We start from the raw sequence: 109,666 nt of genomic DNA, 5'->3' as shown, positions 1-109,666 counted from the left end.
CCTGCTCAACATCCGGAACAACCACGCTGTTGCTGGCCTGCGAACCATTCGAGACAGCATTGCCCAGAACACCCACAGCATTACCGGAAACATTCACCGGCACCGTGACCGGAACAGCAACCTGAACACTGTCCACAACATCAGCCACCACACCATCCAGCAACCCACCACTGCCCGAACCGCCATTGTTCGACGGCCCCGAAACAGACGCACCCGAACCGGCACCCTGCTCAACAGCCGGAACAACCGTGCTGTTGTTGGCCTGCGAACCATTCGAGACAGCATTGCCCAGAACACCCACAGCATTACCGGAAACATTCACCGGCACCGTGACCGGAACAGCAACCTGAACACTGTCCACAACATCAGCCACCAAGCCCCCAACCAAACCATCCAACAATCCATTGGATTTGTGCTCTGCTGAGGGGTTTGCTGCAGCCTGGGAGACCACAGCCTGCACGGCGGAAACCGCTTCAGAGGTGTCTGTGCTCGACTGATCGGCGGCATTTGCCGCCCCTGTGCCAAGGGCAAGAAGCCCTCCGGCAAAGACCGCTGCGCACAGCGATCGACGAATAATGACATGCATGATGTCCAACTCCTGACTAAGATTTTTTGGCCTTGATCGCGACAGCAATTCAAGGAAAGACCGTGGCTTTTCCTGCGCGCAGGAAAAGCAGGACGGTCATCTAGCCAGGTGTTGAGCCCGGAACGGAGGGCGTGGAGGCAGGAAGTTGCCAGTCGGCGCTGTGCACGGCCGATCCTTCAAGGAGGACGCTAAACCAATCAGCGTAATTTTCGTGGGCCGCTGCAGAACCGGTGGATCCGCCCGCGCCGCTGGCTCCTGCACCGAACGACCCGCTTGAGGCTGGACTGGTGCTGATGGCCGGAGCGCATGGCCCCACGCCGGGCATGTTGGAGTCTGCGCCGCAAGCTGCTTGGCTCCCGCCAGGCGTTGCCATGGTGGTGATTGCCACCGCTGCGCCCCCGCCTGCAGTCTTTTCGTGTGCCATCAGGCCGGGGAAAGTGCGTGCTGCAAGATAGTCCGCCAGTGTGCGCACCTTGCCGGAGGTTCCAACGTTCTTGGCCTTGCCATGTCCGGCGTTTTCGACCGCATCGGCTGTTTCAAGGGTGACGTCGCTGCTGGCACTCTCTTTGTTGCCAGGATCTCCCAAGAGTTCAGGCGAGTCAGATGGGCCGTTTCCGCCGTCAGGCACACTCTGTGCTCCAGACACCTCAGGCACCTCGGCTGTTGGAGGCGTACCCAAATTCCCCGGCGTTTCTGGCGTGCTGGGCACTGCAGGCTTCGCTGGAATTTCGGGGGCACTGGGTCTCATGGGTGGCAAGACCTCGTCGACAACAGACGCAACACTGCCGGATACGGTGCCGACGGCGCCATCAACGATGGGCTTCAGGGCCTCCGTGACAGGAACGACGACTGGATCAACAATCTGCACGACCGGAGAGGACACCTTGTCCGCCGTCTTCAGCACCGGCGTCGTCACCGTGTCAACGATGTTGACCACCGGCGGAACGACCGCATTGCTGAGGTTGCCTACCGGGGCCACAACTTCCCCGACAACGGGCACGGAAGTGACACTCGTTTCCACCCGGTCCGTGACAGCGGAGACCGGCGCTGCCACCTTGGCAACTGTGTTGTTGCCGGTGATGTCCCCGACGACAGGGATCTTGGAAACTGTCTGGTCCACCACGCCGACCACTGGGTTCAAAATCCCGGACAGCAGCCCCTTGTTTGCAGACTGTTTTGAGTTCGTGGTCTCCGACGGATTGGCCGCTACAGGGTCTGCGTCGGAGGCGGCAAGGGCTCCCGAGGCACTAAGCACCATGAAGAGGGCAATAAAAAATGCCGCTCCGACTCCCAATCGAAGGGCACACATGAGGGAGCTGCTCAACGGCAATGACTTTTCGCCACCACGCACCGCACTCACCCCCGTGAACGTCCTGCAAGAGACCTGTCAGCCACCCATTGCGAACAATGCGCGTTGGTAGCCAGCATTTTCATTCACACTACTGCCTGGCACATACTTTTCCATAGTAAAAACAATGTTTGTGTTTTTATGACGCCAGGGCCACCGCATTCCATTGATGTGGTGGCCCTGCCGTGGAGCTAAATCAGGTAAAGCGGAATCAGGCTCCGACCGCTACTCCGCGAGAGACGTTGACCATGTCTTCGCGGGAGACAACCTTCACGCGTTCGCGCTTGACGGGACCGGTCCCGGATGCGGCAGCACCCAACGCCTTTTCATGGGCGTCCAGTTCCAGCCAGCCTTCCCAGGGGGTGAATTCAACGCCACGGGAATCGAGCAGCTCGATCACTGCATCCGGCGCAGCCTCGACGGCCAAGGGCAGCTGGTCGCGATCTGCCAACAAGTGGGTGATGGTTTCCAGGGCGTCGCCCTTGGTGCTGCCGATCAAGCCAACGGGGCCGCGCTTGATCCATCCCGTTGCATACATGCCAGGCACATGGGCGCCGTCCACATCCAGCACGCGGCCGGCGGCGTTCGTGACGACACCGCGCTGGTGGTCGAACTCAACCTCCGGCAGGGCCGAACCAAAGTAGCCCACGGAACGGTACACGGCCTGGACCGGGTAGTCGATGAAATCCCCGGTCCCGCGCGCATTGCCGGTGCCGTCCAGTTCGGTGCGCTCAAACTTGATGCCGGTGACCTTGCCGTCGGCGCCGGTGATCTCCACCGGGTTGTGCAGGAAGTGCAGGTGGAGGCGGCGGGAGGCGCCCGTGGAGGGGTCGGCGGCGTCGTCTTCCTGCTCCACCAGCCAGTTGGTCAGGGTGTTGACCATGGTCTTGACCTGGTTGTTGCTCTTCACGGCAACGTCGGAGGCCTCGTCAAAGTCGAAGTCCTCCTCGTAAAGGACAATGTCCACGTCGCGGGAGTGGCTGAGCTCGCGCAGTTCCATCGGGGTGAACTTCACCTGGGCGGGGCCGCGGCGACCAAAGATGTGCACGTCGGTGACGGGCGAGGACTTCAGCCCTTGGTAGACGTTGTCGGGGATCTCGGTGACAAGCATGTCGTCGGCGTGCTTGGACAGCACCCGCGCCACATCCAGTGCCACGTTGCCGTTGCCAATGACGGCGATCTCCTTGGCGGTCAGCGGCCATTCGCGCGACACATCCGGGTGCCCGTCGTACCAGGACACGAAGTCGGCCCCGCCGTAGGAGCCCTCCAACTCGATGCCGGGGATGTTCAGGTCTGCGTCCTTGATGGCGCCGGTCGCGAAGATGACGGCGTCGTAGTGCTTTTGCAGGTCTTCCAGCACCAAGTCCGTGCCGTACTCGACGTTGCCGAAGAAGCGAATGTCTCCCCGGTCCAGGACCTTGTACAGCGCGTTGACGATGCCCTTGATGCGCGGGTGATCCGGGGCAACGCCATAGCGGATCAGTCCATAGGGGGAAGGGTAACGGTCAAAGAGGTCGATGCTGACCACCAGTCCGGAACGCACTTCCTCGCTTTTGGTCAGCATGTCTGCCGCATAAACGCCGGCCGGGCCTGAGCCAATGACGGCGATGCGCAACGGGCGCTCTTGGGTTCCGGGCGCTGCTGGGGAGTTTGAGGACACGGCTGTGCTCATTTCGTCGATGTTCAAGGGGCTTGTTGACAAGTTTAGGAGAAAGTCCTGATAGTTTCCCGCGCACCGTAATGGGCGGTAGCGAGTTCCGCCGGTGCCAGCGGGCTGACGCGCACCACGTCACCGACGACGACGACGGCCGGGTTGCGGACCTTGCCCGCCTGGGCGAGGGCCACAATGGTACCGAGGGTTCCGATGGTGGTGCGCTGGTCCTGGGCGAAGCCGTTTTCAATGATGGCCACTGGGCAGTCGCTGCCGCGGCCGGCGGCCGTCAAAATGGGGACCGAGCGGTTCAGCGTGCCGACGCCCATCAGCAACACCACTGTGTGGTCGCTGCCGGGGGGCACGTTTTCCAAGTCTTCGTGGCCGCTGATCATGGTGAAGGCCTTGGCCAGGCCACGGTGGGTGACGGGAATGCCGGCGGCTGCCGGGACGCTCACGGCACTGGTGACCCCCGGGACCACTTCGACGTCAACACCGTTTTCGCGGCAGGCGATGGCTTCCTCGCCGCCGCGGCCCAGCACGTACGGGTCCCCGCCCTTGAGCCGAACCACCCGGTTTCCCGCCAGCGCTTCACGGACAAGGATGGCGTTGATTTCCGTTTGCGGCACAGGGTGGTGGCCAGGGGTTTTGCCGACCTCGATGATCAACACGTCCTCGCCGAGTGTTTCCAGCAGGCCGCGCGGGCCCAGCCTGTCAGCCACGACGACGTCGGCCTCGGCCAACAGCCGGCGCCCCCGCACTGTGATGAGGTCCTCGGCACCGGGTCCGCCGCCGACGAGGGCGACCCGGCCTGTCGAAAGCTGGTGGGGCATCGCTGAGTCCGGCCCGCGGTTCTCAAACCGGTCCGCTCCCCTGCGGTAGGGGCGCAAAGGAAGGTCGCCGCTTTCAAGGGCTGCGGCAATGGCATTGCGGACGGCCGCGGCGCGCAGCGGGTCTCCCCCGGCGTTGACGGCCACCTTGATGTCCTCCACCGTGGCGACTGCAGGCGTCCATGCTGCCGAGTCTTGGGCGTTGGAGTGGTTCACGCACCAGGTGCGGTTGTCTTCGGCGTCGCTGGCCACTTGGGCGTCGAGCTCAATGTCATTGCTGGCGGCCACTGCGTACCAGGAGTTGGCCATGTCTGCGCTTTCGTAGCCGCGGGCGTGCCACGTGAGCAGGCCGGCGTCGGCGAGTGCCCGTGCCGGCGCGCTGAGAACGGGAGCCACCAGCGTGACGTGCGCTCCGGCGTCGAGCAGGGCCTTGGCGCGGCGTGCTGCCACGGTGCCGCCGCCGACCACGAGGACTGGGCGGCCCAGCAGCCGCAGTGAGGTTGGGTAAAGATCCACAATTGCCATGAGATGACTTTAGATAAAGGGGATATTCGTGTTCAAGGGGCGCGTTACACCAGTTCACGCAACGTCACGCGGGGACACATAATTGTGGCGCCCGGATTGTGGAGCGAAAGCACCTCCACCGTCACATATGCGGTGGAAGGCCAGACAACGCCCGGCTTGTTGCTAAGTTTCTTAGGTACGCTCATCTCACTCGTGACCAATAAGGGGACAACCATGTCACAAGATTCATACACTCCGCCGCCGGCACAGCAGCAGCAGGCCAATGTCTACACCCAGAACTCGGTGGAGCAGCTGCAGGGCGCCCAGCACGCTCAGACTTCCATGATCCTGGGCATTCTGTCCTTGTTCTTCATCGGCATCATTCTGGGCCCGATCGCCATCTCCAAGGCCAAGAAGGCTGAGCAGCTGCACACCGCTGCAACCGTTGGCAAGGTCACCGGCTGGATTGGGGCCATTTTGGGCGTGGTTGGCATCGTGGTGGCGATCATCGCGATCATCGCCATGGTCGGCACGGCCGGCGCGATGAGCCAAATGACCTACTAGCCACGTGAGTTGTTATCCCGGCTGCAGCTGGGACTGGGGTGCGGAAAATATACTTTCCGCACCCCCATTTTTTTGCCAGCGCCGAAGGTTGCGGGGGTGTCGCCGCCGCTAGCGGGTGCTTCCGGCGAGGAGGCCGCGTCCGCGCAACAGACGCTTTTCCACGGGTGCAAAGACAAGCAGTTCAACGGCGATGCCAACGAACAAGATGATCAGGATCGCCGACATCACGATGCCCATGTCAGAGAGCTGCCGGCCCTGCTCCAGCAGCGAGCCCAGGCCGAAGCCGAGGCTGCCGCCCATGGCAATGATTTCAGCGGCCATCAGTGAGCGCCACGAAAACGCCCAGCCCTGCTTCAATCCGCCAACGTAACCAGGCAGCGCGGCTGGAAGCACCACGTTGACGGCCATTTCCCAGCGCGATGCGCCCAGGATCTGCCCCATCCGGCGGTACTGCGGCGGGATCTGGTCCACACCGGCGATGAGCCCGTTGATGATGGAGGGGATGGCCCCCATAAACATGACGAAGTACACCGTGGCATCCGTCAGGCCAAACCAGATGATGGCTGCCGGCACCCATGCCACGGAGGGCAGCACCTGCAAACCTGAAATGAGTGGACCAAATGCCCTGCGCAGCAACCGCACTTGGGAGAACAGCAGGCCGATCGGTGTGGCCACCACGATGCTGATGGTGAACCCCGTGATGCCGCGCTGCAGCGAGGTCCACACGGCTTCCTGGGCGTTGCCTTCCTGCCAGAGCGTACCCAGTGATCCCAACACATCCAGCGGGCCGGGCACCAGGTCGCGGCGGCGCAGCCCCAGTGAAACATAGAACTGCCACGCAAGCAGCAGCACGACGAATGCGGCAAGCGGCAGCAGCAGCCGGGACCAATCAACACCACGACGCTCCACAGCCTCGGACTGCAGCGAATCCAGCCCCGCTTCCAGGGAGCGCATTTCATCGGCACTGCCGTTTTTTAGCAGCGGCGACGTTATTGTTTCAGGCATGTCGGCGGATCTCCTCGCGCAATCGGTCGGTGATGTCGCCGGTGAGTTTTCCGGCGGCCCCGGCGTTCGTCCTGTGTTCCTCGGAAACGTCCCATTCGGCCACCACTCGCCCCGGCTTGGAGGAGAGCAGCAACACGCGCTGCCCCAGCCGCACGGCCTCGCGCACATTGTGGGTGACAAAAATTATGGTCCGCCCGGTTTCCCGCCAGACTCTTTCCAGTTCGTTGTGCAGCAGGTCCCTGGTGATGGCGTCCAGTGCGGCAAACGGCTCGTCCATCAGCAGCAGCGGCCGCTCTTGCGCCAGCGCCCTGGCCAGGGCCACGCGCTGGCGCATTCCCCCGGACAGCTCGTGTGGGCGTTTGGCCGCAGCCTGCCCCAGATTCACCAACTCCAGCAGTTCCGTGGCGCGCAGCTTGCGTTCAACCCGTCCAACACCGCGCAGCTTCAGCGCCAACTCAATGTTCCCGCGCGCACTGAGCCAAGGGAACAGCGAGGAATCCTGGAACATGAATGCCGCCCCGTCGGCAGGGACTTCGAGTGCTCCGGATGTGGGCACGTCAAGGCCCGAAATGATGTTCAACAGCGTTGATTTCCCGCAGCCCGAGGCGCCCAGCAGCGCCACAAACTCGCCTTGGTGGATCACGGCGTTCACGTTCTCCAACACCGGGGCCCCGTCGCCAAAGCGCTTGCCCAGGTTTTCAAGGACGACGGCGGGTGCCCGGCCGCCGTCGTCGGCTTCCAGAGCGCTTGCGCTTTCAATTGCAGGCTCGGCAGTCAGCAGCTCGGTCATTCTGCACCCAATCCTGCGGCCGTGACGGGTTTTTCGCCGGCCGCTGTGAGCACTTTGTTCAGCAACGTCAGGTCAAAGAGACCGTTGAGATCCGCCGGTTTGGAAACACCGGCGCTGACACCGTGGTCGAGCAGTGTGTCGAAGGTGGCCGCCAGCGGGTCGGAGGTGAATTTCAGTTTGGACAAGGACCGGGCAATCACGTCGTCTTCCAGCGGCTGCCCAATGGCCACCGTGAGCGCGTCATTGATGACCGCCCCGGCATCGTCGGGGTGTTCATCCAGCCACGCAATCGAGTCGACGTGCCCTTCCAACAGGGCCTGGACCGTTTGCGGGTGGGCTTCGAGGAAGGACTTGTTGACGGCCAGCACTGTTGTGCTGAACTCGCCCTTGTCCCAAAGATCGGCCTCGTCGACAAGGACTTTCGCCCCGGCTTGGAGCACCAGGCGGGAGGTCCACGGCTCGGCGACCCAGGCGCCGTCAATCTTTCCATCCTGGAACAGACGCAGCGTTTGGGCGTTGGTGGTGGGTGTGATCGTGACGTCCCCGCCCCCGGAGGTGTCGGTGTGCAGCCCGCGCTCTCCCAGCCAAGTGCGCAATGCCACGTCCTGCGTGCCGCCTAATTGCGGGGTGGCGATGGCCTTTCCACGGAGCTGTTCAACGTCGGTGATGGACGGCCTGACCACGAATTGGGCACCACCGGAGGCAACTCCGGCAATGATGCGGATGGATTCGCCTCCGCTTTGCACAAAGGAGTTCAGCGCCGGGTTGGGGCCCAGGTAGGCGGCGTCGATCGCGCCGGCGTTGAGTGCTTCAACAGTTGCCGGGCCCGTGGTGAAGACCTGGGTTTCCAGTGCGGTGGCTCCAAGGTCTTTGGCGAAGATGCCCTTCTCCACTCCCGCGAGCGCGGGGCCGTGGGTGATGTTGCCAAAGTAGCCAAGCTTCAGGACGGCAGCCGGGGCGGTTGCTGCAGCCGGGGCTGCCGCTTCGTCTGCGCTTTTGGCGCTCATGCTGGCCACGGCCGCGCCTGCTCCGATGAGGGCGACGAGTGCCGTGGCAACCATGATTTCCATGCCGCGCCACTTGTGTTTGGGCTTCTCTCCGGCCACGATGCGAATACGCTTCAGCGGTGGTTGGGCTGCTGCCTGCGGTGTCGGCTGCGGATCGGCCGCGGTTCCCCTTGTAGTCATGGTTAAACGGTAGGGAATCCGCCCGGGCCTGTTCAATGGCGGGGACGCCCAAGGTCACGAGGAGACACGCAGCGTCACATGGACCGGTGGGGGTGGTTGGCGCGCGTTATCCGTCGTCCCGGACAACGCGGAGCTTGTGCAACCGTGAGCGCAGTGTTGTTTCACGATTGTTGTCGCTGCTCAGCGCCTTCGTCGCCTCCACATAGGACTCCCCGAGAGATTGCAGCAACAAGTCGTCCGCCAGACGGACTTGACCCGGTGAGAACCTGTATTGCATGGATTTTGCCACCTGTTCCGAATCCAAGGACTTGAACCAATCCTCGGCGGCGCTGACAGTGTCAATGCCGTTGGCGGCAAGAATTTTCACCATCCAAGCGTATTGGTTTTCCTTGCTGCTGGGGTATCCAGGGAAGGCGCGGGTCAGCACGCCCTGGAGGGTCCCGGCGTCGAGTTTTTGTGTTTCAGGCTCAATGGAACCTTCGCTCTGGAGCCGTTTCAAAATGTCGCTGATGTTCACAAACTGTTGGTCGGCAAGCTCAATGAGAGTGGAGGCCATGGTGAAGGCGCGGCTGATTTCAGCGTTGTCGCCGCTTGAGCCCTTGAAGCGGACGTCGTGTTCAAATTCCGCCCAAGCATGTTGGAGGACCGTGCGGATCTGCACCTCGAAGCGCTGGCCGGTAAAGTCGTTGCAGTCGCGCGGCGGGTTGACTGCCGGGACTTCAAGGGTCAGATGCCGCCCGGCATAGCCAATACCGCCGTTTTTGCGCATCATTGCGGTCTTGTCTTCGTCGTCGTGGCAGAGGAACTGGTTCGAGAGCGCGATGGCGACGGCCTCAATGTCCGATTCCACGAACAAAATGACCCGCACGCCGATCAGGTCGTCGAGGCCGCCAGGATACTTCAGCCGTCCGTCGTCGCAGCGGCGGCTGAGCTTCTCCGCCGTCGAGACGGATGACTTGACCCGGAACTGCACATCGTGGTGGTTGAGCCCGTCGTCATGGAGCCGGCTCACAATCGTGTTGCGTATTGCCTCTGCAGCATCATTCAAGGCCTGCGCCCGGTGTCGTTCCTGCTCCAATGCAATCCCCATGTCCTCCACGGCCATGCTTTCGATGGTGTCCCCCTCGCCACTGCCGGCCGGGTTGAGCACCCGGTCCTTGCCTCAAATTCTCCCACCTTCACAGTGCTTGTCCAGCTATATTTCGCCCAGCCGGGAGTTTGGCTGCGGGGCCGCGTCGTGGACAGGCACAACTTCGGCAGTGTTTCAGCGGCGCTTGATGCCGGGGAGGAAGTGGACCGCGGCCAACAGCACCCAAGTGGTGATCACAAAGGGCCAGGTATAGACGCCGTACAAATGCTGGAGTGGTATCCGCACCACGCCCACCAGCAAGGTTCCGACGACGGCCATGACCCAGGGCTGCCACGTTCCTTTCAGGAACACTGCAGCCAGCGCAATGGACACTAGGACTTCCGAGTAGCCAAGCATGCCGTGCCCCAGCAGCAGCCGGTCCTGCCCGGTGGTGACGGCCACGACACTGAGCATCGTGCTGCCCAGCAGGGCGGCCAAACCCACTTTCCAGTGGGACAGGAACAGGGCCAGCAGGATCAGAAGTCCCACAAGGACGCTGTCCACAAGCACCACCTGGGACACATTGCTCACAATGGAGCGGAAGAACAGCGCAGTCAGGCTTTCATCCAAGACCACCGGCACCTGTGAAACGTGGTTGCCGGAGGTGGCAAAGTACATCAAGCTGGCCACCACGCAGAAGGGCCCCGTCAAGTAGGGCAACTGCAGGGCTTTCAACGGTGGCGAGTTGAAGGCTTGCACCAGCAACCACGTCACCGGCCCGCACAGCAGGCCACCGAGGACTGACACAAGGAAGGCCAACCATCCACTGTCCATGGCGGCAAAGGCCGCAGCACCAACCAAGGCACCGCAAAATCCGTGATGGCCTGCGCGCACCTTGCTGGCAGGGAAGCGCATCAGCACGCCGGCGACAGTGGAGCTGATGCAACCCAGCACAACGATCAGCGCCATCTGCCAGTCGGCAACAACAAAGGCGATGAGGATAAGCAACCCGGGGATGGCCTTTGCTTGGAAGAAAATCTGGGAAATTCCCCGCAACAACGTGACCGTGGCATCGTAAAGGACGTTCCGGCCGGACCGGTGAACCGGCAGTTGTTTTAGTTGCACAGGGCGATCGTATCCTCTATCACACTGGTTTCTGCCAACACGAATTCCGCAGTCCCGCACCTCGACTTTATGACGGAAGGCCAGCGTTCCAACCTCGGCCACCTGCTCTCAGGGCCGCCAAAATCAGTTGCAACGACAGCACGCGCAACAGACAGAGGCCGATGTTGCTCTCCTAAGAGTTCCCCGCTCACCACCGCACTCAGGTTGTTCACGGCATATTTGCGCGATGATTACAGTCATGGTGCTCATCCAGATGGGACAGGATGGTCGGGGCACTTGGGGCCGGGCCAGCATTGTTGTCCGGGACGACGGTGCGTCTGCAGCCCCGGCGCGCAATATCCACCACGTGGCGGACCGCCGCAAGGGCCGTTGCAGCGCGCATGGTGGAACAAACGATGAATCAGAAGGAATTCACGGCCAAAGGGGTGACCCTATTTCACAGCTGCATACCAGTCTGCAGGCCTAACGTTGGAGCATGAGTGAACGGGTTCATGGTGAATCACGTGGCACAAACGCCTCCGGACGCGGTGGTCGGCACGCGCTGCGTCGGGTTCCAGTGTGGGCTTGGCGCGTCTTCATGCATTCGGTAAGCAAGGGCGATCTCCGGAGCCTCAACATGGATCCCATTGCCGGGGTGCAGCACTGGTATGACATTGACTTCGTCGGTGACCATATCCGCTCGCACCGGCTGGACGTCATCGCTCCGGACGGCAGTGACCCGGCGGGGAGCTGGCTGCCGGTGTATGTCTATTTTCACGGTGGCGGGTGGACTTCCGGCGACAAGGCCTCGCTGACGAAGTACTGCGCCAGCCAAGCATCGTATGGTCTGGTGGTGGTCAACGTGAACTACCGCATGGCGCCGCATTTTCACCTGGGCCACGTCCTGGAGGACGCCAATGAAGCACTGGTCTGGGTTGACGCCCACATTCGTGAATTTGGCGGGGACGCCCATCGGATTGTCCTTGGCGGGGACTCTGCCGGTGGGCAGATTTCCGCGCTCACGGCGGCCGCCATGTTCCGTCCGGAGCTTGCCGAGCACTATGCGCTGCACCCTGTCACGCTGGCCACCTCCGTCAAGGGTCTGGTGCAGCACTGCAGCATCGTCGACTTTTCCGTGTTCTTCGACAGGGGTTTTGTACTGAGCCTGAACTTCGTCCGCATGCTCCTGCCCTCCCGCGGTGGGCGAAGGAGCGGCGGGAATCAGAAACACATGCTGCGGGAGGAGTCCCATTACATGTCGCCCATCGAGTGGCTCGACTCCCGGTGCCCACCCGTTTTCATTACAACATCGGAGCGAGACTTTTTTTATTCATCCAATATGAACTTCATCCACAAGCTCGATCAACATGGAGTTCCCGTGGACTCGCTGATCTACGGCTGGGAGAGCATCAACACCCAGCACGCATGGCAGCAGAACTTTCGGTATCCGGAATCGCAGGAGGTCTACGGCCGCTTGCAGTCATTCATCAAAAAAGTGACAGCTTAACCCGTGCGGAACCGGTTCAGGACTCGCGAGTATTTAACCTTGTGGGGCGTAGCTCGCTGAAGACTCAAGGCTCCCGATGATCGAGTCTGTTGAAACCTGGATCTCGACAGGCTCGATCACCGTGTGCCGGAACGGCTAGATCACATAGCGCTCGTCTTCGTGGTCGCCCGGGTGGTCGTTGACAAGCCCGGCGGCGAGGGTGTTCCCGTCCTGCGCGTCAATAACCAAAAACGCCCCTGTCCGGCGGTGCCGGGCGTAGGACTCCACCGGAAGCGGGGACGCCAGCCGGATTTGGGCTGCACCAATGTCGTTCAGTGCCAAGCTGGAGGCGGGCTCCAGCGCAAAAGTGTCAAGGTTCAGCTTGCCGCTCACGGCGCGGACAAGCCCTTGAACCGTCTTGCTGCCGTGTTTGATGAGCACCTTGGCGCCCTCGCGCAGCGGCTTCGCGGACAACCAGCACAGCTCCGCATAAACGTCTTGGCCAACCTCGCCAAACGTTCCCGTGGCGGCAATGACGTCGCCTCGGGCAATGTCGATCTCCTCGCTCAGGCGCAGCGACACCGACTGTGGCGCAACGGCCCGCTCCAGGGATCGCCCGGCAAAGTCAATGCCCACCACTGTTGCAGTGCGACCGGAAGGCAACACCGTAATGCTCTCCCCCACCGACACCGCACCCGAAGCCACTTGCCCCGCATAGGCGCGGTAGTCGCGGAAGGAGGCTCCGGCGTCGTCCGCTTCCTTGAGCTCTGGAGCCAACGCACCCTGCGGACGAACCACCAGCTGCACGGGGAAGCGGAATGGTTCAAGGCCGCGCTCGAGGTCGTCGGTGGTGGGCAGGGTTTCCAGGATGGCCAGCAGGCTGGGCCCGGTGTACCAGGGCGTGTGCGTGGACGGATCCACCACGTTGTCGCCCTCGAGCGCGGAAACCGGCACCACCACCACGTCGTTGAGGCCAACTTCGGCGGCCACCTTTTGCAGATCGGCCTCAATGGTGCGGAAGACGTCTTCGCTGTAGTCGACAAGGTCGATCTTGTTCACGGCCACCAGCACGTTGGGCACGCGCAGCAGGCGCAGCACCGACAAGTGCCGGCGGGTCTGCTCGAGGACCCCTTTGCGGGCGTCGATCAGCACGACCACGGCATCCGCAGTGGACGCGCCCGTCACCGTGTTCTTGGTGTACTGCACGTGCCCGGGGCAGTCGGCCAGGATGAAGCTGCGGCGGTCGGTGGCGAAGTAGCGGTAGGCGACGTCGATGGTGATGCCTTGTTCGCGTTCGGCGCGCAGGCCGTCGGTGAGCAGCGCCAGGTCGATCTTTTGCGTGCTGCCGTTTTCGCCGCCAAAGCCCCTGTCGGCCGAGGTGCGGGTGACGGCGTCCAGCGTGTCCGCCAGGATGGCCTTGGAGTCGTGGAGCAGGCGCCCCACGAGCGTTGATTTGCCGTCGTCCACGGAACCCGCCGTGGCGAAGCGGAAAAGTGTTGACTGCGCGAGGGGCGCTTCGGTGATGGTGCTCATTAGAAATAGCCGTCTTTCTTGCGGTCTTCCATGGCTGCCTCGGAGATGCGGTCATCGGCCCGGGTGGCGCCACGTTCGGTCAGGGTGGAGGCGGCAACTTCGCGCACCACGTCGTGGACGGTGGTTGCGTCCGAAGCCACGGCGCCGGTGCAGGACATGTCCCCCACCGTGCGGTAGCGGACCTGCTTGATGATGACTTTCTCATCCGGGCGAGGCTTTGACACTTCGCCCACGGCCCGCCACATGCCGTCGCGCTCAAACACCTCACGCTCATGGGCGTAGTACAGGTGCGGCAGCTCGATGTTCTCGCGGGCGATGTAGCGCCACACATCCAGCTCGGTCCAGTTGCTGATGGGGAACGCGCGCACGTGCTGGCCCACGGTGTGGCGGCCGTTGTACAGGTTCCACAGTTCGGGGCGCTGGTTGCGCGGATCCCACTGGCCAAACTCGTCGCGCAGCGAGAGGATGCGCTCCTTGGCCCGGGCCTTGTCCTCGTCGCGGCGGCCGCCGCCAAACACGGCGTCAAAGCGGTTCCGGGCAATGGCATCCAGCAACGGCACCGTCTGCAACGGGTTGCGGGTTCCATCAGCCCGTTCGGTCAGTTCGCCGCTGTCGATAAAATCCTGCACGGAGCCCACCTCCAGGCGCAGGCCCAGCTTCTCCACCGTCCGGTCGCGGAATTCGATGACCTCCGGGAAGTTGTGCCCGGTGTCCACGTGCAACACCGGGAACGGGACCTTGCCCGGCCAGAACGCCTTGGTGGCGAGGTGCAGCATCAGCACGGAGTCCTTGCCGCCGGAGAACAGCAGCGCCGGGCGCTCAAACTCGGCCACCACCTCGCGAATAATGTGGATGGCCTCGGATTCAAGGATGTCGAGGGAGTTCAGGGTCTCGACATGGGGCCCCGGGCGCGAGGGGTCCCCGGCCGAGCTTGCGAGGTCGGGGAGCGGCTGGGGATCGAGGGCTGGAGGGGTTTCAGTAATTTGGGTGCTCATACGTGTAGTCCGCATTCTGTCTTGGAGGTTCCGGCCCAGCGTCCGGACCTGGGGTCGGCGCCGGGGGCCACTTTGTTGGTGCACGGTGCACAGCCAATGGACGGGTAGCCCTGGCTGAGCAAAGGGTTCACGGGCAAAAGGTTGTCATCGGAGTAGCGCAGCAGCTCTTCATAACTCCAGGTCGCGACGGGGTTGACCTTGATCAGCCCGTTTTTTTCATCCCACACAACCAAAGGCGTGTCGGTGCGCGTGGGCGCTTCGTCCCGGCGCACTCCCGTGAACCACAATTCGTAATCCTGAAGCGAGCGGTGCAGCGGTTCGACCTTGCGCAGCGCACAGCAGGTGGCAGGATCCCGGGCAAAAAGGTCCTTGCCCAGCAATGAATCCTGCTCGGCCACCGAGTGCACCGGCATCACGTCCACCACGTTGACCCGCAGGTTTTCCGCCACCTCGTTGCGCGTGGCGTAGGTTTCTTCGAAGTGGTAACCGGTGTCCAGGAACAAGACGTCCACCCCTGGCAGCTGCTCGGCAACCAAGGCCGGCAGCACGGCGTCGGCCATGGAACAGGCGACGGCGGCCGCACCGGTTGCGAAGTTCTTCGCCACCCAGGCGATGACTTCCTGGGCGGACGCGTCCCACGGCAGTTCCGCTTCCCCGGCCGCGGCCAGGGCTTGGAGCTCGGAATGCGAGCGAAGCGTGGTCACCGTCATTTCAGCAACTCCTCGTCAACCCGGTGCGCGAACTCGGCAAAGGTCTCTTCCGCCAGCTTGTTGGCCACGTAGCTGCGAATGACCCGCTCCACGTAGTCGGGCAGGTCCGGGATGGCCACCTTCAAACCGCGAACTGTGCGGCCCAGGCCGGCCTCCTCACGGTTGTGCGAGGACAAGCCACCACCAAGGTGGACCTGAAAACCTCCCGTTGTGCCGCCGTCGGCCGTGGGGACAATGATGCCTTTCAAGCCAATGTCCGCCGTCTGGATGCGGGCGCAGGAATTCGGGCAGCCGTTGAGGTACAGGGTGAGCGGCTCATCAAGTTCCCCGGCATCCACCAGATCAGCCAGACGCTCCTCGAGTTCGGAAACGATGTTGATGGCGGTGTCTTTCGTGTTCACGATGGCCAACTTGCAAAACTCGACCCCGGTGCACGCCATGGTGTTGCGCCGGAAGACGGACGGCCGGGCGGACAACCCAATCTCATCCAGCCCGGTAATCACTGCCTCTACGTGGTCCTTGGGAATGTCCAAAGCGATGATCTTCTGCAGCGGGGTGGTGCGCACACGGTGGGAGCCATGGGCTTCCAGGAGGTCCGCCAGAGCCAGCATTCCGGTGCCGGAGAAACGGCCCACGCACGGTGCAGCGCCAATAAAGAAGTTGCCGTCCTTTTGCTCGTGGACCCCAACATGGTCACCGTTGACCTTCGCCTTGGGCGGGACCACACCGTCGGGCAGCTGGTGGCCCAGATATTCATCCTCGAGGATCTGGCGGAACTTCTCCGCACCCCAGTCCTCCATCAGGAACTTCAGGCGGGCCTTGTTGCGCATGCGCCGGTAACCATAATCGCGGAAGATGCTGGTGACGCCCTCCCACACTGCGGGGCCTTCCTCAGGCCGAACAAACACGCCAACGCGCTGGGCCAGACGAGGTGCGGTGGAGAGCCCGCCACCCACCCACAGGTCGTAACCGGAACCCAGTTCAGGGTGCCGCACGCCAACAAAGGAAATGTCATTGATTTCGTGGATGGTGTCGTGGTCCGGGTAGCCGGTGATGGAAGTCTTGTACTTGCGCGGCAAGTTGGAAAACTGCGGGTTGCCAATGAACCGCTCCCGAAGTTCCTGCAGGAAATCGGTGGGGTCAATGATCTCCGCTTTGGCGATGCCCGCCACGGGGGAACCAAGCATGCCGCGGGGCACATCGCCGCAGGCCTCGGTGGTTTGCAAGCCAGCAGCTTCGAGGCGGCGCCAGATCTCCGGAACGTTCTCAACCTCGATCCAGTGGAACTGGATGTTCTGGCGGTTGGTCAGGTCCGCCGTGTTGCGCGCAAAATCAATGGAAATCTGACCCACCACGCGCAGCTGCTCAGTGCTGAGCTTTCCGCCGTCGGTCCGCACCCGCATCATGAAGTAGCTGTCCTCGAGCTCGTGCGGTTCAAGCGAGGCCGTCTTGCCGCCGTCGATCCCCTGCTTGCGCTGCGTGTACAGCCCCCACCAGCGGAAGCGGCCGTGCAGGTCGTCGTCGGTGATGGAGTCAAAACCCTCCAGCGCGTAGATCTCCTCGATGCGGCGGCGCACGGACAAGCCGTCGTCGTCCTGCTTCCAGGCTTCAACCGGGTTCAGCGGCGCCTTGCCGTCCACTTTCCACTGTCCGTGCGGTTTAGTTGCCGGACGCGGGCGGGCCGGTCGTTTGGCGGGGGCATCGGCGGATGCCGTGGCGGTTTCGGTGCCAGAGGCATTCGCTCCGGCTAGAGCTGTCTGTGTCATGAAACGAGCGTAAGTTGCTCCTGTGTTCGCGACAATCACGATTGCAACGCGCGTTCACCTTGGGCAATATTTCGTCACACGCGCCATTTTCAGGAGGTTTGTGCTTGCTCATTCGTTCAGCTTTTCCCTGCCACGCACGACGCCGGGCATCACCCTGTGCGCAGACCTGACCACTTCTGCGCACGAGCCAGCTCCAACCATGCGCATGAACCCCCGGGCGCATGGTTGGAGGAGAACGCCGCGCAGAAGCCAACGGTTCCCCGGCAATCAGGCATCAGGCGCGGCGGAAACGGCTGCGTCAAAGTGTTCCACGGCAAGTTCAGCCAGCAACACGGAAGGCAGCAGCGGCGCCGCCACCACATCAGCGCCAGTCTTCGCCAGCTGGTCGTGAAAATAGCCCGGCGCCAGCAGGTAGGACGCAACGGCAACCCCTGCCACCCCGTCGGCACGCAGCTGCGCCACAGCCTCGGGGATCGAGGGACGGGCGCTTGCACCATAGGCGGCCACAATTCGCTCCGGGCGGCGCACAGCCAAGTCGGCAGCCAATACTTCAATCTGCTCGGCAGCCTCGGGCCGCGACGAACCGGCTGCGGCAAGCACGATCCCCCAACCCTGCGGCAGTTTCCCGAGCCGCTCATCCAGCAGCTTCGCCAAGCGAGGGTCCGGCCCCAGCGGCGCGGCGGCAACCGTGTCCGGGCGGCTGGCAACTGCCTCGGCAATGTCCACCTGCACGTGGAAGCCCACCGTCAGGAGCAGCGGAACGACGACGGCCCGCACCCCGGCGGCCAGCCCCGCGACCACCTCGGGCAGCGCCGGCTCCTGAACATCCACGTAGGCCTCAAGCACTTTCACCCCGGGACGAAGAGCGGCGATTTCTGCCCTGACCTCGTTGATGCGCTGCCGACCCTCGGCGTTGTTCGTGCCATGGGCGCAGGCGATCAGGACTGTCCCGGGACTCGACGCCGTGGCTTCGCTACTTGTCATGCTCATGGGCAAACTCCTTCTCACCTGTGCGCGGACGCGCGGGGCGACCCTGCTGCCAATGTACGTCAGGAGCCTGCCCGCAGCGAGTTGGGAACAAGCTGCGCCGGTGACACGCCAGGTTGTCTTTTCCCCATGAAACCGTCAGAGCACAATCCTCATTGGGTCCTCCAATATCTGCTTGAGGTCCTGCAGGAAGGCGGCGGCCGTGGCACCGTCGAGCACGCGGTGGTCCACGGTCAGGGTGAGTTTGAGGACCTTGCGCGTGGTGAGTTCGCCGTCGCGCACCACGGGCTCGTCTGCGGCCGCTCCCACGGCGAGAATGGCCGCCTCGGGCGGGTTGATGATGGCGGTGAAGTTGTCGATCCCAAACATGCCCAAGTTGCTGACAGTGAATGTTCCTCCGCTGAATTCCTGCAGCGACAACGTCCCCTCCCGTGCCTTGCCAGCCAGGTCGCGGGCTTCGGTGGCGATCTCCGCCAGGCCTTTCCGGTCCGCATCCCGCACCACCGGCACGATCAGGCCGTCCGGCACGGCGACTGCAAGACCCACGTTGACGTGGCGGTGCTGGTAGATCTTGTCACCGGCCCACGACGAGTTGACCACCGGGTGTGCCCGCAATGCAACCGCGCAGGCGCGCACCAGCAAGTCAGTGACGCTGGCCTTGACCCCGGAGTCCGCGAACCGCTTATTGATTCCGGCCCGGAACTCAAGCAGGGCGTCCATCTGAACCACTGCCGTCAGGAAGAAGTGCGGCACGGCGGCGCTCTCGGTGAGCCGTTTTGCCACAACCTTGCGCATCTGTGTCAACGGGATCTCCAGCGAATCCTGCTGTGCGGCAGGTGCAGAAGCAGGAGCGGGTACAGACTTGGACGACGACGAGGGGGCCTTCCCGTCCCGGCTGGCGGCAGCCGCGTGCTCACCGGAGGTGTCCTCACCCGAGGCGTGCTCACCTGCGGCCAAAACATCCGCCCTGACCACCCGTCCGCCCGGACCGGTGCCCTTGATGTCCGCGGGATCCAGGCCCCGTTCCACCGCCATTTTGCGTGCCAGCGGCGACGCAAAGACCCGGCCGCCGTCGAGCCCATGAGCATCTGTATCGGCGTGGGCGTCTCCATCGGCAGGCGCGTCTTCACCTGCCGAAGGACCTCCACTTGAGGGCGCACCCACCTCTGCCGAAGCCTCCGCGTCCTGCGCTTCCACATCAACCGACGACGCTGCGCCGTCGTCGGTCTTCTTTCCCGAGCCCGCGCCAGCCTCACTGCCGGCGTCTTGATCGGAATCGGGTCCGGAGCCGGTGCCGTCGCCGATGAATGCGACCGGCTGGCCGATGGCCACGGTGGCGCCTTCGGCCACCAGTAGGCGCTCCAGCACGCCGTCGTCAAACGCCTCCAAGTCCATCGTGGCCTTGTCGGTTTCAATCTCGCCGATGACGTCGCCAGCCTTGACTGGATCACCTTCGTGCTTGAGCCAACGGCCCAGGATGCCTTCTTCCATGGTGTCGGAAAGGCGGGGCATGATTACCTCTGGCATGGGGTCCTCCTAGCTTTCGAAACTTGTGTCATCGAGCAGTTCAAGGATCACGCGGCGCAGGTCCCCCGCATCGGGCAGGGCGCGTCGCTCAAGGGGTTTCGCGTACGGCAATGGGACTTCGGCCGCCGCCACCCTGCGCACCGGCGCATCCAAGTAGTCGAAGGCGCCCTCCATCAGGGTGGCGGAGATTTCCGCACCGATCCCGTAGCTGAGCCAGTCGTCCTCGAGCACCACGGCCCGGCCCGTCTTGCGCACTGAGGCGCAGATGGTGGACCGGTCAAGCGGGCGCAGGCTGCGCAGGTCCACGACCTCCACGGAGATGCCTTCCTCCGCCATTTGGCGAGCCACCTCCACGGCGATGGTCGTGGCGCGCGAGTACGAGATCACGGTCAGGTCCGTGCCATCCTTGACGACGGCGGCCCGGCCAATCTCGGCTGGTTCATCGCCCGCCGGGACCTCGCCCTTGGTGTTGTACAGGGCCAGGTTTTCCAGGAAGATGACAGGGTCGTCGTCCCGGATGGCCGCCAGCAGCAATGCCTTGGCATCGGCCGGCGTTGACGGTGCAACCACCTTGAGTCCCGGCACATGCGCGTACCAGACCTCCAGGTTTTGTGAGTGCGTGGCCGCCAGCTGCTGCCCGCCGCCGCCTGGCATCCTGATCACCATCGGCACGCTTTGCTGGCCGCCAAACATGCCGTAGATCTTGGCTGCGTGGTTCACGATCTGGTCGATGGCGATCAGGCTGAAGTTCAAGGTCATGATCTCCACCACCGGTCGCATGCCCAGCATGGCGGCGCCGATCGCGGCGCCCACAAAACCTTCCTCGGCGATGGGCGTGTCCCGGACGCGTTCCGGTCCGAACTCCTTCAGCAGCCCGGCCGTGATCTTGTAGGAGCCCTCAAAGATTCCAATTTCCTCACCGAGCAGGATCACCTTTTCGTCACGGTTCATCTCGCTGCGGATGGCGTCGTTCAAGGCCTGCCGGTAAGTGACAAGGGTCGTCTTGTCTGCGTCTGCGCTCATGGCAGCACCACCATCCTTTCGCCGGGAAGTGCCGTGGGCGCATTGGGCACCGGAGTCGCGTACGCGTAGTCAAAGAGTTGGTCCGGGGTGGAGTCCGGACTGGCATCCGCAAACGCAACTGCGGCCGCCACCTGGTCCTCCACTTGAGTTTCAATCGCGGCTGCCTGCTTCTCATCGAGGGTGCCGTCGGCAATCAGCTGGGCGCGCAAGGCAGGCACCGGGTCAGCTTCCTGGGCTGTTTCAAGGTCCGCTGCGGAACGGTAGCGGGCCGGGTCCACCACCGAGTGGCCGCGCAGCCGGTAGCTCATCAACTCCAGCAGGGCAGGCTGTCGCTGGGTCCGGGCCTGGTCCAACGCCTCAGTGGCCGCCTCCCGCACGGCGAGGACGTCCCCGCCGTCGGCCCTGACACCGGGGATCCGGTAGGAGGAGCCGCGCTTGTACAGTTCCGGCTCCCCTGCCGCCTTCTCCACGGTGGTGCCCATGCCGAGCCTGTTGTTGATGACAACGTAGACAATGGGCAGCGACCACACTGCGGCCAGGTTCAGCGACTCGTGGAACGCACCGATGTTGGTGGTCCCGTCACCCATCTGGCACATGACTGCTTCTGCATCCGGACCCGCCGCACCGCGGTACGTCAGCGCCAGGGCCGCCCCCGTCGCCGGGGGAATCTGACCCCCCACAATGCCGTAACCGCCCAGCATCCTCTTCTCCGTGTCAAACATGTGCATGGAACCGCCCCGGCCCTTTGAGACGCCGGTGGTCTTGCCAAACAGTTCCGCCATGACCTTGCCCGTGTCCATGCCGCGCATCAGGGCGTAGCCGTGGTCCCGGTAGTTGGTGAACAGGTAGTCGGTGGGCCGCAGGGCATCCATCAGCCCCACCACGGACGCCTCTTCGCCGAGGTTCAAGTGGCAATAGCCGCCGATCTTGGCCCGTTTGTACATCTGGTCTGCGGTCAATTCAAACTTTCGAATGAGCACCATCCGTCGGTAAAACTCCACCAGCTGACCGGGCTCTGCCGCTTCTGCCCCGGGCGTGGCTGCGCTCCCCTTGGCCGGTTGGCGGGCTGCTTTGGTGGCGGCACGCGGGCTGGCTTTCGCCGTCCTCGACTCGTTCATTGTGCTTCTCCTTCAAACCTGCGTATCTCTTGCAGTGGCTGTTGGGGCCCGGCTGGCCGGGCTTGGCTTGGCGTTCGGTCAGGTCCCGGGCGGCTGTTCGTGCAGCTCAAACCGGCTGCCGTCCGCCTGGCAGCGGGGGCATTTGTCCGGCGGGGTGGCTCCGCGCACCGGTTCCCCGCAAACCTCGCACACCCATTCGGTTGCGAGCAGGGAGACGATGTCGCCCCGGCTGACGATTCCCACCAGGCGGCCGTCTTCTATGACAGGGAGTCGGCGGACACGTTTTTCGATCAGGAGGTGCCGCAGGTCTGCGATCTTGGTGGCCGCACTGACGGAAATCACGGCTGTTGTCATCAGGTCGGCGGCCGTTGTGCCCTCCTTGGCGAGCAGGTCGAATTCGCTGACCAGTCCCAGCACGTAGCCGGAGTCGCCCACGACGGGCACGCCGCTGATCCGGTTGGTGCGCAGCAGTTCAGCAATTTCAGCCACCGCTGTGTCCGCCGGGATGGCGAGCACAGGGCTGCTCATGATGTCTGCCGCCGTGGCGGGGATTCTTGCGTCCATGGTTTCTCCTAGGGTGCGTGTAACGGTCCGTGGGGGCCGGACCCGTGTCCGGCCGGTCCAAGCCTCGCGGCATAGTGGTCTATGTGCGGTTTCCCGGCGGCCCGCTGCCCTGATCCGGCGGCAACTGCTCCTGGGGCGACCCTGTCCTGGCAGGCGGCAGCGGCGACGTCGGGGACAAGGGCCCCTGCATCCTTGTTGGCGATGCCGACGGCGGAGACGGCCCCGCCCACGACCAGCAGGACCGCAACCACTGCCATGATGCGCCGGAACGAGTCAAGGTCCAGCGCTGTTCCAACGATGGTCCCGGCCAAGGCGATGGCGATCAGGCCGGCCACTCGGGAGACGGCGTTGTTCACTGCCGAACCGATGCCGCTTTGCAGCGGAGGGACGGCACTGAGAATGGCCGATGTCAGCGGTGCCACCGTCACGGCAAGCCCAAGGCCATACAGGACCAGCCCCGGAAGCATCTGGAGCCAGAAGTTGAATGGCTGGGTCGCCGTCATCATCAGCAAAAAGCCGACGCCCGCCACAGCCGGGCCCACCGCCATGAACAGGCGCGGGCCAAAGCGTCCGGCCAGCCCTCCGAACACACCGGCGAGGAATAGTGAAAGCACCGCCACCGGCAGTGTTGCCAGTCCGGCCTGCGCTGCGGTGAATCCGGCAACTTCCTGCAGGAAGATCACCACCATCAGCGGTCCGAGGGACACGCCCGCGTAGACGAAGGCCGTGGCCACGTTCCCGACGGCAAAATTGCGGGCTCGGAACAGCTCCAGCGGCATCATGGGGTGCCTGGTCCTGGCCTCCCACAACAGGAAGGCCGCCAGCAGCACGATCCCGGCCACGAATGGGACCATGACGGCAAGGTTCTGCCAGCCCAATCGCTGCTGCTCGATCAACCCGAACACCGTTCCGGCCAAGCCAACGGCAGCCAGCACTGCTCCAACCACGTCGACCCGTGGCCGGCCCTTCCCTGCGGTGGCCGGTCGAGAGCCGGCGGACTGTCCAGAGGTGGACGGTGCCCCGGCAGGCTGTTGCGCATCGCTTTGCGCCCGCGCCAGCCCGACCAAAAGCACCAGCGTGCAGGCGATGGGAAGGACATTGATGGCAAACACGAGCCTCCAGCTGACATACTCCACCAGCACCCCTCCCAGCAAGGGTCCCGCGACGAAGGCGGTACCCGTCCAGGCAGTCCATGAGCCAATGGCCTTTGCCCGCCCCGGGCCACTGAAGACCGAGGTGATCAGGGCCAGCGAGCTGGGCACCAACAGGGCTGCCCCGGCTCCCTGGACGGCACGGGCAGCAATGAGCACGGCCCCGGTGGGGGCCACCGCGCAGGCCAACGACGCCATGCCAAAAAGGGCAAGCCCCACGCGAAGTATGCGAACCCGGCCGAAAGTGTCCGAGAGGGAACCGGCAATGAGGATCAGTGCGCCCAAGGTCAGCAGATAGGCGTCAACCACCCACTGCTGCGTGGCCAGACCACCACCCAGATCATCTTTGATGGCCGGAAGCGCCACATTGACGATGGCGCCGTCGAGAAACGCCACAAACGAGGCAAGGATGGCCACCCACAGAACCAGGCCTTGCAACGGTGTCATGGGAACTCCGACGGCTGGAGCTGAAGGCGGCATGCCGGAGTCCGCGCGGGCCGATCCGCCCCTGCGCGGCTGGTGCGACGGACCGCCACCCCTCAGCTGCCTCCCCATGTGGCTATTAGAGGCCTTTTGACGCCAGCCCGTCAAGGGTTGCCTGCGCCACCTCATTGCATGTCCCTGCCGTGGCGGACTCAGTACCGAAAAAAGTATGCTCCCGGGCCCCTTGCCGATGCGCGCAGCCCCGAACAGACTCATTGATTGGACCTCCAGTCATTGACGTCCGGGGCCAACAGGACAATTGTGGAGGGCAAGGTAGCCGAATGATTCCGTTGAAAGCGTCAGCAATCCAGGAGCAGTCATGACCCCCATGCAATCCCCCCACATCCTCATCCTCGGCGGCGGGTACGTCGGTCTCTACACCGCGTGGGGGCTGCGCCGGGCGCTGCCCCCGGGCAGGGCCCGGGTCACGGTGGTAGAGCCAAATCCCTACATGACCTATCAGCCCCTGCTGCCGGAGGTGGCCGGAGGCGAGCTCGACGCCCGCAGCGTTGCCGTGGACCTGACTCGTGCGTTGAAGGGCATGGACCTGTTCCGCGGGAAGCTCATCTCGCTGGATACTGCCGGGCACACCGCCCGACTTGAATCCCTTACAGGCACCACCTCCACCATGGCCTTTGACCACGTGGTGCTGGCCATGGGCGCCGTCACCAGGACCTTTCCCACCCCGGGACTGGCCGACCACGGGATCGGCTTCAAGACCCTGGCGGAAGCCGTTCATGTGCGCAATCAGGTGTTGGGAAACATTGCAATCGCGGCGGCCGCCACCGACCCGGAAATACGCGCAAAGGCCCTGACGTTCGTTTTCGTGGGCGGCGGCTACACCGGCGTGGAAGCCCTGTGCGAACTCAGCGACCTGGCCAAGCTTGCGGTGGACGACACCCCCTCGTTGAACCGCAGCGAACTTCGTTGGGTGTTGGTGGAAGCACTGGACAGGGTGGCACCGGAAGTGGGGCCCACCCTGTCAAAGTTCACCCTTGCACAACTGCGTGAGCGCGGCATCGACGTTCGACTGGAGACCACCATGAAATCGTGTGTCGATTCGCAGGTGGTCCTCAGCGACGGCGGCACCTTCGCCGCAAACACCATTGTGTGGACGGCGGGGGTCAAGCCCAACCCCGTGTTGGACGGCACCGATGTGCCCCGCGGCCCCAAGGGACATGTCAGTGCAAATGCCAAGTTGCAAGTCATCAACGACGACGGCGTTCCGGTGCCCGGAGTGTGGGCGGCCGGCGACAACGCCCAGGTACCGGACCTGAATGCCGAAAAGCAGCCAGCCTACTACGCACCGAACGCACAAAACGCCATGCGCCAGGCAAAGGTGCTGGCCCGGAACATTGCCGCCGACCTGGACGGCTTGCCCCCTGCCGAATTCAGGCACAAGTCGCTGGGCACCTTGGCGAGCTACGGGGTGGGCCGAGGCGCCGCCGTCGTGCTGGGCCTTGAACTGAAAAATAGGCCCGCCTGGTTTGCGGACCGGCTGTACCACGGGATGGCCGTGCCCACCTTCAACCGAAAATGGCACGTGTTTGCTGCGTGGTTTGCCGGTGCTCTCGCAAAGCGCGATCTCAGCGCACTGCCGGGCATCGAACACCCCCGCCGAGCTTTTCTGGAGACCTTCGAAAAGAAGGATTGACCCGGGCTCAGGATTTTCTGGCGAATGCCCTCCGAAACGAGAGCTTGCGGGAGTACTCGATGGATCCATAGCGGAACAAGTGCACGGCAACGCGCAGGGCCAGGAATCCGAAAACGAACAGCTCCGCAATCACAATGGCGGCCGAGACGGTGCCAAGCGAGCCAAAAGCGTTGCGCAGCATGGCCGTGATGGGCGCCGTGAACGGAAAGAACGTGAAGATCTGCACGATCATGGATCCGGGGTCACTGACCACCATCGTCACAATGTAAAACGGGATGAACATCGAGATCATGACGGGAGCAAACACCGTGCCGGCGTCCTTGGCCGTGGGCATGACCGCCCCAATGCCCACCAGCACGCCGGTAAAGAGGATGAAACCGCCAATAAACAGCAGCGCCCCCACCAGCATGGGCAGGAACTGGAATTGCAATGCGGACAGGTCAAAGTCCGGCATGGCCAGTTGATCCCGGAAAAACACATAGCCCAGCACCATGGGGGCGGTAAACACCAGCGACTGCACGGCGCCGACCATGAAGAGCGAAATCACCTTGCCCACCACCAGCGTTGTCGGGTCCAGCGTTGTCAGGATCATCTCGGTGACCCGGTTCTCCTTCTCCTCCAGCGTGGACGCCAGCATTTGATTGGCCAGCAGGATGATCACCACGTAGAACAGCACCAGGAACAGCAGTGGCGGCACCACAGTTTCCAACCCTCCGGAGGGCCGGCCGTCCTTGAACGTTTGCGACTCGGTGCTGAAATCTCCTTGCACTGCGACCGTCAATTCCTCCGACCCCACCTTTTCCTGGGCCGAAAGAATGACAAGCTGCTTGGCCACGGCGTCGTACGTGCCGTTCTTGAAGATGCCATGGTCCGTGCCATAGACCAGAACAGGTTCTTTCATCATGTTGGCCGGAAAGCTGAAAAAGGCGTTGAGCTTGCCTTCCTTCACACGTTCGACGGCGGTGTCCGGGTTGGCCTCGAGGGTCCCGCCCAGGGCCGTGGCAATGGAAGGATCAATGAGCTTCGAGGCGTCGGAGTAGCTGAAGTCAAGGCTTTGGTTCTTCTGCTGCTCCGTGCTTTCCTGTGTGGAGGAACCACTGGCAAAGACCAGTCCAAAGACAATGGCCAGCAGCACCGGAATGGCCAGGGTGGCAATCCAGAAGCGGCGCTTCTTCACGGTCCGGGTGAACTCAAATTGCACTACCGTGCCCAAGTTGTGCCGTGCCATGTCGCTTCACCTGCCCTTCGATGTTCGACGCGGTTGCGTTTTCGGCGGCCTCGTCCTCCCCGTAGATCTGAATGAAGATGTCATCCAGGCTGCGTTTGGCTGCCGTGAATCCGCGCACCACCACGCCGGCAAGCACCAGTTCCTTCAGTATCTGTGACTCATCGATGCTCTCGTCCACGGACAGTTCCGCATAGTTGGTTTCGTGCACGGCCACCCTGTAGTGCGGGGACTCCGGCAGCTTGCCAGAATATTTGAGCCGGATGGTTCGCCCGCCGAATTGGTTTTGCACCTCGTCGATGGTGCCGTAGGCCTCGGCCCTGCCGTCCTTGAGCAGGATGATGCGATCGCACAGCCGCTCCACCTCCTCCATTTGGTGGGTGACCATTAGGACCGTGGCCCCGGCCGCCTTGCGTTCCTCGATGATGTCCATCAGCAGCCGCCTGTTGACGGGGTCGAAGCCCTTGGTGGGCTCATCGAGAATCAGTAGTTCGGGTTCATTCATGATGGTCACGCCCAGCTGGATCTTTTGCTGCTCCCCGCCGGAAAGCTTGTCCAGGCGCACATCGGCCTTCCCCGCCAAGTCCACCCGGTCCAGGTATTGCCGGGAAAAGCGCTGCGCCTCGTGTTTCGAGAGTCCCTTGAGCCGGCCAAAGTACGTCATGACGTCGAGCACCGACTCTTTTTTGTACAGTCCGCGCTCCTCCGGCAGGTACCCGAGCCGGGAGCCGAAGTCGTCGCCGAACACCTTCCCGTTGATCTCAAGGGTTCCCGAGGTGGGACGGTAGATGCCCAGCAGCGCCCGGATCGTCGTCGTTTTTCCGCTGCCGTTGCTGCCCAGGAAGCCGAAGGTCTCTCCGCGGGCAACGTCGAAGCTCAATCCCTCAATGACCTTCTTGGAGCCAAAGTGCATGTGGAAATCGTGGACGTGGATAAGCGGCGGCGCAGAATTCATATGGCCACACTAGTCACAAATCGACCCTGTCGCAGCGAGAATTCGCCGCACTTCCGCGCCGCCCCGTAGGCTTGACGCGGCTTCGGCCTTTCCCCCACCAACTATCGAATGCACCCATGACCTTTGACCTTGCGCTGATTCTGGACCTTTTGGGCGTCTTCTTCTTTGCCGTTTCCGGCAGTTTGCTCGCCGCCCGCAAGGGTTTCGACCTTGTGGGCTCGGTATTGCTGGGCTCCATGGTGGGCTTGGGCGGCGGAGTGGTCAGGGACATCATCCTGAACCAAGGCCCGCCGGCTGCGTTTACAAACCAGTTGTATTTGGTTCCTCCCCTGGTCGCGGCCTCCTTGGTGTATTTCACGGTGAAGAACGTCAAGCGCAGCGGCCGGCTGCTGTTCATGTTCGACGCCGGCGGGCTGGCGTTGTTTTGCGTCACCGGTTCGCTGAAGGCGCTGGAGGCCGGCATGAACCCCGTCTCCTCGATTCTGCTGGGCGTCACCACGGCCGTGGGCGGCGGCATCTTGCGCGACATCACCGCCAATGACGTCCCCAAGGTTTTTGATCCCAAGGACCTGTATGCCATTCCGGCTTTCGCCGGTGCCGCCCTGGCCACTGCGCTGTGGCATGTGGGGTGGCTGAACCTCGCGACCGGAACCGTTGCAGCCGTCATCGTTTTCACGTTCCGAATGCTCAGCCTGAGGTACGGCTGGCACGCTCCCCTCGCTGCCCGCAGCTGGGCGGCGAGGCGGCCTCGTCGCGGCTAGAATTGTCCATGGAGCAGTGCACGCCAATTTTCGGAGATTTGAATGTCTGACATGTTCGTAGAGAAGTTCCGCGGCCTGGTGCCCTTGTACCTGGAGGAGCCTTGGCAGGAAGCCGACGGCATCACCGTAGCCGACCTTGATGCCGTCTTTGCGGAATTGCAGATCACGGTACCGCTGGCCCTCCGGGAATTTCTGCACGCCCTGGGCAATTGCGAAGACCTCATGGAGGCGTACTACTACTTTTGGGACCCCGAAGAACTTGAAATTGAGGACGGCTACCTGCTGTTCCTCGAGGACGAAGACGAGTCCTACACCTGGGGCATGCTGGCCGACCAGGCCGATGTTCCGGATCCCATCGTGTGGCGGCGAAACAACTCTACTGGCGCATGGGTCAATGAAGAAGGCACGTTCAGTGAATTCGTCTTCGACATGCTCGACTGGGTCTTCACCGACGAGGACTGATCCTCGGTAACTATAGGGTTGCGGCTATGGGAATATTCATCCGGCGGAGGTAGCGTTGCGTTATGGACGCACAGCAGCCTTTGTCATCGTTGGTTCCGGATCCCGCCGAGATTGTGGGCCTCGTCGAAAAGTTGGTCGAGGGCAGGTGGCCGCGCTCCGAGTTCAACAGAAAAACGCTGTTCATGAAACTCGGCCTCACCTCGGGTGCCAGCTGGGACGATGACACCAGCAACTCGGTGACGGGGCGCTACTCACTGGGCATCGGGAAGCCGGGTGAAATCATGGCTTCTTGGACCTCACACCGCGGGGGCTTCGTGGGCATTGCCGTCCACCTCTATTCATCAATGAGCACGGACAACCCGGCCACCCGCCAAGGCTTTGAAGACTTCCACCGCCAGCTGACGGCTCTCTACGGCGAGCCGGAGACCCCGTGGCACGACCCTGTTCTGCCTGCCTGCGTTTGGCATGAGAACGGCCGCCGCATCGTCATCCGCTTCTTCAACCTCCAGCACAGCAGCATGATGGTCAGTGTTGAAGACGCTGGCCTGGCCAGCGCTGCGGAAGCTGAAGTGCGTCGTCGCAACACTCCCGCCCACTGGAACAACAGTGCCCAAGGTGCCAGCCCGTTCCTGCTCCCGAGGATGCGTGGCTAGGGCCGGATGAGGGCCGCGGTTCCGGGGGGACAACCCGAAATCCTGCCCGATCCGGATGTCGTGGTGGCCTTGGTGCGGCAACTCCTCCGAAGGACCCTTAGGTCTGGAGACGCCTGTGTCCGCAACGCTGTTGTTGCCGTCTATTTCCAGTTCCGTGCCTTGGCCGCGCCGCACAACCCGGAAGCCACCCGGTGCCTTGTTGCGATTATGGCCAGCTTCACCACACTTTATGGCGAGCCGGTCATGCCCTGGCATGGACAAAATGGTGCGCGGCAGATATGGGCCGCAGACGGCCTGCAGCTGGTGGCCGACTTCACCGCCGGAACACCGGGCTTCCATGATGGTCCGCATCTCCGCCGGCCGTCCTGCCGGGGCCTGCGCCGCGCTGAAAGTGCCCGCACTCCTCCACCCCTGAATCGAAACGGGAGTAGTCGGCAATGTTTTTCGAAGACATTGCCGACTACTGCACATTCGAATCCCAGCAAGGCGGCCGGCGGGCCATGCCGTCGTTGCAGCTACTTAGACTTCTCGGTCAACCACTGCTTCAGCAAACGTGGCGAGGGCGGTCTTCACAATGCCCTCGGGCATGGCTGCCAGCGAAGCAACGGCTGCGTCCGACCATTCCCGGGCGACAGCCCACGATGCTGCGGTGACAGGATGCTCGCGCAGCGCCGTCACCGCGGCAGCCAGGGCCTCGTCGCTGCTCAGGTCCCCGTCAACGAGTTCCAGCACGGCAGCGGCCTCCGCGTCGCCGGCGGCCGCGGCCTTGCGCAGCAGCAGAACAGGCAGGGTGGGCACTCCTTCGCGCAGATCCGTGCCGGGCGACTTCCCGGAAACCTGCTTCAACCCCGTGACGTCAATGACGTCGTCGGCCAGCTGGAAGGCCACACCCACCTTCTCGCCGTACTCCAGCAAAATGTCCTCGACGTCCTCGTCTACTCCGGCAAAGATGGCTCCAAGCTGCCCCGACGCGGCAACGAGAGATCCGGTCTTGTCTGCAATGACGGAGAGATAGTGCTCAATGGGGTCTTCGTCGTCGTGCGGCCCCACCGTTTCATGCAGCTGGCCCAGGCACAGCCGTTCGAAGGTGCGGGCCTGGATGCCCAGCGCCTTGCCGCCGAGCTCCGAGACCAGAATGGAGGCTCGCGCAAAGAGGAGGTCGCCGGTCAGGATCGCCACGGTGTTGCCCCAGACCTCGTGGGCTGTGGGGGCGCCACGACGATACGGAGCGGAGTCCATGACGTCGTCGTGGTACAAAGTGGCCAGGTGCGTCAGTTCCACCACGACGGCGGCCTGCACCACTTCCGACCGGTTTGGGTCGCCGAGGTGGGCGGCAAGGAGCACCAACAACGGCCGGATCCGCTTGCCGCCAGCTTCAACGAGGTGGCGGCTGGTGGCGTCGGCCAGCGGGTCGGAATGGGCAATCGCTTCCCGCAGCCTCTTCTCCACCCGGGCCAAACTCATGGCAACGGAGGGCCCCAGATCCGGGTCGTCCGCGACGGCTGAAAAACCGGACGGCAACGCCATGCCCGTGGCGATGGCCATGGTGCTGGGATCGGGGTCGTGCGATTCAGGGCGCCCTTGACCGGCAGGGGCCCAGCTGTGGTTCGCGGAAGTAGTCACTGCTCAACACTAACTATTGGAAGGGATTGTTGCTTGGATGTGCGGGACATGTCCTGATTCCCCGTGGCGGGGACCATCTTCTCCAGTAGATGAATCACTCTATCCTGAAAACCGCGTTCGTCCTTGTCCGTGAGATTGGCCATCAGGCGCACCACGAACCGCATCAGCACCGGCAACGGCATGCCCGTGCGCAGTGCCAGTTTCATGATGCTTGGCTTGCCGATCAGGAAGGCGAACGCACGCCCCAGGGTGAAGTGGCTTCCCCACTGGTCGCGGACAAAGTCGCTGTAGCCGGAGAGCGCATGGTTGGCGGCCAGCGCCGAGTTGGTCCCTGCCGCCCGGACAATGAATTCGGCCGCGAACCTGGCCGATTCCATGGCATAGGAGATGCCTTCACCGTTGAACGGGCTGACCATGCCGCCGGAGTCGCCCAGCAGCATCAGGCCCTCGGAATAGTGCGGTGTTCGGTTGAAGCCCATCGGGAGGGCTGCCCCGCGGATGGGGCCCACCTGGTTTTCAGGCGTGAACCCCCACTCGGCCGGCATTGCGGCCGTCCAATCTCGCAGCACTTGGCGGTAGTCCAATTTTCCGAATTCCTTGGAGGAGTTCAAAATGCCCAGGCCCACATTGGAGGTGCCGTCGCCAACGCCGAACACCCAGCCGTAGCCGGGAAGTATCTTGCCCTCGGGCGAGTTCAGCTCCAGCCAGCCCTCCATCCAGTCGTCGTCGTGGCGCGGCGAAGTGAAGTAGGTCCGGTAGGCCACCCCCATGGGCCTGTCGTCGCGCTTTTGCAACCCCAGGGAGACGGCTGTGCGGGTGGAGTTTCCGTCGGCGGCCAGCACCACGTCGGCAAAGAAGTCCCGGGAATCACCCGTCTTCCTGCCCGCGTCATCCAAAAGTGACGCCCTGGCACCCACCACGGTTCCGGCGTCGTCCGTTAGCGCGGTGGAGACGGAGTGCCCCTCAAGAATGACGGCGCCCGCAGCCCGGGCGTGCGCGGCAAGCGCCTCATCGAAGCCCAGGCGGGTGCGGATCAGGCCGTAGTCGGGGAAGTTGCTCAGCTCGGGCCAGGGCACCTCGATTTGGCGGCCGCCGGCGATCAGGCGCAGGCCCTTGTTGCGGCGCCAGCCTTCTGCGGGGTCGTGCGGAAGGCCCATGAGCTGCATTTCACGCACGGCGCGCGGGGTCAGTCCGTCGCCGCATACCTTTTCGCGCGGGAAACGGGTCTTTTCCAGCACGGTCACGTCGATCCCGGCCGTGGCCAGGTGGTAGGCAGCGGTGGATCCGGCGGGGCCGGCCCCCACGATCAGTACCTTCACAGTGGGTGGATTTCCTTTAGTTGGTGGGGCTGGCGCTAGTGGGTTTGGTGGCGCGATGGACGGCCACAATCCCGCCGCTCAGGTTCCGGTAGGCGACGTCCTGCCAACCGGCTTCGCTGAGCCAGGCGGACAAGGTGTCCTGGTTGGGCCACACGCGGATGGACTCGGCCAGATACACGTAGGCGTCGGGGTTGGACGCGACCTTCCGGGCGATGGGCGGCAGTGCACGCATCAAGTATTCGGTGTAAACAGTGCGGAACGGAGCCAGGGTGGGGTGCGAGAATTCCGCCACCACCACCTTGCCGCCGGGCTTGGTCACGCGCAGCATCTCGCGCAGTGCCTTCTTGGGGTCCATGACGTTGCGCAGGCCAAAGGAGATGGTCGCGGCGTCAAATGAGTTGTCTGCGAAAGGCAGATTCATGGCGTCCCCGGCGACAAAATCAATGTCGGGACGGCGGCGCTTGCCCACCTTGAGCATGCCCACAGAGAAGTCGCAGGCCACCACGTTGATGCCCGCGTCGGCGTACGGCTCGCTTGAGGTGCCGGTGCCGGCGGCCAGGTCAAGGACTCTTTGGCCGGGCACGGCGCCAACCGCGTCAACCACAATGCGGCGCCAGCGGCGCGTCTGCCCCATGGACAGAATGTCATTGACGAGATCGTATTTTGGGGCCACGTCGTCAAACATGGCGGCCATTTCTTCCGGACGCTTCTCCAAGGATGCACGTTTCACCCCCATAGTCTCTCAAACTTTGCCGAACTTCGCGCACGCCAACGCCCGACTTGTGGGTGATCACACCGTGCTGGGGCCGGACTTGGGCGCCCGGGCGAGTAATCTTGACTCATCATGACTGCTTCCTTGGGCACCCATTCGCTGCGCACCCTGACCACGGCCCTGGACCCGGCCTCACTGTCTAGCCTCAACATGTCCACCCCGGATGGCTTGTTGGGCGCCCTGTCCACCGACGACCCCTTGTGCTGGCTGCGCCGCGGCGAAGGCCTCGTGGGCCTGGGCGAGATCGCACGTTTCCAAGGCACGGGACCCAGCCGCTTTTCCGACGCCGAACAGTGGTGGCGGAAGCTTCTGGCCGGCTCCGATGTCAACGATTCCGTGCGCATGCCAGGCACGGGCCCCATGGCGTTTGGCTCCTTCGCCTTCTCCAAGACCAGCGCTTTCGAATCGGTGCTGATTGTGCCCGAGCTCGTGGTCGGCTTCTTCGGCGGCACCGTTTGGCTCACCCAGCTGGTCCTTGAAGGCACAACCCCCACTGCCGATTCCGCACTTGCCCTTCTGCTCCGGTACCTGGCGGCTCCCTCGGCAAGCACGACGCCGAAGTTCCCCTCCGCGGGCACCGGCGCTGACGCCGACGCCACTGTTTCCGACGGCATTATCTCTGACGGCACTGTCCGGCCCGGGGCCCTCACCGAGGCACAGTGGAAGGACACGGTGACTGCCGGAGTGGCTGCCATAGCCCGCGGCGGCCTGGAAAAGGTGGTTTTGGCCCGTGATGTGGTGGCAACGTTCACTGAACCTGTCCGCAGAGTTTCGATTCTGCAACGATTGGCGCGCCTTTATGCCCAGTGTTGGACCTATGGGGTGGGTGGATTGGTGGGTGCAACGCCTGAAATTTTGATCAAGGTGGACGGCTCCACGGCCCAGGCTCGGGTGCTGGCCGGGACACTTGACCGAGAGGACGAACCGGTCGGTTCCACGGGCTTTGCAGACACTGTTTTGGGAGGCTCGATCAAGCAGCGACAGGAGCACGACTTTGCCGTGCGCTCCCTCGTCCGCCAGCTGGCCCCGTTTGCTTCCGACCTTTCTTTTCCCGCTGAACCGTTCATCCTGGAGCTGCCCAATGTGTGGCATCTGGCCTCCGATGTCACAGCTGAGCTGGCAAGCGCCAACGGCCATCTGCCCAGCTCCTTGGCCTTGGTTGAAGCCTTGCATCCCACGGCTGCCGTCTGCGGAACCCCGCGCGACGAAGCCGGAAAGCTCATCTTGAAGCTGGAGAAAATGGATCGCGGTCCCTATGCCGGCCCAGTTGGCTGGCTGGACGGGGTGGGCAACGGGGAGTGGGGAATAGCCCTGCGCGGCGCCGTCTTGGAAGACTCCCTCCATGCGCGCCTGTTTGCAGGGGCCGGCATTGTCGAAGCCTCCGACCCGGAGGCCGAGCTGGCCGAAACGTGGGCGAAATTTCGCCCCATGCTCCAGGCCCTGAACCTGCGCGACCACCCTCGAGAAACATCCCCCTTGTACGGGGTTGCAGACATGAGCCCTTGACGAGCCCTTGCCTCAGACCCAATAAGGTTGTTCAATAGCAAAATATTGTTTACCGTGATGCACATCACGCCGGGTTAGACTAGTTTTCTAGCGCTGGCACCTCACACCGAACCAAAGGGTAAAAAATGCGTAATCAATCGAAATTGGGGCTGCAGTTTGCAGCTGTTCTCGCTGCCACAGCCTTGGCACTAACCGGTTGCAGCAACGCCGAAGAATCCCCCAACAACGGCAGCGACAGCTCCACCTTTGACCCCTCCAGCGTTGCCAAGGACGATGCGCTGATTGCCATGCTGCCAGCCGCGCTCAAGGACAAGGCCACCTTGGACGTTGGCTCCGACACATCGTATGAACCGGCCGAGTTCTTGGCTTCGGACGGCCAGACTCCCATTGGCTACGACGTTGACCTTGCCAAGGCCATTGGAGCCGTTCTGGGCAAGAAGGTGGACGTGCACACTTCAGAGTTCTCCACGATCCTGCCGAGCCTGGGCTCCAAGTACGACTTGGGCATTTCCTCCTTCACCATCAATCCAGAGCGGTCCAAGGCCGTGAACTTCGTCAGCTACTTCAATGCCGGGGTGCTGTGGGCCGTGCAGAAGGGCAACCCAAACAACTTCAGCCTCGATGACATCTGCGGCAAGAAGGTTGGCGTGCAGACCGGAACCATTGAAGAAGACCCGGACGTCAAGGACCGCAACCAAAAGTGCCTCGACGAAGGCAAGCCGGCCATCGAAGTCATCTCCTTGAAGAACCAGACGGACGTCACTACTCGCCTTGTCAGCGGCAGCATCGATGCCATGAGCGCCGATTCACCCATCATCAAGAACTCCCTGCAAAAGACCGGCGACTCGCTTGAGACCCTTGGCGACGTGTACGACGCCGCAGAACAGGGCATCGCCATCGCCAAGGACGACACCGCGTTTGCCAAAGTCATCGAGCAGGTCATGAACAAGCTCATGGAGGACGGCACCTACACCCAGATCCTCAAGGACTGGAACAACGACGAAGGTGCCATCTCCAAGGCCGTGCTGAATCCGACGGCAAGCAAGTGAGCTCTCGCACCGTGCACGGGGCGCAAGCCGGCACGGATGGCGAGCTTGACCTGATCAAGGCAATTCCGGTTCGCCATCCGGGCCGTTGGATTGGCGGGGCAGTCATATTGCTGTTCGTGGCGTTGGCTGCCCAAAGCCTTGTCACCAACAAAAACTTCCGCTGGGACACTGTCGGGAAGTACCTGTTCGACGTTCTGGTGTTGCAGAGCATCGGCTGGACGCTGCTGTTGACAGTTGCCGCCATGGTTCTTGCCATCACGCTGGCAATTTTGCTGGCTTTCATGCGCCAATCCGAGAATCCGCTGTTCCGGTACGTGTCGTGGGTGTGGGTCTGGTTTTTCCGCGGCACGCCTGTCTACACGCAATTGGTCTTTTGGGGCTTGGTCTCGGTGCTGTATCCAAAGATCATCTTTGGCGTTCCGTTCGGGCCCGAATGGTTCTCCTTCAACACCCAGGACATCATCACCGCGCTGGTGGCCGCCATGGTTGGGCTGGGCCTGAACGAGTCGGCTTATTTGGCCGAGATTTTCCGGGCCGGCCTGAAATCCGTTGACAGTGGTCAGATGGAAGCCGCTGAAGCGTTGGGCATGCGCCGCTCCAAGATCATGTGGCGCATCGTCCTCCCCCAGGCCATGAGGGTTATTGTCCCGCCCACCGGGAATGAAACCATCGGCATGCTCAAAACAACTTCCCTGGTTTTGGCCATCCCCTTCACCCTGGACCTGACCTTCGTCACCAACACCATTGCCAACCGCACTTACCTGCCCATCCCGCTGCTGATCGTGGCCGCCATCTGGTACCTGGTAATCACCTCGTTGTTGATGGTGGGGCAGTTTTACATCGAGCGGTACTACGGCAAGGGCGTTGACAACGTCACGCACAAACCCGTCAAGGCAACCGCCGCTGCGGCGGCCGCGCATGCCGGGGGCACACCCAATTCCAGCGGGACCGTGAAAGGCCAGCAGCCATGACAGAAACTTCGGCAAATCCCCGGAAACAAGGCGCTGACGTCAAGCCGTTGGTCTCGATTGAGAACGTGCACAAGTTCTTCGGCGACCACCACGTCCTGCAGGGCATAGACCTGCAGGTCAACCCCGGCGAAGTATCCGTCATCATCGGCCCGTCCGGTTCGGGCAAGTCGACGCTGCTGCGCTGCATCAATCTGTTGGAGACCATCAGCGCGGGGCGGATCTACGTCCATGATGCACTCATTGGCTACCGTGAGCGCAATGGCCGCCTCCATGACCTGAGCAGCAAGCAAATTGCCAACCAGCGCCGGGAAATTGGCATGGTGTTCCAACGCTTCAACCTGTTCCCGCACAAGACAGCACTGCAGAACGTCATTGAGGCACCCACCCAGGTCAAGCACCAGTCCAAGACGGCCGCCAAATTAAAGGCGCACGAACTGCTGGAAATGGTTGGCCTGTCCGACCGCGCCAACTACTACCCAGCGCAGCTTTCCGGAGGGCAGCAGCAGCGTGTGGCTATTGCCCGGGCCCTGGCCATGGAGCCGGAACTCATGCTCTTTGACGAGCCCACTTCCGCCTTGGACCCTGAACTGGTGGGCGATGTTTTGGAAGTCATGAAGAGCCTGGCCAAGTCGGGCATGACCATGATTGTGGTGACCCACGAGATCGGCTTTGCCCGTGAAGTGGGAGACACCCTGACGTTCATGGACGACGGCATGGTGGTGGAATCGGGAAATCCACGCGAGATCATCGCCAACCCGCAGCACCGCAGGACGCAGGAGTTCCTCAGCCGCGTCCTCTAGTGGCGATGGGCGGAGGGGGACGATATTTCCTCGGCGACTTTCCGGCCAATCGGCCGTGGGCGGCCTCGGCCTCCCTGGCGTCGCCTACAGAATCATCAGCCCTTCCGCCAGTTCTTGGTGAGTCTCCTAGACTTCCAGTGCCTTGCTGATGCGCGCGTGAAGTTCGCGCAGCCCGGCACGGCTTGCCGCCACTTCGATGATGCTCCGACCTCGGACCGGGGTGGCCAGCGTTTGGTCGAGTTCCGCAGCGGTGTGCACCAGCCTGTGTTCCCACCCGTAGGCGGCGGCGAGGGCAGCCAGCTGCACGGTGTGCGGCGTGCCAAAGAAGCGTTCGACGGCGGAGGCGTAGTTGGGTGCCTGCGCCAACTTGCCGTGTTCCAACACTGAAAAGATCCCGCCGCCGGCGTCGTTGAGCACCACGACCTGCAGCTGCACCGGCTGTTCAGTGGGGCCGATGGCGAGGGCGCCGGAATCGTGCAGGAATGTCACATCGCCAAGCAGCACGCGCGTTGCCCGCCCCGTGGCCAATGCCACCCCGCTTGCTGTGGAAATCGTCCCGTCAATGCCGGACAGCCCGCGGTTGGCGTGGACAGTGACCTGATTTTCAGCTGTGGGCTGTCCGGCCAGATCCACGTCGCGGACGGGGTTGGAGGACCCCAGCATGAGATTGCTGCCGGGATCCTGCTGTGCCCGGGCCCAGATGGCACGCGCCACCCGGGGACCCGTCAGCATCCCGCCAGCTGCCATGTGGCCGGTCTCCTCCAGCACTTCATCCAGCGCAGCCTCGGCCCGCGCGGACGCAGCCAGCCAGGCCTGCAGCCAACCATCGGGCCCGCGACCTGCAAACCCCGCCAGCTGGTCCCACTGGGTCAAGATCAGCTCGGTGCGACGGCCAGCTTCAAACCAGGACACAGCGGCGGGGAGGAACAGTGCACGTTCCAACGATGCATCGGCCAACAACCCGCTGATTTGCCGGGACAGGGTGGGGCGCCCAAAGAGCACCACCCGCTGGATCGGCTGCGAGCTGTCCGGACCGAACTGGTCCAGCAGCAGCCGGTAGGGGCCCACTGCGTTCGGTCCGAAGCGCGCGTTGGAGGAAGGTTCGGCAAGCAGTGGCAGGCCCAGCATCCGGGCAAAGTACTCTGCCTCGGGTCCTGCGCCGTGCCCGGCCACCACCACTGTCCTGTGGCTCGTGGACGGCAGCACCTCCGGTGATCCGTGCTCTTCCGGTGGTGGAACTGCATCCACCGGGCGAAGCGCTCCCGGTGATCCGGGCACCCCGGACCCGGGGGGTTCGCACCGTTCACCCCTCGGCTCTTCAACCTCCGGCTCTTCAACCCCCCGCCCTTCAACCCCCCGCCCTTCAACCACTGGATCCTTGACGACCGGTAGCAAACGTTCCCACTCGGAACCGTCCAGGGCAGGCGTCAAGGGGTCGCGGAAGGCCAAGTTGACCTGCGCCGGTCCCGCAGGAATGCCCTCAAGCCGGCCACGCGCGGCACTCAACGCGGTAGAGATGGCGCTGGTGGGATCGGTGCCGGCCGGCACATCGGTGGCGAAGCGCACGTGGTCGCCGAAGAGGTCCAGTTGCTGCGTTGTCTGGTTGGCCCCGGTGCCACGAAGCTCTTCGGGCCTGTCAGCGGAGAGGACAATCAAGGGCGTGCCGGAATGATTGGCCTCCATCACCGCCGGCATCAGGTTGCCCACGGCCGTTCCGGAGGTTGTCACCACGGCAACGGGGGCGTCGCCACCCAAGGCGATTCCCAGCGCCGTGAAACCCGCCACGCGTTCGTCAATGCGCACATGGCAGTTGAGCCTGCCGTCCGCTTCGGCCTCGGCCAGGGCATACACCAAGGGGGCGCTTCGGGAACCAGGGGCCACCACCACGTGGTCAACCCCTGCCCGTTCCAAGGCATCGACAACGTAGCGGGCAGCGTCCATCGAACTAAGTAAAGTCACGCCACTACTCTAGTCACCCGATCCGGAAGGCAGCATGCCGAAGATCCGGCCGCGTCTCCAACCGCACCGGATTGTTTCCAACCGCACCGGGGCCGAGCAGCGGGTCCGGGAGTCGCCATCATCTCCAATGATCAGCGGAGCAGGGCATGGCAGCGGCGCAGCCGCCCCAGCCACCAGTCGCGGCGTTCGGCGGGGACGGCAAAACGGGCCAACAGATCGGCATCGGCCACCACGTCACGCACGTCCATGCCGCCGTTCACGGCCACCAGGCTGGGCGCGGCCACGTCACCAGCCATGAGGGACACCGTGCCCAGCCCGCAGGCATAGGGCAGTTCCGGCAGCGCGGCGGCCAGTGCCAATCCAGTGCCGATCCCCACCGAAGAGTCCAGGGCCGAGCTGACCACGGCCGGAAGCCCCGCTTCGGCCACGATCTCCAGGGCCCGCCGCACTCCCCCCAGCGGCGCGGCCTTGATGACCAGCAGGTCAGCAGCCCCGGCCCGGGCCACAGCCAAGGGATCGCTGGCCTTGCGGACGCTTTCATCGGCGGCAATGAGCACCGCGCCGTCCAGTGCCCGGCGCACCTCCGCCATTTCGCCAATGCTTGCCACGGGCTGTTCGGCATATTCAAGGCCAAACACATTCAACATGCGCAGTGCGGCAACGGCCTGCCCAACACTCCAGCCCCCGTTGGCGTCCACCCGGATATTGGCGTCGGGAAGCAAATGGCGCACGGCACCCACCCGGGCCGCATCCTCGGACAACGACTGCCCGGCCTCCGCCACCTTGATCTTGACCGTCTGCAAACCGTCATAGGACGCCAACACGGCGGGGATCTGTTCGGCGGACACCGCTGGAACGGTCGCGTTCACCGGAACCCGGCTGCGCACCGGTTCCGGGTGCCCCAGCCAACCGGCCTCCAGGGCCGAGGCCAGCCAGCGGGAGGACTCCTCGTCGTCGTACTCCAGGAAGGGGCCAAACTCGCCCCACCCGGCCGGACCCTCAAGGACCATCACTTCGCGGACCATCACGCCGCGGAACTTCACGCGCATGGGCAGGGCGACGACGTGGGCGGCAGCAACGAGCTCTTCGAGCGGCGGAAGTGAAAACATGCCTTCACTGTAGCCCCGCGTCAGCAAGCTCCCATGAATCTGTGGGAACCTAAAAGCGATGAAAACCCCTGCAGCACACCACAGTCCCGGCCAGCGCGGCCGCACAACAGTGCGCATTGCAGCCTGGCCGTTTGTGGGCGCGGCCAGCATCTGCCTGGCCGGACTGCTGCTGAGCTACCGCTTTTACATCAAAACCACCACGGGCCAGTTCATCGACGAGTCCGCCCTGGTCGAGGCCGCCGTGGTCCGCCGGCGGATTGGCGTGCAGAGCGCGCAGGTGCTCGATCTTTTGCCGGTGACCTCGGTGGTTCTTGCCGTGGTGGTGGTGCTGTTCGTCACCCTGGCACGAAGGCGGTGGAAAGCGGCCGGCATCGCGCTTGCCGCCATGGCCGCCGCGAACCTTTCAACCCAGCTCATCAAGGCCGGGCTGCCCGATCGGCCGGACCTTGGCGTGAACACGCTGGCGTTGAACTCGCTGCCGTCGGGACACAGCACGCTGGCAGCCAGTGCGGCGGCCGCGGTGTTCCTTGTGGTCTCGCCACGGTTGCGCCCTGCCGCGGCTTTTGTGGGTGGAAGCTACGCCATCATGGCCGGGATTTCCACGCTCATCAACCAGTGGCACCGACCGTCCGACGTCGTGGCGGCCTTCTTCATCGTGTCGTTTTGGACGGCTCTGGCCGCACTTTTCATCCTGCGCTCCGGCCCTCGGTGGAATGTGTGGCTGGGCTCGGGCAGCCATTGGGCCTCCTCGCGCTGGTGGACGGGCTGGTCGGCGCTGGCTGCCGTGCTGGCCGGGGTCGCTGCAGCTTTGCTGCTGCGCCATGTCACGGCCACCGGTGGGACCAGCACCATCAGCTATTTTCTGGTGGGAGTCGCCCAGATCGTGGCGGCCGGGTCCGGGCTGACGATTGCCGGCACGCTGCTCTTGACGTTCCCGGTACGACGGCGTTCCCGGCGTTAGTCCTTTGGCCCGCCGCAGTCCGTGGCGGGCTCGAGCGAGCCTGCCAGCGGCTCCCAAAAATAGGAAAAGTCCTCGTTGGGGCCGTCCATCAGCCGCTGGGTGAACAAGACGCCAATGAGGTCCCGGGAGGGGTCCACATAGGCGGTGGTCCCGAGTCCGCCCGTCCATCCGTAGCGGCCGGCGGCATGCCACGGTTTCGCGGGCGCTGCCGTGCCGCCCCCGGTTTCCAGCGGCCCGGTCTCCACCGACAGCTGCCAACCCCAGGACTCCCCCGGCCCCACCATCCCCGCCAAGCCAACCTTCTGCCGGGGAGTGAGCTGGTCGCTTGTCATTTGCGCGCGGAGACCGGCAGGAAGCAGGGTGTCGCCCGCAAGGGCTGCGAGAAAGTTCAGGTAGTCGGGCACGGTGGAAACCAGGCCCGCCGCCAGCGATTCGAACGGTGGCGGCTGCGAAAACACCCCGCCGGGTTCGTCAAAAACGCCAAGCCCGCCGGCCCTGGGCTGATAGGCGGTGGGCAGCCTGTCGGGGTCGGCGGTGAACCCGGTTGATTCCATGCCGAGGGGGCCGGTGATGCGTTCCCGCAGGATCTGTTGCAGCGAGGCCTGGCCGGCGCGGGCCAGCAGGACGGAGAGAATTTCGCTGCCCACGTGGTAGCTCCACCTGGTGCCGGGCTGGTGTGCCAGCGGCAACTCGGCCACACGGGACATGTACTCGTCGGCGGTCATCGCCGGTGGGAGCGGGCCCGGAGACAGGCCGGCCGCGTCCATGGCTTGTGCCAGCGGGGTGTCATCAAAGATGGCGCCCAGGCCGTGGGTGAGGCTCAGCAGCTGCCGCACTGTGATCTCGTGCTCCGCGGCAACGGTGCTCGACAAAGCGGCGTCCGGGCGGCTCAGCACCCGGGGATACGCCAGTTCAGGCAGCCAAATGTCTGCCGGGTCGTCAAGCGCCAAGGTGCCGTCGGCAATCATTGACACGGCCACCGCTCCGGCCAGCGGCTTGCTGAGGGACGCAATCCGGAACGGCGTGTCCTTGCGCATCTTCGCCGGCTGGCCCAGGGTGCGCACTCCCGTGGCAAAATACTCCGTGCTTCCCCGGTAGCGGATCCCGGCGACCATTCCGGGTGCCCATCCCGACTCCACCTTTGCTTCCAAGGCTTGCCACACGGCATCAAATTGGGAGTTCATGTTTCAATGATTCGCGGCCCCGGCCTGCGCGTCAACAACTTTTTGCAGCTGCCTTCAGTGGGCGGCAGCGTTCAGTGGGGAGCGGTGTTCAGTGGGCGGCAGCGTTGTTGCGCGGAATCCAATACCCCAGCATGGCGGCAGCCGCCAGGCCCAGGAGTCCAGTGGCGGCAATGCCAAAGGACAAGGTGGCCACGGCGGTCAGCCCAGCCAAAACGGCCGGGCCGCCGGAACCGCCAATGTCGGAGAAGAAGCGCCAGACACCCAGGAACTGGGGCCGGCCGCGGCGGGGTGCATAGTCTGCACCCAGGGTCATGATGAGCCCGGAGCCAATGCCGTTGCCAAAGCCAATGAGCAAGGCCACCAGCAGCAGCGATGCGGCACCGTTTGTCAGCGGAGTGAGCAACAGTGCGATCCCCATGAGGACCATGGACGGCACGGCCACCGCGCTGCGGCCCTTCTTGTCCATGACCCGTCCGGCCGGATAAAAGACCAGCATGTCGATGGCCCCGGACAGCCCGTAAATCAGCGACGTCGTCGCAGGGCTCAGTCCCAGGTTGTCGGCCCACAACGGCACCACCACTTGCCGCGAGGACCTCACGGCACTGACGAGCAGCACCCCGATTCCCACGGTCAAAAACACTCTGCGGTGGGCCTGGACCAGTGAACGAATCGTGGGGGCGGGCCCCTTAGGGCCAGTGGTGGTGTCGCCGACAAGGTCCGGCAGCCACCAGGCCAACGATCCGGCGGCTGCCATGGCCACGGCGGCCACCCAGTAGGCACCGGACAGGCCCACCAGGTGGATCACGAGGGCACCGATGAACGGTCCGGCGAAAAGCCCGATCCTCCCGACACCGCCCAGCGTGGACATGGCCCGGGCTCGCAGGAACGCCGGAACCGCCTCGGTCAGATAGCTTTGCCGGGCCAGGTTGAAGACGGCTGCTGCTGCGCCGATCAAGAACACCCCGGCGGCAAACTGCCCCAGGTTCGTTGAGAAAACACACAGCAGCAAGGCCACCAGGCTCAATCCTGCTGCGCCCATCATGCCCCGACGTTCACCGAATTTGTCCGTGACGATGGAGGCAGGAATGTTGCTGACCAGCGAACCAATGCCAATCAGCGCCACCACAAGGGCGGCGCCGGCCAGGGAGGAGCCCATCTCGCGGGCACTGAGCGGAATGATCGGCAGGATGGCACCTTCGCCAATGCCAAACAGCAAGGATGGCCCAAACGCCGGAATGGCGATGGACCACAGGCTAAAGTCGCCGGGATTCGCTGTTTTGCTCACTGTCTCAACACTACGCCCGCAGTTCACCAGTCTCCCTCACCGCGGGTGCCTGTGCGGACCGCCCCTCTCCATGGTGTCCGCCATCGCTGCGGCAAACGCAGCGTCCACGGGGCGTCCGTGGCCTGGAATCATGACCGGGTACTGTGCGCCCATGCCGGCCAGGCGTCGCAGCACGGCAATCCACTCGGCGGGGTGGGAGTCTTCAAAGGACGGCTCGGCACCTTCCTCCACAACGTCCCCGGTGAAGAGAACGCCAGGCGCGCCCACCATGAGATCGCCGTCGGTGTGCCCGCGCCCCAGCGTAAAAAGTTCCACGCTGATGCCGCCAAGGTCCAGCACCACAGGCGTCCCCGTTTGTGCCACCCCGGCTGAACCTTCGGAGCCAAGCAGGTGGGTGGGAGCCACAATCTCCGTTCCCACCCCGTCTCCGGCAGCCATTTCCGGCTCCGGACCGTCCACAAAAACCCGCTGCGACTCCGCCGTCTCGGCCATGGCTCGCGCGGCGGCTGCGTGCGCCCAAAAGTCCGGGCCGCCGTCGTGCTTGGAACTGTTGTACTTGGCGCCATCACGAGTGGCACCCTCAGCTCGAAAGACCGCGTTGCCGAAGAAGTGATCCCAGTGCGCGTGCGTGTTGGCGACCACCAGCGGCAGGGTGGTCACGGCCCGCACGGCGGTCAGGATCTCTGCAGCGTGGCGGGGGCCGCAACCTGTGTCGATGACGAGTGCCCGCTCGGAACCCACCACCAGCCCAATGTTCACAAGCGCCCGTGCCGCACTGCTGCGCAGCACAAAGCTTCCTCGGCCCAGCGCCTCCCAGGGCCCAGCGTCCTGTTGCACCACGGGTCCTCCGATTCTGCCCGGCCGGTCTGGCCGCGTGCCCCCAGCCTAAGGGTCCATTCACCTTGGACTATTTATGGGGGTCTGTAGGCTGGCTTCATGATGGCCCAGACGATCCACTTGTAGCGACCGGCAGCAAGCCACTGGCCAATGTCTATATTGATGGCCTCAATCTGTTCCGCCGGAAACTCTCGAAACATCCAGAATGCAGATGGTTGGACATTGAAGGCTTGGCTCAGCGCTTGCTACCCGAATATGAGATCGCTCGGGTTCGGTACTTCACGGCGATTTTGACATCCTCCCCTCCCTTTCGGAAGGGGATTCCTTAGGCCGCTTGCGCGGCTTGTAGGTGTTTGATTGGCGTTGAAGCTGGCTTCTTCGCCCGAGCCCCCGAATGTCCTCGGGTTGGGGTGCTGAGTGCGCGGTTCAGAATGTTCTTGGCCGCGTTGATGTCTGCGTGCTCTTCGTGTCCACAGCTTTCGCATTCAAAAACCGCTTGGCTCTTGCGGTTCTTTGGCGAGACATGGTGGCAGAGACGACATTCACGAGAAGTGTTGACCGGGCTTACCTTGATCACGTTCATTTTCTGTTCCAGCCGGGTCGCAAACATTCCCCAGCAGGAGGCGAGAATGACCCGGTTCAGCCCAGCCTTAGCCGCAGCCCCGTTCGGCAAATAAGCCCCAGCTTTTTCTGGGTCTTTCTTAGGCTTTGGTTTGCGAGTCATGTTGCTGATTTGAAGGTTCTCCAGCACCGCCAGATCGTAGCTACGTGCCAGGGATGTGGTGTTCTGCTCCACCCAATCAGTACGTCGATTACTTAGCTTGCCCCGCAATGTTGCTAGAGCTTTCAGGGTCCCCTGGCGACGGTTGGAGCCTTTAGTCTGGGTTGCGAGTTTTCGCTCCAACGCCAGGAATCGTGCTTGCTCCCCTGTGCTGAACCCAGGGATGGTATCCAGATTCCCTTCATTGGTGGCGACCGTGTTCTTTACGCCACGATCAATTCCCACCACGCGGCCAGTATTGGCGAACACCTTCGCACGCGGCGGCGTTGTGAGGGAAACATGCCATAGACCAGCACGAAAAGTAGCCCTCGCGCTAGTAGCTGCCTTCGCCTCAGCCCACGGGTAGCTGAGCCTGAAACGAACCCAACCGACCTTAGGAATCAGGATCAGGGCCCATTTCCGGTTGATTCTCCGCAGGGACACATCACGGATAGCGAACCCGTCCTTGCCGGACATGGCTGATTTGAACTGAGGGTAGCTGCCTTGCCGGGCAAAGAAACGCTTGAAGGCGATGTCCAGATCACGTAAAGCACCTTGCTGCACCACCGTAGAACCAGCACGCAGCCAATCAGTGTCCTTGCGGAGCTCAGTTAATTCCCTAGCCTGGGTGTTGTACGTGATTTTGTGAGGTGAATAGCGCTTAGCCGGTGTCCACAGCGAGCGTTGTTCAAGAGCAATGTTGTAAATGAAACGGGCATGATCAGCGTGCATCGCCATAAGAGCTACCTGCTCTTCACTGGGGTACAGTCGCTGCTTCAAACTCATGGGTCTATAATATCAGCATGACTGCAAATAAAGAAGACTACCGTACTGGTAGACATGTGGTTTATAAATTATCTGTCCACATCATCTTGGTCACCAAATACCGGCGCGGACCCATCACCGACAGAGTGCGAGAGCACCTCATTGCGGTGGCCCACGAATCATGCAAAAGGTTTGAAAGCACCCTCGTTGAGGCTCACGGAGAAAGTGACCACCTGCATCTGTTGATCGACTACCCACCCAAGGTGCAACTCTCGAAGCTGATCGGCGCCATAAAGACCAACACCTCCCGAGAAATTCGGGCCAAGCAATACCCTGAAGTACAGCAAGTTCTCTGGGGAGACCACTTCTGGTCACCGTCCTACATGGCCCTTTCCAGTGGTGGGGCAACCGTTGAAACCATCCAGACCTACATCCAAAACCAGCGAGAGCCCAGTAAGAAAGTTGGACGACCCAAAACCCGCTAACCCCTCCCTCACGGAAGAGGTCTGCGCGGAGCAAATTCGATCAAAGTAGGCCCTGGTTCTGATGTTCAGTCTCCACAGCGGCAGCAAGCGTATCTTCGTGCCCTTGCAACATTGCCGCGGACAAAAATCTACCTCGGAAAGTTTCGGATTGATCCCCGTGTCATGCCGCTACATCCCACCAAGCTGGGCTCAGACGGAATGCCGATCTATGTGAAAGTCAAAAAGACTGAAGAGAAGGGTTCCGATGTCAATCTGGCCAGCCATGCCCTGCTTGATGCCTTCAGGTGTGACGCGAGCGCCTACGCCATACTGTCCAACGATTCAGACCTGGTCACACCCATGCGCAAGATCCAAGAGAAACTGAACGCAAAGACGATTCTCCTGAGCCCAATGGATTCCAAGCGCACCAGCAACGAGCTCCGACAAACCGGACCCATGCTTATTCGACGCATCACTGGCGATGACTTGCGTGCCTGCCAGCTGCCACCATCCATCGCGGATGCTCATGGTGTGGTTCACCGACCAAACAATGGACGTTAAATTCCGAAGGCCCCACATCAGCGGAGCCTTCTAACCAGTAGCCTAAGCATCTGGGGGTGTATGTACAGCCTATACGCACAACAAGCCCATCATCAAGGACCACACCCCGCCTAGAGCTCGGCCAGCACTCCCGCCGGGTTTTCCATGGCGTCGGCCACAAAACGCAGGAACCCTGCTGCCACGGCGCCGTCGCAGACGCGGTGGTCGAACGCGAGCGTCAGCTCCGTCATTTTCCGCACGCACAATTGACCGTCCACTACCCACGGTTTGTCCATGATGCGCCCCAGTCCCAGCATCGCCGCCTCCGGGTGGTTGATAATGGCCGCCGAGCCGTCCACGCCCAGCACGCCGTAGTTGTTGATGGTGAACGTGCCGCCCGCCAGTTCCGCCGTCCCGGAGTGCCCCGCCAGCGCCCGCTCCGTCAATACCCCGATGGCATCGTCCAACTCCCTGGCAGTTCGCCCCTGGGCATTGCGGAGCACCGGCACCACCAGACCGCGTTCGGTCTGCGTGGCAAAGCCCACGTTGATGCCGGCAAATTCCACCAGCGAGTCCTGCCCGTCGCGGCTCTCCAGCTGCATGTTCAGTTCCGGGAACCTGCCCAGCCCTGCAACCGCGAACCGTGCAACAAAGGCCAGCAGGCCCGGCGCCGCACCCTTCGCCTTCATCCCGCGGCGCAGTTCCACCAGGGCGGTCGCGTCAACATCCACCCAGACAGTGGCGTCGGGAATCTCCCGGCGGCTGCGCACCAGCGCTGCCGCGGCCACTTTCTTCATCCCCGTCAACGGAGTCCGGGCCACCACTGGCAAGCCCGTGCGTTGATCCACGACGCCGGATTCCTCCCCCGCTCGTGCCCCTGCCTGCCGCCGTGGTTGCGTCGGAAGCTTCGCGTCGGGTGCGGAAGCCGGAACTGGCTCGGGCTGCGGCTGTTTCGGCTGTTGCTGCTGCTGCTTATTTGGCTCCGATTCCGGCTCCTGCACTGCCAGTGGTTCCGCTGCCATGGCTGCTTCCACGTCCGACCGCAGAATCAAACCGTCACTTCCAGAGCCGTGTATTTCCGGCAGCGCGATTCCATGATCCTGGGCCAGCTTGCGCACCAGCGGCGAGACCACCAGGGGTGCCTGCCTGACAGCCGGCCTGCTGCGACCGGGCCCCGAGGGCCCTGTTGACCCGTAGCCGACCAGCACGTTTCCGGATCCGCCGGACGCGGCAGGGAGGGAAGGTTCCGCTGCATCCGATGAAGTTTCAGCGGCTGGGGAGCCCGCGGAGGCCGGCGCCATCTCAGCCAACTCGGACGCCGCGTCTTTCGCGGGCTCCCCAGTCTGCGCGTCTTCGCCAAGCTCCGCAGCTGCCGTCGTCTCTCCAGTTGCGATAGTGATCAACGGCTTGCCGACTTCCAAGGCGTCGCCCTCGGCACCGTGCAATAAGGTGACTGTGCCTTCATAGGGCGAAGGCACCTCCACCACAGACTTGGCGGTTTCAACTTCGGCGATGGGCTGGTCAATGTGCACGGGGTCTCCCACAGCCACCAGCCACGAGACGAGCTCGGCTTCGACGAGTCCTTCGCCAAGATCCGGCAACAGGAACACCTGTCCGTTTGCCTGTACCTGCCCCTGGCTGCTCATGATTCCTCCCATTGAAGTTTGTCCACGGCGTCCAGAATCCGGTCGACGCCTGGCAGGTAGTGCTGTTCCAGTTTGGGGGCTGGGTAGGGAATGTCGAACCCTGTCACCCGCAGCACGGGTGCTGCCAGCGAATGGAAGCAGCGTTCCTGGATGCGCGCGGCAATTTCGGCAGCCATGGAGGCAAAGCCCGGCGCCTCCGCGATGACCACCGCCCGACCGGTGGACCTGACCGCGGCACAGATGGTTTCGTCGTCGAACGGGACGAGCGACCTGACGTCGATAACCTGCAGGGACCTGCCCTCGGTGGCGGCAGTTTCTGCGGCTGCGAGCGCGGGGGCCACGGACGGGCCGTAGGCGATGAGTGTGGCGTCGGTGCCTGCACGGACGACGGCGGCGTGCCCGATGCTGGACGGAACGGCATTGGCTCCCCCGCGCTCCGAAGCGGGGGTGTACCGGGCGCGCAGTGCGTCAAGGTCGAGCGTGGCTTTGGAGAAGTACAGTTTTTTCGGTTCCATGAACACCACCGGGTCAGGGCTGGAGATGGAGTCTCGGAGCAGGACGTAGGCGTCTTCAACGGTCGACGGCGTGAGCACCGTCAGTCCCGGGGTGTGGACGTAGTAGCCTTCCGAGGAATCGCAGTGGTGCTCCACCCCGCCGATGCCTCCGGCGTAGGGGATGCGGATGACCAGTGGCAGGCGGATGTTTCCACGCGTGCGGTTGCCCATCTTGGCCACATGGCTGACGATTTGTTCAAACCCAGGGAAGGCGAACGCATCGAACTGCAACTCCACCACCGGGCGCATGCCGTTGATCGCCATGCCGGTGGCCATGCCAACAATGCCTGATTCGGCCAGCGGCGTGTCAAAGCAGCGTTCCTCGCCGAACCTTGCCTGCAGCCCGTCCGTCACGCGAAACACCCCGCCGAGCGTTCCCACATCTTCGCCAAAGACAATCACCGAGGCATCTGCGGCCATGGAATCGGACATGGCCAGCGTCAGGGCCTTGGCGAAGGTCAGCTGCTGGACTCCGGCAAGCTCCGCATGGTTCACCGCCATGGCAGTCATGACACGCTTCCTTCCTGTGCTGCGGCAAGCTCGGCGGCCAACAGGCTGCTTTGCTCGCGCAGTTGCGGCGTCGGCTCGCTATACACAAACCTGAACATGTCCAACGGCTCCGGAGTGCTCTGCGTGTTCATCCCGTCGCGCAGTGTCTTGGCCACGGCATCGGCAGCCACGGCGAAACGTTCGGCCTCGGCGGAACCCAAGTGTCCGGCGTCGTGCAGGTATTTCTTCAGGCGCAGCAGGGGATCCTTGGGCGCCCATTGGGCCACTTCCTCCGAGGAGCGGTAGCGCGTGGCGTCATCGGCGTTGGTGTGCGATTCCATCCGATACGTGTGCGCCTCAACGAGCGCTGGGCCACCGCCGTTGCGCGCCCGCTCCACGGCACTGCCCAGCACCGAAAGCAGCGCGGCCAGGTCGTTGCCGTCCACGCGCTCCCCCGGCATGCCGTAGCCAATCGCCTTGTGTGCCAGCGACGGCGCCACGGACTGGTGGATGAGGGGAACCGAGATGGCGTATTGGTTGTTTTGGATCAGGAAGACCACCGGCACGTGGAAGACTGCAGCGAAGTTCAACGCAACGTGGAAATCGCCTTCGCTCGTGGCACCATCGCCGCACAGCGCCAGCACCACGGTGTCCTCACCGCGCAGCTTGGCCGCGTGCGCCACACCGACGGCGTGCGGCAACTGCGTGGCCAGCGAGGTGGCGGGAAGTGCCGTGTTGTACTGATACGGGTCGAAGCCACTGTGCCAGTCCCCGCGCAGCGATTCAAAGACCTCCATGGGCAACACGCCGCGGCCCATGATGGCCACGGTGTCCCGGTACGTGCCGAACAGCCAGTCGTTGCGGCGCAAAGCCATGTATGCCGCCGCCTGGCAGGCTTCCTGCCCGAACGACGACGGATACACCGCCATCCGCCCTTGCCGCACCAAAGCACCGGCCTGTTCATTGATTCGCCGGCCCAGCACCAGCTGACCGTACCCCTCCAGCAGGGTTGCGGCGTCCGGCAGAGGGTAATTTTGCTTGTACTTTCCGCCCGTGTGGGCAGTGCCGTCCGCGGTTATCAGCTGGACGGGCATGGCGGATGGAAGCAGGTACTCGCCCTGGCGTCCGGCCAACAGTGCAGCGTTTCCCGGGTGCTCCAAGAATTCCGGATGGTTCGTCATTGAACACTCATTCCTTCCAACGGGTGGCAGGACGGCCAAGTGTGAACCATGCCCGCCGATCCCCCACAGCAACAAAGATGTTCCGTTGACTTCAGTATGTGTTTTCTAGCGGAACGTCGCCATAACTCTCGGAAACTCTGGAACTTTGCGCTCATTTTCCATAGTCTGGAAGACACAAGCACTGCGGATGCCGCGTTGGCCCGCCAAGTTGTTCTCGGCGTCGGGCATCCCAGACGCTGGCAATCCCGGCCTCCGAAGGCCACAGCCCCAAGACCTGACACCAAAGGAGCCACATGGAAGGGCACGCCACCGATCCGCTGGACGACGTGGACAGGCGGATCATTGCCGAGCTCACCCGCGACGGCCGGATGTCTGTCAGCGTCGTTGCCGAAACCGTCCACATCTCCCGCGCCCACGCCTACGCGCGGATTTCCAAGCTCACCTCCAGCGGCGTGCTGACGAAGTTCACGGCGCTGGTGGATCCGGTGAAGGCTGGGCTGAAGTCGTCCGCCTACGTGACATTGAAGGTCAGCCAGCACGCCTGGCGGGAGCTGCGTGAGGAATTGCGTGCCATCCCCGAGGTGGAACACATTGCGCTGGTTGGCGGCGACTTCGACGTGATTTTGTTGGTGCGTGCCGCAGACAACCAGGGACTGCGGCGGGTGGTCTTCGACCAACTGCAATCCATGGCCGGCGTGCTGGATACCCAGACGTTCCTGATCTTTGAAGACGTGGACAACCGCTGAGCTGGCGGCTGCTCACCCATCTGGAAGGCAAACCACCACCATGGATCAGCGGTTAGGCTTGAAAGCCATACCGCGTATATCCCCTCCTCTATTCAAATAACTTCAGGGGGTCTAAACTAGCAACTCTGACGAAGCCGATGAAGTATCGAGAGCTGGCCCAGCTTTTGGTTGCAGCAGGGTTCACGGCTTGTCGAAGGCAAAGGCGACCATGAGAAGTGGTCGCACCCCGCCCTCATTCGACCAGTGATCATTACCCAAAGTCGCGAAGTGTCGCCGGGCGTCCCTCGGAACGCCCTGTAAGCAATCGCGGAAGTGAAAAGACGGAACTCGTGAACAGCATCACTGTCATCGTTACCCGCTGGGACGGCGGGTGGGAACTCGAAATTGATCCGGACAACATCACGCAGGTGCGCAATCTCGCCAAAGCACCTGCGCAGGTTCGTGACTACCTCGACTCCCGGCATCCCGAAGAAGACCACTCTGACTGGGAGATTAATCTAGAACTCTCCTCCCAGGAAATTGCGGTCCGCGTTCACAATTCCCGCACCGCCACGGTCGCCGCACAGCGAGCACAGGAACAAGCAGCGAAGGAAACTCGCGAAGTGGTCAACCTGCTCCTGGCTGAGCACATCACAGCCAACGACGCAGCAGCCCTTCTGGGCATTTCCAGCGGACGCATCAGCCAGCTCAGAAACGGCAACAGACGCCCAGCCCGCAGAAAGTCCGCGTAACGGCACCCCCGGCACCGGACAGCCTGCAGCTGGCGACCCGGCGGACTGCAATCCGGTACAGCTTTAACCTGCGACGATTGAACCATGACGTCTCTCCCCGCCGACCAGCCTGTTGCCGACCCATCCGCCGTTGCGGCCCAGGAGGCACCCGCGGTGAACCGACTGGTCTTCATGGCTGCCGGTCTGGGGGCGCTGCTCTCGGGATTGCTGTTGTTGCTCGGTTCAGGGGATCCCGCCACCATCAGCATGCCCGTTTTTGTGCTGACACCGCTGATCCCCGTCATCTGCTCCATACTGCTCTGGTTGCCGTTGTCCTTCACGAAGGGGACGGAAGCCCGCCGTCAAACCATCGCAGCTGCAGGGGTTCTTGTCGTCGTGGCCGCGATGTTCTTCTTTGTAGAGTGGTCCGCACGCTTTGAATTGAGCTTGTACTTCGCCCTTATGCTCTTCGCTTGGGGCAGCCGACTCAAGCACACGCCGCTAAAATGGGCGGCACTGCCCTACCTGGCCGCCGCCATCGCACTGCGCGTCTTCGACTTCCCCGGCGAAGCGTTCATTCTTCTTGTTCTCGGCGCCCTGACGGTCGCCTGGTCGTTCATCGCCAGCCGCCGCCCCGCCGGCACCGTCACTTCCCGGTGAATCCAGGCTTTCGCTTGGCGGTGAAGGCGGCAAACCCCTCCGCATAGTCGGCTGTTGCCGAGAGTGCCACCTGCGCTTCATTTTCAAGCACGACGGCGTCCCACAGTCCCAGCCTTTCCCTGCGAATCGCTGCCACGAGGGTTTTGCTGGCGTTGAAGGCCAGAGTGGGTCCGGCGGCAGCCTTGATTGCTGCGGCGCGGGTGAAGTCCACCAGGCCTTCGGCCGGCATGGCCCGGCTGAACAGCCCGGCAGCCACGGCTTCCGAGCCGCTGATCAAATCCGAGGTGTAAACAAGGTCAAGCGTGCGGTGTGCACCGAGCGTTTCGGTGAACAGCCAGTGCCCGCCGGAATCCAGCGTGGCGCCAAGGTTGCCAAACGGCGAACCAAACTTGGCATTCTCGGCCACATACACCACGTCCATGGCGATCAGTAGCCCCAACCCCACGCCCAGGCAGGCGCCCTGTGCTGCGGCAAACGTCGGAGCCGGAAACGCTGCCATCTTTTGCAACAAGGGTGCCAGCAGGCCTTCAAGGTAGCCACGGGCGTCGTCGTTGGCGCCGTCCACTCCGGCAATGTCGCGGCCCGCGCAAAACGCCCGTCCCTCTCCCCTGATGAGCAGCGCCCGGACGGCACCTTCCGCGCCGAAGGGCAGGGTGGCGGCGGCAGCTGCGTCGTCGTACGCGGCATCCAGCTCAGTCAGCGCATCCTCGTTGAGCGCGTTCAGCTTCTCGGGGGCGTTCAGCACGATCTCGGCAACGCCATCGTTGATGGAAAGTTCAATCACGGTGACTCCTTGGGATGAGTGGGAGCGGCTGGTTGGGACGGGTGGGACTAGCCGTCGTAGTCAACGCTGACCTCCGGCGTGGTGGGGTGGGACTGGCAGGTGAGGATGTAGCCGGCTTCCAGTTCCTCCGGTTCGAGGGCGTAATTTTCATCCATGTGGACGTTGCCCGCAACGAGCTTGGCCCGGCATGTGCCGCACACGCCGCCGGCGCAGGCGAACGGCACGTCGGGACGTACGCGCAGGGCGGCGTTGAGGACGGTTTCGCGGGCGTGGACGGGGCTGAGAATATCCGCGGTGAGCCCGTCGAGGGTGAAGGTGATCTTGCAGGTTTCTTCGGAGGAATCGATCAGGACGGGGCGCCCGCGCTGCCCTTCGGGGTGATCGGGGCGGCCGGTGGTGAAAAGTTCAAAGCGGACCACATCGTGCGGCACGCCGCGTGCTTCCAGCACGTCGCGGCACAGCTGGACCAGCTCAAACGGCCCGCACAAAAACCATTCGTCGACGTCGTCGGCGTGGATGGCCTTCCCCAGCAGCGCCTCCAGCTTTTCCGCGTCCAGCCGGCCGCTGAGCAACGGGGCAATGCGTTGCTCCCGCGAGAGCACGTGGTGGAGGGCGAAGCGCCGCGGGTACTTGTCCTTCAGGTCCGCCAGCTCCTCCAGGAACATGACATCCATGGCGGCCTTGTTCGCGTAGACCAGGTCAAGGCGGGTGCCGTCATTGCCTGCCAGCAGCGATTTTGCCAGCGCCATGACGGGGGTGATGCCGGAGCCCGCCGCGATGGCCACATACGTTCCGGCACGGCGGGCCACCTCCTCCGGGTGGTTCATGCTGTTGAGCACGTTCACGGCATCTGCAGCTGCGGAGAGGCTCCCGGGCACATGGCCGGCAGCGGCCGCCGGAGCATCGCCGCCATCCGCTGAACCGTCTCCGTCCGCTGGATCGCCTGCCTGGGCGGGACCACCCTTGTTAGGTGGGTTTCCAGCGTCGGCCGGGGACGCGCCGTCGGACATTCCACTGCCCGGCACGAACCCGGAGTGCCGGGAGATGAACGCGCCCTGCGGGCTCATGACTTCCATGGCGGCCCCCACTGCCAGCTCCGCATTGGCCCAGGTGGAGAACTCGCCGCCGATGTCGCGCTTGATGGCGACCCGCAGTTCCGAGCTGCCGTCGGGAAATTGCACAGGTACGGCGCAGATCGAGTAGCTGCGCCGCAGCTCGCGGAACACCCCGGCGGCGTCCGGCATTTGCAGGCGCAGCGCCACGTATTGCCCGGGCAGGTAGTCGTAGAAGCCGGCCAGCCGGGCGGGCACGGCAAAGGCGACCTCGATGGCGTCCTCCGTCAGCCGCCGCACCTCGGAGACTGTCAGTTTGTGGAACGACACCCTGCGCCGGGCCGCTGCATTTGCGGGAACACTCATCAGAGCACCTTGAAGTAGTCGAACGGTTCCTTGCAATCCCCGCAGACGTAGAGCGCCTTGCAGGATGTTGAACCGAATCGCGTCAGCTCGCGCGTGTTCAGCGACTGGCACTGCGGACACTTGACCTGCAGGGCCAGCCGCACCGGGCCGCTGTGCCCGCCCGCCGACGACTTCCCGGTGGGCGGCGCGATCCCAAACGCCGCCAACTTTGCCCGGCCCTCGGCGCTCATCCAGTCGGTGGTCCACGCCGGCGACAGGACCGTCACCACCTCCACACCCGGCAGGCCCGCCTTCTCGAAAGCGGCGCGCACGTCGCTGCGGATGGTGTCCATGGCGGGGCAGCCCGAGTACGTCGGCGTGATGGTCACCCGCACGGCCACTTCGCTGCCAGGCTGTGCCGGGCGCACGTCAACCCCGCGCAGAATGCCCAGATCCGCGATGGTCAGGACGGGCAGCTCGGGATCACACACGGCCGCGGCGATGTCCCACGCCTCCTGCTGCGAGACTTCGATGCCTGCGGTGTTCGCTTCTCTCACGACGCTCACCAGCTTGCCCCGGGAAATTCACGTGCCAGGACCTGCATTTCCGCCAGCAGGTACCCCAAATGCTCCGAGTGCCGCCCGCGCCGTCCACCGCCGGTGGCCATGGGGTGCGCAGGCACCTCCAGTTCTGCTTGCGCCAGGACCGCCCCTGTGGCCCGGTCAAATTCATCCTTCAAACTTGTTGGCACCACGACGGCGTCCCCCACGTGCGCTGCCAGCGGATCGTCCTCGAACAGCTCGCCGACATACGGCCACATGTTCTCCAGCCCGGCGATCATGCGGCGCCGCGATTCCTCTGTCCCGCCGCCCAAGCGCAGCACCCACTGCGTGCTGTGGTCCAGGTGGTAATCCACTTCCTTCACGGCCTTTGCAGCGATGGCCGCCAGCATGGGGTCGCTCGAACCGCTCAATTCGCGGTAGAGAGGATATTGGTAGCTGGCGGCGATGAACTGGCGGGCAATGGTGGCCGCAAAGTCGCCATTGGGTTGTTCAAAAAGATGTGCCGAGCGGAATTCGGATTCGCTGCGGTAGTAAGCCAAGTCGTCCTCGGTCTTGCCCCAGGCCGCGCCGGCGTAGCTCAGGAATGAGCGTGCATGGCCCAGTTGGTCCAGCGCGATATTGCCCAGCGCCACGTCTTCCTCCAGTTCGGGGCCGCGGGAGATCCAATGGCCCAGTCGCTGGGCCAGGATCAGCGCGTCGTCCCCCAGGCGGAGCGCGTATTCGGCCACTCCTTCGCTGGGCTTGGCCGTGCCGGCCGCGGCTGCCAGCGCAATGTCCTCCGGGCGCAGCGCGTTCCCCGGCGTGATCCGGGTGGCCGACGCCGAGCTCTCACCCTGCGAATAGGGCGTCGGGTTGCGGTGGTGTGCCGTGTCTGACTCGGAGCCGGTGGATGGGCCCACGCCGGCGCGGGACCCGTCGCGGGGGCCCACAGCAGCGCGGGACCCGTCACGAGCTTGCGAGTGAGGGGAGCTGCCGGGGACTTGCGAGTGAGGGGAGCCGGTGGGGATCACAGGTGCTTCACCCCTTCGCTCTTCGTGTAGTACGTTGCATGCCGGTAGTCCTTGCCCTGCGGGGATTCGAAAAAGGAGCCCTTCGCATCGGGGTCGGAGGCGGCGATGGCATCGGAGGGGACAACCCAAATAGACACGCCTTCATTGCGCCGGGTGTAGAGGTCGCGGGCGTTGCGCAGCGCCATGGTTGCGTCGGGCGCGTGCAGCGACCCTGCATGGACGTGGCTCAATCCCCTGTTCGAGCGGACGAAGACCTCCCACAAGGGCCAATGCGTGGCACCCGGGGCGGGGACCGGCGTCGCGCTTTCAGTTTCCGGACACATGGCTAGGCAGCTTTCCGGGCGGCCGTCTCATGTGCGGCGGACTGTTTCGCGGCGTAGGCTGCGGCGGCCTCACGAACCCAGGCACCGTCGTCGTGCGCGGCGCGACGGCGTTCCATGCGCTGGGTGTTGCAAGGGCCGCGGCCGGCCAAGACCTCCTTGAACTCCTCCCAGTCGAGGGGCCCGTGCTCCCATTTCCCGGCGTCCTCGTTGAATCGAACCTCGGGGTCGGGCAGGTCCAGCTCAAGCACCTTGACCTGTTCGGCAAGCATCCCCACAAAGCGGGAGCGCAATTCGTCGTTGCTGAAGCGCTTGATGTTCCACGCCATGGACTTGCCCGAGTTCGGCGAATCCGAGTCTGGCGGGCCGAACATCATCAGCGACGGGGCGTACCAGCGATTCACCGCATCCTGCGCCATCGCCTTTTGCGCCGGGGTGCCGTGCGAGAGCTCCAACAGGATTTCAAAACCCTGCCGCTGGTGGAAGGATTCCTCCTTGCAGATGCGCACCATGGCCCGGGCATACGGCCCGTACGATGCCCGGCACAGCGGAACTTGGTTGGTGATCGCGGCACCGTCCACCATCCAACCGATGGCGCCCATGTCTGCCCAGCTCACGGCCGGGTAGTTGAAAATGGACGAATACCGGGCCTTGCCGGCCAGTAGTTGTTCCGTCATGGTGTCGCGGGTGGTGCCCAGCGTTTCCGTGGCCGAATACAGATACAAGCCATGCCCGGCTTCGTCCTGCACCTTCGCCATGAGGATGGCCTTGCGCTTCAGGCTCGGGGCGCGCGTGATCCAGTTTACTTCCGGCTGCATGCCGATAATCTCCGAGTGCGCGTGCTGGGACATTTGCCGCACCAACGCATGGCGGTAGTCCCCGGGCATCCAGTCCTTTGGCTCAATCCGGGAGTCCTTGGCGATGACCGTCGCGAAGTTGGCTTCTCCGGCGGCATCTTGAAGTTGTTGCTCGTTGGCCATGGCTTCTCCTTCGACGCTGTCCCCGTCAACACGGTTCTGTGCAATTCAGCACGGCCGAAAACTAATTACCGACCGTTCGTTCAGGATATAGCCCGGTTCATGGCCAGTCAACGAACGAACGGCAGGACTCGGCAAACAATGCGGCCCGGGGTTATGCGCCCACGCCGAACCCGTCGTCCCGCACCGTCTCTCGTGGGCGAATGCCGGTCTCGGGCCAGATTTGGATCAAGTAGTGCTCGACTGGGGGTGAGGTGAGCCTGTATTTGCCGTAAACCGGGGTGGCGTCAATCCGGGCCAGAAAGAACTGGTGGCAGGCGGCCTCCGCCTCCAGCATTTCCCGACCCCCCGCGTTGATCGTCACGACAAACATCTCCCCTGCAAAGGCCCTCGGTCTTTGATCCGCCCGCTATGTTGCATGCAATTCAGTCTTGCCTGCGAGTTCCGGCACGGCAATACTGGAGTGAATTACCTAATGAACATTCAGTAAAGAACAGGGAGCGCACATGGCGTCCAACGAAGCCGGGGCACAGCACCCGCTCCTGCTCAATGACAGCGCCTCCGAATGGCTGGGCATCGAGGTGCTCAGTTTCGGCGAAGGCCGCGCAACCATCGCCATGACGCTGCGCACGGAAATGATGAACGGCTTTGGCGTCACACACGGCGGCATGATCTTCGCCTTCGCGGATTCCGCCTTTGCCCTGGCCTGCAATTCCACCGGCGGCGACGGGGACAGCGTGACAGTGGCGTCCGGCGTGGACATTAATTTCCTGGCACCAACGAGCGCCGGTCAGCGGCTCATTGCGGTGGCCAACCGGCGCCAACAGCAGGGCCGAAGCGGCCTGTACGACGTGCAGGTCGTCGCCGAAAACGGCGGCGAGCCCGCCGTGGTGGCCGAATTCCGTGGCCGCAGCCGGACCATCCCCGCCCTACACGTGAACGGCTCTCACACGAACACCCGCACAAGTTTTGAAAGGTCTGTGCCATCATGATCGAAACCGCCCCGGCCGACCCTTCCCAGCTGGATGCCGCCGAGCTGATGAGCCGCGACGAGTTGGAAGCCCTGCAGCTCACGCGGCTGCAGCACACTCTGGCTTACGCCTATGACCGGGTGCCGCTGTATAAGCGCAAGTTCGACGAGGCGGGAGTGCACCCCACGGACCTTAGGGAACTGGCGGACCTGAGCAAATTCCCGTACACCGCCAAGGAAGACCTGCGGCTGGAGTACCCGTTTGGCATGTTCGCCGTGCCGCAGAGCGAGGTGCTGCGCATCCATGCCAGCTCCGGCACCACGGGCCGGCCCACGGTGGTGGGGTACACAAGGAACGACATCAACATCTGGGGGTCGCTGGTGGCGCGGTCCATGCGGGCGTCCGGCGTGCGCCCCGGCATGAAAGTCCACAACGCCTACGGCTACGGGCTGTTCACCGGCGGGCTCGGCGCCCACTACGGCGCCGAGGCACTGGGCACCACTGTCATTCCCATGTCGGGAGGGCAGACGGAGAAGCAAATCCAGCTGATCCAGGACTTCGAGCCGGATGCCATCATGTGCACGCCCACCTACCTGCTGGCCCTCATGGACGCGATGGCCCACCAGGGCATCGACCCGCGCAGCACCTCGCTGAAGGTTGCCGTGTGCGGCGCCGAACCGTGGACCGATGAGATGCGCCATGAACTGGAAAGCGGCATGGACCTGGATGCATGTGACATCTACGGGCTCTCCGAGGTCATGGGCCCGGGCGTGGCCGGCGAATGCGTTGAGACAAAGGACGGCGACCATGTATGGGAGGACCACTTCATTCCGGAGATCATCGACCCGATGGACCATTCCACGGTGCTGCCCGGCGGGCAGACGGGCGAGCTGGTGTTCACCTCGCTGACCAAGGAGGCGCTGCCGGTCATCCGCTACCGCACCAACGACCTTTCCAGCTTGCTGCCCGGGACCGCCCGCCCGTCCATGCGCAGGATGGCGCGCATCTCCGGACGCAGCGACGACATGATCATCCTGCACGGCATCAACCTGTTCCCCTCTCAGATTGAGGCACTCGCCCTGCGCATCCCCGCCCTGAGCCCGCATTTTCAGCTGGAATTGACCCGCACGGCGCGCCTGGACCAGATGACCGTCCATATAGAACCGCGCGAAAATACGACGCCGGAGGACCGGGCCGCCGCCGCGCTGGCACTGCGCGCGCAGATCAAAAGCCACATTGGTGTCTCCTGTGCCGTCGACGTCGCCGAACCCGGCTCGCTGGCACGTTCCAACGGCAAGTTGCGCCGCATCTACGACAACCGCCCCCGGTGACTTCCCCGGCAAAGGCCACGGGGCCAGGCCACGCGCGGCCCCGTGAGAAACTAGGGACCATGCCAAAGACTCCCCCAGCCGCTACACAAGCCCCCGCCGCCAAGCGCGGCCGGCCCGGTTATGACCAGCAGTCGGTACTGCGGATTGCCGTGGAAGTTTTCAACCTGCACGGCTATGAGGCCACCTCGATGGGCCTTCTTGCGGGGAAGCTGGGCATCTCGAAGTCAGCCATTTACCACCATGTGCCATCCAAGGAGGAACTGCTGCGGCTCGCACTGGAGGAAGCCCTGGGTGGCCTTGAAGGCGTTTTAATGCTCGACGGCGCCACCTCCGGAACGCCCGATGCCCGCCTTGAGTTTGTGCTCAGGCAGACCGTGGCGGTGCTGGTGGGGCGGCTGCCTTTCGTCACGCTCCTGCTGCGCCTGCGCGGGAACACGGAAATGGAACGGGAGGCGCTCTCACGCCGCCGCGCTTTCGACCGCACCATCACCGGATTGGTTTCCGCGGCACAGTCCGACGGCTCCCTGCGGGACGACATTGCCGCCGCCACCGTCACCCGACTGCTCTTCGGCACCGTCAATTCCATCGTCGAGTGGTACAAACCAGGAGGCAGCCTATCCGCGGCGAAGCTGGCAGACGACGTGCTGGCCATAACCCTCGACGGCCTGCGGAAATAGTCTCAATCAGCCCATTCATTCGCTAATGACCGCAATTTCCGGCCGACGAGAAGCTATTTTTACCGAATGATTCCTCCACAGTTCGAGCACTTACTAGAGTTATCCTCATTTTCGATTTTTCACCTTATAATGTCTGACCCTCCGCGTAATGTTTGATGTATGGAAACGACGGCAAAGGGGCCGGGGCATCCCGGTTCCACACAGGGTCGCAGGGCAGCTGGTGAACACCTCCACCGGCTGGTGGCCCTTGCCGAATCACTCGTCAGGGCCGCCTCGGCCACACCGGGTCCCTCCGCTGACGGCTGTCTGGGCACTTCCGAGGGAGTCACCGATACCCGCGCTTTGCTGTCCACGGCCATAGGCCTTGACTTGGCATCGCTCAGTGACCATGAAGCCGCCGCCTGGGCGCAGACCCTGGAGCATTTGAACCACTTCCTTCAGGGGCTGACGGTTGACTCGGCAGGAGACCTTGCCGAACGTGTTTCTGCCGGACGGTATCAGGGGGCAGGGCATCAAAAACCCGTTGACTTCGTAAGTTCTTCGCTGAACATCAGCCGGGCCGAGGCCAACAACCGGCTCCGGCTGGCGGACCGGTTCCTGCCGTCCACGGACCCGTTGACGCTGGTGACAACCGACCCCAGCCAGCCCGTGCTTGGATCCGCGCTCTTTTCGGGCCTGATCTCAACCGAACAGGCGTTGATAGTTTCCGGTTTCGTTGACCAAGCGGCCCGGCTGGAGAAGTCAGGAACAATCGAGGCCGGACAGGCCCGGTCCCTGGAGGCCACGCTCACTGAACATGCCGAGGTTGAGCCACCATATTTCCTGCGGCACTTGGGCATTCGGGCGCTGGCCCTGCTCGATCCGGACGGGCAAAAACCCTCCGAATCCCAGCGGCTGGCCAAACAAGACATCTCCTTCCGCCGCCCCTACCGCGGATAGGTCAAGATCGACGGCTACATGACCATCAGCCAGTACGAACAAACCATGGCTTGCATCGACTGGGCCACAAATCCCAAGCGGCAGAGCAGCAGTGCGCAGGATTCCGCCCAGGAAGAGTCCTGCGACTCACAGCAAGGAGCCACTGTGCAGCGAGATGGTGCGAAGCCGGCATGCGCCCAGCCGAAGGACTCGCAGTTGCTCCTGTCACCTGACCAACTGGCTCGGTTGCTGGGCAATCCGGCATCCGGCCTTGGCATCGCTTCGCCCCCGCAGCCACCACCAGCTTCCTCACCGCCGTCCCGGGATCGGAGCTCTTCGCGTTCGGACACGAACCCCGCCCGGGATCCGGCTCCGAGATCTCCACAGCGTGGAACCTCTGCAGCCGCCCAGGGCTGGAGGCGACCGTTGGCGCCGGGCAAAGTTCCGCCGCGACCTCCCAACGCTCCACCCAATGCAATTCCGCCAGCTTATGAAGGAGAGTCATGGTTCTGGTTCCCTGACCTTGCAAAAGACGCAAATGGCTGGGATCCGGCTCCTGATGGCGGGCTGTACGGAAGCACCGGACCATTCATCGCCGCGGAGCCGTGCTGCGATGCGGAGCCATGCGATGGCACCGATCCGTACAGGGGCGCACAGACACCCAATGATGACTGCTGTTCCGGGACACAGGAAGTGCCAGAAGCCAGATGGTGGTCCGGACAGGCCCCACCTGAGGAAGATGTTTCGGACGGCGAAAACCTGCAGGAAGCGAACCCGCAGCCCTGGCCCCACCTGGTCAACGGCGTCTGGGTGCCGGCACCCGGATCGGAAGAGAACCTCCCGGGGCTGAGCCCCATCGCTCCCAACAGCACGGATACGGCCATCAGGGACAAACGCACCCGGGCACAAATGCTGTTGGACGGCATGCTCCACTGCCTCACGCTGGCCGCCGGAACAGACAAGCTGCCCATCAACGGCGGACTGAAGACGCAGTTGTATCTCTCCCTCACACAGGAAGACCCGGACCGCCGGTCCAATGCTGGCACCGTGGATTCCCCCTACAGCGGCCAGGTGCCATTGTCATTGTTTGCCGAGAAGATGTGCAGCGCCGGTGTCACCGAGATGCTGGTCGGCTCCAATGGTGAAATCCTGGATATCGGCCGCACGCAACGGCTTTTCACCTTCGCCCAGCGCAAGGTTCTCGTGGCCCGGGACATGGGCTGCACATTCCCGGACTGCATGGCACCGGCACAGTGGACGGAAGCCCACCACATTGTCCCGTGGCAGGACGGGGGCACCACCAGCGTGGACAACGGCGTCCTGTGCTGCAGCCTGCACCACCACTACCTTCATGACAAGGGCTGGAGCGTCCGGCGGGAAGGCGGCATCGCCTGGTTCAAGCCACCCTATTCCGAGGACACCACCGGCAGGGAACGCCGCAACATATACCACCACGACCGGAACTCAGAAAAGCACTGACGGGCAGACGGGCCGGGTGCACGCTGAAGGCACGGCCACGAAAATTTCAGATCAGCTCCAACAGCTCAGCCATGAACTCCGTTTTGAACCAACCACCAACCACCAAGCACCACGCACCTCAGGGAGCTGCTCAGTGGCCATGTGGTGCTGGATTCCCGCGGAGCCGTCGTTGTATAAGTAGGGAACCAGGGCGGGTGGTACCGTGCCACGCGGTCCCGGCAGACGACTTCGTGTGTCCTGAGCCCGGCGGCGATTTGTCCGCCCGGAAGCTTGCCACCGACGTGCTGGCCATGCTCTTCGAAGGCCTGCGCCGCTGGGATTGGCGCTCTGGGATTGGCACTCTGGCGGCCGGGCCGGCCACCCGGGCCCTCGACAAAGCTGGCCGCACGGGCGCACGCTGTAAGCATGGCCACCAAGATTTCAGCTTCCTTGAAAGCACTTTCCGGCGAGCTTCGCTACGAACCAACCACCAAGCACATCCGCGCGCTGCTCGGCGGGGTGCCGGTGCTCGATTCCCGGCGGGCTGTCATCATGTGGGAGCCCCGGCGCATGGTGCCCTGTTATGCGGTGCCGGCGGACGGCGTCGTCGGTGTCCTGAGCCCGGCGTCGCCCCCGGAGGCCGCCCCGCCCGGAACACATGCGCTGCACCCCGGAATTCCCTTCAGCCGGCACAGCACGCCCGGGACTGCACTGGATGTTTCCGCCGGCGGGCAGACTGCCGCCGGCGCCGCCTTTCGGCTTGATGATCCGGATCTGGAGGGATATGTGGCCTTTGATCCTGTCGCGTTTGACTGGTTGGAGGAGGACGACGCCGTCCAGTCCCACCCCCGTGACCCGTTCCACCGCGTAGACATCCGCCACAGCTCCCGGCACGTCCGCGTCACCGTGGAGGGAGAAGTGCTGGCGGAATCCACCACACCGCTGATGGTGTTTGAAACCGGCATGGCAGAGCAGATCTATCTGCCGTCGACAGATGTGAATTGGGAGGCGCTCGTCCCCACCGATTCCGTGACGCTGTGCCCCTACAAGGGCTCGGCCAGCTATTGGCGTCTTGCGGGCGGCCCGGAGGGAGACGTCGCCTGGAGCTACCAGACACCGCTGCCACTCGCCACCGAAATTGCCGGGTACGTGTGTTTTTACGGCAATCTGGTGGACATCGTCGAGCTCTGAATCGAGACGGGAGCAGTCGGCAATGTTTCTGCAAAACATTGCCGACTGCTCCCGTCTCGATTTGCGGGCGTGGACTTTGGGGCGCCTTCGATGTGGCGGCTGCGTGGCAAACGGGGGTGCGGGTCACTTGTAGAGCGTTTCCTCCTTCTCCACCAGGGTCAGGACGTCGTAGGTGGCCACAATGTCGCCATTCTGGTTGTGCAGCACCGTGTCCCAGCAGACCTCGCCGTAGTCGTCGGTGGTCCGCGGGGTGATCTGCTTGGCGGTCAACGTCACACGGATTGAATCACCTGCCGCAACGGGTGTGAGGAAGCGGAGACTTTCCAGCCCGTAGTTGGCCAGCACCGGCCCCGGTGCCGGTTCCACAAACAGCCCCGCCGCCCACGACACCAGCAGGTACCCATGCGCCACGATGCCCGGGAAAAAGGGGTTCTTTTCCGCAGCTGCGGCGTCCGTATGCGCGTAAAAGGTATCGCCCGTAGTCTGCGCGAACGCGCTGATGTCCTCCAGCGTGACCTGCCTCAGCCCCGAAGCAAACGCATCACCAATCCTCAGCTCGGCCAAGGATTTCCGGAACGGATGCACCGCCCCGTCCACCCCGCCAAACTCCGGATCCCCGGCAACCACGCGGTCCGCGCCCGTATGCCACACGCCGGTCACTGCCGTCAGCATGTTCGGCGAGCCCTGGATGGCGGTGCGCTGCATGTGGTGCTTGACCGAGCGGATGCCGCCCAACTCCTCCCCGCCGCCGGCCCGCCCCGGCCCACCGTGCACCAGGTGCGGCACGGGCGATCCATGCCCTGTCGAGGTGCGCGCATCCTCCCGGTTCAGCACCAGCACCCGTCCGTGGTGGGAGGCGATTCCCGTCACCACCTGACGCGCAAAGTCGGGGTCGTTCGTACAGACGGTCGCCACCAGAGACCCGGCCCCCAGCGCAGCGAGCCGGACTGCCTCGGAGGCGCCGCCGTCGTGCGTGGAAAATCCCAGCACCCCGCACACCGGACCAAACGCCTCCATGGTGTGCACTGCGGGGGCAGCGGAATCGGCCCAATCGAGCAGCACCGGGGACATGAACGCGCCATGTTCGACGCCGGACCCGTCCTCCTGCATGCCCTTCGCCTTGGGCGCGTCGAGGGTTCCCCAGGCGAGCTCGCCGCCGGCCTCGAGCATGGATTCGACGGCAGCCCGGACGTCAGCCAGCTGGTCCAGAGAAGCGAGCGCGCCCATGGTGACGCCGTCGGCTCGGGGATCGCCCACCACCACCCGCTCGGTGAGTCGGATTCCGATGGCGTCAATGACGTCGGCGCGCAGGTCTTCGGGGACGATGGCGCGGCGGACGGCAGTGCATTTTTGCCCCGCCTTGACTGTCATTTCCGTCACGACCGACTTGATGAAAGCGTCGAACTCCGGCGTGCCGCGGACTGCGTCGGGGCCAAGGATCGCGGCGTTGAGCGAGTCGGTTTCGGCGGTCAAGTGGACACCGCCGTGGGCCACGTTTGGGTGCTCACGCAGAAGATTGGCGGTGCTGGCGGAGCCGGTGAAGGAGATCATGTCCCGGTAGTCGAGCTGATCCACCAGCGTGCGGGCCGAGCCTGACATCAGCTGCAGCGACCCGTGCGGCAGGATGCCGGATTCGATCATGACGCGCACCGTGGCCGTGGCGAGGTACCCGCTGGGCGTGGCCGGCTTGACGATGGTGGGCACCCCGGCAATAAACGCCGGGGCAAACTTTTCCAGCATGCCCCAGACGGGGAAGTTGAATGCGTTGATCTGCACATCCACACCGGCAATGGGGGTGTAAATGTGTTCGCCGATGAACGAGCCGTCCTTGCTGAGAACCTCCACCGGACCTTCCACAATGACGTTGCTGTTGGGCAGTTCGCGCCGACCCTTGGAGGACAGTGTGAACAGCACCCCGATGCCGCCGTCGATGTCCACCATGGAGTCGATTTTTGTGGCGCCGGTTTGCGCGGAGATTGCGTACAGCTCCTCGCGGCGGCCGTTGAGGAAGCCGGCCAGTTCGCGCAGTTTCAACGCACGCTCGTGGATGGTTAGTTTGCCCAGCTCGCTCCGGCCCACTGTGCGCCCGTGCTCCACCACGGCGGCCAGGTCCAGCCCTTCAACGGACACCCGGGCCAGCAGCTCCCCGGTGCTGGCGTCCCGCGCGTCCGTGCCGCGAACGTCGGCATTAGGCGTCCACCATGCGTCCTGCACATAACTGGGAACAAACTCTGCTTTCGTTGCGGTGGCCATCGCCAGACCGTCCTTTCCGTGTGCCGTGCCGTTGAGTTGATTGTGGTGGTGGGGGTTGGCCCTTGCACGGGCGCATCAGCCCCAGTCGAAGAATCCCTTGCCGGTCTTGCGTCCCAGCTCGCCGCGGTCCACCTTGTCGCGCAGAATCTGCGGTGGAGTAAACCTCTCCCCCAGCATCGACGCCAAATATTCGGCAATTTCCAGCCGGACGTCAAGTCCCACCAAGTCGGTGGTTCGCAGCGGGCCGGTGTGGTGGCGGTAGCCGAGCACCATGGCCGCATCGATGTTGGCCGCGCTGGCCACGCCTTCCTCCAGCATGCGCATGGACTCCAAGGCCAGCGCCACGCCCAGCCGCGAGGAGGCAAAGCCCGGAGAGTCATTGACCACGACGGCGGTCTTGCCCAACGCTTCCACCCATCCTTGCGCCGCAGCCACCAGTGAAGGCAGGGTTTGCTTGGCCACGACCACTTCAATCAGCGTCGAAGACGGGACGGGGTTGAAGAAGTGCAGGCCAATGAAGTTCTGCGGGCGGGCCAGCTCGGCGGCCAGCCCGGACATGGACAGCGACGACGTGTTGGAAGCGAGGAATGCCATGGCGTTGAGATGCTTTTCCACGCCTTGAAGCGATGCAACCTTGAGATCCCAAATTTCCGGGACGGCCTCCACCACCAGTTCCCTGTCGGCAAAATCTGCGTAGTCGGTGGAGACTGCCAACCGGGACATGTACGCGTTGGCGGTGGCAATCAGCCCGCGTTCCACGGACTTGGCCACGGCGGATTCCACCCGCTCGCGTGCACCGGCGGCTGCGTCGCCGTCGCGCTCCACCACCAGCACATCGCAGCCGGCCAGCAAAAACGCGTGCGCGATCCCGGTGCCCATGCGCCCGCCGCCCAAAACGCCCACAAACTGCGGGAGGGATGGCAAAAAGACCCCCGAAAGTGCAGGAGCGTCGGGTTGGGCGGGGGTCATGGCTGCTTCCTGTCCTGCTTCTTGTCCAGCCGCTTGTCCAGGAAGGCCTGCATGCGTTCAAACTTGGCCGGGGATTCAAACAGTTCGGCTTGGGCGAGGTTGTCCACCTCGGGATGGGCCTCGCGGGGTGCGTGGAACACCCGCTTGGTGGCCTGCACGGCCAGCGGGTCCTGTGCGCAAATCCTGTCTGCGAGCGCATGAGCCGCGTCCAACAGCTCGGCAGGCTCCAGCAGCTCCGTAATGAGCCCCACGGCCAGGGCGCCGTCGCCGGTGAGGATCCTCCCGGCCAGCAGCATCGTCTTGGCCACGGGCTCCCCCACCAATTCCTTCAGTCGCCAGGTGGCCCCGGCCGCCGCCATGATGCCCAGGGACGTTTCCGGCTGGCCCATGCGCAGCGCCCGCGTGCCAATGCGGAAGTCCGCGGCATAAGCCAATTCCGCTCCGCCACCCAGCGCATACCCGTCCAGGGCGGCTATGACGGGCATGGGCAGCCGGGCGATCCGATCGAAGAGGCCGGAGTTGATGCCAGCGAGTGCGTCGTCGCGGCGGCGCTCGCGCAGTTCGGCGATGTCGGCACCCGAAGCAAAGACACCGGTGGTCCCGGCCGCCTCATCACCGAAGGTTCCATGGAGAATGAGCACCTTCGGTTCCGCTTCCAACAGCTCACACACAAAATGCAGCTCAGCAACCATGTGGGCATTGATAGCATTGCGCAGCTCCGGGCGATTCAGCTGCACCACCACCCGGTCCGCCGCGCCGGTGACCACCAGCGTGGCAAGGAAATCCGACCCAAGGGGGTGTCCGGCGTCGTCCATCACATGCTCTCCAGCAACAGCGCGGCGCCCTGGCCCACGCCGATGCACATGGTGGCCAGGCCCAACGCGCCCGGCGATTCCCGCTCGAGGCGGCCCAGCAGTGTCACGACGATCCGCGAGCCGGACGAGCCGAGCGGGTGGCCCAAGGCGATGGCGCCGCCGTCGAGGTTGACGGTGCCGGGGTCCAGGCCGAGCTCTCGCATGCAGGCCAGCGACTGCGAGGCGAACGCTTCGTTAAGTTCGACGGCGGCCAGTTCACCCACGCTTCTGCCTTGCCTGTGGAGGACCTTGGCTGTCGCGGCGACGGGGCCCATGCCCATGATTTCCGGGGCGAGGCCCGCGGCGGCGCCATCGATAATGCGGGCACGCGGAGTCAATCCGTACTTCTCGATGGCTGCTTCGGAGGCGACGAGGATGGCGGAGGCGCCGTCGTTCAGGGTGGAGGAATTGCCTGCCGTGACGACGGCGCCTCCCTTCACCACGGCGCGCAGGCCTGCCAGCACGTCCATGGTGGTGCCGGGGCGCGGGCCTTCGTCGGTGTCCACCACTGTGTCGCCCTTGCGGCCGTGGACCGTCACGGGGACAATTTCCTCGCGGAGCCGGCCCGCGGCGATGGCGGCCAATGCACGTTCGTGGGACCGGACCGAAAACGCGTCGCAGTCCTCCCGCGAAGTGTTGTATCGGCGGGCCACCTCCTCGGCCGTTTCTGTCATGGAGAACGTCATCTTGCCGTCGCGCGAGAGCTCCCCGGAGAGGAAGTTGGGGTTGGTGAAGCGCCAGCCGATGGAGGTGTCGAAGCTGGCCCCCGGCTTGGCGAAGGCCTTCTCCGGCTTGGCCATGACCCACGGGGCGCGGGACATGGACTCGACTCCGCCGGCCACCACGAGGTCCGCGGCACCGGCCTTGATCATGTGGGAGGCCATGGTGATGGCACTCATGCCGGAGGCGCACAGGCGGTTGACGGTGATGCCGGGGACGGTGTCCGGGAATCCTGCCAGCAACCATGCCATGCGGGCAACATTGCGGTTTTCCTCGCCGGCTCCGTTGGCATTGCCGAGCATAATTTCGTCCACCGTGGCCGGGTCAATGCCGGTTCTTGCCACGAGTTCCTTGACCACCAGTGCGGCAAGGTCGTCCGGGCGGATCGCGGACAGCACACCGCCGTAGCGTCCCACGGGCGTTCGCACGCCACCCACCAGGTACGCCTGCGGCGCCTTTCCGAACATGGCCACACCCTCCACCTGGCAAACGGAGCGGCTACGGCCCTCCGCACGGGACAGGCCGGCAGATTACCGACCGTTCGTTCTATAAATATTCCATGCGTTGGGCGGCCGGTCAACAGTACCGTTTCCGGAGCCGGCCGCCGGTCCACCGCGAGAACGGGGCATTCCGTCGCTCCTTCCGCCAGAACGGGGCCAACACGCGAGGACGGCGTTTCAACCCTGTCGTTTCGCAGGCCGGCCCCGTTCTCGGCGCAGCGGCAGAGCAGCGCGGCGGCGACGACGCAGGCTGGCCCCGTTCTCGGCGCAATCCGGGCCCGGACGGATGCAGCAGCGCTGCGTGCCAAGGAGGGCTGCGCTGCGCTGTCGGCATACACCCACCAACGGCATGCCTCGCCTCTATACAGTGGGTTCATGAGCACTTCCGACGCCGCTGCCACCCAATCCGCCACGATTCCCAGCACCCCCGAGGCCTCCGCAACTCCGCCGGTTGCCAAAAAAGTCCCCACCCACAGGACGCACCACGGGGATACGTTTGTGGACAACTACGAGTGGCTGCGGGAGAAGGAAAACCAGGAAGTTTTGGCGCACTTGAACGCCGAACAGGCCTACACGGATGCTGTCACCGCCGGCCAGGTATCGTTGCGGGGCGACATTTTCACCGAGATCAAAAACCGCACGCAGGAAACCGATCTTTCCGTTCCCACCCGCAAGGACGACTGGTGGTACTACGGGCGCATGGTGGAGGGCCAGTCGTACGGCATCCAGTGCCGGGTCGCGGCGCAGAACACTGGCGGCTTGGCGGATTGGACGCCGCCTGTCATTGTGCCCGGCGTGGATGTCCCGGGCGAAGTCATACTGCTGGACGGGAACGCCGAAGCCGAGGGCCAGCCCTTCTTCTCATTGGGCGGAGCGGCCGTCACCGACGACGGAAACCTCTACGCCTACGCCGCGGACTTTGCCGGCGACGAGCTTTTCACCATCCGCATCAAGGACCTGCGCACGGGCGAGCTGCTGCCGGACACCATTGAAAACGCGTTCTACGGGCTGGCGTTCTCCCCCGACGGCAGCACGATCTTCTACATGGTGGCCGACGATTCCTGGCGTCCCCACCAGGTGAAAACCCACGTTTTGGGCACGCCCGTGGAGAGTGACAAGGTCCTGTACCAGGAGGACGACGTCGCCATGTGGACGGGTTTTGAGCTCTCCGCGGACCGCCGGCACTTGGTGATCGGCATCGGCTGTTCCGAGTTCAGCGAAACCCGGATGCTGGACTTCGCCGCCCCCGGCAAGGGCCTGCAGCTGCTCATCCCCCGCACCGCCGAGATCCTGTACGACGCCGAACCCTTCCTTCAGGACGGAGTCGAAAAGGTCCTGCTCAGCCACGACCGCGACGCCGTCAACTCGATGGTTTCCCTGGTTGACGCAGCGGAATTCAGCAAGCCGGTGGCCGAACAGCACTGGGCCACCGTGGTGCCCCACGACGATTCGGTGCGCATCAACGGCGCCACCGTGACGGCGACGCACATGGTGGTCTCGCTGCGCAAGGACACCATCGAGCGCATCCAGGTGACAGCGCTGGAAGGCTTGGGCACGCCCGGCCAAAGCGCCGCCGTCGAGCCTGTCTTTGACGAAGAGCTGTACACGACCGCGATGGGCGGAAGCGAATACGAGTCGCCGATGGTCCGGCTGGTCTACTCCTCGGACTTCACGCCTCCGCGTGTCTACGACTACGTCCTGCCGCTTGCCGGGGCAGCAGCCGAGCTGCTGTTGCGCAAGGAAACGCCGGTTTTGGGCGGTTACAACCCGTCCGACTACGTGGCCGAACGCGCGTGGGCCACGGCGGACGACGGCACGCAGGTTCCGTTGTCGGTGCTGCGCCGGGCGGATCTGCCCCGCGACGAAACGAACGCGGGCGTGGTGTATGGCTACGGCTCGTACGAGGTCAGCATGGACCCGGGCTTCGGCGTGGCACGGCTGTCCCTACTGGATCGCGGCGTGGTGTTTGTCATTGCGCACGTGCGCGGCGGCGGCGAGATGGGGCGGCACTGGTATGACGACGGGAAGAAGCTGAACAAGAAAAACACGTTCACCGACTTCATTGCGGCCACGGACTGGCTGGCTGCGTCAGGCTGGGTGGATCCTGCGCGCATCGCGGCCATGGGCGGCTCGGCTGGCGGGCTGCTGATGGGCGCCGTGGCGAACCTGGCGCCGGAAAAGTATGCTGCCATTCTGGCGCAGGTGCCATTCGTGGATACCTTGACCACTATCCTTGACCCGGAGCTGCCGCTGTCCGCGCTGGAATGGGAGGAATGGGGCAACCCGATCACCGACCCGGACGTGTACAAGTACATGAAGAGCTACACTCCGTATGAAAACGTGCGCGCCGTGGCGTACCCGAAGATCGCCGCCGTCACCAGCTTCAACGACACCCGCGTGCTGTACGTGGAGCCGGCCAAGTGGGTGCAGGAACTCCGCGAGGTCTCCACTGGCTCGGAGCCAATTGTGCTCAAGATCGAGATGGACGGCGGCCACGGCGGCGCATCCGGCCGCTATGAGGGCTGGAAGACCCGGGCCTGGGACTACGCGTTTCTGGCCGACGCACTCGGAGCCACGCAACTGCGCTGATGCGAAAATCGAAAGTACAGTAGTCGGCAATGTTTTTCGCGAACATTGCCGACTACTGCACTTTCGAAGGCCTTGATGCGCAGCGGGCCGGAAATGGCTGGTTGCCGGCAGCCTAGAAGATGATGGTGAAGCCCTGCCAGCCGCGGCCGATCTGCGACGGTGGCAACCAACCCCCGTCGCCCCTGCCAGGGTACATCCACAGGTTCCCGCCACCATCGCGCGCCATCACATCAGCGTGACCATCGCCGTTGAAGTCCCCGGGGCTGAAAATCGTGTTGAACTTCTGGAAGCCGTGGCCCACCTGCACAGCCCGCAACCAACCGCCGCGCCCGTTGCCCGGGTACAGCCACAGATCCCCGCCACCATCGCGCGCCATCACATCAGCGTGACCGTCGCCGTTGAAGTCCCCGGGGCTGAAAATCGTGTTGAACTTCTGGAAGCCGTGGCCAATCTGCGACGGCGGCAACCAGCCGCCGCGCCCGTTGCCCGGGTACAGCCACAGATCCCCGCCACCATTTCGCGCCAGCACGTCGGCATTCCCATCGCCATTGAAGTCCCCGGCCCCGGCGATCATATTCAGCCCTTGGAAGCCGTGACCCACCTGCACCCGGGACAGGAAGCCGCTGTCCCCTGTCCCGGCATAGAACCAGAGGTTCCCGGCGGCATCCCGTGCCAACAGGTCTGCCCTGCCGTCGCCATTGAAGTCGCCGGGACTGAACACGAGATCGTAGATGTTCCAGCCGTAGCCGATCTGCACTCGCGAGAGCCATCCGCCGCGGCCGCTGCCGGGGTACAGATACAGGTTCCCGACCGCGTCACGGGCGATCACGTCGGAGGTGCCGTCGCCGTTGAAGTCCGTCGCGTAACCCGCGGATCCGGGGCCGAACGCACCCGGGATCGTGGCGGCCTTGAGCTGGAGCACCTTCAACGCTGCGGCGTTGACCACGCCCCTGAACCCGGAGTTGGACTGGGCCCGGCTGAGAACTGCGTTGTACATGGCCGGGATGTTGGCCGGATTGGCGCACAGGAGCATGCTCCCTCCTGCGCTGAAGAAGCTCGTGGCCCGCGTGGCCTGGGTCCAGGGCGCCAGCTGCTGGGCGTTGCACAGGTCGTCGGAGAGGATGACGCCGTTGAAGCCCAGGTTCCCGCGCAGCATGGTCTGCATGATGGTGGCGGAAAACGGGCCGATGTGGGAGGCGTCGATCCTGTCGTAGTAGGCACTGGAGACCATGACGATGCCGGTGCCCGCCGAGACGGCCGCTTGGAAAGGCTGCAGATAGGCGTCATTGCTGGTGGTGACGGTGTCGTGGACGTTGCGGCTGGTGTCGGTGTTCGCCGTGACCCGTCCGAGCCCCGGGAAGTGCTTGACGGCCGTGACAAGGTTGGCCTGTGTCATGCCGGAGGCAAAGGCAAGGCCGTGGCTGGTCACAGTCTGGGGCGTGTAGCCGTATTCGCGTTCGTAATAGCCGATGGGGGCATTGGACGGGGCGAAGGCGGCACTGGGCACGGTGTCCAGCACCGGGGCTAGATTCAGGTTCACCCCTGCGACCGCCAGTTGCCTGCCCCACGCCAGCGCGTTGGCGTGCAGGGTCGCCGGCGCCTGCGAACCCTGCGACAGGCCTGTGGGGATCTTGGAGAATCCCGGGCCGCTGAGAACCTGGACGTAGCCGCCTTCCTGGTCTGTACCCACAAGCAGCTTCACGTTGCCCGTGGTGCCGGGCGAGACTCGCTGCGTCAGGCGCCGGACGACGGCGGCTGTCGCGCCGGTGCCGGCGGTGCTGCGTCCGGAAAGGTAGGCGTTGCCCACGTGATAGTTGGACAAGGCGGAGAGGGTGGCGGCTGAGGCTCCATTGGCGTCGGCGGCCACCATGAACAGTTGCCCGACCCTCTGCTCCATCGTCATGCGGGCCAGCTGGGCCGACGGCGACGGGGCCGCCGGTTGTGCCACCGTCGTGACTGCTGCTTTCTGCACGGCGGCCGGGGCTGCCGGCGCCGCACCGACCCCAAAGGCTGCGACAAGGGCGGCGGTTGTTGCGCAAAGTGCCAAACGGCTGAGGATTTCTCGCATGGTTCACACGGCTTCGGGTGGCGGTTTCCTTGCGTACAACCCTACGACGCTTCCGCCCCATTGACCATGCCCAGTTCAGTGTCGCGAAGTCGCGTTGCCGCGGAAATCGAAACGGGAGCAGTCGGCAATGTTCTCGAAAAACATTGCCGACTGCTGCACATTCGATCTGCTGTGCGTTCGATACTGCGCGGGACCGTTGGGCCGCTAGTTGCGCACCACAGCGTAGATGGCCTCGGACGTCCATTCGCCCTTGAGGTACATGTTCTCCCGCAACACACCCTCAAACTGCATGCCGAGGCGTTCACAAATGGCCGCGGAGGCGCGGTTTCTGGCGTCGAGCCGGGCCTCCACACGGATGAAGCCCAGCTGATCGAAGGCCAGCTCCAGGACGGCCCGGGCAGCCTCCGTGGCGAACCCCAGCCCGCGCGCCGCTGGCGCCAACGTCCAGCCGATCTCCCCCACCCGCCCGGGGGTGCCGCCACCGCCTTCCGGTTTGCCGCCGTCGTTCCATTTCAGGACCAGCTCCCCCACCAGCCCCGGAACGCCGATGCGTTCCACCGCGAACGTGGCCCAATCGCCCGGACCGGCAAAACGCTCCTGCGTGTATTGCGCGATCCGCCCCATGCACTCCGCATAACTGCGCGCCTCGCCGTAGAGGTACTGGGCCGTTTCGGGCAGGCTCTGGTAGGCGAAGTAGGCCTCCAGGTCCTCGGTGGCGAAGGGCCGCAACACGAGCCGATTCGTGGTCAGTGGGTAAGGAATTTCAACCATGTACAGACCCTACATTCTCCCGCTACCGACGCGCACAAAACCATACGGCCCCAGTCAGCCCCGCGCAGCCAGCACGACGGCGGCGCTCGCCTCCGCGATGGCCCGCTCCTCATCCGTGGGCACCACCAGGACGGGGATGGCCGAGTCGGGTGTGCTGATGACCCGCGGGTCTTTCGAGCGGACAAGGTTCGCTTCGGCGTCGAGCGCCATGCCGAGCGCACCCAGCCGGTCCACCACCAGCTGGCGGAACGCGGCGGAATTCTCCCCAATGCCGGCAGTGAACACCAGTGCGTGGGCACCACCCACCGCCACGTGGTAGCTGCCGATGTACTTGGCCAGCCGGTAGGAGGAGACGGCCAGCGTTTTTTGCGCGCGGTCGTCCCCTGCCTCGGCGGCGTCCACAATGGCGCGCATGTCGTTGTCGCCAAAGAGCGCCTTGAGTCCGGAATCACGGTTGAGCAACGTGTCGATTTCGTCGGCGGACATGCCTTGGCGCTGCAGGAAGATCAGGATCGACGGGTCGATGTCGCCGCTGCGGGTGCCCATCACCAAGCCTTCCAGCGGCGTGAAGCCCATGGAGGTGTCAATGCTGACACCGCCTTGGATGGCCGTCAGCGAGACCCCGTTGCCCAGGTGCGCCACCACGGCGTTGAACTCCTCCAACGGAACGTGGAGCAGCTCGGCCGCACGCCCCGTCACAAATTCGTGCGAGGTCCCGTGGAAGCCGTAGCGCCTGATTCCGTACTGGCGGTACAGCGAATCCGGGACCGCGTAGCGCCAGGCGTGTTCCGGCAGCGTGCGGTGGAAAGCGGTGTCAAAAACTGCCACCTGCGGCATGTCCGGCCATTTGGCGGTGATGGCGCGAATCCCCAGCACGTTGGCGGGATTGTGCAGCGGCGCCAGCGGGTTCAGCCGCTCAATGGCGCGGGTGATCTCATTGTTGACAAGCACCGGTTCGCTAAAGCGTTCCCCGCCGTGCACCACCCGGTGCCCGACGGCGTCCAGCGGACGTTCTGTCAGCTCGTCTTCCAGCGCGGCAGCGACCTGGTCCATGGCTTCGCCGTGGTTGGCAGGCCCCTGCCCGCCTTCGCCGATGCGTTCAATCAGGCCGGTGGCGGCCACCTCGTTGGTGTCGGTGTCGCGCACCTGGTATTTCAGCGAGGAGGAGCCTGAGTTGATGACCAGCACGCGCATTAGGAGTCCTTCACTTCGGTGGTTGCCGCAACAGAGCCCACAGCGGCAGGGGTCCCCGGGTGGGCTTGCGAGTCCGGGGAGCTGCTGGGGATTTGGGCCTGGATGGCCGTGATGGCCACCGTGTTGACGATGTCTTCCACGGTGCAGCCTCGGGAGAGGTCGTTGATGGGCTTGTTCAGGCCCTGCAGCACGGGGCCAACGGCCACGGCACCCGAGGACTGCTGCACCGCCTTGTAGGTGTTGTTGCCGGTGTTCAGGTCCGGGAAGATGAACACGGTGGCCTGTCCGGCAACGGTGGATGACGGCAGCTTGGAGGCGGCGATGGTGGCATCGGCGGCGGCGTCGTACTGGATGGGCCCCTCGATGGCCAGGTCCGGACGCGCTGCCCGGGCCAGCTCGGTGGCCTTGCGCACCTCGTCGACGGCCGCCCCCGAACCGGATCCGCCGGTGGAGTAGGAGAGCATCGCAATACGCGGATCCACTCCGAACTGGGCGGCAGTTTCGGCTGAGGCGATGGCAATGTCGGCCAGTTGTTCCTCGTTCGGGGAGGGGTTCACGGCGCAGTCGCCGTAGACCAGCACCCTGTCGGCGAGCAGCATGAGAAACACCGAGGACACGATGCGCACGCCCGGGCGGGTTTTTACGAATTCCAGTGCCGGCCGAATCGTGTTGGCCGTGGTGTGGGCGGCGCCGGAGACCATGCCGTCCACATGGCCAAGCTGGACCATCATGGTGCCAAAGTAGGAACCGTCCACCATGATTTCCCGGGCCCGGGCCAGGTCCATGCCCTTGTGTGCGCGCAGCCGCTGGTACTCCACGGCGAATTCCTCACGCAACGGCGAGGTGGCCGGATCCACAATGTTGATCCCGCTCAGCTCAACACCGTGGGCTGCGGCCACCTCCTCGACGGACTGCACCGTCCCGAGAACCGTCAAGTCGCACACGTCGCGGCGGTGCAGGATTTCAGCGGCTGCAAGCACCCGCCGGTCGGTGCCTTCGGGCAGGACAATGTGCTTGCGTTCGCTGCGGGCCCGTTCAATGAGTTCGTGCAGAAAACGCAGCGGCGTCATCGTGGCGGCCCTGGGCAGTGTGAGCCGTTCCAGCAGCTCTTCCTCGTCCACGTTGCGCGCCCAGGCCCCCATGGCAGCGGCCACCTTCCGCCGTTGCCCCGAATGTATCTCGCTGCGCACTTCGCTGACGGCACGCGCAACGCTGTAGGTGTCGCCGTCGTCCGCGAAAACGGGGAAGGGGGCGTGCGCCAGGAACGGCAGCACGTGCGGGTCCGGCGGCAGGCCGCCAGTCAAGACCATGCCGCTGGGGACGGGGAATTCCGGCGAGAAAGCCGAGGCCAGCGAAGCCACCATGACGTCGGCGCGGTCGCCGGGGACAATGACAAGGTCATTGGCGTCCAGGAGGTTCAGGAAGTTGCCCACAGTCATGGCGGCAACCTTGATGGCGTGGATGTCGCGGTCCAGCTCCGAGCTGCCCGCCATCTGGCGCAAGCCCAACGCGGCAGCCACCTCACCCACGGTGGGGCGGGAAATCTCGGCAATTTCGGGGATCACATACACCGGACGGTGGCTGCGGCCGGGGCGCATGGCAGCGGTGATGGCCGCCATTTCCGAGGGCTCGGCCCGGTTGACCATCATGGCCAGCAACGAGCAGTTTTCGGCGGCGAGTTCCTTGCGCGCAACGTCGACGGCGTCGGCAATCTCTGCGGCGTCGAGGCCGCCGGCGCCCACCACCGCCAGTATGGGCAAGCCGAGGTTGTTGGCCAGCCGGGCATTGAGGTCGAACTCGACCGCCGCATTCTGGCCGCTCAGCTCGGTGCCTTCAACGATGACAACGTCGCACTTCTTGGCGATCTCGCTGAAGATCTCCACGGCGAGGGCATCGATTTCCTCCCGCCGGCCTGCAGCCAGCAAAGCGCGGGCCTCGGTGCTGGCCATCCCGGCGCGGCAGACCTCGGGGTCCAGCTGGTACATGCGGCGCAGCATGGTTACCGTGGGATCGTTCTCCGGGTCCGCTGCGGTGGTGATGGGGCGAAAAAACCCGATCCTGCCCGCTCGCCGGTGAAGGGCGTCCGCCAATCCCAAGGACACCAACGTTTTTCCTGAACCAGGAGTGGTGGCACTGACATAAATTCCACGGGCCATGGTCAATTTCTTCCCTTTCGTGCGTCTCTCCTTATCCAAGCACGGCCGGACACGGCGCGGGACATATTGCGGCGCGGATCACCCTAAAATGCTGCCGTTTGAGACTTCCACCTAGAGTTGAAAGCATGGATGGAATGAGCGAGCTATTGTTTGGTCGCGTGGACGGCGCCCTGGAGGCAACCGTTGTGGCCCTGTCCCTTGCGAGGACCCTGCTGATGTGTGTGGCCCTTGCCTTCTTGGCACGGCGCCATGAACTCGGCTGGTGGTTTGTGTCAGGCTCTTACCTGCTGGCCGGGCCGGCCGCGCTGCTGGGCTCGCCCACCCTGGGGATGTCCACGCCACTGACCCTTGTCCTGTATGCGGCGGCTGCCGCCATACCGCTGGCGTTGGGGATTGGCCTTGGCATTTACGGTCTGCTGTCCTTTCGGAAGTTTCCCCTTGCGGACCCGATGACCCGCGGCATCACCTTGCACCGTTTCACTCCGACGGCGTTGTTGGCTCCGCTGGTCGTGGCAGCTGTCTTTGCCTTGGCATCCTTGATCCCGCTGCTTTCCCTCTACGCCACCTACGGCCGCCACCTGCAACCTGGGTTGGGGATTGTGCTCACCCCCCTGATCTCGAGCTTGCTCATCGGGCTGCTGCCGGCAGGTCTGCTGGGCCTGGCCCACCGCGGCCGTTGGGCCTGGTTCCTGATTGTCGTTTCCGCGCTGGTCAGCATTGCCGACGCCGTCCTCTCAGCGGGAGGATCGGTGCGGATGTTCCTTTTGATCGCCGTGATCGGCCTTGCCGTCTACGGCTGGGGACAGTGGAAAAACCTCCCGGCGGAGAAGGTTTCGCGTTCTTGACCCACGTCAAGGCGGCGGCGTGCGGAACCCGGTGTACTGGTAACACCAGCAAGGATCCAGACTCAGGGAAAGGGCCAGCACACCATGCGCACCGCCAAATTTGAAACCGAACCGTTCACGTGCCCGTCGTGCATCGCCAAGATCGAGAATGTTGTCGACAAGCTGGACGGTGTTGCCGAAACAAAGGTCATGTTCAACTCCAGCAAGGTGAAGGTGACCTTCGACGACACCCTGGTCACCGCGGATGCCATCGCCAAGTCCATCTCGGCACTGGGCTACCCGGTGTTGTCCCACAAGGTCGCCGCATAACTGGTTGACTGGGGCCATGGAACAGCACGCATCCCACCCCGGGCACGCCCCACTGGAAGTCCTGGTGGGGCGTGTTCCCCTTTTCAGTCAGCTGGACGACGTCGAACTCAAGGACATTTCCGGCCGCGTGAAGTTGCGCCACCACCGCCGCAACGAGCAGTTGTACGGGGCCGGTGAAAGCAACCCGCACCTGATGATCATCCACAGCGGGCACGTGAAGGTGTACCGCATCAGCGAGTCCGGGCATGAGCAGCTGATCCGTGTGCTCGGCGAAGGTGATTTTCTGGGCGACACGAGTTTCATCAGCGGCGCACCCGCCGACCACTTCGCCAGCACCCTTGACGCGGCGGACATCTGCACCCTTCACCACGACGACCTGCGCGACTACCTGCTCCGCTTCCCCACCGTGACCTACAAAATGCTCGAAACCCTCAGCACCCGGCTGGAAAACACCGAACGCCAAGTCAGCATCTTCGCCGGAGAGGGCGCCGAGCACAGGGTCGCCGGGTACCTGCTGGAGCTTGCCGGGAAACAGGGCACCGCCGTCCTGCACGAGGCCGCCGCGGAGCACTCCACGGAAGAACAAGGCACCGCCACCGTGGTCCTGCCCATCGCCAAGAAGGACGTGGCCTCTTTTTTGGGCCTGACCCCGGAAACGCTCAGCCGCAAGTTCGCCCAGTTTGAGTCCGCCGGCTGGATTCGCATGCAACCGCGGCGCACAGTTGAACTTCTTGACACCCCGGCACTCCAACAACTTTAAGCACTTGCAGCTCCAACTGGTTCGTTCTTGACCCCGGTCAAGGCGGCGGGCCCCATATCTTGGCAGGCTCAAGGCAACAGTTGAGAACCCGGCCGCACCGGACGGGCACCGCCGTTGGAGCCAAGGAGCATCATGACTGGCAGGACGAAAGCCCGGATCGCCGCCGCGACCGGCATCATGTTGATCGCAGCGCTGGCACTTCACTTGCTGGACTTCTTCCCGGCGCGGGACGTGCTCTTGTTCGCCAGCGCCATCATCGCCGGCGTCCCCACCGCCATCCGGGCGTTCCAAGCCCTGCGCGCGAAGGCGTTCAGCATCGACCTGCTGGTGACCATCGCCGTCGTCGGTGCACTGCTCATCGGCGAATACGTCGAAGCTGCCGTGGTCTCCTTCCTGTTCATCTTCGGTGCCTGGCTGGAGGCACGCACGCTGGAGAAGACGCGACGTTCGCTGCGTGACCTGGTGGACATGGCGCCGCAGGAGGCGCAGGTGGTGCGCCACGGCGTGACGCTCACCGTGGGCGTGGACGACGTCGTGGTGGGCGACCACTTGGTGGTCCAGTCCGGCGGCAAGATCGCCGTGGACGGCGTCATCGCCACCGGCCGCGCGCACATCAACGAGGCCACCATCACCGGTGAACCCGTCCCGGCGTCCAAGTCCGTGGGAGAGCGGGTCTACAGCGGCACCATCGTGGACAACGGTTTCATTGGCGTCACAGCCGAACAGGTGGGCGATGACACCACGTTCGCGCAGATCATTGAGCTGGTGGAGGAGGCGCAGGAAACCAAGACGAAGGCGCAGCGCTTCCTGGACAAGTTCGCGCAGATCTACACGCCAGCCATTGTGGTGATGGCCGTTGCCGTGCTGGTCTTCACGCGCGACATCGAGTTTGCACTGACGTTCCTCGTCATCGCCTGCCCCGGCGCACTCGTCATTTCCACCCCCGTCTCCATGGTGGCGGGGCTGGGCAACGGCGCCCGCCACGGCGTGCTCGTCAAGGGCGGGGACGCGCTGGAACGCCTGTCCAAGATCGACACCCTCGTCTTTGACAAGACCGGCACCCTCACCGTGGGACGGCCGGAAGTCACCGAAGTCCACCCCGTGGGAACGTTCGACGCCGACACCGTCCTTGCGCTTGCAGCCCACCTTGAGCTGGCTTCCGAACACCCGCTGGGCAGGACCATTGTTGACCAGGCCGCCGAACGCGGCATGGACGTCACGGCCCACCCGACGCATGTGGAGGTCATCAAGGGCGGCGGCATCCGCGGCACGGTTGACGAGCATCAGGTGGCTGTCGGTTCACGCCGGGTGCTGGCCGCCATGGGCGTTGCTTTGCCGGGCACTGCCGATGCGCATGCGGTGGACCGCGAGCGCCTGGGCAACACGGCAGTGTTTGTGGTGATCGACGAAGTGCTGGCCGGGGTGGTGTCCATCGCAGACCAGATCCGCCCCGAGGCGCGTGATGCGATTGCCGCGCTCCGCGCCTCCGGCATCAAAGCGTTCTACATGCTCACCGGAGACAACCGGCACACAGCCCAGCTCGTCGCCGCAGAGCTCGGCATCGACGTGGCGAAGGCGGAACTGCTGCCGCAGGACAAGGTCCGCATCGTCTCGGAGCTGAAGGCGGAGGGCCACAAGGTGGCCATGGTGGGCGACGGCATTAACGACGCCCCGGCCATTGCCACCGCGGACATGGGCCTGGCCATGGGCGCCGGCACGGACGTATCCATCCAGACGGCGGATGTCATCTTGATGGGCAACCGTTTCGACCAGCTGGTGCACGCGTATTCGCTGGCGAAGGCCACTGTGCGGAACATGTTGCAAAACACCGTTATTGCCCTGGGCACTGTGGTGCTGCTGCTGGCGGGGGTGCTCACGCACCAGGTGTTCATGGCGACCGGCATGCTGGTCCATGAGATCAGCGTCCTGGTGGTCATTGTCAACGCCGTCAGGCTGGTCCGCTACAGGGACAAGCATGCAGCGGCCGCCACAGTTCCGGCAACACCGCTCGCCGCGGATGGCGGGGAAGCGTTGGTGGACGCGCACAAGTAAGGCGAGCCGGCAAACCGAGGTGACACGCAAAACCAAGGCGAGGGGTCCGGCGTCGTACCGGCACCGGATCCGGCAGGGAAGTGCCAGCAGGGAAGTGCCAGAGGCAGTCAACTACCATGTCCGTGTAGGCACTCCATGATCACAAGCCTGGCAAGGTTTCCACGCTTGCGGCCAACAACAACTGATAAGAATCGTCCCAACCTATGCTCCTTCCTGATCGACTCATACCGGCGTTGCTTCGCGCGGGCAAAGCGAACGCAGCCTTCGTCACTGAAGCCGGGGCCCGCGCCCAGCTGCGTGAACGCACCCTTCGCCCCCGGCCGTACGGACCGCCGCGAAGGATCAGGGCGGACGTCCTCGTCTCGGCCACACGGAATGAAGCGGGCTGGCCCAGCTATTCGGTCACTCCCCGCAACACGACGGCGCGGGGCGCCGTGGTGTACATCCACGGCGGCGGATGGGTCAACGAGATCGCGCCCCAGCACTGGCAACTGGCCGCCCAAATCGCCGCCGAAGCCAAGACCACGGTCCAGATCCTCATCTACCCCCTCGTCCCCTACGGAACGGCGCAGGAAGTCGTCGACGGCGTCGCTGCCGCGGCCCTGTTTTCCACCCGCACACACGGGCCCACTGTCCTCGCCGGGGACTCCGCGGGAGGGCAGATCGTTTTGTCGGCCGTCCTGCAGCTTCGTGACCGGCACGGCGTCACCCTGCCGCGGACCATCGCCATCTCCCCGGCCGTTGACCTGTCCATGAAGAACCCTGACATTCCCGTCGTTCAACCGAGCGACCCCTGGCTCGGCACCAAGGGCACGCAGCTTTTCATCGACCTGTGGAAGGACACTCTCGACGTGAATGACCCCGTCGTCAGTCCGCTCAACGGCGCGCTGGAGGGATTGGGCCCCCTCACACTTTTCTCCGGAACCCGCGACATCCTCAACCCCGACGGCCGGCTCTTCGCAGAGAAAGCAGCCAAGGCGGGTGTTGACGTCGAGTTCATCCAGCTCGATGGCCAACTCCATGTGTTTCCGCTGCTGCCGACCAGGATCGGGCGGGACGCGCGCAAGGGGATCTCGGAACTGGTTCAGGTGGCAATCACGGCCGGGACGCCGTAATCCGGACCCCGTGACAGAGCTGCATCCGAAGCCCGTTGACAATAGTTTTTCGTTGACACAGCCGTCCCTGTCGTGGTGCGATTAACGCGCAACACTTTCATGTTCGAATCGAGCCTTAGGAGGATCCAATGACTGTTTTCGCAGCTTTTTACGCCCAAAACATTCGCTTGTCCTTCCACAGGAGCCGATTCACCCATGAAGTATTCTGCTGAGCAACAGCACGAGGAAACACCCCCCAGCAATTCCACCAAGCACAGTTCAACCAAGCGCGCCCGCTTCGAGCACGACTTCCCTGACCGAGACCCGCGCTCTGCCAACTGGAACGTCCTTGACGACTCACTGGCCGAGAACCAACGCTGGTCCACTTGGCCCGAGCTGGAGAAGCTCATGCGCGGGCCCCTCCCCTATCCACCTTTCATCATTGAAGATGCCGGGGCCGTCGACACGGACCTGGGCGTCTTGAAAACCGGCAAGGAAGCAGATGTGTTTCTGGTGGAGCGGGCCACCGAATCCAGGCGTGCACTGCTGGCCGCAAAACGCTATCGTCCCGCCGAGCAGCGCCTGTTCCACCGTTCCGCCGCCTACACGGAGGGGAGGTCGGTGCGTCGTTCCCGCGATGCCCGCGCCATCAAAAACAGCAGCAGCTACGGCCGGGAACTCGAGGCCGCGCGTTGGGCGAACGCCGAGTGGGAGTCGTTGCGCATGGCGCATGAGCATGGCATTGCCGTGCCGTATCCGGTGCAGATCTGCGGCACCGAGATCATGATGGAGTTCATCGAGGATCCCGAAAATCCAGGTGTTGCGGCACCGCGCCTGCAGGGCGTCCATCCATCGCCGGCATGCCTGCAGGGGTACTGGGAGCAGCTGGTGGCGGCCATGACGGCATTCGCCCGCATGGGATTCGCCCACGGCGACCTCTCTCCGTACAACGTGTTGGCTGCCGGGGAGCGCCTGGTGGTCATCGACCTGCCGCAGCTGGTGGATCTGGCCGGCAACCAGCAGGCTTCGGAGCTGCTGGCCAGGGACTGCCGCAACCTGTGCAACTGGTTCAACGCCCGGGGCTTGGAGGTGGACCACGGCGAATTGCTCGGCGAGCTCCTGGCGGCTGCTTGGTAGGTGACGCCGGCGCACGGCTGGTCCGGCCCGACGTCGAACAGGCCCGGGGCTAAACAGGCCGGATCTTCCCCGCCCCGAAGGGGAGCCACGGTGCCGAGTATTTGAACCGCTGCCCGTCGTCCGGGCCCACGGTGCACTGCACTTCGCCAAACTTCCACATCCGGTTGAACAGGAAGACCGTTACGGCAACGGGGTCAGTGCCGGGCACCTTCCAGTTCCGCGTCCCCCACTGGGTCGGTTGGGCTTCGCCGTTGACCACGACCGTGGGCTTGGGAACCCAGCCGGGCCAGCGCTTGTGCAGGGTCAGTTCAAAACGGCGCATCACTTGCGGGTCAGGGTTCACGCCTGCCAGCCTACCGCCGACCCGCGTCGGGAGCCGCTGCCTTTCTGAAGGGGATGCCGTGCTCCATGGACGTTCCGGTGTTCCGTCAGGGCATCACCAGCCGGTTCGCATAGGATTCCTTGGGTGATGAATGAATCCCTCCATGCCATGGACACCTGGTGGCAGGCCGTGCTGTCCGGCTTTGTCCGCACCGATCCACCCACTGTCCCCGCATTGCTGCTGCTGGGCATCGTTGCCGCCGCAGTGGTGCTGAGCATTCCGCGCGCAACGTGGCGCTGGTTCGGCCTGTACGTCACCTTTGTGCACGAGCTGGGCCACGCCTTCGCCGCTCTCATGACGAGCCGGTTCATTCACGGCCTGAAGATTGGGCTGGACCATTCCGGCCAACTCGTCAGCAGCGGCCGGCGCGGATTCAGCGCCACCTGGTCCGGCTTTTGGGGCTACCCGGCACCGGCGGTGGTGGGCGTGGCGCTCGTGTGGTCGGTGTCCGCCGGTTGGGCCGGGGCTGCGGCATCCATAGGCGCGCTCGTCCTGTTGGTGGCGCTGATTTTTCTGCGCAATTTCACCGGCATCGTGGTGGCCCTGGTCAGCGCCGCCATCGCCCAATCACTTGTCATGTTTGCCGACCCCGCCACCGTCAGCTACCTCATTCTGGCCCTCGGCATCGCACTGGGCGTCGGATCCGTGCGCGACTTCTTCAAGGTCGCAGCCGTCCACACGCGCCGCCGCAACCAACTCGCCAACTCCGACGCCTACATCCTGGCCCAGTCCACGCACGTTCCTTCGTTCATTTGGCTCACCGGTTTTGCCGTGGTGATCGCCGGTTCCGCCGCGCTCTCCGGCTGGCTGCTGTGGGGGTTGCTGGACGTCTAGTTCTGTACTCGGTAGTGGAGATGGACGACGCCGTTGCCAAAGACGTGCTGGTCCAGCAGTTCCAGCCGGGTTGCGGGAACATTGGGCATGGCTGCCTTTCCACCACCTGTCACGATGGGTGAAAGGAAGAGGTGGATCTGGTCCACCAGCCCGGCGTCGAACGCGGCTGTCGCCAGCTCGGCACCACCGATGGAAAGGTCTTCTTCAGCGTGGGCCTTCATGGCGCGGATGGCCTCCGGGTCAAAGCTGCGTTCCATCCGTGTCCTGGCCGTGTCGGCGTTCTCAAGAGTTCGTGAGAACACCACCTTTTGGGCCATGTGCCAGATGGCTGCATAGTCCCGCGCCACGCGAGTTTGGTCCGGTTGGCCGAACAAAGGCTCCCAACTTTTCATGACTTCATAAATTTTGCGCCCGTACAGGTAAGTGCCGATGCTTCGTTCAAGATTGTTGATGAAGGAGTGCACGTCGTCGTCGGGCATACCCCAAGTGAAGCTGCCTTCGCGGTCTTCGATGTAACCGTCCAGGGATGTGATCGCTGAGTAAACAAGTTGGCCCATGGCTCCCGCCTCCTGCGCGTTCCGACGTTGACCCTTCCAAGTATTCGCCATGCAGGGCAGTCCGGAAAGCTATCTGCCCATCTTTTTCAACAGCCATTTCACGGCTTGGTCGCTCTGGCTGCCAAACGGATTCTCGTTCGCCACATACGTCCACGTGGTGGAGCCGCGGCGGAGGCCGGCAGCCTCCAGGTCCACGTCGCGGTCAACAACCTCAAGGGCTCCAAGACTTTCAAGGGCGCCTTTATTCACCCTGTCGAAGAAGCCGTCGAAGGCGCTGATGGTCTCCCGGCGGAATTCATCCAGCGGGTTTTGCCGTCCGAGGGAGCGCAGGTGGATGGCTGCCCGCTGCTCGGAAAGCAACGCCAAGTGGTCGCTCCACTGCCCGTCCAGTTCAAAGAGCATGACGGACTTGCACACTGCGGCTAGCCTTTCGGCGCCCAGCGCACTGCGCAGTTCCTGCAGACGGCCCGGCCCCGGATCGCGCGGGGTTGAAACACTCCCGTCCACGCCGTCTGCGTCCTGAAGAGCTTCAAAAGCCTTTAGTGCCGCACCGTCTTCGCGCAGGATCTTGTCGCGTTCGGCCAGGACAACCTGGCGTTGGTAGGCGATCAGCTCATTGTATTTCCACGAGTTCTGCGCGGTTTCCAGGCGTTCTTGTTCCGCCAGGCGCTGTGCCCTGTCCAGCAGCTTCGACACATCCGCCCGGGTGACACGTCCGGCGTCGTCAAGGTCCCGTGCCACGGAATCGCTGAGCTCCAGGCCGTGTGCTTCCTGGCCGTTGGCCGCAGGATCTCCCATGCTGGAGAAGATCACGCTGGCGCCGGGGTCCCCTTGCCGGCCGGCCCGGCCCCGCAGCTGGGCGTCGAGGCGGGGCGAGTAAAAGCGGCCCACAATGATGACGAGCAGTCCGCCCAGGGCCGCGACGGCCCCGTGGCCGGCCAGGGTGGCAACGGTTCCGCCCAACAAAATATCGGTGCCCCGGCCAGCCATCTGGGTGGAGACTGTGACGGCAGCCCTGCGCCCGGCTTGGGCAACAATCTCGGCTTCGAGGCTGTCGTTGCGGGCGTTCAGGACCTGGCAGTCAATGCCGCGGGCCGCCAACAAGGCGGCGAAACGCTCGGAGGCGGCCACGCTGTGGGTACCAACCAACACTGGCTGGCCAGTGGAGTGGGCGGCTGCCGCGGCGGCGACCACGGCGGCGTCGCGCTGGGCGGCCGTGGCGTAGATCTGCTCGGGGCGGTCCTCGCGGATGCACAACTTGTGCGAGGGGATCCGGCCCGCATCCAGGGAGTAATGCGTGCGCAGGTATTCGGACACAGCCACCGCCGTGCCGCTCATGCCCGTCACGCTGGCAAAGGACTTCACCAAGTCCCGGACGAGGAGTTGGTCGAGGACCTCGCCCTGCTCGGTTTTGTGCAGTCCTTCCTTGGTCTCCACGGCGGCTTGCAGGCCGTCAGGCCAGCGCTGCAGCGCTGCCACCCGCCCGCGCGAATCGGAGACTATTTCCGCCTTGCCGTCGCGCACAATGTAGTCGACGTCGCGCTGCAGCAAAACCTGGGCGTGCAGGGCCACGTTGATGGAGGAAAACAGCGGCGTCCCTTCCGCTGAATAAAGCTCGACGCCGGGCCACCTCACCTCGGCACTGCGCAGGCCGTTGTCCGTGAGGGACACGTTGCGCCTGTCCGCTTCCACCGTGTAGTCAAGGTCCGGCCGTAGTTCGCAGACAAAGGCTGCCACATCGACGCTTTGCAACTCGCTGCGCGCCCGGCCGGCCAAAACCAGCGGCACAGTTGCTTCATCCACCAGCACTGAATCAATCTCGTCAACAATGCAGACGTCCAATGGTTGCAGGACGGATTCTTCCGGTTCCGTGCTGGTGCGGTCGCGCAAGACGTCGAAGCCCAGCTCGTTCACGGAGACATAGACAATGTCCGCCAGGTAGGCCTGTTGGCGCTCAGCGGCGCCCAACGCCTCTGTTACCGACGCCGCGGTAACGCCCAACAGCTTGAAGAAGGGTGCCATCCAGTGGGCATCGCGTCCGGCCAGGTAATCGTTGACGGTCAGCACGTGGACACGGTGCCCGCGCAGTGCGTGCGCTCCGGCAACCAGGGCTCCGACAAGGGTTTTGCCTTCGCCGGTGTCCATCTCCACCACAGTGTCGCGCAACATGCTGGCAGCTGCCAGCAACTGCGTGTCAAAGAGTTCCATGCCCAGCGACTCCTTGCCCAGCAGGCGGGCACAAAACAAGTAGTCCTCCAGCGCGGCATCGCTCCATTCCGCCGACTTTGCCGGCAGGTCCCGGCGCAGCCCGGCCAGAATGCCAGCGGTGGCCGCTGCATTTCCGCCGACGGCGTGGTGCTCGGTTTCACGCTGCTGCGCCCTGGCAACGGCTCGGTCCACCAGCGTCCCAAGCTTTGCCGTGTCAACCACTCCCGGTGCGTTGAAGAGCCAGTTCTTGAACTTGTTTCCCACCAGTGCCTTGCCTTTGGCACGGCGTTGCTGCTTCGGTGCTTCGTTGCTCATTTGGTCTTTTGCTTTCCACGGGGAAGGACGGGGTTCTGCCCAAGGGGTTGCGACGCAACATCAATCAGCATGAGTCACGTCACAATTCGAACAATAGTCGCGAATTTGCGCACATTGTCAAATCTGGTGTTACTTTCAATAACGTAAGCATAGAACAGCACCCAGGGACATCCCCGCGCAGACTTGTTATCGATAACTCCGGTGATTGCCCGACGCGGAAAGGCCCCATGCACGTCATTGACAAGATCATGAAGCTCATCGCCTTGCTCTGGCGTGAAGTCCTGACGTTTGGTGCCGTGGGCGGTCTCGGCTGGTTTATCGACAATGGAATTTACACGGTTCTCTGGCACGGGCCCATGTCCGAGAGCACCATCAAGGCCCGTGTGGTTTCCACCGTTGCCGCCACCCTCTTTGCCTGGTTCGCCAACCGCTACTGGACCTTCCGGCACCGCCGTTCCGAACGGGTGTGGAAGGAATTCATGCTGTTCATCCTCATGAACGGGCTGGGGCTGGGCATTGTGCTCGCCTGCCAGGTAGTTTCCCGCTACGTTTTGGGTTTTACCTCATTCACGGCCGACTTCATTGCCGGCGGCGTCATTGGCCTGATTCTGGGCACCGTATTCCGCTTCCTCGCCTACCGCTACTTTGTCTTCAACAAGGAACTCGCCGGCGAACCAGTACTGGCGGGCGCTGGGCCATCGGCTCCGGCGGCAGCGATCCCGGCGGCGGCTTTGGCAGGCCTGGCCGAGTCGTCCGGCCCCGCCAACCACCAGCTCATCGGCGCCGGCTCACCCCGCTGACCCCGCGCCCATGCCAGAACGGAGGACCTTCACACCGGTTTCGTCGAGAGCGGGGACTGCCTGTGAGAACGGCGTTTCGTCTCGGCCATTTCGCAGCCTTCCCCCGTTTTCGGCAACAGCACCGGCCCGTTCAGCGGCTCCGCGCAATCACGGCGTCGATCTCGGCAGCGCTGACACCGTTCGCCATCAGGAATCCACACACATCCAATCCATCCGCAAACTCCTCCACGGCCTCCCCGCGGCCGGAAACCACCTGCGACAGCTCCGCGGCGTCCATGTGCCGCTCGTAGCGATGCTTCACGGGCGCCACCAAATGCCAGTCGTTGATGCCGCGCGTTGCCAGCTCGTCCTCACGCGCCGCCCTATCCGACTGCCCCACCAGCGCCAGCAGCAACGTGGCGATCAGTCCGGTCCTGTCTCTCCCGGCCGAGCAGTGGATCACCACGGCGCCCTGTGCCGCCGCCAGTTCCTTGAACACGTCCGCCACCTGCTGCGGAAACAGCCGCACAATATCCGCATACAGCCGCGGATGGTTCATGTACGGGTGAAAAAGTTCGTGGTAGCGCGGATCGTCGGGGTTTTCGGTGGGTGAATGCAGCACGACAAGCCTCGCCAGAGCATCCTCGTCCACCACGGGGTCGGTGGGCCTGCGCTTCCGCTCGGCGGGGTTCCTTAGATCGATGACCGTGCGAACGCCGTCGTCAACGAGCTGCTCCCAGCCGTGCTCGGTGAGCCATTCGCTGCGGCCCATGCGGTAAATGTCTCCGGCGAGCAGGCGTGCATTGACGGCACCTTCCCACTGTGGATTCGTCACCGTTTTTTACCCAGCCTGAAGTCGAGGCCGTTGCGCACCTGGGGCCATTCCGCAGCGAGGATGGAAAAGACCACGGTGTCGCGCAGGGAGCCGTCGGCCGTGCGGGTGTGGGCTCGGAGTATCCCGTCCTGCTTGGCCCCGAGCCGGGCAATAGATTTCCTTGACTGCATGTTCATCCAGTGGGTGCGGAATTCGACGGCCACGCACCCAAGGGCTTCGAAAGCGTGTCCCAGCAGCAGGCGCTTGCTGTCCGGGTTGGTGCCGCTGCCTTGGGCGCTGGCGGCGTTCCAAGTGGAACCGATCTCCACGCGGGGCACACTTGCATCAATGTTCATGTAGGTGGTCATGCCGATGACCTTGCCTGGTTCGCCGGTCCCGGGGTCCTTGAAACGCGTGGTGAACGGAAGCATTTTGCCTGCTTCCTGCAAGGCCATCCGCCGTTCAATCTCGGCTCGCATGCCCGCAGGCTGCGGCACGGAGGTGTACCAAAGGTTCCAGAGTTCGCCGTCGGACGCCGCGGCCACCAGTCCGTCGTGGTGGTCCAGGCTGAGGGGTTCAAGGACGACGTATCTTCCGGACAGGGTTACCGGTGCAATTGCTGTCATGAAAAAACACTAACCCACGGAAAGTTGGGGCGTTCCGCGTCGAATTCAGGGCTCCCGTTAAACTATGCGCGGGATTCACCCCTGAATCCTGTGCCAGTGACGCCGTGGCGCACCATTCGACCCCCAATCCAGCGCATAATTCTTGTGTTTCACTCCAGTGGCCCGTTGAGAGCCACGGAATGGCCGGATGCGGAGTCCCACTGCACCCCGCGCGCGCCCGCCAGCTAAGATCGTTAGCGTGAATGCCACTAATCTCCCCGAGCAGGTATCCGAGAACTTCGACCCCACCCGTTGGCGTGTGGTGGAGGGCTTTGATTTCACCGACATGACCTACCACCGCCAGGTGGAGCGGGACAACGACGGCACCATCGTGCGGGACCTGCCGGCGGTGCGCATCGCCTTCGACCGTCCCGAAGTGCGCAACGCCTTCCGCCCCGGCACCGTTGACGAGCTCTACCGGGCCATGGACCACGCCCGCATGACTCCGGACGTGGCCGCCGTGCTGCTCACCGGCAACGGCCCCTCTCCCAAGGACGGCGGCCATTCCTTCTGCTCCGGCGGGGACCAGCGCATCCGCGGCCGCGACGGCTACAAGTATGCCGACGGGGAAACGAACGAAACCATCGACCCGGCCCGTGCCGGACGGTTGCACATCTTGGAAGTCCAACGCCTCATGCGCACCATGCCCAAGGTGGTCATCGCGGTGGTGAACGGCTGGGCTGCCGGTGGCGGGCACTCGCTGCACGTCGTCTCCGACCTCACCATCGCCTCCCGCGAACACGGCAAGTTCAAGCAGACCGACGCCACGGTGGGCTCCTTCGACGCCGGTTACGGCTCGGCGCTGCTGGCCCGCCAAATCGGCCAAAAGAAGGCTCGCGAAATCTTCTTCCTGGCCCGCGAATACTCGGCCGAGGAGATGGTCGCCATGGGCGCCGTCAACGAAGCAGTGGCCCACGCAGACCTGGAGAACACCGCGCTGGAATACGCTGCGGACATTGCCCGCCAGTCCCCGCAGGCCCTGCGCATGCTCAAGTTCGCCTTTAACCTGGCCGACGACGGGCTGGCCGGACAGCAGGTCTTTGCCGGCGAAGCCACCCGCCTGGCCTACATGACAGACGAGGCCGTCGAAGGCAAGGAAGCGTTCCTTGAAAAACGCGACGCCGACTGGTCCTCCTTCCCCTACTACTTCTAAGGACCCAGGTGCCCATGAATATTGAACCCCTGCTCAAGGCCCTCTCCGAAGCACTGGCAGGCGTTGGCCCGGCCATTGAAATCTCCCCCGACGGCAGCTTCGAGCTCATCCCGCAGGCCGAGCTGGGACTCCCTGCCGGAAGCGAAACGGATATTGCCGCCGTCGTCCGTACTTCGGGGAGCACCGGCACACCCAAGCGCACGTTGCTGAGCGTCGATGCGCTGGCGGCCTCCTCTGTGGGCACGGCGGTGGCGTTGCGCGGGGAAGGCCAGTGGCTGCTCGCGCTGCCCATGAACTATGTGGCCGGGCTGCAAGTTTTGGTGCGCAGCCTGTTCGCCGGCACCCGCCCCTGGGCCATGGATCTGAGCGGCGGCTTCACCCCGGAAGCGTTCACCGAGGCTGCGCTCGAGCTCACCGACAAACTACGTTTCACCTCCCTCGTCCCCACGCAGCTCACCCGCCTGCTGAGCAACCCCAGCGCGGAAACGCTGACGGTGCTGCGTCGCTTTAACGCGATCCTGCTCGGCGGCGGCCCCATCAACCCGGTGCTGCTCGAGGCTGCGCGCGGTGCCGGGCTGAGCGTCGTCACCACGTACGGCATGAGCGAGACGTGCGGCGGTTGCGTGTACGACGGCGTCCCGCTGGAAGGCGTGCAACTCGCCATTCGCGACGGCAAAGTGCTGCTCGGCGGCGACGTGGTGGCCGCCGGTTATTTGGGCGACGACGCGCTGACCAGCACCTCCTTCCATGAAGAAGAGCACGACGGCGAGACGGTGCGCTGGTATGAAAGCGGCGACTTGGGCGAGCTGGACGGCGAGGGACGTTTGCGGGTGCTGGGCCGTGTGGACGACGTCATCATTACCGGCGGGTTGAAGGTTTCCGCCGGCGTTGTGACCGAGGCTTTGCACCGTGTCCAGGGCGTGCGCGAAGCCTTTGTGGCTCCCGTGCCCTCCGCCGAGTGGGGGCAGCAGGTGGCGGCGATGCTTGTTGCAACCTGCTCCCTGGACGAGTTGCTGGCCGGCGCCGCCGCCGTCGTGGAGGCACCGTTGGTGCCCAAGACTGTGGTGTTCGTCTCCGAGCTTCCCCTGCTCGCCACCGGAAAGCCCGACAGGACGGCCATTTTGGCTGCCCTGTCCGAGGCCGCGCAAACTGCCTAGTGCCGTGAAGCGGCACAATTGACACTGCGGGCCCGTTGCCGGAGTCCGCGAACACTCGATGCACAAAAAGACTGCACCAAGAGCTTGCACAAAAAAATTGAAGGAGTAACGCTGTGGCCACTGTGGGGCAATGGATTTCCGGGGCTCGCCTAAGAACCTTGCCCATGGCAATGGCCCCCGTGATCATCGGTACCGCCGCGGCCTACGACATGGGGGGCTTGCATTGGGGCCGGGCCGTACTGGCCATGGTCGTGGCACTGCTGCTGCAAATTGGCGTGAACTACGCCAACGACTACTCCGACGGTATCCGCGGCACGGATGAAGTGCGTGTTGGGCCCCTGCGGCTGGTGGGCAGCGGGGCGGCAAAACCCTCACATGTGAAAACGGCTGCCTTTGCCGCCCTGGGGCTGGCCATGCTGGCCGGGCTGGGACTGGTGCTGCTGTCCCAGGCTTGGTGGCTGCTGCTGATCGGTGCCGGGGCCGTTTTCGCCGCGTGGGGTTACACCGGCGGCAAAAACCCCTACGGCTACATGGGCTTGGGCGATATTTTTGTGTTCGTGTTCTTTGGCCCCGTGGCAACTTTGGGCACCACCTTCACCCAAACCGGTTCGGTGAGCGCGGCGGCGGTGTTGGGTTCAATCTCCACGGGGCTGATCGCCGTCGCACTGTTGATGGCCAACAATGTCCGCGACATTCCCACCGACACCGAAGTGGGAAAGCGAACCTTGGCCGTGCGGCTGGGCGACAAGAATGCCCGGCTCAGCTATGTGGCGATGCTGGCGCTGTCGGTGCTGCTGATGATGTTCCTGGTGCCGGCGAAGCCGTGGATACTGCTGGTCTTGTTGCTGGTCCCGTTCATGCTGATGCCCAGCTGGCTCATGCTCAAGGGGAAAAAGCGCAAGAGCCTGATCCCGGTTTTGCAGCAAACCGGCCTGCTCAACCTGGGATTCAGCGTGCTGTTCGCCGTGGCCATGGCCCTCACGGCCCTGTAGCCAGCGGTTGGAGTTGGCGGCGTTTAGGCCGATTCGCCTTCGAGGCGCTCGGTCTTGGACAGGCTGGGCTTGCGGTCTGCATCAACCCAAATGTCGGGGTTTTCATCAATCAGCGCGTCCTCGGCGTCGGCATCGGCCGTGGCGCCTGCGGACTGTGAGGTCTCGGCATTCGGGGCGAAACGGTCGGCGACCACGGCGGTTGCACCGTCGCGCTGCTTGCGCAGGAAAATGAAACTGACCAAGAAAGCGCACAGTGCGGCAATCAAGGCTGCGGTGAGCGGGGAAAAATCAAGTGCCATGTAGGCGATGAGGAAGAACGCCAGGAACAGCACGCCGCGGATCAGGGAGTATTTGAAGAAAGGCACGGCTAAAGTTTAGCCGCTGAAGCTGGGTGTCTCCCCCGCACTGCCGAAGGGGAACAGATTTGCCGGTCAACGCTAGAATGAAGCATGCGCTATATCATTCCCGCGACCCTAGGTGTCGCCCTGTTCGTCTATGGACTCATCGACTGCCTCCGCAGCGAACCCAGCGACGTGCGGAGCATTCCCAAACCAGCCTGGGTACTCGTCATTGTCCTTTTGAATGTCATAGGCGTGGCCTTGTGGTTCCTGTTCGGACGCCCACAATATGCCGCAGCGGCGTCCAGCCAAGGGCAAACGTCCGGTGGCCAGTCCTCAGGCCAGCGCAGTCAGTCCGCCTCCACCGGTTATGGCCGCTCCGTGGCCCCGGATGACAACCCCGAGTTCTTGCGCAACCTGTCAGTCGACAGGTCCCAAAAGATGGAGGCTGAACGCCTCCGCAAACTCAAGGCCGAGCTGGAAGCCCACGAGGCGAAGCTGCGCGAAGACAAGCTCCGCGAGCAGCACCCCAACGACGAAAAAAAGTAGCACCCGCCCGGTGTCCTCTCGAGGAAACTGCTGTGGCCGGGTTGGCGGCGCCCCTGAGGCGCTGGCAACCCGGCCAATGGTTTTTCGCGCTACTTCTTTTCTTCGATCTTCACGGTCCAGGAGTCCAGGTTTGCTGCCTTGACGTCCAGGAAGTACTTGCCGGCCTTCTTGTGCAAGGCCGTGGTGTTGCTCTCCGGTTTGCTGGCCATGACAACGGGAACGCCGCCGTCCACCATGATGTCTTTGCCCTCCTTTTCCACGTAGATGGCGGCAATGGCCATGTCCGGGTCGGAGCCAAGGAATTCGTACACCATGCGGGTTTCCTTGCCCGAGAGTTCAAAGACCTGGCTGGCTTGATCCGCGGTGCCTGACAGGGCCACAACCTCAACCCACGTTGCCTCTGCTGCCGGTTCCTTGGCCGCCGGCTCCTCTTTTACAGGCTCCTGCTCCGCGACGGGCGCTGCGGGGGCTTCTGCTTCGGGGCCCACAGGAGCAGGGTCCTGGCTGCCGGATCCGGAAATCGCACTTCCGGCGGATGCTCCGGCAACACTGCCGCCGATGCCACCCACCAGCAGCAACGCCAGAGTCACCACAATCGCCACGACCTTGTGTTTGGAGTAGCCGGCCAGGGAGTTCCCTGCCTTGTCGGTCTGCTTCCCGGCCAAGGTGATGATCAAGTCGATCAGCGCCCATACACCGAGTCCGCCAAGGGTGAAAAGTTTCAGCAGGCCGGTGCCCACCTTGCCCAGGTAAAACCTGTCCACTCCCCAGTAACCCAGGAACAAGGAGAGCAGCCACGTTGCCAAAAAGGACTTGGGTCCCTCCTGCCTGGCCGGATTGAATGGCGCCTGCTGGGGCGTTTTCACATAAGCGTTGTGCGTCATGATGATTCCTTTCGGGCATGGCAAAGCTGCCGGTGCCGGTAGTTGGTGATGCTGGTTGTTGTTGATGGTGTGAGTCGTATGCTTGGCGGGCCGTGTCCAGAACGGCCCGTCGCCAGCTGGATTAGTTCGTTATTGCCGGGTCCAGGACCCACAGCGGGAAGATTTGAAGTCCTGCCCCGCGGCGAGAGTCACTGTGGGGAGCCCTCCGCCGGGAATATCGTTGGCGATGATGTCGTCGCCGTTGCTGCCGCTGGCGTAGATGCCCCAATAGCATCTCGAACCCACGTCGGATTTGGCTTTGTACGAACCTGGTTCAATGTCCACGCCCACAACCCAGGTGCCGTCGCTGACCGTGTTTGCCGCTTGTTTTTTCTCGGTGCCGGAAACAGCCGCTTCACGCTTCGTGAGGTCTTCTTCTTGGGTTTTCAGTGCCGCTTCAGCGGTCGTCAGCGCGGCCTCACGGCCTGACACAGAATCCTCCCGCTCCTCGATTTCCTTCTCAAGCGATACCACTTTTCCCTGCAGTGCCCGTGTTTGTGCACTGTAAACGTCACGGTCCAGCTCCGCTGTCCGCGAAGTTGCTTCCAGTGCAACATATGCGTCACTGATGGTCGGATCGGTCGTCACCTTTCCAAGCCAGAATCCTCCGCCGGCAAGCAGGACACCGACAACCAAGGCTGCCAGCAGTTTTCCGCTTGGAAGCTTGCCACCCTTTGGTTGTTTCCCGGCGGGTGCAGTCGGCGACGGAAAGCCAGGCTTGACTGGAGCAACAGGCATCGGCTCTTGTTTTTGGCTGACTGTTCCACTGCCTGCCGTGGTACCGGATGTAGCGGACTTGTCTGAATCCTTGGATTTCAGTTGTTCTGGCTTATTCATGACTTCCCCTAAAGACAGTTGGCCGAATTGAAGGCCGGTTTTTCAAAATTCAACATCGTCGCTTTGTCCGGGAACCAATTCAGTTCTTGGGACACGTGGCGCAGGTGGCTGGAGCTTGGCCCACAGCCCTGGAATCATTCGAAATTGGTGGCAGCGGAAGTGGAAACAGCATCCGCCACGGAATCGCTGGACTGATGCTCACCTCGGCGGCACCGCCGGACTGCGCATCCTTTGCCGGCATTTGTCCTGTCATGACATCTCCTTTTCGCTCAGGCCGACTACTGGTTTGCGGTTTCCAAAATGATGTTCAAACCGTTGTCCGGGTGATAGGTCCACGACGCGGTGAACCCCGCCCATTCACTTCTCTGGGTTCCATCCAAGGCTCGGGTTGAATCCAGCTTCGTGGAGAGGCTGTCCGGCGCTTCCAGCGCGGTGAGAACACAAACGACAGTCAACATATTGGCGCCATCGTTCTCCGTGCCTGCCGTAGACAGGTTCAAGCTCTTGCCCGCGTCCATGACGTCAACCCCTGTGGCATCGACGGCAGCACACTTCTCTACTGCAGTCGGAATGGCGCTGGGGCCAGCCACGGCCCCGCCAACGGCTCCACCCACCACGCCCAAAAGCAGTCCTGCCGCCATCCCAATAGCCAGCCCGCCGAAACCGAAGTACAGGTGCTTCCTGCTTTTCCGCAAGGGAGCTGGTACAGGGAAAACAGGCTGGCCCCATGTATCCGTCGGAGCTTGCTGCACGTTTGAATACTGTTCCGGGAAATCCGGCTTGTCAGGGCCAGTTGGCGGAAACTCCGGTGGTGGCGATGTCATTGTTCCTCCTGAGGACTGGGGCGATGCATTCAGTGATGATCCGGCGGCTTGTGCGAAGTCTTGCAGGAGGCTCTGGCACTCCAGACTTCCCTTGGCGGAGTGGGCCCGCCCCCAATAGATGGGCCCACCATTTCATTTCCGGACTTGGCATCCCCGTTGATGTAATGACACTAGAACAGATGCAACAGCGAACAATCATTGAACGTTGATAACAGGGGTTATCAACACTGTGGATAAGAAGTGTGGATAACGGCATAAGCTGTAACCCCACGGTCAGGAACGCCACGAGGAAAGGAGGAACGCATGACTGCCAAGCAACAGATCCAGCTAGATTTGCGCCTCACCCTTTCCGACATTGCCGGCCTGGCCCGCGTGCAACGCCCCGTGGTGTCGATGTGGCGCTCACGCAACAAGCACACGCACACCCCTTTTCCGCTTCCGGTCGGCGTCCGTGGGCGGCAGGAACTCTTCGACGCCGCCGAGGTCACGGGATGGCTTTCCGAGACCGGCCGGGGCAACAATCCCCAGGCCCGCGAGGACGCTGCCGCCTTTGCCTCCCCACCGGGCCCCGACACCAAAATCGAGCACTTCACGGCCTTGACCGCACTTCTTGCTTTGCGCTGCCTGCGGGATTCGCCGTTGGGCTCCCACAGCGTCGAGGATCTACTGGACATGGCCGATGAATGCGATCCAGACGACGAGCTCCTCTACAGCGAGCTTGAGAACGTGGGCGGCCAGCTTCTTCCCCTCGCCCGGTATGCAGACCAGCTCAGCAATGCTTCCTACACGGCCGCCGCGGCTTTCGAACTGCTGCTGGACCGCGCGGGCCCCGATTCCCCGGCGCAGGGCAGGACTGCACTGACGCCGGAGGCGGTTGATCTGGCAGTTTCGGCCGCCCTTGAGCTGGCTGCGGGCAGCCTGAATCCCCCCGTTTTCATGGACGACGGCGGCAGCGGCTTCTTGCCGGCCGTCGCGGACATTTTGGGCGAGGCGGAGGTGGCGGTGCTGTGTGTTGGCGCCGGCTCGGATGCTGCGGCCCGGCTGGCTTGGCGCCGTATGCAGGTCCTTGGCAGATATAAGGAAAACCTGCGCATCACCCGGCAACCGCCGCCACCTGCGGAACGCTCGGCATCCGTTGTCAGGTTCGCCCAGTTCCCCTCGCCGTCGCACCCGTTAACGGATGCGGTTCAGGTTCTTGCGGCCATCGACGAGATGGCGCTGGGGATGGAGGGCCACGCCACGGCCGTGGTCCTTGCGCCCGCCTCAATTTTGACGGACGCCCTGCCGCCTTCCCCTGAAGGCCGCGATGCCGGGCGCATCCGGTCGGACATCCTGCGCTCGGCCCGCATCCGGGCCATTGTCAGGCTCCCCCAAGGGCTAGTCCCTGCAAAACCCCGCCAGGCCATGGCGTTGTGGGTCTTGGGCGAGGCACACAACCATGTGGAGATCCCCGATCGGTGGACCATGGTGGCGAATCTGACCGGGGTGGATTTGAACAAGGATGTCCTGCAGGACCTCGTGGGGGACTTGGCGGCGTCGCTGGGAGACAGAACGCAAATCCGGGCGCACTCCTTTCGTTTCACCACGCTGGTGCTGACGCGTTCGCTGCTGGCCGGCTCCGGCTCTCTGACCGCAGCAGCCCCGGCACACAGAACACCCCAACAAAGGGTTCCATCCCATGCGGAGGCCAGCTCCAAACTGGTGGCAGCCGAAGACCTGCTCACCCAAGTTCGCGACGGCGGCCCACCGCTTGCCGCCTTGCGCCTTGTGGCAGGCAAGGTCGCACCGAGACCGCCCTGTTCGGTCGGTGAGGCCCTCAAGGACGGCTCCCTCAAATACCTGCCCGGCCTCAGGGTCGACGCCGGGCACCTGGAAGCCATGCAGTCCGGCAGCGCGCAGTTCACTATCATTGGTCCGGAGGAAGTCAGTGGACAGCAGCCGTGGGGATCCCGGAAGATCAACCAACTTGTAATGGCGAACGCCTACCCCCAGGGCCGGCTGACCGAACCGGGCGACGTCATCTTCACTACCGGAGCGCAAGGTAGCGCCGTGGTCGATGAGGCGGGGTCCGGCGTCGTGCTCTATCCGGCTCGGATTCTACGGATCGGGGCAAGGAACAAGGCAAGCATGCTGCCGCAAATGCTTGCGCAGGACTTCAGGAACGCACCGCCCGGGCCGTGGCGGCAGCGGACCGTGCGGCGGGTGGACACAGAGGTGAAGCCCGCCCTGGACGGGGCATTGGCCCAGGTCGCGGCGGAACGTCACAGGCTGGCGGTACGGTTGGCCCAGCTGGACGAGCTGGGCGGGGCGCTGCTGGAGGGTGTTGTGAACGGACATTTTGGAATTGTGGATACACCTAGGGAAGGAACCAGCTAGTGGCTGCGAAGAAGGGCACGGTTGAGGCACTGCCGTCGACCATGAAGGAACTGAAGGACACGCTGTGGAAGGCCGCGGACAAGCTGCGCGGGTCCATGGATGCCTCGCAGTACAAGGACGTAATTCTGGGGCTGGTGTTCCTGAAGTATGTTTCCGATGCCTTTGACGAGCGCCGCGAGCAGATCCGGACTGAGTTGGAAGCGGACGGGCTGAATGAGGAGCAGATCGGCCAGCTGATCGACGACGTGGACGAGTACACCGGCCGCGGCGTGTTCTGGGTTCCGGCCCGCGCCCGCTGGACGTACCTGGCGCAGAATGCCAAGGGCACGCAGGCCACCGTGGATGAGCATGCCAAGAGCATCGGCGAACTGATCGACGACGCCATGGCGTACGTCATGGGCTCCAACCCGTCGCTGGCTGCCACGCTGCCGATGATCTTCAACAAGGACAACATTGACCAGCGCCGTCTGGGTGAACTGCTGGATCTGTTCAACTCCGCCAAGTTCACCGGTCAGGGTGCCACAAAGGCCCGGGATCTGCTCGGCGAGGTGTACGAGTACTTCCTGGAGAAGTTTGCCCGCGCCGAGGGCAAGCGCGGCGGCGAGTTCTACACCCCGGCCGGTGTGGTGCGTGTGCTGGTGGAGGTGCTGCGCCCGGACCACGGCCGCGTGTACGACCCCGCGTGTGGTTCCGGTGGCATGTTTGTGCAGGCTGAGAAGTTCCTGGAATCGCACAACAAGGAGGGCTCGGAGATTTCCGTCTACGGTCAGGAGCTCAACGAGCGTACGTGGCGGATGGCGAAGATGAACCTGGCCATCCACGGGCTCAACGGCAACCTGGCCTCCCGCTGGGGCGACACGTTTGCCCGCGACCAGCACCCGGACATGCAGGCCGATTTCATCATGGCCAACCCGCCGTTCAACATCAAGGACTGGGCGCGGTCGGAGTCGGACCCGCGTTGGAAGTACGGTGTTCCCCCGGCCGGGAACGCGAACTATGCGTGGATCCAGCACATCATTTCCAAGCTGGCCACGGGCGGGTCCGCCGGTGTGGTCATGGCCAACGGTTCCATGTCCTCGAACTCCGGCGGTGAGGGCGAAATCCGTGCCGAGCTGGTGGAGGCGGACCTGGTTTCCTGCATGATTGCCCTGCCCACCCAGTTGTTCCGTTCCACCGGCATTCCCGTGTGCACGTGGTTCTTTGCGAAGGACAAGACCGCCGGTGACCACGGATCTGTGGACCGCACCGGTCAGGTGCTGTTCATCGACGCCCGGAACCTGGGCCACATGGTGGACCGCGCCGAGCGTGCACTTTCTGATGAGGACATTGCTCGCATCGCGGGGACGTTCCACGCCTGGCGCGGCACCACTGCTGACTCCGGTGAGTACGACGACGAACCCGGCTTCTGCAAGTCCGCCACCCTCGCCGAAATCAAGGCCGCCGATTATGCACTCACCCCGGGTCGCTACGTGGGCGCCGCCGAGGTCGAGGACGACGGCGAACCGATCGAGGAAAAAATCGCGCGCTTGTCAGCCGAGTTGTTCACCCAGTTCGACGAGTCTTCGCGGCTGGCGGCTGTAGTGCGCGAGCAGCTGGGGCGGGTTTCATGAAAATCGAAGACTCCCCACTACTGCAAGATCTCCTGCTGACAACCAAAGACGGGGACTGGGGCAAAGGCGATCCCGAAGACGGTTTACTGAAGTATCAGGTGATTCGAGCTACCGACTTTTCAGCTGCCTCGCTCGGAAACATGGGTAACGTCCCTACCCGATATTTGCCGGCGCATACAGTGAGCAGACGAACTCTCCAAGAAAACGACATCCTGATTGAGACCGCAGGAGGCTCTCCCGGACGCCCCACCGGCCGAACGATGCTGGTAACCGATCGAGTCATGGCCGCACTCTCAGGTCCGGCAACATGCGCAAGCTTTGCTCGTTTTCTGAGGGTTGATGGTTCTCGAATTGACGCCCGATATCTCTACTGGTTCCTTCAAGCGATGTATCAGTCCGGGGAAATCGAACAGTATCAGGTTCAACACACTGGAGTGGCTCGATTCCAATACACCGCTTTTGCAGCCACTCAGAAGATTTCGCTTCCAGCCTTAGGCCAGCAGCGGGCAATCGCTGAAGTCCTGGGCGCACTCGACGACAAAATCGCCGCCAACACCAAACTCGCTGCCACATCGCTTGATCTAGCGAAGACCCTCTTCCACCAATCCATCCTTGCTGTCGACTTTTCAGACAAGACATTTGCGGACGTAGCTAAGGTCAGCGGCGGTGGAACACCAAGCACCAAGGTGCCCGAATACTGGGGTGGTGACACCAACTGGGCAACACCGACGGACGTTACCGCGCTTCGAGGCCCCTACCTTGAGGCAACTTCGCGGCCTATTACGGTGGACGGCTTATCCACGTGTTCGTCGGACTTGTTCCAGCCAGGCGCCATTCTGATGACTTCTCGAGCGACGATCGGAGCGTTCGCCATTGCCCAAGTTCCAACTGCGGTAAACCAGGGTTTCATCGTGGTAGAGCCAAACGAACCGGGCATGCGCTACTGGTTGTTTCATGAAATGCTCAGTCGAGTAGACGAGTTCATCTCTCTGGCGAATGGCGCAACGTTCTTGGAGCTAAGCCGCGGTAACTTCAAGAAATTCAAAGTCCGTCTCGCCAATTCAGAAACTATGCGAGCCTTCGAAACCAAAGCAATACCGCTCCATGCTGCCGCCAGAAATGCGCTCAAGGAGAACTCAATGCTCGCCGCCACCCGCGACGCACTGCTCCCGCAGCTGATGTCCGGCAAGCTGCGCGTCAAGGACGCCGAGTCACTCGTCTCGGAAGCAATCTGATCCGCAGCTAGGCAGTGCTGCGTCACTACCTAGCTGCGTCTCCGTGGCAAATGTTCCAGTGACCCGCTGTCAGTCAGATTCTTCTCCCACTAACCGATAAAGAGGGGCTAGCTGAAGAGCTGCTGGATTTGTCTCTGCACGTCACGCACGACGGACGGAGCGTCGTGCGGACTTCGCAGAAGTTCACGGCGAGAGGGAGGTCTATTAGCAGTTTCACTCAAGGCTCTCGATTCCATTATCGATGCACCCATGAACGCATCGAAGTTAGCTTCCTGCTCAATGACTGAACTTGCGCCACGCAACGCACCGGCCAAACTGGCCGCCTCCATCCAGTCTGTTTGGGCCTGCATTTCCAAGTCCAACGCTGCTGTGGCTGTCCGAAGCACGTCCACTGATGGTGCATATCGACTCAGATGGAAAATTAGGCGCTGCTGCATCTGCAGCCGTCCCTCAATTGAAAGCTGGCACACTCTGCTGCTGCGATTCAAACTAGCAGACGGGATCGTGCTGATCTTCATGAAGTCGGCAATGTGAGTGGAATGTCCTCCCCCAAAAAGGTCGGGCAAAGGCATAAGTTTGTTTCGGTTGGCCCACTTCTCCGGGGCACTGACTACCTTCTTTGAGCTAAAGACATCAACTTTTATCGCCGTTACAAATTCTCTGAGCACAGCACCCTCACGCATGGTGCACGGGTGCATGAAAAGCATGGCAAGCCCGGCATCATCGTCAGGAAAACCAGGCATAGTGATGTTCTCAAAGACGTCCCCTTGAGCATACGGAAGCCAAAATGGGACGCCATCTTCTTCGTCCCGCCGGTAGTCATAGAGTTCCGGTGGTGGGATAAGGAACTCAAGGACATCAGCCATGCATTTGCCTTCTATCGACGATTGCAGATTGTCCGTCGGCAGAGGCCTGCACCTCAAATTCGGAGGAGTAGGCCTCTCGCCATCCAGGCGATAGCTCGTCAAGGGCAATCGTAGGACTAATTGAACTCGAGGCTACATCCACCAACGTTGGCGCTGAGTTAGAACCGTACAGGTGCCGCGGTGTCACCGTATATCCATCGACTAGGGGGATTGAAATCCATCCGGCCGGTTCCTTGACTCCGACCTCATGCAAGACCCGGATAAATGCCAGGAGTTCTGCTACTCGCCGATGGTTTTCGCCGGACGCTCCCCCTGAGACTCTCCACTTACGCAGTGCTGGAACACTAATACCAACCATTCTGGCGACATCCGCCCACGCCATTCCCCAAACATTACTGAGCTCCTGAAGAGTATCCCGGATGGGGAGCTTTACAATCTCGTGGACATACGTAGCCAAGCTCTCTGCAAAAGTCAGGCGGTGCCCCTTCAACAGTTGGGCTGCATGTGCTTGATTCGACTGTCGCATTTGACGCCATTGCACATCGAGCATCCGGTCAGAAGTACCAGGCGTCTGCCCTAACAAGTCGAGAATGGACCACCCTGAGGTGGACTCAGCCCTGGTCATGGCACCTGTCATGTCTTGTTCAATCCATACAGTTCTAGCCATTGCTAACCCCTAAACAGTTCTCGTGCTGCATCCGTGATCGACCATTGGAAGATTTCTCCGATCGGGTCATGAAGCATAGTCAAGATGTTACGAATATCTTCGTTCTGGAGTAAAACGAAGTCAGCTGGCTCCCAAGCACTATCGACATCGAGTAAGAACATCTTGGTTTGCTCAGTGTCAGGACGGTGGAAGGGCAGATCGGGCCCAACGACACCGGCGCCGACGAACTCGCCCCACGAGAATGCGATACGACGTTCTTCGCTGGCTTCGTAAACTACGTTTCCGCGAACCATATCAGCACGAGCCATCCCATAGGCCTCGACAGGCGCCAACAGCGCTTGATTGATCCATGGTTCCCAACCGTCCGAGTGGTCCGGCGGTGAAGGCACCCGGACTTCATCGATAAAACGTAAGCCCACTCGTTGGACTACAACAGAATCCACAATCTCACTTAATGCGTGCGCGGCAAGTTCAACTAGCTCCGCAAAACTTTGAAACTCACCATAAGTTGCTCCTGACATCGAAACGCTCAACGACGTCTGGTTGAGAGCCGTGGTGACACTCTTATTTAGAGTTGTCGCCCGAATCTGGTGGATCGTTTCAACCTGCGGTGCTGCCCCATCTTGGATCGTGAAATTGTTAAGTGTCTGGTTTTCCAAGACCGGGAAGTGCTGGCGGATTTTTTCAGCGAACTGGTCCCGCGTGGCGGCATCGTTTAGTCTGGGTTCATAGTTTAGACGAATCTCTGCTGTGACAATGGCGAGAGGGGCCCTTGCGAAGACCTCTCGGTTTGCATATGTCATACAATCTCCTGATTTGTAACTACAACTGTAACCAAAAGTCTAACCGATCTATCCCCGTCAGGGAACAGCGTAACCCACGATGGCGCTGGGGCCAGGAAACGCCGTCGCACCTTAACCAACCAGCACTGCTTCTTCCCATTCCGCAGCCTCTGCTACATCAGTTGTCGTCTGGACCAGGACGGGCTTACCCATCGCGCCGCCAATGACTTCGAGAAGCGCAACCTTCCGCGCCTCGAAGAAGCCGTCGAAATCACCGGACTCCAGAAGTTCCACGGGAACGAGGTGCGAACGGATAGCGTCGCGGACCTCATCAAGATCCACTTGCGCCTTGGCCGCTAGCTCCCCTACATACTTGCTGGGCGCCTTGGCGGAGATGAAACGGTTCGTCGCCGCTGAAATAGGCGTCTTATTCACGATGCTCTGCACGTAGCGGTCATCGATGCCGTTATCAACGCACCACTTCTGCGGGAAGATGTGGTGAATGTCTACGCCAAAATCTTGGTAAGAGCCCTGATTGATGGTCTGGTTGTTGACCCAATCCTTGACGTTGCCGCCCATGGTCAGTGCATAGATTCCCTTGTAGGCCGCAGAGTTACGGGTCCTTAGCGTAAACAGCCGCGCCGGATCGAAAGATGCACCAGCCACCGTCCCCGGCTCATTGCCACCACGTACCCACTGCTCAACTTCTTCAAGATCACGTGCAAACCGTGTTTCAACAGCGCCCCCATACAGCTCTCCCAGCACGCCGCACCAGTACCACTGGTTCAGCAGCTTCGAGACACCCATCAGATCGGCTTCAGTGCCCAAGGTAACTCGCAGGGCCGCCAAGGGCACCAGCTGGGTGCGGTAGGGGATGTCTTTCCGCTTGAAGATGGACTGGTTGTTCAGGAACTGACCGGCCCAGATGAAGGCTTTGGTGAGAGGCTCGGCCCAGGTCCTGTAGTCGTCAACTGTGAGCTTGAGGATGTCCTTGCGCTTGCAGGTGATGCCGGGGCGTTTCTCATCATTGCCGAGGTGGTCCATACGGCGCTGCCGGCTGGCCAACAGGCTCACTGCTTGAAGGAAATCAGTGTTCTCCACGCTTCCGAGCACATCATGGGCCGCTACCATTCTCTTTTTTCGCTCTTGCCAGTCATCGTTCAGCCGGAAGTCTGCGCTTCCGGCCGCGAAGGTTGCAGTGAGCAGCTCGAAGACGTTGAGTGCCACACCGCCTGTGTTGACCTTCTCGAACACCGTACAAACGGCCTCGCGCGAGGTAGTGTTCCGCAACTCGATCACGGGCACCTTATAGTTTTGGAGTGTTCGAAGCGGCCCGGCGGTAAAGGCAGTGAACTGCTGGAACAAAGGCTTGTCTGCGGGTTGAACCTGCTGGGACACCCTGAGCATGTAATCCATCAGGAAGTCCTGATCGAAAATCCGATTCAACGGATAAGCCCCACCTACGACCTCAAGATCGGTGGTTGAATAGTCCTCGTCAATTTTCCTGCCGAAGTCCGACTTGATCATGCGGTCCTCGGGCACAAAGAAAATGGCGTCATCTTCCATGTCCAGGTCTTCATCCAACGACTCGGCGATGCGGATGTAGAACCATCCGCGCATCGCTTTGCCGCGGGTGTCGGTTGTATCCACCGCGTCATGACTCTTCAGCGATTGGAAAAGTGATGTTAGACGCTGCTGCCCGTCAAGCAACAGCCAATCTGGCGACGTATTCTCCGTGTGCACGCCGGAAATTGGCCGGACAGCAAAGTTCACCTCCTCTGATCCGGTCTCCAATGCCATGACAACTCCCACCGGAAGGCCCTTGGCCAAGCTGGCCAGCAGACTACAAATCCGATCAACGTCCCACTTCCATGGCCGTTGAAAATCCGGCAACTGAATTTTGCCGGTCTGGACACTGTCCAAGAGTTCCCGCAGGTCCCTGATTGGGCTGTCAAACGACATTAATCCTCCTCGTGGAGTTTCCTGACACCATTCGGAGACGTCACACTTTATGCAGGTTACTTGATAGTTGCGCGTCCGTTCCCACCGGGCCCGACAGGAATGCCATGTAACCCACGAGGAAGTACGATCCAGAGTCGTCCTTTGGCTTTTGCGATCCCATTCGACACATCTGACCGCCCGATTTCACGGCGTCGCCCTTGACCGCCCAGCACAGGCGTTTCCGCTGCGACGCCGCCGCAAGGGGCGGTAAATGTGCCTGAATCACGTCACGAACCTTATCGACGTCGACCCCCAAAGTGCTGGTGAACGAGAATGTCAACCATGCGCTGCTCGGCGCTCCGACTTACAAGGCAACCGCGTCGGAGAGCGCGGAGAGCGAACGTCTCAGGCGTTGCGGCTGCCATAGGCATGCATCAAAGATTGCGAGAGGCCCTGATTGGGTGCCAAGATCCCACACATTGAAGCATGAAGCATTGTCAGCTCCACTCGTGACGAGACCGCCAGCGCACTGGACGACTTTGACTCACACGCCCGTCATAATACGGGCGGGGACTTAGTCCCGAAATTGTGCGGGTATTCTGATCTTCAAGTACCGAAGCATCCGACGTTGGGTGCGCACATTAGCACCATGATGGGGACTCGTCTTGACTGAAAAACCTGTTCTACTTTTCTTGCACGGTGTGGGGGGCGGAGACCCGGAGGGCCAATGGAGGGCAGCGCTTGATGAGGCCTTGACACGCTCCGGATATCCGAGTCTCGACGCGGTTAGCGTTATCGCCCCCAGGTTCGCGCATGCGCTCAAGGAGTTCGATGAACCTGAACCGATTCCCGCGCGGACCTTCAAGGCACTCAGCCGTGACGCTGCCAAGCTGAATCGGAGGGACTTCGAGCGCCGCCTTGCCGCCATTGAACACCGGATCGGCCGGCAAGATCAGGAACACCTCATCAATGAGGCTGTTGCGAACGTAGTAGCACCTGCCCATATCCTAGTTGCGGATGCGGCAGTAGAAACCCGGTTCTTTAAGCAAGCCGCGAACTACTTGAACAGCAAACAAATCCGAGCCCAAGTCCTAAACCGCATCTTGGCCGTCGTACCAGAATCCGGCAAGCTTGTCATTGTCGCCCATAGTTTGGGGTCCGTGATCGCTGCCGATCTGCTGCTACGGCTACCAGCGGATGTTGAAGTCTCCGCCATGGTCACCATTGGCAGTCCCTTGGCCAGCGGGAGATTCAAGCTCGATGATTTGCATGACGCACTGGCCGATCCGCCATCCCATCTGTCATGGTGGGTGAACTTCAGGAATGCGTGGGATCCGGTGGCAATCAGGCGTGGCCTGTCTTCCGTATTTCCCTGGATGTTGGACCATGCGATCAACACAGGATACGACCCAA

At 63.2% G+C, this 109,666-nt stretch carries 99 protein-coding genes and 1 pseudogene (1 of these 100 only partly in view); 39 read left to right on the top strand and 61 right to left on the bottom strand.

Going from position 1 to position 109,666, the window contains the following annotated elements; all coding sequences use genetic code 11:
- The 4 genes and pseudogenes from QMG25_RS06080 to cobA form a co-directional block, all read right to left on the bottom strand.
- Positions 1 to 586: pseudogene (locus QMG25_RS06080) on the bottom strand (hypothetical protein); the annotation flags it as partial.
- A 100-nt stretch (positions 587 to 686) separates the two neighbouring features.
- Positions 687 to 1,895, bottom strand: coding sequence for a hypothetical protein (locus QMG25_RS06075; protein ID WP_283458250.1), 1,209 nt, complete (start codon positions 1,893 to 1,895; stop codon positions 687 to 689).
- Positions 1,896 to 2,145: 250 nt separating this feature from the next.
- Complete coding sequence (locus tag QMG25_RS06070) at positions 2,146 to 3,606, bottom strand: FAD-dependent oxidoreductase (RefSeq protein ID WP_283458249.1); 1,461 nt, start codon at positions 3,604 to 3,606, stop codon at positions 2,146 to 2,148.
- A 32-nt stretch (positions 3,607 to 3,638) separates the two neighbouring features.
- Entirely contained in the window at positions 3,639 to 4,940 is a 1,302-nt protein-coding gene (cobA, locus tag QMG25_RS06065; RefSeq protein WP_283458248.1) for a uroporphyrinogen-III C-methyltransferase, read from the bottom strand.
- A gap of 213 nt (positions 4,941 to 5,153) precedes the next feature.
- Between cobA and QMG25_RS06060 the strand changes: the two genes are divergently transcribed.
- Positions 5,154 to 5,483, top strand: coding sequence for a DUF4190 domain-containing protein (locus tag QMG25_RS06060; protein WP_283458247.1), 330 nt, complete (start codon positions 5,154 to 5,156; stop codon positions 5,481 to 5,483).
- Positions 5,484 to 5,591: 108 nt separating this feature from the next.
- On the opposite strand, the gene QMG25_RS06055 is transcribed toward QMG25_RS06060, so the two are convergent.
- The 5 genes from QMG25_RS06055 to QMG25_RS06035 all read right to left on the bottom strand — a co-directional run bounded on the left by QMG25_RS06055 (position 5,592) and on the right by QMG25_RS06035 (position 10,659).
- Positions 5,592 to 6,488, bottom strand: a complete 897-nt coding sequence (locus QMG25_RS06055; protein WP_283458246.1) for an ABC transporter permease — start codon at positions 6,486 to 6,488, stop codon at positions 5,592 to 5,594.
- Entirely contained in the window at positions 6,481 to 7,278 is a 798-nt protein-coding gene (locus QMG25_RS06050) for an ABC transporter ATP-binding protein (protein WP_283458245.1), read from the bottom strand. The genes QMG25_RS06055 and QMG25_RS06050 overlap by 8 nt, the downstream gene beginning before the upstream one ends.
- Positions 7,275 to 8,465, bottom strand: coding sequence for an ABC transporter substrate-binding protein (locus QMG25_RS06045; RefSeq protein WP_502866358.1), 1,191 nt, complete (start codon positions 8,463 to 8,465; stop codon positions 7,275 to 7,277). The genes QMG25_RS06050 and QMG25_RS06045 overlap by 4 nt, the downstream gene beginning before the upstream one ends.
- A 106-nt stretch (positions 8,466 to 8,571) precedes the next feature.
- A complete protein-coding gene (locus QMG25_RS06040) occupies positions 8,572 to 9,615 on the bottom strand; it encodes a GTP pyrophosphokinase (protein ID WP_283458244.1) in 1,044 nt (347 codons plus the stop codon).
- A 114-nt stretch (positions 9,616 to 9,729) separates the two neighbouring features.
- Positions 9,730 to 10,659 carry an urea transporter gene (locus tag QMG25_RS06035; RefSeq protein ID WP_283458243.1) on the bottom strand — a complete coding sequence of 310 codons (930 nt, stop codon included), beginning with the start codon at positions 10,657 to 10,659 and terminating at the stop codon, positions 9,730 to 9,732.
- A gap of 475 nt (positions 10,660 to 11,134) precedes the next feature.
- On the opposite strand from QMG25_RS06035, the gene QMG25_RS06030 reads away from it, so the two are divergent.
- Complete coding sequence (locus QMG25_RS06030; RefSeq protein WP_283458242.1) at positions 11,135 to 12,145, top strand: alpha/beta hydrolase; 1,011 nt, start codon at positions 11,135 to 11,137, stop codon at positions 12,143 to 12,145.
- Between the two features lie 135 nt (positions 12,146 to 12,280).
- Here the strand turns inward: QMG25_RS06030 and QMG25_RS06025 are convergent, their stop codons facing one another.
- The 10 genes from QMG25_RS06025 to QMG25_RS05980 form a co-directional block, all read right to left on the bottom strand.
- Positions 12,281 to 13,657, bottom strand: a complete 1,377-nt coding sequence (locus tag QMG25_RS06025) for a sulfate adenylyltransferase subunit 1 (RefSeq protein ID WP_283458241.1) — start codon at positions 13,655 to 13,657, stop codon at positions 12,281 to 12,283.
- Entirely contained in the window at positions 13,657 to 14,652 is a 996-nt protein-coding gene (cysD, locus tag QMG25_RS06020; RefSeq protein WP_283458240.1) for a sulfate adenylyltransferase subunit CysD, read from the bottom strand. The genes QMG25_RS06025 and cysD overlap by 1 nt, the downstream gene beginning before the upstream one ends.
- Positions 14,649 to 15,362: a phosphoadenylyl-sulfate reductase gene (locus QMG25_RS06015; protein WP_283458239.1), complete on the bottom strand. Its 714-nt coding sequence runs from the start codon at positions 15,360 to 15,362 to the stop codon at positions 14,649 to 14,651. The genes cysD and QMG25_RS06015 overlap by 4 nt, the downstream gene beginning before the upstream one ends.
- Positions 15,359 to 17,128: a nitrite/sulfite reductase gene (locus QMG25_RS06010; RefSeq protein ID WP_283458238.1), complete on the bottom strand. Its 1,770-nt coding sequence runs from the start codon at positions 17,126 to 17,128 to the stop codon at positions 15,359 to 15,361. The genes QMG25_RS06015 and QMG25_RS06010 overlap by 4 nt, the downstream gene beginning before the upstream one ends.
- Before the next feature lie 267 nt (positions 17,129 to 17,395).
- Positions 17,396 to 18,118, bottom strand: coding sequence for a sirohydrochlorin chelatase (locus QMG25_RS06005; protein ID WP_283458237.1), 723 nt, complete (start codon positions 18,116 to 18,118; stop codon positions 17,396 to 17,398).
- Between the two features lie 135 nt (positions 18,119 to 18,253).
- Complete coding sequence (locus tag QMG25_RS06000) at positions 18,254 to 19,642, bottom strand: dihydrolipoamide acetyltransferase family protein (RefSeq protein WP_283458236.1); 1,389 nt, start codon at positions 19,640 to 19,642, stop codon at positions 18,254 to 18,256.
- Between the two features lie 9 nt (positions 19,643 to 19,651).
- Entirely contained in the window at positions 19,652 to 20,665 is a 1,014-nt protein-coding gene (locus QMG25_RS05995) for an alpha-ketoacid dehydrogenase subunit beta (protein ID WP_283458235.1), read from the bottom strand.
- Entirely contained in the window at positions 20,662 to 21,783 is a 1,122-nt protein-coding gene (gene pdhA / locus QMG25_RS05990) for a pyruvate dehydrogenase (acetyl-transferring) E1 component subunit alpha (protein ID WP_283458234.1), read from the bottom strand. The genes QMG25_RS05995 and pdhA overlap by 4 nt, the downstream gene beginning before the upstream one ends.
- Positions 21,784 to 21,861: 78 nt before the next feature.
- A complete protein-coding gene (locus QMG25_RS05985) occupies positions 21,862 to 22,347 on the bottom strand; it encodes a CBS domain-containing protein (protein ID WP_283458233.1) in 486 nt (161 codons plus the stop codon).
- 8 nt (positions 22,348 to 22,355) lie between these two features.
- The gene (locus QMG25_RS05980; protein ID WP_283458232.1) at positions 22,356 to 23,945 is read right to left on the bottom strand and encodes an MFS transporter; all 1,590 of its coding nucleotides are present in this window, start codon (positions 23,943 to 23,945) and stop codon (positions 22,356 to 22,358) included.
- Positions 23,946 to 24,300: 355 nt separating this feature from the next.
- On the opposite strand from QMG25_RS05980, the gene QMG25_RS05975 reads away from it, so the two are divergent.
- Entirely contained in the window at positions 24,301 to 25,635 is a 1,335-nt protein-coding gene (locus tag QMG25_RS05975; protein WP_283458231.1) for an NAD(P)/FAD-dependent oxidoreductase, read from the top strand.
- A 7-nt stretch (positions 25,636 to 25,642) separates the two neighbouring features.
- Here the strand turns inward: QMG25_RS05975 and QMG25_RS05970 are convergent, their stop codons facing one another.
- Positions 25,643 to 26,863 carry an ABC transporter permease gene (locus QMG25_RS05970; RefSeq protein WP_283458230.1) on the bottom strand — a complete coding sequence of 407 codons (1,221 nt, stop codon included), beginning with the start codon at positions 26,861 to 26,863 and terminating at the stop codon, positions 25,643 to 25,645.
- Positions 26,826 to 27,815 carry an ABC transporter ATP-binding protein gene (locus QMG25_RS05965; protein WP_283458229.1) on the bottom strand — a complete coding sequence of 330 codons (990 nt, stop codon included), beginning with the start codon at positions 27,813 to 27,815 and terminating at the stop codon, positions 26,826 to 26,828. The genes QMG25_RS05970 and QMG25_RS05965 overlap by 38 nt, the downstream gene beginning before the upstream one ends.
- A 116-nt stretch (positions 27,816 to 27,931) precedes the next feature.
- Between QMG25_RS05965 and QMG25_RS05960 the strand changes: the two genes are divergently transcribed.
- The 3 genes from QMG25_RS05960 to QMG25_RS05950 all read left to right on the top strand — a co-directional run bounded on the left by QMG25_RS05960 (position 27,932) and on the right by QMG25_RS05950 (position 29,691).
- A complete protein-coding gene (locus tag QMG25_RS05960; protein ID WP_283458228.1) occupies positions 27,932 to 28,576 on the top strand; it encodes a trimeric intracellular cation channel family protein in 645 nt (214 codons plus the stop codon).
- A 42-nt stretch (positions 28,577 to 28,618) separates the two neighbouring features.
- Entirely contained in the window at positions 28,619 to 29,038 is a 420-nt protein-coding gene (locus QMG25_RS05955) for a hypothetical protein (RefSeq protein WP_283458227.1), read from the top strand.
- A 62-nt stretch (positions 29,039 to 29,100) separates the two neighbouring features.
- Positions 29,101 to 29,691, top strand: a complete 591-nt coding sequence (locus QMG25_RS05950; protein WP_283458226.1) for a hypothetical protein — start codon at positions 29,101 to 29,103, stop codon at positions 29,689 to 29,691.
- A gap of 313 nt (positions 29,692 to 30,004) precedes the next feature.
- Here the strand turns inward: QMG25_RS05950 and QMG25_RS05945 are convergent, their stop codons facing one another.
- From QMG25_RS05945 to QMG25_RS05930, 4 genes are all read right to left on the bottom strand, one after another.
- Positions 30,005 to 30,145 carry a hypothetical protein gene (locus tag QMG25_RS05945; protein ID WP_283458225.1) on the bottom strand — a complete coding sequence of 47 codons (141 nt, stop codon included), beginning with the start codon at positions 30,143 to 30,145 and terminating at the stop codon, positions 30,005 to 30,007.
- A gap of 65 nt (positions 30,146 to 30,210) precedes the next feature.
- The gene (locus tag QMG25_RS05940) at positions 30,211 to 31,314 is read right to left on the bottom strand and encodes a polyprenyl synthetase family protein (RefSeq protein WP_283458224.1); all 1,104 of its coding nucleotides are present in this window, start codon (positions 31,312 to 31,314) and stop codon (positions 30,211 to 30,213) included.
- Complete coding sequence (locus tag QMG25_RS05935) at positions 31,311 to 32,633, bottom strand: geranylgeranyl reductase family protein (protein ID WP_283458223.1); 1,323 nt, start codon at positions 32,631 to 32,633, stop codon at positions 31,311 to 31,313. Before QMG25_RS05935 ends, QMG25_RS05940 begins: the two co-directional genes overlap by 4 nt.
- Before the next feature lie 16 nt (positions 32,634 to 32,649).
- Entirely contained in the window at positions 32,650 to 33,363 is a 714-nt protein-coding gene (locus tag QMG25_RS05930; RefSeq protein ID WP_283458222.1) for a demethylmenaquinone methyltransferase, read from the bottom strand.
- Between the two features lie 114 nt (positions 33,364 to 33,477).
- Between QMG25_RS05930 and QMG25_RS05925 the strand changes: the two genes are divergently transcribed.
- The 4 genes from QMG25_RS05925 (at position 33,478) to QMG25_RS05910 (ending at position 37,731) form a co-directional block, all read left to right on the top strand.
- The gene (locus tag QMG25_RS05925) at positions 33,478 to 34,911 is read left to right on the top strand and encodes an isochorismate synthase (protein ID WP_502866357.1); all 1,434 of its coding nucleotides are present in this window, start codon (positions 33,478 to 33,480) and stop codon (positions 34,909 to 34,911) included.
- A 125-nt stretch (positions 34,912 to 35,036) separates the two neighbouring features.
- The gene (locus QMG25_RS05920; protein WP_283458221.1) at positions 35,037 to 35,960 is read left to right on the top strand and encodes an ABC transporter substrate-binding protein; all 924 of its coding nucleotides are present in this window, start codon (positions 35,037 to 35,039) and stop codon (positions 35,958 to 35,960) included.
- Positions 35,957 to 36,931 (top strand): amino acid ABC transporter permease, encoded by a 975-nt coding sequence (locus tag QMG25_RS05915; protein WP_283458220.1) that lies wholly within the window; start codon positions 35,957 to 35,959, stop codon positions 36,929 to 36,931. The genes QMG25_RS05920 and QMG25_RS05915 overlap by 4 nt, the downstream gene beginning before the upstream one ends.
- On the top strand, positions 36,928 to 37,731 hold the full coding sequence (locus QMG25_RS05910; protein ID WP_283458217.1) for an amino acid ABC transporter ATP-binding protein: 804 nt from the start codon (positions 36,928 to 36,930) through the stop codon (positions 37,729 to 37,731). Before QMG25_RS05915 ends, QMG25_RS05910 begins: the two co-directional genes overlap by 4 nt.
- Before the next feature lie 126 nt (positions 37,732 to 37,857).
- Here the strand turns inward: QMG25_RS05910 and menD are convergent, their stop codons facing one another.
- Both menD and QMG25_RS05900 read right to left on the bottom strand, forming a co-directional pair.
- Complete coding sequence (menD, locus tag QMG25_RS05905; RefSeq protein ID WP_283458545.1) at positions 37,858 to 39,672, bottom strand: 2-succinyl-5-enolpyruvyl-6-hydroxy-3-cyclohexene-1-carboxylic-acid synthase; 1,815 nt, start codon at positions 39,670 to 39,672, stop codon at positions 37,858 to 37,860.
- 149 nt (positions 39,673 to 39,821) lie between these two features.
- Positions 39,822 to 40,799, bottom strand: a complete 978-nt coding sequence (locus QMG25_RS05900) for an o-succinylbenzoate synthase (protein ID WP_283458216.1) — start codon at positions 40,797 to 40,799, stop codon at positions 39,822 to 39,824.
- A 58-nt stretch (positions 40,800 to 40,857) separates the two neighbouring features.
- On the opposite strand from QMG25_RS05900, the gene QMG25_RS05895 reads away from it, so the two are divergent.
- Entirely contained in the window at positions 40,858 to 41,760 is a 903-nt protein-coding gene (locus QMG25_RS05895) for a phosphatase PAP2 family protein (RefSeq protein ID WP_283458213.1), read from the top strand.
- On the opposite strand, the gene QMG25_RS05890 is transcribed toward QMG25_RS05895, so the two are convergent.
- The 4 genes from QMG25_RS05890 to QMG25_RS05875 form a co-directional block, all read right to left on the bottom strand.
- Positions 41,757 to 42,944, bottom strand: coding sequence for a serine hydrolase domain-containing protein (locus QMG25_RS05890; RefSeq protein ID WP_283458211.1), 1,188 nt, complete (start codon positions 42,942 to 42,944; stop codon positions 41,757 to 41,759). The genes QMG25_RS05895 and QMG25_RS05890 overlap by 4 nt on opposite strands.
- A gap of 88 nt (positions 42,945 to 43,032) precedes the next feature.
- A complete protein-coding gene (locus QMG25_RS05885; RefSeq protein WP_283458209.1) occupies positions 43,033 to 44,229 on the bottom strand; it encodes an MFS transporter in 1,197 nt (398 codons plus the stop codon).
- A 36-nt stretch (positions 44,230 to 44,265) separates the two neighbouring features.
- Complete coding sequence (locus QMG25_RS05880) at positions 44,266 to 45,066, bottom strand: MBL fold metallo-hydrolase (RefSeq protein ID WP_283458207.1); 801 nt, start codon at positions 45,064 to 45,066, stop codon at positions 44,266 to 44,268.
- 325 nt (positions 45,067 to 45,391) lie between these two features.
- Entirely contained in the window at positions 45,392 to 46,612 is a 1,221-nt protein-coding gene (locus tag QMG25_RS05875) for an RNA-guided endonuclease InsQ/TnpB family protein (RefSeq protein ID WP_283458205.1), read from the bottom strand.
- 17 nt (positions 46,613 to 46,629) lie between these two features.
- Here QMG25_RS05875 and tnpA point away from each other — a divergent pair, with 17 nt between their 5' ends.
- Positions 46,630 to 47,076, top strand: a complete 447-nt coding sequence (gene tnpA / locus QMG25_RS05870) for an IS200/IS605 family transposase (protein ID WP_283458202.1) — start codon at positions 46,630 to 46,632, stop codon at positions 47,074 to 47,076.
- Positions 47,077 to 47,187: 111 nt separating this feature from the next.
- Positions 47,188 to 47,616 carry an NYN domain-containing protein gene (locus tag QMG25_RS05865; protein WP_349307112.1) on the top strand — a complete coding sequence of 143 codons (429 nt, stop codon included), beginning with the start codon at positions 47,188 to 47,190 and terminating at the stop codon, positions 47,614 to 47,616.
- 110 nt (positions 47,617 to 47,726) lie between these two features.
- Here QMG25_RS05865 and QMG25_RS05860 read toward each other — a convergent pair whose 3' ends face one another.
- From QMG25_RS05860 to QMG25_RS05850, 3 genes are read right to left on the bottom strand one after another with little or no spacing between them, the layout of a single operon-like run.
- Entirely contained in the window at positions 47,727 to 49,241 is a 1,515-nt protein-coding gene (locus tag QMG25_RS05860; RefSeq protein WP_283458196.1) for a dihydrolipoamide acetyltransferase family protein, read from the bottom strand.
- Positions 49,238 to 50,305 carry an alpha-ketoacid dehydrogenase subunit beta gene (locus tag QMG25_RS05855; protein ID WP_283458194.1) on the bottom strand — a complete coding sequence of 356 codons (1,068 nt, stop codon included), beginning with the start codon at positions 50,303 to 50,305 and terminating at the stop codon, positions 49,238 to 49,240. Before QMG25_RS05855 ends, QMG25_RS05860 begins: the two co-directional genes overlap by 4 nt.
- Complete coding sequence (locus QMG25_RS05850; RefSeq protein ID WP_283458192.1) at positions 50,302 to 51,465, bottom strand: thiamine pyrophosphate-dependent enzyme; 1,164 nt, start codon at positions 51,463 to 51,465, stop codon at positions 50,302 to 50,304. The genes QMG25_RS05855 and QMG25_RS05850 overlap by 4 nt, the downstream gene beginning before the upstream one ends.
- Positions 51,466 to 51,758: 293 nt before the next feature.
- Between QMG25_RS05850 and QMG25_RS05845 the strand changes: the two genes are divergently transcribed.
- The 3 genes from QMG25_RS05845 to QMG25_RS05835 all read left to right on the top strand — a co-directional run bounded on the left by QMG25_RS05845 (position 51,759) and on the right by QMG25_RS05835 (position 53,581).
- Positions 51,759 to 52,211 (top strand): Lrp/AsnC family transcriptional regulator, encoded by a 453-nt coding sequence (locus tag QMG25_RS05845; protein WP_283458190.1) that lies wholly within the window; start codon positions 51,759 to 51,761, stop codon positions 52,209 to 52,211.
- A gap of 329 nt (positions 52,212 to 52,540) precedes the next feature.
- A complete protein-coding gene (locus QMG25_RS05840; RefSeq protein WP_283458188.1) occupies positions 52,541 to 52,942 on the top strand; it encodes an antitoxin HicB in 402 nt (133 codons plus the stop codon).
- Between the two features lie 84 nt (positions 52,943 to 53,026).
- Positions 53,027 to 53,581 carry a hypothetical protein gene (locus tag QMG25_RS05835; protein ID WP_283458186.1) on the top strand — a complete coding sequence of 185 codons (555 nt, stop codon included), beginning with the start codon at positions 53,027 to 53,029 and terminating at the stop codon, positions 53,579 to 53,581.
- Here QMG25_RS05835 and QMG25_RS05830 read toward each other — a convergent pair.
- The 7 genes from QMG25_RS05830 to QMG25_RS05800 all read right to left on the bottom strand — a co-directional run bounded on the left by QMG25_RS05830 (position 53,568) and on the right by QMG25_RS05800 (position 58,996).
- Positions 53,568 to 54,365: an enoyl-CoA hydratase/isomerase family protein gene (locus tag QMG25_RS05830; protein ID WP_283458184.1), complete on the bottom strand. Its 798-nt coding sequence runs from the start codon at positions 54,363 to 54,365 to the stop codon at positions 53,568 to 53,570. The genes QMG25_RS05835 and QMG25_RS05830 overlap by 14 nt on opposite strands.
- Positions 54,366 to 54,412: 47 nt before the next feature.
- Entirely contained in the window at positions 54,413 to 55,783 is a 1,371-nt protein-coding gene (locus QMG25_RS05825) for a 2Fe-2S iron-sulfur cluster-binding protein (RefSeq protein WP_283458181.1), read from the bottom strand.
- Complete coding sequence (paaD, locus tag QMG25_RS05820) at positions 55,783 to 56,331, bottom strand: 1,2-phenylacetyl-CoA epoxidase subunit PaaD (RefSeq protein ID WP_502866362.1); 549 nt, start codon at positions 56,329 to 56,331, stop codon at positions 55,783 to 55,785. Before paaD ends, QMG25_RS05825 begins: the two co-directional genes overlap by 1 nt.
- Positions 56,325 to 57,224 carry a 1,2-phenylacetyl-CoA epoxidase subunit PaaC gene (gene paaC / locus QMG25_RS05815; RefSeq protein ID WP_283458179.1) on the bottom strand — a complete coding sequence of 300 codons (900 nt, stop codon included), beginning with the start codon at positions 57,222 to 57,224 and terminating at the stop codon, positions 56,325 to 56,327. Before paaC ends, paaD begins: the two co-directional genes overlap by 7 nt.
- A 107-nt stretch (positions 57,225 to 57,331) precedes the next feature.
- On the bottom strand, positions 57,332 to 57,658 hold the full coding sequence (gene paaB / locus QMG25_RS05810) for a 1,2-phenylacetyl-CoA epoxidase subunit PaaB (RefSeq protein ID WP_283458176.1): 327 nt from the start codon (positions 57,656 to 57,658) through the stop codon (positions 57,332 to 57,334).
- A gap of 2 nt (positions 57,659 to 57,660) precedes the next feature.
- The gene (paaA, locus tag QMG25_RS05805; protein WP_283458174.1) at positions 57,661 to 58,635 is read right to left on the bottom strand and encodes a 1,2-phenylacetyl-CoA epoxidase subunit PaaA; all 975 of its coding nucleotides are present in this window, start codon (positions 58,633 to 58,635) and stop codon (positions 57,661 to 57,663) included.
- Positions 58,636 to 58,786: 151 nt separating this feature from the next.
- The gene (locus tag QMG25_RS05800; protein WP_283458172.1) at positions 58,787 to 58,996 is read right to left on the bottom strand and encodes a hypothetical protein; all 210 of its coding nucleotides are present in this window, start codon (positions 58,994 to 58,996) and stop codon (positions 58,787 to 58,789) included.
- 142 nt (positions 58,997 to 59,138) lie between these two features.
- On the opposite strand from QMG25_RS05800, the gene paaI reads away from it, so the two are divergent.
- From paaI to QMG25_RS05770, 6 genes are all read left to right on the top strand, one after another.
- On the top strand, positions 59,139 to 59,624 hold the full coding sequence (gene paaI, locus QMG25_RS05795; protein WP_283458169.1) for a hydroxyphenylacetyl-CoA thioesterase PaaI: 486 nt from the start codon (positions 59,139 to 59,141) through the stop codon (positions 59,622 to 59,624).
- The gene (gene paaK, locus QMG25_RS05790; protein WP_283458168.1) at positions 59,621 to 60,934 is read left to right on the top strand and encodes a phenylacetate--CoA ligase PaaK; all 1,314 of its coding nucleotides are present in this window, start codon (positions 59,621 to 59,623) and stop codon (positions 60,932 to 60,934) included. The genes paaI and paaK overlap by 4 nt, the downstream gene beginning before the upstream one ends.
- Before the next feature lie 59 nt (positions 60,935 to 60,993).
- Positions 60,994 to 61,611: a TetR/AcrR family transcriptional regulator gene (locus tag QMG25_RS05785; RefSeq protein ID WP_283458165.1), complete on the top strand. Its 618-nt coding sequence runs from the start codon at positions 60,994 to 60,996 to the stop codon at positions 61,609 to 61,611.
- A gap of 159 nt (positions 61,612 to 61,770) precedes the next feature.
- On the top strand, positions 61,771 to 62,550 hold the full coding sequence (locus tag QMG25_RS05780; RefSeq protein WP_283458163.1) for a DUF222 domain-containing protein: 780 nt from the start codon (positions 61,771 to 61,773) through the stop codon (positions 62,548 to 62,550).
- Between the two features lie 672 nt (positions 62,551 to 63,222).
- Positions 63,223 to 64,008 (top strand): HNH endonuclease signature motif containing protein, encoded by a 786-nt coding sequence (locus QMG25_RS05775; protein ID WP_283458160.1) that lies wholly within the window; start codon positions 63,223 to 63,225, stop codon positions 64,006 to 64,008.
- Between the two features lie 405 nt (positions 64,009 to 64,413).
- Entirely contained in the window at positions 64,414 to 65,178 is a 765-nt protein-coding gene (locus QMG25_RS05770) for a DUF427 domain-containing protein (RefSeq protein WP_283458159.1), read from the top strand.
- Positions 65,179 to 65,301: 123 nt separating this feature from the next.
- Here the strand turns inward: QMG25_RS05770 and paaZ are convergent, their stop codons facing one another.
- The 4 genes from paaZ to QMG25_RS05750 all read right to left on the bottom strand — a co-directional run bounded on the left by paaZ (position 65,302) and on the right by QMG25_RS05750 (position 70,441).
- Positions 65,302 to 67,431, bottom strand: coding sequence for a phenylacetic acid degradation bifunctional protein PaaZ (paaZ, locus tag QMG25_RS05765; protein WP_283458157.1), 2,130 nt, complete (start codon positions 67,429 to 67,431; stop codon positions 65,302 to 65,304).
- A gap of 75 nt (positions 67,432 to 67,506) precedes the next feature.
- Positions 67,507 to 68,400 (bottom strand): 3-hydroxyacyl-CoA dehydrogenase family protein, encoded by an 894-nt coding sequence (locus QMG25_RS05760; protein WP_283458155.1) that lies wholly within the window; start codon positions 68,398 to 68,400, stop codon positions 67,507 to 67,509.
- Positions 68,397 to 69,215, bottom strand: coding sequence for an enoyl-CoA hydratase/isomerase family protein (locus tag QMG25_RS05755; RefSeq protein ID WP_283458152.1), 819 nt, complete (start codon positions 69,213 to 69,215; stop codon positions 68,397 to 68,399). Before QMG25_RS05755 ends, QMG25_RS05760 begins: the two co-directional genes overlap by 4 nt.
- A complete protein-coding gene (locus QMG25_RS05750) occupies positions 69,215 to 70,441 on the bottom strand; it encodes a thiolase family protein (RefSeq protein WP_283458150.1) in 1,227 nt (408 codons plus the stop codon). The genes QMG25_RS05755 and QMG25_RS05750 overlap by 1 nt, the downstream gene beginning before the upstream one ends.
- 408 nt (positions 70,442 to 70,849) lie before the next feature.
- On the opposite strand from QMG25_RS05750, the gene QMG25_RS05745 reads away from it, so the two are divergent.
- Complete coding sequence (locus QMG25_RS05745; RefSeq protein WP_283458148.1) at positions 70,850 to 73,063, top strand: S9 family peptidase; 2,214 nt, start codon at positions 70,850 to 70,852, stop codon at positions 73,061 to 73,063.
- A gap of 112 nt (positions 73,064 to 73,175) precedes the next feature.
- On the opposite strand, the gene QMG25_RS05740 is transcribed toward QMG25_RS05745, so the two are convergent.
- From QMG25_RS05740 to pta, 4 genes are all read right to left on the bottom strand, one after another.
- Positions 73,176 to 75,131 carry a glycoside hydrolase family 3 N-terminal domain-containing protein gene (locus QMG25_RS05740; protein WP_283458146.1) on the bottom strand — a complete coding sequence of 652 codons (1,956 nt, stop codon included), beginning with the start codon at positions 75,129 to 75,131 and terminating at the stop codon, positions 73,176 to 73,178.
- A gap of 204 nt (positions 75,132 to 75,335) precedes the next feature.
- Positions 75,336 to 75,902: a GNAT family N-acetyltransferase gene (locus QMG25_RS05735; protein WP_283458144.1), complete on the bottom strand. Its 567-nt coding sequence runs from the start codon at positions 75,900 to 75,902 to the stop codon at positions 75,336 to 75,338.
- 54 nt (positions 75,903 to 75,956) lie between these two features.
- Positions 75,957 to 77,096, bottom strand: a complete 1,140-nt coding sequence (locus tag QMG25_RS05730) for an acetate/propionate family kinase (protein WP_283458140.1) — start codon at positions 77,094 to 77,096, stop codon at positions 75,957 to 75,959.
- The gene (gene pta / locus QMG25_RS05725; protein WP_283458138.1) at positions 77,096 to 79,252 is read right to left on the bottom strand and encodes a phosphate acetyltransferase; all 2,157 of its coding nucleotides are present in this window, start codon (positions 79,250 to 79,252) and stop codon (positions 77,096 to 77,098) included. The genes QMG25_RS05730 and pta overlap by 1 nt, the downstream gene beginning before the upstream one ends.
- A 134-nt stretch (positions 79,253 to 79,386) precedes the next feature.
- On the opposite strand from pta, the gene QMG25_RS05720 reads away from it, so the two are divergent.
- The 6 genes from QMG25_RS05720 (at position 79,387) to QMG25_RS05695 (ending at position 85,449) form a co-directional block, all read left to right on the top strand.
- Positions 79,387 to 80,097: a hypothetical protein gene (locus QMG25_RS05720; protein ID WP_283458136.1), complete on the top strand. Its 711-nt coding sequence runs from the start codon at positions 79,387 to 79,389 to the stop codon at positions 80,095 to 80,097.
- Between the two features lie 84 nt (positions 80,098 to 80,181).
- The gene (locus QMG25_RS05715) at positions 80,182 to 80,406 is read left to right on the top strand and encodes a heavy-metal-associated domain-containing protein (protein WP_283458134.1); all 225 of its coding nucleotides are present in this window, start codon (positions 80,182 to 80,184) and stop codon (positions 80,404 to 80,406) included.
- 16 nt (positions 80,407 to 80,422) lie between these two features.
- Positions 80,423 to 81,166 carry a Crp/Fnr family transcriptional regulator gene (locus tag QMG25_RS05710; protein ID WP_283458132.1) on the top strand — a complete coding sequence of 248 codons (744 nt, stop codon included), beginning with the start codon at positions 80,423 to 80,425 and terminating at the stop codon, positions 81,164 to 81,166.
- 132 nt (positions 81,167 to 81,298) lie between these two features.
- Complete coding sequence (locus QMG25_RS05705) at positions 81,299 to 83,218, top strand: heavy metal translocating P-type ATPase (protein ID WP_283458130.1); 1,920 nt, start codon at positions 81,299 to 81,301, stop codon at positions 83,216 to 83,218.
- Positions 83,219 to 83,421: 203 nt separating this feature from the next.
- Positions 83,422 to 84,333 (top strand): alpha/beta hydrolase fold domain-containing protein, encoded by a 912-nt coding sequence (locus tag QMG25_RS05700; protein ID WP_283458128.1) that lies wholly within the window; start codon positions 83,422 to 83,424, stop codon positions 84,331 to 84,333.
- A gap of 195 nt (positions 84,334 to 84,528) precedes the next feature.
- A complete protein-coding gene (locus QMG25_RS05695) occupies positions 84,529 to 85,449 on the top strand; it encodes a serine protein kinase RIO (protein ID WP_283458126.1) in 921 nt (306 codons plus the stop codon).
- A 49-nt stretch (positions 85,450 to 85,498) separates the two neighbouring features.
- On the opposite strand, the gene QMG25_RS05690 is transcribed toward QMG25_RS05695, so the two are convergent.
- Positions 85,499 to 85,792 (bottom strand): hypothetical protein, encoded by a 294-nt coding sequence (locus tag QMG25_RS05690; RefSeq protein ID WP_283458124.1) that lies wholly within the window; start codon positions 85,790 to 85,792, stop codon positions 85,499 to 85,501.
- Positions 85,793 to 85,918: 126 nt separating this feature from the next.
- Between QMG25_RS05690 and QMG25_RS05685 the strand changes: the two genes are divergently transcribed.
- The gene (locus tag QMG25_RS05685; RefSeq protein WP_283458122.1) at positions 85,919 to 86,665 is read left to right on the top strand and encodes a M50 family metallopeptidase; all 747 of its coding nucleotides are present in this window, start codon (positions 85,919 to 85,921) and stop codon (positions 86,663 to 86,665) included.
- Here QMG25_RS05685 and QMG25_RS05680 read toward each other — a convergent pair.
- Positions 86,662 to 87,222 carry a dihydrofolate reductase family protein gene (locus QMG25_RS05680; protein ID WP_283458120.1) on the bottom strand — a complete coding sequence of 187 codons (561 nt, stop codon included), beginning with the start codon at positions 87,220 to 87,222 and terminating at the stop codon, positions 86,662 to 86,664. The genes QMG25_RS05685 and QMG25_RS05680 overlap by 4 nt on opposite strands.
- 69 nt (positions 87,223 to 87,291) lie before the next feature.
- Positions 87,292 to 89,745 (bottom strand): accessory Sec system translocase SecA2, encoded by a 2,454-nt coding sequence (gene secA2, locus QMG25_RS05675; RefSeq protein ID WP_283458118.1) that lies wholly within the window; start codon positions 89,743 to 89,745, stop codon positions 87,292 to 87,294.
- A gap of 227 nt (positions 89,746 to 89,972) precedes the next feature.
- Here secA2 and QMG25_RS05670 point away from each other — a divergent pair, with 227 nt between their 5' ends.
- The gene (locus tag QMG25_RS05670; RefSeq protein ID WP_283458116.1) at positions 89,973 to 90,545 is read left to right on the top strand and encodes a GtrA family protein; all 573 of its coding nucleotides are present in this window, start codon (positions 89,973 to 89,975) and stop codon (positions 90,543 to 90,545) included.
- Positions 90,546 to 90,675: 130 nt separating this feature from the next.
- Here QMG25_RS05670 and QMG25_RS05665 read toward each other — a convergent pair whose 3' ends face one another.
- Complete coding sequence (locus QMG25_RS05665) at positions 90,676 to 91,359, bottom strand: tyrosine-protein phosphatase (protein ID WP_283458114.1); 684 nt, start codon at positions 91,357 to 91,359, stop codon at positions 90,676 to 90,678.
- On the bottom strand, positions 91,356 to 91,964 hold the full coding sequence (locus tag QMG25_RS05660) for a GNAT family N-acetyltransferase (protein ID WP_283458112.1): 609 nt from the start codon (positions 91,962 to 91,964) through the stop codon (positions 91,356 to 91,358). The genes QMG25_RS05665 and QMG25_RS05660 overlap by 4 nt, the downstream gene beginning before the upstream one ends.
- A 238-nt stretch (positions 91,965 to 92,202) precedes the next feature.
- Between QMG25_RS05660 and QMG25_RS05655 the strand changes: the two genes are divergently transcribed.
- From QMG25_RS05655 to QMG25_RS05645, 3 genes are all read left to right on the top strand, one after another.
- A complete protein-coding gene (locus tag QMG25_RS05655) occupies positions 92,203 to 93,156 on the top strand; it encodes a 1,4-dihydroxy-2-naphthoyl-CoA synthase (protein WP_502866356.1) in 954 nt (317 codons plus the stop codon).
- A gap of 14 nt (positions 93,157 to 93,170) precedes the next feature.
- Positions 93,171 to 94,313 carry an AMP-binding protein gene (locus QMG25_RS05650; RefSeq protein ID WP_283458109.1) on the top strand — a complete coding sequence of 381 codons (1,143 nt, stop codon included), beginning with the start codon at positions 93,171 to 93,173 and terminating at the stop codon, positions 94,311 to 94,313.
- A gap of 113 nt (positions 94,314 to 94,426) precedes the next feature.
- Positions 94,427 to 95,305, top strand: a complete 879-nt coding sequence (locus tag QMG25_RS05645) for a 1,4-dihydroxy-2-naphthoate polyprenyltransferase (RefSeq protein ID WP_283458106.1) — start codon at positions 94,427 to 94,429, stop codon at positions 95,303 to 95,305.
- 23 nt (positions 95,306 to 95,328) lie between these two features.
- Here the strand turns inward: QMG25_RS05645 and QMG25_RS05640 are convergent, their stop codons facing one another.
- Positions 95,329 to 95,670, bottom strand: coding sequence for a DUF4229 domain-containing protein (locus QMG25_RS05640; protein WP_283458104.1), 342 nt, complete (start codon positions 95,668 to 95,670; stop codon positions 95,329 to 95,331).
- 84 nt (positions 95,671 to 95,754) lie between these two features.
- On the opposite strand from QMG25_RS05640, the gene QMG25_RS05635 reads away from it, so the two are divergent.
- Positions 95,755 to 96,192 carry a PLD nuclease N-terminal domain-containing protein gene (locus tag QMG25_RS05635; RefSeq protein ID WP_283458102.1) on the top strand — a complete coding sequence of 146 codons (438 nt, stop codon included), beginning with the start codon at positions 95,755 to 95,757 and terminating at the stop codon, positions 96,190 to 96,192.
- Positions 96,193 to 96,281: 89 nt separating this feature from the next.
- Here QMG25_RS05635 and QMG25_RS05630 read toward each other — a convergent pair whose 3' ends face one another.
- From QMG25_RS05630 to QMG25_RS05620, 3 genes are all read right to left on the bottom strand, one after another.
- On the bottom strand, positions 96,282 to 97,076 hold the full coding sequence (locus tag QMG25_RS05630; RefSeq protein ID WP_283458100.1) for a TM2 domain-containing protein: 795 nt from the start codon (positions 97,074 to 97,076) through the stop codon (positions 96,282 to 96,284).
- 129 nt (positions 97,077 to 97,205) lie between these two features.
- Complete coding sequence (locus QMG25_RS05625) at positions 97,206 to 97,952, bottom strand: Rv1352/Rv1906c domain-containing protein (protein ID WP_283458099.1); 747 nt, start codon at positions 97,950 to 97,952, stop codon at positions 97,206 to 97,208.
- A 278-nt stretch (positions 97,953 to 98,230) separates the two neighbouring features.
- Positions 98,231 to 98,647 (bottom strand): hypothetical protein, encoded by a 417-nt coding sequence (locus QMG25_RS05620; RefSeq protein ID WP_283458097.1) that lies wholly within the window; start codon positions 98,645 to 98,647, stop codon positions 98,231 to 98,233.
- Between the two features lie 432 nt (positions 98,648 to 99,079).
- Here QMG25_RS05620 and QMG25_RS05615 point away from each other — a divergent pair, with 432 nt between their 5' ends.
- The 3 genes from QMG25_RS05615 to QMG25_RS05605 are packed head-to-tail and all read left to right on the top strand — an operon-like array spanning position 99,080 to position 103,997.
- Positions 99,080 to 101,152: a hypothetical protein gene (locus QMG25_RS05615; RefSeq protein WP_283458095.1), complete on the top strand. Its 2,073-nt coding sequence runs from the start codon at positions 99,080 to 99,082 to the stop codon at positions 101,150 to 101,152.
- Positions 101,153 to 101,193: 41 nt separating this feature from the next.
- A complete protein-coding gene (locus tag QMG25_RS05610; protein WP_283458541.1) occupies positions 101,194 to 102,762 on the top strand; it encodes a class I SAM-dependent DNA methyltransferase in 1,569 nt (522 codons plus the stop codon).
- Positions 102,759 to 103,997 carry a restriction endonuclease subunit S gene (locus QMG25_RS05605; protein WP_283458092.1) on the top strand — a complete coding sequence of 413 codons (1,239 nt, stop codon included), beginning with the start codon at positions 102,759 to 102,761 and terminating at the stop codon, positions 103,995 to 103,997. Before QMG25_RS05610 ends, QMG25_RS05605 begins: the two co-directional genes overlap by 4 nt.
- 107 nt (positions 103,998 to 104,104) lie before the next feature.
- Here the strand turns inward: QMG25_RS05605 and QMG25_RS05600 are convergent, their stop codons facing one another.
- The 3 genes from QMG25_RS05600 to QMG25_RS05590 form a co-directional block, all read right to left on the bottom strand.
- Positions 104,105 to 104,863: a hypothetical protein gene (locus QMG25_RS05600; protein ID WP_283458091.1), complete on the bottom strand. Its 759-nt coding sequence runs from the start codon at positions 104,861 to 104,863 to the stop codon at positions 104,105 to 104,107.
- 669 nt (positions 104,864 to 105,532) lie between these two features.
- Positions 105,533 to 106,333, bottom strand: coding sequence for a TIGR04255 family protein (locus QMG25_RS05595; RefSeq protein WP_283458088.1), 801 nt, complete (start codon positions 106,331 to 106,333; stop codon positions 105,533 to 105,535).
- A 111-nt stretch (positions 106,334 to 106,444) separates the two neighbouring features.
- Complete coding sequence (locus QMG25_RS05590; RefSeq protein WP_283458087.1) at positions 106,445 to 108,274, bottom strand: GmrSD restriction endonuclease domain-containing protein; 1,830 nt, start codon at positions 108,272 to 108,274, stop codon at positions 106,445 to 106,447.
- 644 nt (positions 108,275 to 108,918) lie between these two features.
- On the opposite strand from QMG25_RS05590, the gene QMG25_RS05585 reads away from it, so the two are divergent.
- On the top strand, positions 108,919 to 109,666 hold the 5' end (the start) of the coding sequence (locus QMG25_RS05585; protein ID WP_283458085.1) for a lipase family protein. 1,166 nt of this gene lie beyond the right edge of the window; only the first 748 of its 1,914 coding nucleotides appear in the window; it begins with the start codon at positions 108,919 to 108,921; the stop codon falls past the right edge of the window.

Source organism: Arthrobacter sp. H35-D1, assembly GCF_030063185.1.
In the GTDB taxonomy this organism is placed as follows: domain Bacteria; phylum Actinomycetota; class Actinomycetes; order Actinomycetales; family Micrococcaceae; genus Specibacter.
This window is presented reverse-complemented; position numbering and strand designations above follow the sequence as displayed.

Excerpts from the sequence above, each read along its gene's own strand:
- QMG25_RS06075 (WP_283458250.1), bottom strand. The coding sequence starts at position 1,895 with ATGTGTGCCCTTCGATTGGGAGTCGGAGCGGCATTTTTTATTGCCCTC.
- QMG25_RS06070 (WP_283458249.1), bottom strand. The coding sequence starts at position 3,606 with ATGAGCACAGCCGTGTCCTCAAACTCCCCAGCAGCGCCCGGAACCCAA.
- cobA (WP_283458248.1), bottom strand. The coding sequence starts at position 4,940 with ATGGCAATTGTGGATCTTTACCCAACCTCACTGCGGCTGCTGGGCCGC.
- QMG25_RS06060 (WP_283458247.1), top strand. The coding sequence starts at position 5,154 with ATGTCACAAGATTCATACACTCCGCCGCCGGCACAGCAGCAGCAGGCC.
- QMG25_RS06055 (WP_283458246.1), bottom strand. The coding sequence starts at position 6,488 with ATGCCTGAAACAATAACGTCGCCGCTGCTAAAAAACGGCAGTGCCGAT.
- QMG25_RS06050 (WP_283458245.1), bottom strand. The coding sequence starts at position 7,278 with ATGACCGAGCTGCTGACTGCCGAGCCTGCAATTGAAAGCGCAAGCGCT.
- QMG25_RS06045 (WP_502866358.1), bottom strand. The coding sequence starts at position 8,465 with ATGACTACAAGGGGAACCGCGGCCGATCCGCAGCCGACACCGCAGGCA.
- QMG25_RS06030 (WP_283458242.1), top strand. The coding sequence starts at position 11,135 with ATGAGTGAACGGGTTCATGGTGAATCACGTGGCACAAACGCCTCCGGA.
- QMG25_RS06025 (WP_283458241.1), bottom strand. The coding sequence starts at position 13,657 with ATGAGCACCATCACCGAAGCGCCCCTCGCGCAGTCAACACTTTTCCGC.
- cysD (WP_283458240.1), bottom strand. The coding sequence starts at position 14,652 with ATGAGCACCCAAATTACTGAAACCCCTCCAGCCCTCGATCCCCAGCCG.
- QMG25_RS06015 (WP_283458239.1), bottom strand. The coding sequence starts at position 15,362 with ATGACGGTGACCACGCTTCGCTCGCATTCCGAGCTCCAAGCCCTGGCC.
- QMG25_RS06010 (WP_283458238.1), bottom strand. The coding sequence starts at position 17,128 with ATGACACAGACAGCTCTAGCCGGAGCGAATGCCTCTGGCACCGAAACC.
- QMG25_RS06005 (WP_283458237.1), bottom strand. The coding sequence starts at position 18,118 with ATGAGCATGACAAGTAGCGAAGCCACGGCGTCGAGTCCCGGGACAGTC.
- QMG25_RS06000 (WP_283458236.1), bottom strand. The coding sequence starts at position 19,642 with ATGCCAGAGGTAATCATGCCCCGCCTTTCCGACACCATGGAAGAAGGC.
- QMG25_RS05995 (WP_283458235.1), bottom strand. The coding sequence starts at position 20,665 with ATGAGCGCAGACGCAGACAAGACGACCCTTGTCACTTACCGGCAGGCC.
- pdhA (WP_283458234.1), bottom strand. The coding sequence starts at position 21,783 with ATGAACGAGTCGAGGACGGCGAAAGCCAGCCCGCGTGCCGCCACCAAA.
- QMG25_RS05985 (WP_283458233.1), bottom strand. The coding sequence starts at position 22,347 with ATGGACGCAAGAATCCCCGCCACGGCGGCAGACATCATGAGCAGCCCT.
- QMG25_RS05980 (WP_283458232.1), bottom strand. The coding sequence starts at position 23,945 with ATGACACCGTTGCAAGGCCTGGTTCTGTGGGTGGCCATCCTTGCCTCG.
- QMG25_RS05975 (WP_283458231.1), top strand. The coding sequence starts at position 24,301 with ATGACCCCCATGCAATCCCCCCACATCCTCATCCTCGGCGGCGGGTAC.
- QMG25_RS05970 (WP_283458230.1), bottom strand. The coding sequence starts at position 26,863 with ATGGCACGGCACAACTTGGGCACGGTAGTGCAATTTGAGTTCACCCGG.
- QMG25_RS05965 (WP_283458229.1), bottom strand. The coding sequence starts at position 27,815 with ATGAATTCTGCGCCGCCGCTTATCCACGTCCACGATTTCCACATGCAC.
- QMG25_RS05960 (WP_283458228.1), top strand. The coding sequence starts at position 27,932 with ATGACCTTTGACCTTGCGCTGATTCTGGACCTTTTGGGCGTCTTCTTC.
- QMG25_RS05955 (WP_283458227.1), top strand. The coding sequence starts at position 28,619 with ATGTCTGACATGTTCGTAGAGAAGTTCCGCGGCCTGGTGCCCTTGTAC.
- QMG25_RS05950 (WP_283458226.1), top strand. The coding sequence starts at position 29,101 with ATGGACGCACAGCAGCCTTTGTCATCGTTGGTTCCGGATCCCGCCGAG.
- QMG25_RS05945 (WP_283458225.1), bottom strand. The coding sequence starts at position 30,145 with ATGTCTTCGAAAAACATTGCCGACTACTCCCGTTTCGATTCAGGGGTG.
- QMG25_RS05925 (WP_502866357.1), top strand. The coding sequence starts at position 33,478 with ATGACTGCTTCCTTGGGCACCCATTCGCTGCGCACCCTGACCACGGCC.
- QMG25_RS05920 (WP_283458221.1), top strand. The coding sequence starts at position 35,037 with ATGCGTAATCAATCGAAATTGGGGCTGCAGTTTGCAGCTGTTCTCGCT.
- QMG25_RS05910 (WP_283458217.1), top strand. The coding sequence starts at position 36,928 with ATGACAGAAACTTCGGCAAATCCCCGGAAACAAGGCGCTGACGTCAAG.
- menD (WP_283458545.1), bottom strand. The coding sequence starts at position 39,672 with ATGGACGCTGCCCGCTACGTTGTCGATGCCTTGGAACGGGCAGGGGTT.
- QMG25_RS05900 (WP_283458216.1), bottom strand. The coding sequence starts at position 40,799 with ATGTTTTCACTTCCGCCGCTCGAAGAGCTCGTTGCTGCCGCCCACGTC.
- QMG25_RS05895 (WP_283458213.1), top strand. The coding sequence starts at position 40,858 with ATGAAAACCCCTGCAGCACACCACAGTCCCGGCCAGCGCGGCCGCACA.
- QMG25_RS05890 (WP_283458211.1), bottom strand. The coding sequence starts at position 42,944 with ATGAACTCCCAATTTGATGCCGTGTGGCAAGCCTTGGAAGCAAAGGTG.
- QMG25_RS05875 (WP_283458205.1), bottom strand. The coding sequence starts at position 46,612 with ATGAGTTTGAAGCAGCGACTGTACCCCAGTGAAGAGCAGGTAGCTCTT.
- tnpA (WP_283458202.1), top strand. The coding sequence starts at position 46,630 with ATGACTGCAAATAAAGAAGACTACCGTACTGGTAGACATGTGGTTTAT.
- QMG25_RS05860 (WP_283458196.1), bottom strand. The coding sequence starts at position 49,241 with ATGAGCAGCCAGGGGCAGGTACAGGCAAACGGACAGGTGTTCCTGTTG.
- QMG25_RS05855 (WP_283458194.1), bottom strand. The coding sequence starts at position 50,305 with ATGACTGCCATGGCGGTGAACCATGCGGAGCTTGCCGGAGTCCAGCAG.
- QMG25_RS05850 (WP_283458192.1), bottom strand. The coding sequence starts at position 51,465 with ATGACGAACCATCCGGAATTCTTGGAGCACCCGGGAAACGCTGCACTG.
- QMG25_RS05845 (WP_283458190.1), top strand. The coding sequence starts at position 51,759 with ATGGAAGGGCACGCCACCGATCCGCTGGACGACGTGGACAGGCGGATC.
- QMG25_RS05835 (WP_283458186.1), top strand. The coding sequence starts at position 53,027 with ATGACGTCTCTCCCCGCCGACCAGCCTGTTGCCGACCCATCCGCCGTT.
- QMG25_RS05825 (WP_283458181.1), bottom strand. The coding sequence starts at position 55,783 with ATGAGTGTTCCCGCAAATGCAGCGGCCCGGCGCAGGGTGTCGTTCCAC.
- paaB (WP_283458176.1), bottom strand. The coding sequence starts at position 57,658 with ATGTGTCCGGAAACTGAAAGCGCGACGCCGGTCCCCGCCCCGGGTGCC.
- paaA (WP_283458174.1), bottom strand. The coding sequence starts at position 58,635 with ATGGCCAACGAGCAACAACTTCAAGATGCCGCCGGAGAAGCCAACTTC.
- paaI (WP_283458169.1), top strand. The coding sequence starts at position 59,139 with ATGGCGTCCAACGAAGCCGGGGCACAGCACCCGCTCCTGCTCAATGAC.
- paaK (WP_283458168.1), top strand. The coding sequence starts at position 59,621 with ATGATCGAAACCGCCCCGGCCGACCCTTCCCAGCTGGATGCCGCCGAG.
- QMG25_RS05785 (WP_283458165.1), top strand. The coding sequence starts at position 60,994 with ATGCCAAAGACTCCCCCAGCCGCTACACAAGCCCCCGCCGCCAAGCGC.
- QMG25_RS05780 (WP_283458163.1), top strand. The coding sequence starts at position 61,771 with ATGGAAACGACGGCAAAGGGGCCGGGGCATCCCGGTTCCACACAGGGT.
- QMG25_RS05770 (WP_283458159.1), top strand. The coding sequence starts at position 64,414 with ATGGCCACCAAGATTTCAGCTTCCTTGAAAGCACTTTCCGGCGAGCTT.
- paaZ (WP_283458157.1), bottom strand. The coding sequence starts at position 67,431 with ATGGCCACCGCAACGAAAGCAGAGTTTGTTCCCAGTTATGTGCAGGAC.
- QMG25_RS05760 (WP_283458155.1), bottom strand. The coding sequence starts at position 68,400 with ATGACCCCCGCCCAACCCGACGCTCCTGCACTTTCGGGGGTCTTTTTG.
- QMG25_RS05755 (WP_283458152.1), bottom strand. The coding sequence starts at position 69,215 with ATGGACGACGCCGGACACCCCCTTGGGTCGGATTTCCTTGCCACGCTG.
- QMG25_RS05750 (WP_283458150.1), bottom strand. The coding sequence starts at position 70,441 with ATGTTCGGAAAGGCGCCGCAGGCGTACCTGGTGGGTGGCGTGCGAACG.
- QMG25_RS05745 (WP_283458148.1), top strand. The coding sequence starts at position 70,850 with ATGAGCACTTCCGACGCCGCTGCCACCCAATCCGCCACGATTCCCAGC.
- QMG25_RS05740 (WP_283458146.1), bottom strand. The coding sequence starts at position 75,131 with ATGCGAGAAATCCTCAGCCGTTTGGCACTTTGCGCAACAACCGCCGCC.
- QMG25_RS05735 (WP_283458144.1), bottom strand. The coding sequence starts at position 75,902 with ATGGTTGAAATTCCTTACCCACTGACCACGAATCGGCTCGTGTTGCGG.
- QMG25_RS05730 (WP_283458140.1), bottom strand. The coding sequence starts at position 77,096 with ATGCGCGTGCTGGTCATCAACTCAGGCTCCTCCTCGCTGAAATACCAG.
- pta (WP_283458138.1), bottom strand. The coding sequence starts at position 79,252 with ATGGCCCGTGGAATTTATGTCAGTGCCACCACTCCTGGTTCAGGAAAA.
- QMG25_RS05720 (WP_283458136.1), top strand. The coding sequence starts at position 79,387 with ATGAGCGAGCTATTGTTTGGTCGCGTGGACGGCGCCCTGGAGGCAACC.
- QMG25_RS05715 (WP_283458134.1), top strand. The coding sequence starts at position 80,182 with ATGCGCACCGCCAAATTTGAAACCGAACCGTTCACGTGCCCGTCGTGC.
- QMG25_RS05710 (WP_283458132.1), top strand. The coding sequence starts at position 80,423 with ATGGAACAGCACGCATCCCACCCCGGGCACGCCCCACTGGAAGTCCTG.
- QMG25_RS05705 (WP_283458130.1), top strand. The coding sequence starts at position 81,299 with ATGACTGGCAGGACGAAAGCCCGGATCGCCGCCGCGACCGGCATCATG.
- QMG25_RS05700 (WP_283458128.1), top strand. The coding sequence starts at position 83,422 with ATGCTCCTTCCTGATCGACTCATACCGGCGTTGCTTCGCGCGGGCAAA.
- QMG25_RS05695 (WP_283458126.1), top strand. The coding sequence starts at position 84,529 with ATGAAGTATTCTGCTGAGCAACAGCACGAGGAAACACCCCCCAGCAAT.
- QMG25_RS05685 (WP_283458122.1), top strand. The coding sequence starts at position 85,919 with ATGAATGAATCCCTCCATGCCATGGACACCTGGTGGCAGGCCGTGCTG.
- QMG25_RS05680 (WP_283458120.1), bottom strand. The coding sequence starts at position 87,222 with ATGGGCCAACTTGTTTACTCAGCGATCACATCCCTGGACGGTTACATC.
- secA2 (WP_283458118.1), bottom strand. The coding sequence starts at position 89,745 with ATGAGCAACGAAGCACCGAAGCAGCAACGCCGTGCCAAAGGCAAGGCA.
- QMG25_RS05670 (WP_283458116.1), top strand. The coding sequence starts at position 89,973 with ATGCACGTCATTGACAAGATCATGAAGCTCATCGCCTTGCTCTGGCGT.
- QMG25_RS05660 (WP_283458112.1), bottom strand. The coding sequence starts at position 91,964 with ATGACAGCAATTGCACCGGTAACCCTGTCCGGAAGATACGTCGTCCTT.
- QMG25_RS05650 (WP_283458109.1), top strand. The coding sequence starts at position 93,171 with ATGAATATTGAACCCCTGCTCAAGGCCCTCTCCGAAGCACTGGCAGGC.
- QMG25_RS05635 (WP_283458102.1), top strand. The coding sequence starts at position 95,755 with ATGCGCTATATCATTCCCGCGACCCTAGGTGTCGCCCTGTTCGTCTAT.
- QMG25_RS05630 (WP_283458100.1), bottom strand. The coding sequence starts at position 97,076 with ATGACGCACAACGCTTATGTGAAAACGCCCCAGCAGGCGCCATTCAAT.
- QMG25_RS05625 (WP_283458099.1), bottom strand. The coding sequence starts at position 97,952 with ATGAATAAGCCAGAACAACTGAAATCCAAGGATTCAGACAAGTCCGCT.
- QMG25_RS05615 (WP_283458095.1), top strand. The coding sequence starts at position 99,080 with ATGACTGCCAAGCAACAGATCCAGCTAGATTTGCGCCTCACCCTTTCC.
- QMG25_RS05610 (WP_283458541.1), top strand. The coding sequence starts at position 101,194 with ATGAAGGAACTGAAGGACACGCTGTGGAAGGCCGCGGACAAGCTGCGC.
- QMG25_RS05605 (WP_283458092.1), top strand. The coding sequence starts at position 102,759 with ATGAAAATCGAAGACTCCCCACTACTGCAAGATCTCCTGCTGACAACC.
- QMG25_RS05600 (WP_283458091.1), bottom strand. The coding sequence starts at position 104,863 with ATGGCTGATGTCCTTGAGTTCCTTATCCCACCACCGGAACTCTATGAC.
- QMG25_RS05595 (WP_283458088.1), bottom strand. The coding sequence starts at position 106,333 with ATGACATATGCAAACCGAGAGGTCTTCGCAAGGGCCCCTCTCGCCATT.
- QMG25_RS05590 (WP_283458087.1), bottom strand. The coding sequence starts at position 108,274 with ATGTCGTTTGACAGCCCAATCAGGGACCTGCGGGAACTCTTGGACAGT.